Raw genomic sequence first — 106,502 nt, forward strand, 5'->3', positions numbered from 1 at the left:
AAGCGTCCCGTAACATCGCCATTGGCGGCTGCCTCATCGACCAGTTCGAGAAGCCGAGGCGCGCGCGGATCGACCGGGTGGAACCGGTGGCCGAAGCCAGGCACATGCTTGCCGCCGGCGTCAGTGAAGGCGTCCAGTTCAGCGCGGGTGGCGTCCGGGACATCCGCGCCGTCCTCCACGCGCGCCGCGATCGCCTGATAGTGGGCAACCGCCTGTTCGCCGGCGCCGCCATGCACATCGCCGAGCGTGTTCAGCGCCGAGGCCATCGCATTGTTGAGCCCGACGCCGCAGGTCGCAGCCATGCGGGCAATGGCGATCGAGGGCGCTTGCGGTCCGTGATCGACGGCGGACATCAGCACCGCGTCGAGCAGTGCCGCCTGCGGCTTCGTTGGCAGGTCTCCACGCAGCATCAGCCAGATCATCTCAACAAAGCCGACATTGCCGATCAATTCCTCGATCGCATAGCCGCGATAGCGGATTTCACCGGGCTTCATGTCGATGATCGCGGTCGACCACCACTGGGCGGACTTGTCGTCGCCGGCCGGTCCTTGCTCGCTCATATCGCCCCGTCGCTCCTCAGTTTTGCGATGGTCACCTCATCATAGCCCAGTTCGGCGAGAACGGCGCCGGTGTCGGCGCCCAGTTCCGGCGGCGGCGTTGCCGTGGACGGTGCCTCGCCGTCCAGCTTGATGCCGGTGCGCGCCAGCTTCACATCGCGGCCGACACCGGGCGCATCGGCGAACCCGCCGATCATGCCGCGTTCGGCGATCTGCGGATGGGCCAGAATGTCCGGCACCGAAAAAACCTCGCCCGCCGGCACGCCGGCTGCATTGAGGTCCGCGCGCCATTCGGCGGCGCTCTTGCCGGCAAATGCGGCTTCCAATTCGGCGGTCAGCGCGGCGCGGTTCGCCAGCCGGTCCTGTCGCCTGGCAAAGCGCGGGTCGGCGATGAGATCGGAGCGTCCGGCGGCGCGGCACACCGCCTCGAACTGTTCCTGCTTGTTGGCGGCGATGTTGATCGGCCCGTTGCCGGTCTGGAACGTGCCGGACGGGCTGGCGGTGAAATTGTCGTTGCCCATCGGCACGGGTGTCCGCCCGGCCATCAAATGATTGGAGACGACCCAGCCCATGGTGGCGATCACCGATTCGAGCATGGATACATCGATGAACCGGCCGCAGCTTTCAGAGCGGTCGGCCAGTGCGGCCGAGATGGCGAATGCCGCCGTCAGCCCGCCGATCGTGTCGGCGATTGGGTAGCCGACCCGATAGGGTGCCGTGTCGGGCGCGCCGGTGATCGACATCACACCGCTCATGCCCTGGATGATCTGGTCGTAGGCCGGCAGCGACTTGAGCGGCCCGTCCTGGCCGAAGCCGGAAATGGCGCAGTAAACGAGGTCCGGCCTGATCGCCTTGAGCCGCCCGTAACCGATGCCAAGGCGGTCCATCACGCCGGGCCGGAAGTTCTCGACCACGACATCGGCCGTGGCGACCAGCTTCTCGAACACCGCCTTGCCGGCATCGGATTTGAGATTGACCGTCACCGAACGCTTGCCCGAGTTCTGCGCCAGAAACGATACGCCCATCCGCTTTTCGTTGAGCTCCGGATCGGCGCCGAGCTGGCGGGCAAGATCGCCCGAACCCGGCACCTCGACCTTGATCACCTCGGCGCCCAGATGCGCAAGCTGATGGCAGCAGAACGGGCCCGCCAGCACATTGGTCAGGTCGAGCACGCGATAGCCGGCGAGCGGTGTTGGGTCGCTCATTCGCCCGCATCTCCCGGCGCCGGCCGGACCACGCGCTGCATGGCGAGCGGGATCAGCACTGTCAGGAACAGAAGGCGCGCCACATGGTGTGCGGCGACGAAGGCCGGATTGACGCCGAGCAGAAGCGCCATCGCCGCCATCGCTTCGAGCCCCCCGGGCGCATAGGCGACAAGCGCCTGCACCAGCGGAACGTCGAGCAGCGCCATCGCCACCAGGCCGGCGAGGACGGCGACGGTTCCCGCCAGCGCGGTGAAGGCGAGGGCCGCGCCGGCCGCCTTGCGGATCAGCGCGAGGCTGACGCCGGAAAAGCGCGTTCCGATCAGCGTGCCCATCGTGACGAAGGCGGGAATCGAGAGCCAGAAGGGCACAAGGCCGGGCCCGGCCTCCGTCAGATGGCCCACCGAAGAGGCGAACATGCCGCCGAGAAGGAAGGCGGCCGGCACCCTGAGCCGTTGAAACAGGAGCGCCGCGGCGATGGCAGCCAGCGCGGTGCCGACAAGCACCGGCGCGGTCATCGCCACACCGTCGGGCAGGGCGTCCTGCATGGGGCGGTCGGTGATTGCCGACGCGACGAAGGGCACGGCCAGCGTCAGCACAAGCACGCGCGTCGACTGGATGATCGAGATCGCCGGCAGGTCGGCCTTGACGGTGGAACTCAAGCTCAGAACGAAGCTCAGATGACCCGGCGCCGCGCCCAGAAGCGCTGTGCCGCGATCATAGCCGAAGCCGCGTTCCAGCAGCAGTGCCCCCAGCGCCATGATGACGACCATGGCGACCAGCACGATCAGGATCGAGACCGGCCATTGCGCGGCGGTGGCGACCATGTCCGGTGTCACGCCCGCGCCTATCGTCATGCCGATGATCGTGAAAATCGCGTTGCGCAGGCCGTTGGGGATCGCAAGGCGCAGGCCCGCGAGCGAGGCGAGGGTGACGAACAGGGCCGGGCCGGTGAGCCAGGGTGCGGGGAACGAGGCGGCGAACGCCAGCGCGCCGCCCGCCGCCCCGATTGCCAGGGCAAGTGCCGTTGCCTTCACGCCATCATCCTCAGTCGCCCGATGCCGAAGTCCCTTCCGCCGCTCTGGCCCGGTATTCTCGGATCTTGCCGGTCAGGAACGGCGCGACCAGGCACAGAGCCGCGATGATCAGGATCGTCAGGGTCAGCGGGCGCTCCCACAGGAACGACCAGCTGTCATTGTTGATCAGCAGGGCCCGCCGCAGATTCTCTTCCATCATGCCGCCCAGGATAAAGCCCAGGATCATCGGCGCCATCGGAAAATCGAGGATGCGCAGGATAACGGCGGCGATCGCGAACAGCACCATGAGCTGGATATCGAACGTGTTGAACGAGACGAAATAGACGCCGATCAGCGAGAAGAAGAGAATCAGCGGCAGCAGGAACCGCGACGGGATCGCGAGCACGCGGGCGATGTAGGGGATCAGCGGCAGGTTGAGGATCAGAAGCACGATGTTGCCGATCCACATCGAAACGATCACCGACCAGAAGATTTCGGGCTGGTCGATATAAAGCCGCGGTCCGGGCTGGATGCCGTAGCCTATCAGCGCACCCAGCATGATCGCGGTGGTGCCGGAACCGGGAATACCAAGCGTCAAAAGCGGCACGAAAGAGCCGGTGGCGGCGGCGTTGTTGGCGGTTTCGGGCGCCGCCAGGCCGCGCACCGAGCCCTTGCCGAACTGCTTGCCCTTTTCGGGGCCCGCGAGACGCTGCTCGGTGCCGTAGGCGAGGAAGGAGGCGATCGTCGCGCCAGCGCCGGGCAGCACGCCGATCAGGAAACCGAGGACCGAGGAACGGCCGATCACCGGCGCCATTTCCCTGACCTCGGCCTTGCTGACGGCCATCGAACCGAGGTTTTCCGACGCTTCCTTTTCCTTGAGCCGGTCGGCGTCGTCTTTCGGTTTGAGGATCGCCATCAGCGCTTCGGACAGGGCGAAGGTCGCCATGACCAGAAGCAGGAACGAGATGCCGTCGACCAGATCGATCATGCCGAGCGTAAAGCGCGGCACGCCCTGGGTCTGGTCGGTGCCGACCGTCGACAGCATCAGCCCGATCACCGTCATCAGGAGCGCTTTGGCCATGTCGCCCTTGCCGGCGAAGGCGGCGACGGCGACGAGGCCGAGCACCATCAGCGCGAAGTAGTCGGTCGACTGGAAGGAGAGCGACACGCTGGCCAGGAACGGCGCGGCGACCAGAAGGAACAGCGCGGCGATCACGCCGCCCGAAAAGGATGAGTAGGCGGCGATCGCCAGCGCCTTGCCGGCCTTGCCGCTCTTGGCCATCGGGTAGCCGTCGAAGGAGGTGGCAACCGTCGAGGCGACGCCGGGCGCGTTGATCAGGATGGACGAGGTGGAGCCGCCAAAGATCGCGCCATAATAGACCGCGGCCATCAGGATGATCCCGGCGGAGGGGTCGAGCGTCGCCGCGATCGGGATCATCAGCGCGATCGCCGACATCGGGCCGAGGCCCGGCAGCATGCCGATGAAGGTGCCGGCGAGGCACCCCATCATCACGAACAGAAGGTTCTGGATGGAAAGGGCCGTCGTCAGCCCGATCATGATGCCTTCAAGCATGGCTCAGTTCCCTTCGCGCAGGAAGGTGGGCAGCGGTTCGATGAACACGTCGAGCCCTTGCGTCATCAGCACCCAGAACAGGACGACCAGCGGCACGGCAACGGCGATCAGATAGAGCGGGCGGCGTTCGCCGAGCATCCAGAAGCCGATCATCAGGAAAAGCGACGTGGAGGCTATGAAGCCCATCGGCCGTATGGTCAGCCCGTAGGCGGACATAAGCGCGAGGAACAGCACCACCTTGAGCCAGTCATGACCGGCCAGTTCGACCCGCGCCTTCGAGCCGGGAAATGCGATGACGATCAGCGACAGGCCGATGCCGAGCACCGAAAGTACCTCTGGCATGGTCCGGGCGTGAAAGGCGCTGCTTTCCTGAAACGGCAGCAGGCGGATCTGCTGGCTCAGAAACGCATAAGCGATGCAAAAGGCGAGCAGCAGAAGCCCGCCCAGCCTGTCCTTGGAAATCGGCATGATCGTCCTCCCCGGGGTGCCGCGCGGACGGTTTTGCCCGCGCGGCGTGTTTGCCAAAGGCCGGCGTGAGACCGCCGGCCGTCACCGGGCCGGGATCAGAGGAAGCCCAGTTCGCGCATCAGGCCGCCGATCTGCTCTTCCTGCGCTTCAAGGAACGAGGTGAAGTCATCGCCCCGGTTGAAGATGTCGACCCAGCCGTTGCGGTCGCGCACGGTGGCCCAGTCGTCGGTCTCATACATCGCTTCCAGCGCATCCTGGTAGGCGCTCGCCTGTTCGTCCGAAAGGCCGGGCGCGCCGAAGAAGCCGCGCCAGTTGACGAACTCGGCGCCGCTTGCGCCGGCCTCGTCGCAGGTCGGCGTTTCGGGGGACGCGTCTAGCCGCTCGGTCGCGGTCACGCACAGGATGCGCACCTCGCCCTGGCGGGCCAGTTCGATCGCTTCGCCGAAGCCGGTCGACAGCCCCTTGATCTCGCCCGACAGGAGGCCGGCCATCGCCTTGCCGCCCGCGTCATAGGGGATGTATTTGACCTGGGTGGGATCGGCGCCGGCCGCCTTCATGACGAGCGCGACCACGATATGGTCCATGCCGCCGGCGACCGAGCCGCCGCCGATGGCGACATTGGTCGGATCGGCGTTGTAGGCTTCAAGCAGGCCACCGAAGTCCTGGATGTCGGAATCGGTGTTGACGACCATCGCCGCATAATCGCCGATCGTGCCGGCAATCGGTGTCAGGTCGCGGAACGATTGCGGGAACACGCCCTGCAGCGAGCGGATGACGATCGGCGTCGAATTGACCATCAGCGTGCCGGCATCGTCGGTCTCGATCAGGTGCGCGATGGCCTTGCCGCCGCCGCCGCCGGACATGTTCTCATAGGTCGCCGATCCGACGATGCCGGATTTGGTCAGCGCTTCGCCGGTACCGCGCGCGGTACCGTCCCAGCCGCCGCCGGCGCCGCCGGGGATCAGGAAGTGGACGTCTTCGAGCTTCTGGTGTCCGTCGGCCTGGGCAGCGCCCAGCGTTGCAAACGACAATGCGGCGGCGCCAAGCGCCGCGGTCAGCAGTTTCAGCATATGATCCTCCCAAAATGCTTCGCCGGTGTGACCGGCTGCGGCAAGCTGACCACACCAAGCTGTCAACACGCTGACAGGTTGCCGGCATAGTGACGTGGCGTCAGCGCTGGCTGAGCGTGTCGTTCCAGCGGTCGATGAAGCGGGCTCGCCGCACCTGGTCGAGATAGACCAGAAGGGCAGGGCTGACCGCGATCGGCCGCAGCTTGTCGCCCGCCTCGGCGCGCAGCCCGTCCGCCGTGTTCGCGCCCGTCAGTTGCGGATGCAGTGCCGGCAGCTTGGCTTCGGCCGCCATGATGTCCTGGCCCTGCCGCGACATCATGAAATCGAGAAAGCGCCCGGCCAGATCGGGCGCCTGCGCGGAGGTCGGCACCAGCGCGATGCGCGACATGATGATCGTGTAATCGGTCGGCAGCACGATGCCGAGATCGGGATTGCGCGCCGCCCATGCCGAGGCATAGGAACCCAGAATGTTGTAGCCGATGGCGAACCGGCCGTCCGAAACGCGCTCGAGGATGGACGAGGAGTTGGAGTAGAGCTTGACGCCGGACCGGCCCATCGCGCGCACCAGATCCCAGATGTCGCGATTGTGCTCGGCATCGCGCGCCAGAAACAGGAAGCCGACGCCGGCGCGCTCGATGTCGTAGGTCGCGATCCGGCCGTAGAACGCATCCTGTTCGGCATCGAGGAACGAAATCAGCGCGGCGCGGGTGCGCGGCACGTCGGCGGCCTCAAAACTGGGCTTGTGATAGACCATCACCGCCGGCTCGTAGGTCAGTGCGATCGCCGTATCGCGCCAGTTGGCCCAGCTTGGCCACACACTGCCGTGTGCCAGCGGCACACGGCGCGCATAGCCGTCATTGGCGAGCTTCATCTGCAGGTCCATTGCCGACGAGATCACCAGATCCGCCGTTGCGCCGTCGCCATCGCTCTCATTGAGCACGCGCTCATAGATATCGACGGTCTGGAGTTCGTGATAATTGACGGCGACGCCGGGATTGTCTCTCTGGAAGGCGTCGATCAGCGGTTCCGCCGCGCTCAGATCGAGCGAGGAATAGATCGTCAGCGTCGATGCGCCGGCCGGCTGCAGCGCACCAAACAGCGTCTGCGCCAAGGCGGCCGGCACCATGAACGCCAGCGAGACCACAGCTCCGATCGCGGCGATCCATGTCCTGCGCGTCAAATGCCTCTCCTTGCCGCTGCCGCGCCGGCCTTCACAGCCCGGCTCCCGCGCAGTACCAAGGAGCGCGGGAGGACAGATCATGCGCATTCTCCTTGTCGAGGACAATGCCAAACTGGCGGCCGGCATGGCCGCCGTTCTGAGTGCGGGCGGCTTTCAGGTCGACCGTGTCGCCGACGGCACCGACGCCGAGGCGGCGCTCGCCTCCACGCCTTTCGATCTGGTGGTGCTCGATCTCAGCCTTCCGGGCATGGACGGCCTTGATGTGTTGAAAAACCTGCGCGACCGTCGGCTCGACGTGCCGGTGCTGATCGTCACCGCGCGCGGCGACCTCAACGACCGGGTGCGCGGGCTCGATCTGGGCGCCGACGATTATCTGACCAAGCCGTTCGCTGTCGAGGAGCTGCGGGCGCGGGCGGCAGCGCTGATCCGGCGGGGCGCGGGGCGCGCGCGTCCGACCATCGAATTTGCCGGCCTGACGCTGGATGTCACGGCCAACACGCTGGTGCATGCCGGTGCGCCGATCGAGATTTCGCCGCGCGAACTAGCCGTACTGCGCGTCATGCTGATGTCGAAGTCCGACGTGGTGCCCAAGGCACAGATCGCCGAGTCGCTGTCCACCTTCGATCTGGACGTATCCGACAATGCGGTCGAGCAGACGATCAGCCGCCTGCGCAAGCGGCTTGGCGGCTTTGGCATCGCGATCCGCGCGGCACGCGGCATGGGCTACTTCCTGATGGCGCAAGAGCAGGGCGGTGCCGGCTGATGGGACCGCGCTATTCGCTGCGCCGGCGGCTGTTGATCATGCTTCTGGTGCCCCTTTGCACCATCGGGGTCGTAGCGCTGTTCGACGCCTATCGCACGGCGCGCGAGACCGCCAACCAGGTGTTCGACCGGGTGCTGTCGGGCTCTGCGCTGGCGATTGCCGAACGGGTGGTCATCAATGATGACGACCAGCTCGACGTCGACATTCCCTATGTGGCGCTGGAGATGCTGACCTCGTCGGCGCAGGACCGTGTCTTCTACCGTATCGACCATGCCGACGGCACGCTCGTCACCGGCTATCAGCGTCTGGCGGTGCCCGATGCGCGGGCCGAGGCCGGCGATCCGTTCGCTTTCGCCGACGGCGAATTTCGCGGCGAACCGATCCGCGTGGCGACCTATCGCGGTACGGCATCGACCGGCGAGCGGTCGGTCGCCTTCAGGGTCACCGTGGCCGAGACGACCAATGCCCGCCAGGCGCTGGCCCAGCGCATCCTGCTGCGCACTGCGCTGCGCCAGTTCCTCCTGATCTTCGCAGCCGCCATCATCGTCTGGGTCGCGGTGACGCGCTCGCTGCGCCCGCTCGGCCGGCTCGAACAGGCGATCGGTCGCCGCAGCCCGGAAGATTTGCGGCCCATCGAACACAATGTGCCTCAGGAGGTTGGCGGCCTGGTCGACCGGATCAACGGTTTCATGGCCCGTCTTGACGGGGCGCTGAGCGCATTGCGCCATTTCACCGGCAACGCCAGCCACCAGTTGCGCACGCCTCTCGCCATCGTCCGCACCCAATTGGGCATTGCCGCGCAGGCCGAAACGCTCGGCGAGGCCCGTCACGCCATCGCCGATTGCGATCAGGCCGTCGCCGACGCCGAGCGCACGCTGGCGCAATTGCTGCTTCTGGCGCGGGTGGACGAGACGACGTCGAAGGCCGCCGCGGGTCACTCGGTCGATCTGGACGCGGTGGCACGGGCGACCGCCGGGAGCTTCGTTCTGCCCGCCGCGCGCGCCGGCTTCGATCTGGCATACGAGGGCGGTGTGCCTGTCGGTTGTCGCGGCGATCCGGTACTGTTGCGCGAGATGATCAGCAATCTGATCGACAATGCGATCCGCCATGCCAAAGCCGGCGCCAGCATCGTCGTTGCGGTGCGCACCGATGGCGATACGGCAATCTTGTCGGTCGAGGACGATGGCTGCGGCATTCCCGCCGAGCTGCGCACCGCCGTCATGGAGCGTTACAGCACCACCGCGCCGCGGCCGGGCGGTGTCGGCGGTCTCGGCCTTGCCATCGTCAACGAGATCGCCGCGCTTTTCGAGGGCAGCGTGCGGCTGGCTTCCGGCGCGCGCGAACGCGGCACGCGGGTCGAAGTGCGGTTGCGCGCGGCCCAAATGCCCGCCTGATGCCAGGCCCGAACGACAAAGGGGCCGGCGCGCGCTGCGCCGGCCCCTCGGGTCTGGCTCCCCAGGCAAGATTCGAACTTGCGACCGATCGATTAACAGTCGAGCGCTCTACCGCTGAGCTACTGGGGAAAACTCGAATGTCGGCGGGCTATATCAAACGGACCGTGGTGTTGAAAAGGGGTAAATGTCGGTCGACGCCGACGCTCCCCTCCTTTTTTCGCTGCCGCCGCCTTGAAGTGGGCGGTGCGGGCGCTCACGTCAGGCACGCCGGGCGATCCGCCACCCTGTCGGGTGCCTGCATGGCTGGCAGATGATGAACGGGACCCTCCGATGGACGAACGCAACCGGTTGGCGTTGATGCACGAAACCGACACGGGCGGCAACGGTGAGGACGACGGGCTGAACCATCCGGGCGGCAGGAACGGTCGGGACGAGCGCCCGGTCTACCGTCTGTTCGGGCGCGAGTTTCCCAAACCCGGCTCGCGCGGCGCCCGTCTGACGCTCGGCACCGCGCTGAGCGTTCTGGGCGTGTTCGGCTTTCTGCCGATCCTCGGCTTCTGGATGATCCCGCTCGGCCTGTTCATCCTGTCGCACGAACTGCACCCGTTGCGACGCATCCGGCGGCGGTTTGCCGTGCGGCAGGGGCGCAAGCGTTCGGGCACGCCGCGCAACTGAAAGCGGACATGCGCGGCGCAAGGGTCCATGGCGCGGGCTGCGCTGGTCGAACGGAAGTGCGCGCCGCCCGGTGTCCTGGCCGCAGCAGTGGCAAATCGGCTGCCCGGTTTGACCGCGCCAGGCGGCCTCAATCGGCTTGTCTTGTATCGGTCTGGCTGCGCGCGGCGCGAAGACCAAGCGCGATCAGGTCGGGAATTGCATTGACGAGGCGCCGGCCGCGCTCCGGATCGCTCGCATTGCCTGCCCGGATGCGGGCCGCGACGCCTTCAAGGATGGTTGCCAGACGGAAGGCCGACAGGCTCACCCAGAAATCCAGGGCGTCGATCGACGCGACGCCAAGACGATTGCAGTAATGCTCGATGATCTCGGCTTCGTGCGGCAGGCCGAGCGCGTCCCGGTCATGTCCGGCAAGACCCTTGAACACGCTGTCGCGCGGCAGCTTGTGGTGCAGGAGCACATAGGCGATGTCGGCGAACGGATGGCCGATTGTCGACAATTCCCAGTCGAGAACGGCGCGGACATTGGCCGAACCGGGCGCATAGATCAGATTGTCGATGCGGTAGTCGCCATGAACGATCGAGGCGCGTCCGTCCTCTGCCGGCTGGTTCTCGTGCAGCCAGCCGATCAGTTCTTCCATGTGCGGATCAGTTTTTTCCGCGCTGGCCTGGTACTGCTTCGTCCATCGCGCGATCTGCCGGCCGGCGTAACCGGCGGGCCTTCCATAATCGGCCAGGCCGACCGCCGCCGGGTCGAGACTGTGCAGCCGCGCCAGCGTCTCGATCATGGCCAGGGTCGCCGGGCGGCGCAGGCCCGGTTCGAGATCGGGCAGGGCGGGATCCCAGTGCACGACGCCATCGACGAACCCCATCACATAGAACGCCGAGCCGATCACGGCGTCGTCCTCGCAAAGGTGCAGCGCCGGTGCCACCGGCACATCGGTTTCCGCAAGCGCCGCAATGACCCTGTACTCGCGATCCACCGCGTGCGCCGACGGCAGGATCTTGCCCGGCGGTTTGCGGCGCAGGACATAACGCCCCGAATCGGCTTCGATCAGAAATGTCGGATTGGATTGCCCGCCGGAGAATTTGGTGGCCTTTCGCAACCCGGACAGACCGACGATGCGCGGCGACAAATAGGCTTCGAGCGCTTCCAGATCGAGCGTGTTCATCGGTGGCGGTACGGCTTGAGTTCCGTCCGGGCGATCTGCCGCCTGTGAACCGCGTCCGGTCCGTCGGCGAACCGCAGCGTCCTGGCGGTGATCCACATCGAGGCCAGCGGAGTGTCCTGGCTGATGCCCATTCCGCCATGCATCTGCATGGCTTCGTCGAGCACCGCCGTCGCGACGCGTGGCGCGATCACCTTGATCTGGCTGACCCAGGGTGCGGCATCCTTCGCCGAGGCATTGTCCATCATCCACGCCGCTTTCAGGCACAAAAGACGGGCCTGCTCGATCTGCATCCGGCATTCGGCGATGATGTCGCCATTGGCGCCCAGTTCGGACAATGGCCTGCCGAAGGCCGTGCGGGACAGTGCCCTGCGGCACATCATCTCCAAGGCCCGCTCGGCCTGGCCTATGGCACGCATGCAATGATGGATCCGGCCCGGCCCCAGTCGGCCCTGGGCAATGCGGAAGCCGTCACCTTCCGCCTGCAGGAGGTTTTCTGCCGGCACGCGGACATCGGTGAAGCGCAGATGCATGTGGCCGTGCGGCGCGTCGTCGTGACCGAAGACGTTCATCGGACGCAAAATCTCGACGCCGGGCGTATCGGCCGGCACGAGAATCTGGCTGTGCCTCCTGTGCCGCTCGCCATCGGGATCGGTCAGAACCATCACGATATAGATGGCGCATCGGGGGTCGCCGGCGCCCGAGGCCCACCATTTTTCGCCGTTCAGCACATAGGCGTCACCGTCGCGCACGCACGACATCGAAATGTTGGTCGCATCGGACGACGCCACGTCCGGTTCGGTCATCAGATAGGCGGAGCGGATCGTCCCTGCCATGAGCGGGTCGAGCCAACGGGCCTTCTGCGATTCGCTGCCGAACCGGTGCAGCACATCCATGTTTCCGGTATCCGGGGCCGAGCAGTTGAAGATTTCCGGCGCCAGTCGCGACCAGCCCATCTCCTCGGCCATATAGGCATATTCGACGGTCGTCAGGCCGTGCCCGCCCAGTGCCTTGGAGCGCCACAGGTTCCAAAGGCCCGCATCGCGCGCCTTGTCCTTCAGGCTCTCCCGAATGCTCGCCTGCCGCTCGGTGAAGCTGAAACGGTCGCCATCGCGCCCCACTTCCTGCTCGAACTCGTCGTCAAGCGGCATGATGTCTTTGCGCACCATGGCGCGCACCCGGTCGCGGACGGTTTCCGCCTCTGGCGATAAGCCCAGATCCATTGTCTTTTCTCCCTGCTCAGCGTCCGGCCGCAAACAGATCATCGGCCGATTCCACGCCGATCCCGCCATCGAGCGGCAGGATCGCGCCGGTTACATAGGCGCCGCCGCGTCCGGCCAGGAATAGAACGGCGCCGGCCAGGTCGCCGGGCTGTCCGAGCCGGCCGGCCGGCACGCCCGCCGCAACCGCCTGGCGTGTTTTGGCGTCGCCGGTTACGAATGCCGTCATCCGGCTTTCGAAGGGTCCCGGCGCCAGCGCATTGACCGTGATGTGGCGCGCCGCCAGTTCCTTGGCGAGGATGCGGGTCAGATGGTGAACGGCGGCTTTGGATGCGGCATAGGAATAGGCATGGCCGCCGATCGTGGCCGCGCCCATCACCGATCCCAGATTGATGACCCGCGCCGGGCTGTCGGCGCTGGCGGCACGCTCCAGCAATGGCGTGAGGTCACGGGTGAGGCTGAACAGCCCGGCCACATTCAGGCTCATCACCTTGTCCCAGGCCATGAAGGGGAACGCCTCGTAGCTTTCGCCCCAGCTTCGGCCGGCATTGTTGACGAGTATGTCGAGCCGGTCGGTTCGGTCGGCGACGCGGGCAGCCAGCGCCGTGACGCCGCTTTCGGTCGAGGCGTCGCCTGCGAAACCCTCGGCTTCACCGGGGCCGCCCTCGGCGTTGATCGCCGCGGCCGCTTCGACGCAGGCCTCTCCGTTGCGCGAGGCGATCATCACGCGCGCGCCGGAGCCCACGAAGGCCGAAGCGATCATCCGGCCGATGCCGCTGGAGCCGCCGGTGACCAGAACGGTCTTGCCATGTGCGCCGAAGAGATCCTCCAGCAAGGTCATCGCAACTGCCTCCCTGCCGCCCGGGGCATTGAAAAATGATGCCTTTACCAACAACATACCGAGCAGTATCTTGTCAATCGCGATTTTTCGGTCATGTTTGCGACAATCGCAAAGCCGGGGAGGAGACCAGATGCTTGAAGGCATGATGATGCAACGGGACCTGTCGATCCGGCAGGTGCTCGACTATGCGGCCGACGTTTACCCTGAAACGGGTGTTATATCGTCGACCGTGGAAGGAGACCGCCACCGGCAGACCTACGGCCAGACCCGAAAACGCGTGGCGCGTTTGGCCAAAGCTCTGCTGGAGATGGAGGTCGGCAGGGGCGACCGCGTCGCCACGCTTGCCTGGAACGGCTACCGGCACTTCGAGCTCTATTACGCGATAGCCGGCATCGGCTCTGTGTGCCACACGATCAATCCGCGTCTTTCGGCCGAACAGATCGCCTGGATCGTCAATCACGCCGACGACAAGGTCCTGTTCTTCGACCTGACCTTCGCGCCGCTGGTCGAAAGTCTCAGGCCAAAGCTGCCGCCGTCCATCAAACTGGTGCTGATGACGGACGAGGCGCACGTTCCGGACAACTCGCCCGAAGGCGCGCTGTGCTACGAGACGCTGCTGGAGGGGAAACCGGACCTGTTCGACTGGCCCGATCTGCCCGAAACCACGGCGTCGGGCTTGTGCTACACGTCGGGCACCACCGGCGATCCGAAGGGCGCGCTTTATTCCCACCGGTCGACGCTTCTGCACAGTTTCTCGGTGGTGCTCGGCGCACTGCAGTGTTTCGGCCGCGGGCACCGCGTTCTGCCGGTCGTCCCGCTGTTTCACGTCAATGCCTGGGGGTTGCCGTTCTCGGCGCCGTTGACCGGAACCGACCTGGTCATGCCGGGGCCGCATCTCGACGGCGCCTCGATCTTCGATCTGATGCAAAGCGAGGGCGTGACCTCGGCGTGGGGCGTGCCGACCGTCTGGAACGGATTGATCGCGGAGATGCGCAAGCGCGGCAGCAAGCCGGATGCGCTGTCCACCCTTTTGATCGGCGGCTCCGCCGTCAGCGAAGCGATGATCCGCGCGGCCGAAGAGGAGTTCGGTATCGAAGTGCTTCATGGCTGGGGCATGACCGAGATGAGCCCGGTCGGGACCGTGACCCGTCCCGAGCCCGGCCTGACCGCGGATGAGAACGTGGCCTTGAAGCTGCCGCAGGGCCGTCGCCTGTTCGGCGTGGACATGAAGATCGTCGACGAGGCCGGAGAACCGTTGCCCCACGATGGCGAGCGGTCGGGAGAGCTGTTCGTGCGCGGGCCGACGGTCATTTCCGGCTATTTCAATGCGCCCGAGGCCAGCCAGGCGGTCTTCGATGCCGATGGCTGGTTCAGCACCGGCGACATGGCCAGGATCGGCCCCAACACCGATCTGCTGATCGTCGACCGCACCAAGGACCTGATCAAGTCCGGCGGCGAGTGGATCTCGTCGATCGACCTCGAGAACACCGCTTGCGGATGCGCGGGCGTGGCCCAGGCGGCCGCTGTTGCGATCCCGCATCCCAAATGGGATGAGCGGCCGCTGCTGGTGGTCGTGGCCGAGCAGGGAGCGGATGTCCGCAAGCAGGATGTTCTGGCCCACATTGGCCGACGCATGGCGAAATGGCAGGTGCCGGACGATGTGGTGTTCATGGACGCGCTTCCGATGACGGCCACCGGCAAGATTTCCAAGCTTGAGTTGCGGGCCATCTTGGCTGACTACCGTTTCCCCGACGAGCCGGAGACCTGAGGGCATAAGAATGAACCATCAGTCAGCCGATGCGGAGGTGGCAAGGCCACGGCGCCGTGTGTCGAACGTTGACGAAAGTCGGGCCGTCATCATTTCGGCTGCGGCGGAATGCTTCATGCGCAAGGGGCTCGACAAGGCGACGATCGACGACATCGCCGACGAGGTCGGCTCGACCAAGGGCCGCGTCTACCATCATTTCAGATCCAAGAACGCAATCTTCTTTGCCGTCTACCGGCGCGCGATGGAGCTTTGCTTCGAGGCGGTGGAACCTGTGTTCGCCAGCGATTCGCCCGCCGCTCAGAGGCTTGAGGGGATGGCTCATGCCCACGCCATGGTGATGATGGAGCATTTGCCGTTCCAGCGCGGCATTCGTTCCGGTGTGGAAATGTATCTGCACGGCTCGACCACCGCGGCCGAGCGCGAGACGCTGACCGAACTCATCGGCATAAGGGATGAGTATGAGCGTCTTTTCCGACGGGTGCTTGAAGACGGTGTTGCCGATGCGACGCTTGAGGTCGACGACGTTCCGATCGTCGGGCGGGCGATATTGGGCGCACTGAACGGGCTGACGGACTGGTACCGTCCGAGGACCGGTGAATCCGGTGCCGAGCGTGAGGCGATCGCCCGCAGCCTGACGCGAACAGTCCTCAACGGCGTCGTCCGCCGGTAAGGGTGGCAGCGGGGCCGCCCGTTCCGGCGAGCGTTACTCGCTGGCCGGCCGCTCGCGAACGCCGAGCGCCGCACGCACGCGTTTTGCGGCATCGAGCATCATGTCGAGGTGAGCCGGCCGGTCTCCGATGACCATCTGCGGTGTCAGTCCGGCCATCGACAGGGCACAGATGATCGAACCGTCCTCGGCAAGCACCGGCACGGCCAGTGCCGCAAGACCTTCGGCCACGTCATCGACAGCGAACTCCCACCCGCGCTTTCGGATCTCGGCGAGCCGGGCCCGGAAACCGGCCTTCTCGACGATCACGCTGTCATTGACCGGCGGCAGCGGCTGTTCGGCGAGTATGGCGTCGATGGTCTCCGGCGTCTGATAGGCCAGCAACAGCTTCGGCGCGCCGCCGCTGTTGAAGGGCAGGGTTCCGCCGACGGCCCACCAGCGCACTTCCATCCCCGTCATGTCATGGATTCGGTCCAGACACAGCGCCGAGCGGTCATGAAAAACCGACAGGAACATCGTCATGTGCAGTTCGTGCGCCAGCTCGGTCAGGACAGGCACGGCAACCGACCGCAGGTCGAAATGGTCGACGACGTTCGATGCCAGAACGCGAATGACCCTTCCGAGCCCGTAACGCTGGGTCACGGGGTCCTGAACCACGAACCCGCACCCGATCAGCGTAACCAGGATGCGTCGTGTGGTGCCTTTGTCCAGCCCCGTTGCCGCGGCGATCTCCGCCAGCGATTGCAAAGGCTTGTCCGTGAACGACTGCAAAATGCTGGCTGCACGGACAACGGCCCGTACGTTCATGGCCGAGGGATCGGCCGCTTTTATTTGTGTCACCCTTCAACCCCATTCCTATTCTTGCGCGTTACGGCGCCTCTGTTGACCGGAGACCTTACGGCAAGGTCGCTGTCATCGTCATCCTCGCATAGCGTTTCACAGAATGAAATAGATTTTGGCTGTTGACACGATTTGATGAAGCTGTTTTGCTCAGGCCTGTCGTGACAACCGCCTTGGGAGGGGATTTGTGGCTGGCTGGAGCATCGCAGACGTGACGGTTGAGCGGATCGAGGAGTTTTCCTCGCCCGGCTTCCCGCCGCAGATGCAGTTTCCCGACTACACCCCGGCGATCTTCGACCGTCACCCCGAATTGCGGCAGATCGACCGGATCGACCCCGAGACCGGCAACACGTTCGCGTCCATCCATGCCTGGCTGGTTCGGGCGCACGGCGAGATCATTCTGGTCGACACGGCCAGCGGCAACGCCAAGAGCCGCACCGATCCGAAGTTTGCCCGTTTTCATATGCTCGACACCGATTTCATCGGCCGGCTTGCCGATGCCGGCGTGAAGCCCGAGGACGTCACCTGCGTGATCAACACGCACATGCATGTCGATCACTCGGGCTGGAACACCCGGCTCGAAGACGGGCGCTGGGTTCCGACGTTTCCCAACGCAACCTACGTTTTCGGAGCCGCCGAATACCGCAATTGGCAGCCGGGCGGCGTCACCGCGACCGCTCAGCCCGAGGGCGCTCCCGTCATCGAGGACAGCATCGAGCCGGTCGTCGACGCCGGCCTTGTCCGCTGGGTCGGCGATGGCGACGAACTGCTGCCCGGATTCACGTTTCACGCCGCTCCCGGCCATACCAGCGGCCAGCTTGTCCTGCGGGTGCATTCCGGCGGCCAATCCGGCTGGTTCACAGGCGACGTCATGCATCGCGCCATGCAGGTGTTCGAGCCGGATCTGAACTGTTTTCTGTGCGAGGACAACGATCAGGCGCCGCTCACGCGTGCCCGCCTCCTCGAGGTTCTGGCGTCCGAAGACGCTCTGATCTTTCCCGCTCATTTCGACCGGCCGCATGCCGGCCGCATCGCCCATCGAGGCGATGGCGGCTTCCGTTTCGAGCCGGTTTCGCCGTCCGACAAGAAGGGCCCAATCCAATGAACGAACATGTCGATATCGCCGGCGGGCGCCATCCGGGCGTCGCGGCGCTGCAGGACGCTCTGGGCGGCAAGGTCAGGGCCGATGACCAGACGAGGGACTTCTATGCCAATGACGTCTTCTGGCAGCCCGGCATTCGGCCGCTGGCCATCGTGTTTCCGTCATCGGCCGGCGATGCAGCGACCGCTGTCCGCATCGCGGCCGACAATGGCATCGCCGTCGTGCCCCGCGGTGGCGGCATGTCCTACACCAAGGGTTACCTGCCTGCCGTCGAAGACGCCATCGTCATCGATGCCTGCGATCTCGACAGCGTCATTGAGGTCAACACCGATGACCTCTACGTCACGGTGGAGGCCGGATGCACCTGGGCCGGCCTCGACAAGGCCTTGGAGGGAACCGGTCTGCGTACCGGCTATTGGGGACCGTTGTCCGGCATCAACGCGACGGTCGGCGGCGCCCTGTCACAGAACAGCGCCTTTTTCGGCTCCACGCTCAACGCCACCGTCGCCGAATCGGTGATCGGCCTGTCGGTCGTCTTGCCCGACGGCACGTTGGTGACCACCGGCTCGGGCGGCCGCCGGGACACCAAGCCGTTCACCCGTGAGGGCGGCCCGGACCTGACCGGCCTTTTCCTGGGCGATACCGGCGCGCTGGGTTTCAAGACCGCGGCGACCCTGCGTCTTTGGCCGAAGCCGCTGGCGGTCGGTTTTCTGTCGTTCGGCTTCCGGTCGATGGCGGACATGGCCGGCGCACAAGTGGCCATGGCCCGCGAGCGGCTGGTTTCGGAGGGGTTTGGCATCGACAGGACCAAGGCGTCCCATTCGGCCAGCGTCAACCGCATCTCGGACGGCTTGAAGGTGCTCGGCAACGTCGCCAAGACCGGCAAGACGCTGATGGGCGGCATCAAGGATGCCGCGGCGGTGGCCGCCGGAGGCACGTCGTTTCTCAAGAAGCATGAATTCACGCTGCATCTGGTGCTCGAGGCACGCAACGACGACGAACTCGCAGTCTCCATGGCGCGCGCGCGCGAAATATGCGCCGACGCCGGCACCGAGCTCGACCCGTCCGTGCCGCGCGTCATGCGGTCCAAGCCGTTCGGTCCGGTGCGCGGCATGCTCGGCTTGAACGGCGAGCGCTGGGTGCCGATCCACGCGGTCTTCCCGATGGGTGACTGGCGGAAAGTCGTTGAGGCCAACGACGCCTTCTTCGCCGAAAGGAAGCCGTTCATGGACGAGCACGGCATCGTCTATTCGGTGATGAGCCTGACCGTGGGCAACGAGTTTTTCATCGAGCCTGCCTTCTACTGGCATGACGAGATCACCCCGTTGCACGTCCAGAGCGTCGGCGAGGACATCACCAGGCCCTGGCTGGATCGTCCGGCAAATCCGGCCGCGCGCCAGGCCGTTGCCGAACTGCGGGACGCCACCCAGCAGCTCTACATCAGCCTGGGCGGTGTGAACTGGCAGGTCGCCCGCGATTATCCGTTCCGCTCGGTGCTGAACCCGCCGACATGGGATTTGCTGTCGGCGATCAAGCGGTCGGTCGACCCGAACGGCATCATGAACCCGGGCTCGCTGGGCCTGGCCGATCCGTCGCAATCAAACTGAACAACCGGCTGCGTTGGGAGAGCGGAAGTGGGCTTGACGATCACTGAAAAGATACTGGCACGCGCCGCGGGTCTGGAGAGCGTGCGCGCGGGCGACGAGATCATGGCCAAGCCCGACTTCGTGCTGGCCTATGACTTCCCCGGCTACACCGACGTCTATTTCCAGCAGATGAAGGAAGAGTTCGGCATCGACAAGGTCGCCGAGCCGGAGCGCTACGGGATCTTCATCGACCACATGGTCCCGGTCGCGACGCCCAAGGAAGAAGAACTGCACAAGGGCACGCGCCAATGGTGCGCCGACAATGGCGTCGCGCTCTATGAACGAAAGGGTATCGGCCACCAGGTCGCCGCCGAGGTCGGCTATGCGACCCCCGGCGCCTTCGTCGTCCATTTTGACGGCCATATCAGCCAGCTCGGAACGTTCGGCACGCTGGCGATCGGCATGCGGCGCAATGTCCTTGAGGCATTCGTGCGTGAAAAGGTGTCGATCAAGGTTCCCGAGACGGTGCGCGTCAACCTGCATGGCACGCTGAGGCCCGGCGTCATGGCGCGCGATGTGTTCCACCACATCGTGCGCGTCCTGGGACCCTCCTCATGCCGGTTTCAGGTGCTCGAACTCGGCGGCGACGGGCTCGACGGGCTGACAACCGAAGGCATTCAGTCGATCACCTGTCTGGCCATGTTCACCGGCGCGCTGACCGCGATCGTCAACCCCGAGGGCGAGCGGCTCGACTACGCGCTGGAACGGGCCAAGAAGCAGCTCGAACCCGTTCGCAGCGATCCCGATGCGAACTACTCCGCTGTCCACGAGATCGAACTCGGTGATCTGGAGCCGATCATCGTTGTGCCGCCGACGCCGGCCAACACGCGCAACCTGTCGGAATTTGTCGGGCTGGACGTCCAGTCCGGCTATCTGGGCTCGTGTGCATCCGGTCGCCTCGAAGACATCGAGGTCGCGGCGAAGATCCTCAAGGGCCGTCAGGTTCGCCAGGGGTTCATGCTGCACGTCATTCCCACCAGCCACGAGATCATGGCCGAAGCCGGACGCCGCGGTTACATCTCGACGCTCGCCGAAGCCGGCGCCTACGTCTCAACGTCAAGCTGCGACTTCTGCTACGGCAGGATCGCCACCATGACCGAAGGGCAGCGCGCCGTCTCGACGGGGACGCTGAACGTCAAGGGCCGCATGGGCAGCCCCGATTCCGAAATCTATCTGTGCAACGCCGCCACCGTCGCCGCCTCGGCGATCGAGGGGCGCATTGCCGACCCGCGCAAGTACATGTGAGGCGACCATGGCGTTGAGGAACCTGCATGGCCGCGTTGCCTTCGTCTTCGACGAGGACGATTTCGATGTCGATCAGATCGTCGGCGTCAAGAACATCAAGATCCAGGATCTGGACGAACTCGCCGCGCTCGCCATGACGTCCTACGACCCGGACTTCGCCGCCCGGGTCCGGCCAGGCGATCTGATCGTCGGCGGTCACAATTTCGGTTACGGCCATCCGCACTATCCGCCGATGAAGGCGCTGCGGCATCTGGGGATCGCCGGCGTGATCGCGGAATCGTTTTCGCCCGGCTACTGGCGTGGCGAGATATCGATGGGATTTCCCCAGGTCGGTTGCCCCGGCATCCGCTCATTCGTCGACCGCTGGGACGAGATTGAAGTCGACTGGCGCGCCGTGCGCATTCGCAACATCACCCAGGGCACCGAAACCGGGTTCGAGCCGCTTGCGCACGCCGACGTCGCCATGCTCGAGGCCGGCGGACTGCTTGGATACCTCAAGCGAGAGGCGGAGGAAAACGCGTCATGAACGTCATCAATACGCCAGGCGCGGCACCAACGGATTGGGCCGACCGGGTCAGATCGCAAAAGACGGTTTGGGCGGCCGGCGCATACGACGCCATGTCAGCGCGCCTCATCGAGGAAGCCGGCTTCGATGCCGTGATGACATCGGGCTTCGGTGTTTCGGCGTCTTTCCTTGGCGAACCGGATGCCGAACTCTACACGATGACGGAAAACCTGACCGTCGTGCGCAATGTCGCCGGCGCGATCAATGTGCCGCTTGTTGCCGATATCGACACCGGCTACGGCAACGCCATCAACGTCATGCGCACCGTTCGCGAGTTTGAGGCCGCCGGCGCAAGCGCGGTCATTCTGGAGGATCAGCTCGCGCCCAAGCGCTGTCCGATCTGCGTGGGCGGTGTCGAGGTGATTTCCAGCGAGGAGGCCGAGGCCAAGATCGCCGCCGCCGCAGCCGCGCGGCGCAACCCCGATACGCTGATCGTCGCGCGTACCGACGTCGTCGACCCGGCCGAGGCGATCGCCCGCGGCAAGGCCTATGTGGCCGCCGGCGCCGACATCATTCAGCCTATCTCCAAGTGCTTCAGCTCGATCGACGGCCTGCGGGCCATGCGGGAAGGCTGCGGCGTACCCTTGTCGTTGCAGCTTCTGGGCTGGCTGGAAAAGGACCTGTCGCCAGACGAGGTCGCCGAGGTCGCGGGACTTGCCACATTTCCGCTTGTGCCGCTGATGACCGCCGCCAAGGCGTTGCGCGAGAACCTCGAAGTGCTTGCCCGTGACCGAAGCGCCGCCGCGCTGCCCCGCCCGGTCGTTGCGCACAATGATTTCATCGATTTCATCGGCTTTCCGCAGATCGAGGAACTGCAGATGAAGTATCTCAAAGACAGACCATAACCACTTGATTTACAAGGGAGGAAACCCATGAGACTCCAATCGATCCTTGCCGCCACGACGGCCGCATTCATCGCCGCCGGAACGATGGCCGTTCAGGCCCAGGAGGAGCCCGTCCGCATTGCCGCAATCGCGCCGTTGTCGGGGCCGGGCGCGTTCGACGGCCAACTCGCCGTCGAGGGCATGGAAGCCATGGTCGCCATCGTCAACGAAAATGGCGGTGTGCTGGATGGACGGATGCTCGAACTTGTCACCTATGATGACAAGGGAAGCCCCGAAGAAGGCGTCAGCGCGGCCAAGCGCGCCATCGAACAGGACGATGTCGATGTCATCGTCGGGGGATGGTTCTCGTCGGTGGCCCTGACGATGAAGGAGGTCACGCGGGATCGTATTCTGACCATCATGACCACATCCCAGCATCCCGACACGACGCGCGAAGGTCATGACTGGCTGTTTCGTCTCAATGCAACATCGACCATGATGTCCGGCGCCTATTCGCAATTCATCTGCGACCGGATGGACCTGGAGAGCATCGCCTTCATCACCATCAATGACGACTATGGCCGTCTTGAAGTCGAGAACTATGAAAAGCTGCTCAGCGAATGCGGCATCGAGGTGCTCGGCAATGAGTACTACAACAAGGACGACGCCGATTTCACCACCGCGCTGACCAAGTTGCGTGCCGCCAATCCCGATGCGATCTACGTATCGGCGATCAATACGGCGCAGGGCGCGACCATCTACCGGCAGATCCGCCAGGTCGGCTATCGCGGCACGACCATTGCGTCCGCCGGCAACATGAACCCCAAGCTGGTCGAGCTTTCGGGCCCGGCACTGGAGGGCGTGTACTCGGTTTCGCTGTTTGCCCCCGACAGCCAGGACCCCGAGCTTCTCGCATGGGTCGCCAAATATGAAGAGATGTTCGACAACGAACCCTCCTTCATCGGCTCGATCGGCGCGCAATCCATCGAAGTCCTCGCCGAAGCGATCGATGCGGCCGGGACGGTCCGCGACTATGGCGAACTGGCCGAGACGATCCGCGGCAACGAATGGGACACGCTTTTGGGCAACGTGACATTCGATGATATCGGCCAGGCAGAGCAGAACATCTACCTGATCCAGATTCAGGACGGCAAGATCGCCTCGGTGAACTGACGTTCCTCCCGGCGGGTCCGCGGCATCGCCGCGGGCCCGCATCCATCCATTTGCCGCAGACGGCCATAACCAACAGGAAGATCGGTAACGCCCATGGAGATGGAGCTTGTCCTTCTCACGCAGCAGATCATGAACGGGCTGGTCAACGGGATGACATATGTCCTCATCGCGACCGGCCTGACCCTGGTCTTCGGCGTTTTGCACATCATCAATTTCGCGCATGGCGAGTTCTACATGCTCGGCGCCTTCTTCACCTTCTTTGCCGCAAAGCTTTTGGGTCTCGACTACATATCGGCCGGCATCGTCGCCACGCTGGGTGTGGCGGTGCTCGGCATACTGGCGAACCGCTTCTTCTTCTGGCCGTTGCGCAAGGAGCATGAATTCACTGTCCTGCTCTCGAGCCTTGGCCTTGCGCTTCTGCTGACCAATGGCGGTGAACTGATCTTCGGCGCCGATCCGAAATATGTCGCAAGCCCGTTCGCGGACGGCATCGTTCCCCTGGGGCCGGTGATTGTCACCCAGCAACGCATGCTCATCTTCGCCGTCGGCGCGCTCGTTCTGGTGCTGCTCTACCTGTTCATCCAGAAAACCCGCATGGGCAAGATGATGCGCGCCACGGCGCAAAATCCGGAAGGCGCGGCGCTGACCGGCGTCGACATCCGGCGTGTCTACACCGTCACCTTCATGGTCGCCTGCGGACTGGCCGCCCTTGCCGGAGCACTCGTTGGACCCACGGCGATGATCTTTCCCACGGTTGGCACTTGGGCCGTTCTCAAAGGGTTCATCGTCGTCGTCCTGGGCGGTCTTGGCAGCATACCAGGCGCCCTGATCGGCGGGCTGATCCTCGGCGTCGTCGAGGCGCTGGCCGGCGGTTACATCTCGATGGGCTTCGCGCAGGCGATCGGCTTTTCCATCATCATCGTTGTGCTGCTCTGGCGGCCCAACGGCCTGTTCGGCGCCGCGCGGAGGGCCTGACCATGATGGCGCGTTTTCTTCCCATCCTCGCCGTGGCGGCGGCGCTCGTTCTGCCGCTGGCCACGTCCAACACCTATTTCCACCATCTGCTGGTTCTGTGGATGCTGTATTCGCTGCTGGCGCTCAGCCTCAACATCATCGTCGGCTATATCGGCGAACTGAGCTTCGGCCATGCCGCCTTCTTCGGAATCGGCGCCTATACGGCCGCCATTCTGGGGATGAACTTCGGTTTCCCCGGCTTTCCGGGCCTGCTGATGGCCGGCATCGTCGCCGGCGCGTTCGGCTTCGTCATCGGCTATGTCGCGTTGCGCATCGAGGGCCCGCAATTCGTCATTCTCACGCTCGGGTTCGGCTCGATCATCTTCACGACGACCAACTACTGGGTCGATCTGACGCGCGGCCCGATGGGGATCTCCAACATCGCGCCGCTGGGCGTCGGCGCGGGTTTCGAGCTGTCCTCGGCGCTCGACTATTACTATCTTTCGCTGCTGCTCGTGGTGGCCTTTGCCTACGCATGCCATGCGCTCATGCTGAGCCGCACAGGCAGGGCCTTCATCGCCGTACGCGAGAATGCCCAGCTTGCCGCTTCGCTGGGCGTCGATGTCTTCCGCACCAAGCTGCTGGCATTTGTCGTCGCCACCGCCGTTGCCGGCGTTGCCGGCGCGATCTTCGCCCACTACCTGACGGTCATCACGCCGGAAGTGATGAGCCTGAACTACATGGTCGCGATCCTGATCATGGTGATCGTTGGCGGGCGCGGCACCATCGCCGGGCCCATCCTCGGCGCACTCATCTATGTGGGGCTGCTGGAACTCCTGCGCGCGACGGGTGCATTGCGGATGGTCATTTTCGCAGCGCTGCTGACGGTTTCGGTGATCTTCCTTCCCGGCGGGCTTGTCAGTCTGTGGCGCCGCTTTGCGGACAGGTCCACCGTGCGGACAGCACGCCAGGCACAGGTGGAGGCGGGCGAATGACGATCCTTTCTGTCAACACGCTGACCAAGAAGTTCGGTGGCCTGACCGCCGTTTCCGATGTCGATTTCGAGGTCCAGCCGGGCGAAATCCTGGGCATAATCGGCCCTAATGGGGCCGGCAAGACGACCCTGTTCAACATGCTGGCCGGCTCGATGCAGCCCACATCCGGAACCGTCCACCTCAAGGGGCAGAACATCACCGGAATGCGCGCCGACCGGATTGCCAGGCTGGGCGTCGCACGAACGTTCCAGATCACCAGCCTTTTTCCGGCGCTGTCGGCCCATGACAATGTCCGGGCCGCGACCTATCGCACCAAGAAGACCGGCTGGATGGCGTCGATCTTCAGGACCGCCACCTATCGCGCCGAGGAAGCCGATGTCGACCGGGACGCGATGGCGGCGTTGCACTTCTGCGATCTGGCCGGCCACGCGGACGACAACGCCGAATCGCTGTCCTATGGCGATCAACGCCGGCTGGAAATCGCCATCGCCCTGGCCGCCAAACCGGCCCTTCTTCTGCTGGACGAGCCGGCCGCCGGCATGAACCCCGAGGAGGGACAGCGGCTGGTGAACATGATCCGCAAGATCCGCGACAATGGAACGTCTGTCCTGCTCGTTGAGCATCACATGCGCGTCGTCATGGGCGTCTGCGACCGTGTGGTCGTGCTCGATCATGGTGAGAAGATTGCCGAAGGCACGCCCGCCGCGGTGGTCGACAATCCGGACGTGATCCGCGTCTATCTGGGACGGGAGGCGGTCAGTGCTTGAACTGCGCGACATCAATGTGAGCTATGGCCGCAGGGCGGTCATCCACGATCTCTCCATTACGGTTCCCGATGGCAAAGTGGTCACGCTGGTTGGCTCGAACGGTGCCGGCAAGACGACCGTCCTGAAAACCATATCCGGGCTGGTCCGGCCGACGTCGGGCACGATCATGTTCGATGGCAAGCCCATCGAACGCATGGAGCCGCACGACATCATCTCGACAGGTGTTGTTCAGATTCCCGAAGGGCGACTGCTGTTCAAGGACATGAGCGTGGCCGAGCATATCGAGCTGGGCGGCATCCGTGCCCACAGCGGCGGCCGCACCGAGGCCGAGCGTCTTGCCTGGGTCTACGAGCTTTTTCCGATCCTTCGGGAACGCCGCGAGCAGAAGGCGGGTACGCTGTCGGGCGGCCAGCAGCAGATGCTTGCGATCGCGCGCGGCATCATGGCCAATCCGCGCTGCCTGATGCTCGACGAGCCCTCGCTCGGTCTCGCGCCGATCATGGTCGATCAATTGGCCGATGCGATCCGGGCACTCAACGAGAACGGCATCACCATTTTGTTGGTCGAACAGCGCGTGGACCTGGCGCTCCGCCTTGCCGACCGCGGATATGTTCTCGAAACCGGCCGGATCGTGATCGAGGACGCGGCGGACAGCCTGCTCGAGAACCCGCGCGTCAAGGAGGCCTACCTTGGCGCGTGAGCCCGGTCTCCGGCCGCATTACGTGACGACATCGCGCGGCCAGATAAGGCTTTGGCTCAACGGCGAGGGGCCCAATCTTGTCGTATTGCCCGGCCTGGTCCGGTCGGCGCAATCGGTCGCCAAAACCCTTGCCGACAGCGTTCCGGGCTGGCGGGTGATTGCCGTCGAGATGCCCGGCACCGGCTATTCGTCCGGCGTTGCGCCGCGCACCGTCGAGGACATGGCCGAAAGCGTGGCGGAGGCGTTGGCCTGGCTCGGCGACGAACCCTGCGTTATCGCCGGCCATGATCTTGCCGCACCGGTCTGTGCCCGGCTGCTGAGCCTGGGACAGTTCGATGCGCGCGCCGGCTTCGCCATCGACCGTTCGTCGGCCGATGGCTGGAAGCGCTCGGCACTGATTCCGCCGGATCTTTCACTGCGCGGTGACGGCACGCATCTGATCGCGCTTTGGTCCTTCATCCGGGACCGGCATTTGCTCGTGCCGGACAATCCGTCATTGCCTGCCGCCGACGGCGGACCGGTTCCCGCCGTCGAGGAACTGTCCGACGCGTTCATCGGCGCAGCCCAGCACCCGGAAGGTTATGCGGCGGCGTGGGCCATGTGTGCCGATGCGGTCGAGGAGGCGGACAACCTTGCCGATGTTCGCGACGCGGCCGGCCTTGCCGGAGCGTTGCAAGCACTGCAACTGCCAGACGGCGTGGCGCTCCCGCCGCCGGCCGAGGCGTTGCCGGCACCGTCCATCTGGTATGACTATGTCGAGACGGCGCGCGGCCGCATTCACCTGCGCCGGGCCGGAGCTGAAGGCGACCCGCTCCTGGTCATCCCCACCGGAGGCGGTTCATCGGCGCAGTTCGCACCGGTCATCACCGGGCTTGCGCAAGGCCGGCGGGTTTTTGCCGTCGACTATCCCGGCAACGGGCTTTCAGCCCCGCCCGCCGGCGAGGTGAGCACGGCCACGCTGGCACAAGACATGCTGGCCCTTCTCGATGCGATGGGGATCGACCAGGCGGACGTCTGGGGCTCGCATACCGGATCGCTGGTGGCACTCGAAATGGCGGTGATCGCGCCCGAAAGGGTCGGGCGCATCGTGATGGAAGGGCCGGTCTTCATCGCGCCCGATTTCCAGACCGACCTGTTGACGAACTATTTTCTCGATTTCACGCCGGACAGATGGGGGCAGCACCTGCTGGCCATCTGGAACTGGCGCCGCGACATGTTCATGTTTTGGCCCTGGTACAATGTCGAGCGTTCCGCGGCCAGGAAGCTTGGTGTTCCGGCCTCCGGCGACTTGCATCTTTACGCGCTCGGCATTGTCGAAAGCGGTCCGACTTACGACCGGGCGTACCGGACTGCGTTCAGTTACGATACCCGTGCCAGACTGCCCGAACTCTCCCGCCCGGCTCTTGTCTGCGCCGGGCCGAACGACCAGCTCAAGAATGGATTGACCGAAGCGCGGCCGGTCGCGCCGGTTGGTCTGGTGAGCTACGCCGAGACGCCGACGACGGTCTGGTGGCCCGATCCGGATCCAGACGAGGCGCGACAGACGCTCGCCGTCTACGATCGGTTCCTTCGGGAAGGAGCAGCCGATGACATGGGGCCCGGCGCTTCCTGACCGCGCGTTGAGGGACAGGCAGACTGTTCTGAATGCCGGTTGACCCGCGCACCGAAAACCCATATCGCAGCAACGCGATAGGCGCGTTGGCCGGCCTCGTGGCGGAGTGGTTACGCAGAGGACTGCAAATCCTTGTACCCCGGTTCGATTCCGGGCGAGGCCTCCATCCCTTCCGTGCGCGGCGAACCGTGCCCCTGGGCCGGTGATCCGGCAGGCGGTTGGCGTTCACGCGCGCAATGCCTGAAACGGGACGATTGAGATGGGCCAGGATTTCACCGAACTGCGGCGCGCGATGGTCGACAGCCAGGTCCGGCCGAGCGATGTGACCGACATTGCGATCATCGAGGCGATGCTGACCGTGCCGCGCGAGGCCTTCGTGCCGGCCCGTCAGCGCCCGTTCGCCTATATCGACGACGATATCGAGCTCAATGAGGGCGCCGACGTGCCGCGCTACATGATGGACCCGGCGCCGTTCGCCCGGCTCGTCCAGCTTGCCGATCCGCGGCCGTCGGACCTGGTCCTCGATGTCGGCTGCGGCCTTGGCTATTCATCGGCGATCCTGTCGCGCCTCAGCGGCGCGGTGATTGCGCTTGAAAGCGACGAGGCACTCGCCGCCCGGGCCACCGAAACGCTCGGCGACAACGGTTTTGACAGCGTCGCCGTCGTACCCGGCCCGCTCAATGAAGGGCTTGTCGGCGAGGGACCCTACGATGTGATCTTCATGGCCGGCGCGGTCGATTTCGTTCCTTCCGCGCTGCTCGACCAGCTCAAGCCGGGCGGCCGTCTGGTGGTCGTCGAAGGCCATGGTCCGACCGGCTTCGCGGTGCTGCACATTCGCGACGATGAGGGCGTCCTGTCGCATCGACGGGCTTTCAATGTCTCGGCCAAGCCCTTGCCGGGCTTTGCCAAGGAGCCCGAATTCGCCTTCTGAGCGATTGGGTGACGCGGGCGTTGCCGATCAGCAACAGGGCCCCCAAAAGCCGGAACGTTATATTTTGTTAACTTGCCGGGTCCCGGCCGGCACTTCTAATTGGATGCCGAGTATTTATGTTCGCCAGAGCGGACGTGGGTGGGCCGAGCGCGAACAGGAGACGTTCATGCGTCGAGTTTGGATTACGGGTATGGTGGCGTTGTCCGTTTTGGCGGTGCCCGTGTCCGGTTGGGCGGCCGATACCATCCATGGCGCGCTCGCCAAGGCGTATGAGAACAATGCGCAGCTCAATTCGGCGCGTGCCGGCCTGAGGGCCACCGATGAGGGTGTTCCGCTGGCCAAGTCGGGCATGCGTCCCCGCGTCACGGGCACGTCCGGCATCGTCTATTCGTCGGATTCGCGCGGCGGACCGGCAACCGGTCGCGGCCAGTCGCAGGTCAGCTTCGGCATCGAGATCAATCAGGCGATCTTCGACGGCTTCCAGACCCGCAACAATGTCCAGGCGGCGGAAGCCGGCGTGCGCGCCGAGCGGCAGAACCTGCGCAACACAGAGCAGAACGTGCTGTTCGACACCGCCCAGGCCTATATGGATGTCGTCCAGAACCGCCAGATCGCGTCTCTCAGGGCCCGCAACCTGGAGTTCCTGCAGGAGCAGCTTCGCGCAGCCCGCGCGCGTTTCGAGGTTGGCGAGGGCACGCGCACCGATGTCGCCCAGGCCGAGGCGAGCCTTGCCGGCGCCCGCGCGCAATTGACCGCCGCGCGCGCAGCGGTCGGCTCCAGCGAAGCGGTCTATCGTCAGCTGACCGGGGTCAATCCCGGCGCGCTGTCGCCGGCCCAGCCGCTGTCGCGCCTGCTGCCGGGCTCGCTCGATGGCGCCTATTCGACCGCCTTTGCCCATCATCCGGCGATCAAGGTGCGCGATGCGCTGGTCGATTCCAGCCTCTTCAGCGTCAAGGCCGCCGAAGGCGCCTTCCTGCCGCAGATCGGTGTGAGCGCGTCTCTCTCGCAGGCCACGACTTCGACGAGCCGGGGCAGCACCTCCGGAACCGCCGCCTCGATCGGCGCGCAGCTCACCGTACCCATCTATCAGGGGGGGCAGGCGAGCGCGACCGTGCGTCAGCGCAAGGAACAGCTTGGACAGGCCCGGATCGACATCGACGTGGCGCGCGATCAGGTCCGCGCCGCGGTCGCCTCGGCCTGGACCCAGCTCGAGGCCTCGCGCGCCTCGCTCAGCGCCAACCAGGAATCGGTGCGCGCCTCGCAACTGGCGCTCAACGGCGTCATTGAAGAGCGCAATGTCGGCCAGCGCACGACGCTCGACGTGCTGAACGCCCAGGCGACCGTGCTCGACGCGCAGGTCGCGCAGATCCAGGCGCAGCGCAACCTCGTCGTGTCATCCTATGCGCTGGCGTCCGCCGTCGGCCGCCTGACCGCGTCCCGCCTCGGCCTGAACGTGCGCCAGCACGATCCCGAAGAGCATTACAACGCCGTCAAGGATCTCTGGTACGGCTTGCGCACCCCCGACGGCCGCTGATCGGCGGCTGCGCATTCCTGTGAATGCCGGCGCAATCGCGTGCCCCGGGATTCTCATTGCCGGGACGGTTGGCTAATGTCGGCCCAGTGATTCGCAAATGCGCAGCGGGACGATGAACGACATGGGCCAACCCAATCCCACCAACGACCAGCCTTCGATGGACGACATTCTCTCGTCGATCCGCCGGATCATCGAGCGCAGCGACACACAGGATGCCGCTCAACGGCCGGCACCGGACCCGGCGGCTTCGAAGGCAGCTGTGCCGGACGCCGCCGCCGAAGTGCCGGACGAGGAGACGGGTGCCGGACGGCCGCCGATGAGCCGCTCGGATCTGGATGATTTTGCCGAGGCGCTGGACGCCCGTGCGCCCGGAACGTTCGACGGCCGCGAGAGCGTCGTCGATACGGCAGCCGGCGACGTCAACGTTACCCCGGCCAGAGCCAACGGCAAATATGAGGCGCGCTTCTCAGAAGATGACAGCCGCGCCTTCGCCGAGGTGGCAAGCGTGCTGTCGGCCACAGCCGGTGAATTGCGCTCGGCCGGCCAGCCCGGGCCGGCGGCGGCTCCGGTCATGGTCGAGGTGCAACCGGACGAACCGCCGGCGGCGGGTGTCGTCGATGCGCGCACCGAAAGCGTGGCGGACGCAAGGGCGCTCGAACCGCTGATTTCCAGCGAGGTCAGCCGATCGGTGGAAACCTCTTTCAGCGCGCTGTCGGAGACGCTCAAGGCCCAGGCTGGCCGCGATCTCGAAGCGATGACCGAACAGATGCTGCGTCCGATGCTGGCCGAATGGCTGGACGACAATCTGCCCTCGATGGTCGAGCGGCTGGTGCGCGCCGAAATCGAACGCATCGCGCGTGGCGACCCGCGCCAGGGCTGAGCCAGCCTCCCGCCGAGCGCTTTGTTGACAGGGCCGGGCGCATCCGGTTTACAGCGGCGGGGTTTTCCCCGGCGCCAACGGAACCTTTCTCATGCTGGACAAGACATTTGACGCCTCGCGCGTCGAGCCGCGCATTGCCGAAACGTGGGACGCGGCCAACGCCTTTGCCGCCGGCGCCGGCGCGCGCGATGGCGCCGATCCCTATTGCATCGTCATTCCGCCGCCGAACGTCACCGGCTCGCTGCACATGGGCCATGCGCTCAACAACACGCTGCAGGACGTCCTGATCCGTCACCAACGCATGCTGGGCAACAATGTGCTGTGGCAGCCGGGCATGGACCATGCCGGCATCGCCACGCAAATGGTCGTCGAGCGCCAGCTTGCCGAGAGCGGCGAGAACATGACGCGGCGCGAGATGGGCCGCGAGAAGTTTGTCGAACGCGTCTGGCAGTGGAAGGACGAATCCGGCGGGCAGATCTTCAACCAGCTCAAACGGCTTGGCGCATCGTGCGACTGGTCGCGCGAGCGTTTCACCATGGATGACGGCTTGTCGGAGGCGGTGCTCGAAGTCTTCGTGCGCCTCTACAAGGAAGGGCTGATCTATCGCGGCAAGCGGCTGGTCAACTGGGACCCGAAATTCGAGACCGCGATCTCCGACCTCGAAGTCGAGAACATCGAGGTCGACGGCCATATGTGGCACTTCAAATATCCGCTCGCCGATGGCGCGACCTATGAATATGTCGAAAAGGACGCGGACGGCAACGAGACGCTTCGCGAGACGCGCGACTATATCTCCATCGCCACGACCCGCCCCGAGACGATGCTGGGCGACGGCGCCGTCGCGGTGCATCCGTCCGACGAGCGCTATGCGCCGATCGTCGGCAAACTGTGCGAGATCCCGGTCGGCCCGAAAGAACATCGCCGCCTGATCCCGATCATCACCGACGACTATCCCGACCCCGACTTCGGTTCCGGTGCGGTGAAGATCACCGGCGCCCACGATTTCAACGACTATGACGTGGCAAAGCGCGGCTCCATCCCGATGTACCGGCTGATGGACACGAAAGCCGCCATGCGCGACGACGGCGCGCCCTATGCCGAGGCGGCGGCCATTGCCCAGGCCGTGGCGCGCGGCGAGCGCACGCTCGACGAGGCGGAAGCGGACGCGATCAACCTGGTGCCCGACGATCTGCGCGGGCTCGACCGGTTCGAGGCGCGTCAGCGCGTGATCGACCAGATCACCGGCGAGGGCCTCGCCGTGATGACCACCGACGAGGAGGGCAATGCGATCCCCTTCGTCGAGGCCAAGCGCATCATGCAGCCCTTCGGAGACCGCTCCCACGTGGTCATCGAGCCGATGCTGACCGACCAGTGGTTCGCCGACGCCAAGACGCTGGCCGAGCCTGCCATCGCCTCGGTGCGCGAGGGGCGGACCGAGTTCGTCCCCCGCAACTGGGAGAAGACCTATTTCGACTGGATGGAGAACATCCAGCCCTGGTGCGTGTCGCGCCAGCTCTGGTGGGGGCACCGCATTCCGGCCTGGTACGGGCCGGACGGAACCGTCTTCGTCGAACGCTCGCAGGACGAGGCAGAAGCCGAGGCGCGCGCCCATTACGGCGACGATGTCGATCTGAGGCGCGATCCCGACGTTCTCGACACCTGGTTCTCCTCGGCGCTGTGGCCGTTCTCGACGCTTGGCTGGCCGGAGAAGACCGAGGCGCTCGACACCTGGTATCCGACATCGGTGCTGGTCACCGGCTTCGACATCATCTTCTTCTGGGTCGCCCGGATGATGATGATGGGCCTGCATTTCATGAAGGACGATGAGGGCAGGGGGATCGAACCCTTCCACACCGTCTATGTGCATGCGCTGGTGCGCGACAAGCACGGCGCCAAGATGTCGAAGTCCAAGGGCAACGTCATCGATCCGCTGGAGCTGATCGACGACTATGGCGCGGACGCGCTGCGCTTCACGCTGGCCATCATGGCTGCCCAGGGGCGCGACGTGAAGCTCGATCCGGCGCGCATTGCCGGCTACCGCAATTTCGGCACGAAACTCTGGAACGCCACGCGCTTTGCGCAGATGAACGGCGTCGCCCACGATGCCGGCTTCCGGCCTGCCGACACCAAGCTGACCATCAACCGCTGGATCCTGACCGAGCTTGGCCGGACCATAGGCGAAGTCTCCGACGGGATCGCGACCTACCGCTTCAACGAAGCCGCCGGCGCGCTCTACAAGTTCGTCTGGAACACGTTCTGCGACTGGTATCTCGAATTGCTCAAGCCGGTCTTTGCCGGAGAGGACGAGGACGCCAAGGCCGAGGCGCGCGCCTGCGCCGCGTTTGCGCTCGACGAGATCTACAAGCTGCTGCACCCGTTCATGCCGTTCATGACCGAGGAGTTGTGGGCGCTGACCGGCACGCGCGACGGGCTCCTGTGCCACGCCGCCTGGCCGGAGCCGGCGCTTGAAGACGCGGGCGCCGCCGACGAGATCAACTGGCTGGTTGACCTGGTCTCGGGCATCCGCTCGGTGCGTGCCGAGATGAACGTGCCGCCATCGGCCAAGGCACCGCTTGCCGTCGTCGGCGCAAACCAGACCACGTGCGCAAGGCTGCTCCGCCACGATCCGGCGATCAAGCAGCTTGCCAGGGCCGAGGACATTGTCATCGAGAGCGAAGCCCCCAAGGGCGCCGCCCAGATCGTCGTGCGCGAGGCCACCGTCTGCCTGCCGCTCGGCGGGCTGATCGACATCGAGGCCGAGAAGGCGCGGCTGCAAAAGGCGATCGCCAAGGCGCGCGACGAGATCGCGCGTCTGGACAAGAAGCTGGCGAACGAAAAGTTCGTCGCCAACGCCAAGCCCGAAGTGGTCGAGGCCGAGCGCGACAAACTCGCCGAAGCGAAGCCGGCGCTTGAAAAGCTCGAGGCGGCGCTGGCGCGAATCACCGACATCTGAACCGCCGCGGCGGCGCATTTACGGGCACGTAAGGGTCACTTCGCGAAAAAGGGCAAGATTGTGACGCTTTTGCAACAGTGACCGCAATGCAGGCTTGAACAGCCGCCGAGACCGCGTTTTGCTTGGAAATTCTGCGCTTTTTCGCCATCGGCGCCGGCATCGCCGCAGTTCCGCGCGACGATTTACCCGACAACGGCCGGCTTGGACTTCCGCGCAGACCGGCCGCGGCCGCCCGCTCCGCAATTGTGCTTGATCTGTCCGGCGCGTTTCGGTCAGAACGGGCAAAACACATAAGTTGGAGGGATCCCATGGTTGGGGCAGTCAAGGTTTTTCTTGCCGGTGTTGCGGGCACGGCGCTCATGGTCGCATCGGCCCAGGCCGGCGGCTTTTCGCGCGGCACGGCCGACACGGACATCCTCTTTGAAGAGGGCAATTTCAACATGCGCGCCGGCGCGACGATCGTCTCGCCGCAGCGCGGCTATTCGACGATCAATGGTGTCGCCGCGGCCGACGGCAACTACACCAACAGCTATGTCGTGCCGACCGGCGCGGTGAAGCTGAACCTGACCGACTATGCACGCTGCGCCGGCACCTACACCCAGCCCTATGGCGGCAGCTCGTCCTACGGCCCGCAGGCCATCGCCGCTGGCCTTGCCGATGGCAGCGGCCTTGTCAGCCGGCAGTTCACCACCGACGAATTCGGTCTGACCTGTGCGGCCATGTTCGACAATGTCGGCTCGTTCGGCGAAATGGGCTCCGGCCGCCTGTCGCTGATCGGCGGCGTGTTCATCGAGAACTTCAACTTCGTCGAGACCGTCCAGTTCCAGGGCGCCGTGATCACCGCCGGACTTCTGGCCGCTGGCCAGCCCGCGCTCGTCGCCGGCGCCGTCGGCGGCACGCTCAACGGCACGCAGGGCGCGCTGTCCTTCAATGGCGGATACAATCCGGGCTATCGCATCGGCCTTGCCTATGAGGTTCCCGAAATCGCCGCGCGCGTCCAGCTTCTTTACCGCAGCCAGGTGAATCACACCCCGGCCGGTACCTTCGTCACCGCAGCCGACGCGCTGGCCGGCGGATCCGGCGTCACCCGTGCCGCCGGCACGCTGCCCCAATCGCTCGAACTGCGCGCCCAGACGGGCGTTGCGCCCGGCACGCTGGTCTTCGGCTCGGTCAAATGGACCGACTGGAGCGTGCTGCAGCGGCTCAACTACACCGTCACGGGCGGCCCGCTTCCCGGCGTGCGCAACCTCGAATTCTTCTGGAAGGACGGCTGGACCGTCACCGGCGGCGTCGGCCGCGAGTTCAACGACTGGCTGTCCGGTTCGGTCAGCCTGACCTGGGATCAGGGCGTGTCGACCACCGAGGACGTGTTCACCGATACGTGGACGCTGGCGACCGGCGTCCAGATCAAGGGCGAACGGGCCTCGCTGTCGCTCGGCGGCGCGATCAGCCATCTGGCCGGCGGCGCGGTTGCCGCCGAAGCGGCGGTCGGTGCGGGCGGCCCGGGCGACACCTTCGCCTACACGGTCGGCAGCGACTGGTCCTATGCGATCGGCGGGCGCTTCGCCGTCAACTGGTAAGTGCCGGCCCGGGGGACGGGCCGCTACCTGACCGAACGATCGGCCCCGCGCTCCGGCGCGGGGCTTTTTCGTTGGAGGGGCCGCCCCGCTGCGCTCTACGTGCGCATCGGCCCCCAGCGCAGGGCGCACGTGGGCGTCAGCCCGCGCAAGACCTTGCGCCAGGCTTTTCGGGCGAAGACCGCAAGGCCGACTGGCCGTCCGAGCCTTTGCGAGGCCCATGCGGAGGCGTTCTCCGGCAGGAGAACTGCCGTGAGCTATAGAAACGCGAACAACGGGCGATCCGGTGATCGCCATCGTGCACAAGAACAAATGCGGTCGCCGGACCGCCCGTTCGACGGGCTTGCGGTGATCGTCATGCGCAGCGCCGGCCCGGAAGATGGCTCTTTCGGGGCTGCTGTCCGGAGATGTTGTGGCACCTTCATCTGCCGCGCGGCATGACCGCCGCACCGAGTCTCGGCCATCTCCGGTCGGCCGCATCCGCTCTGGCGCCGGCGGGTCATCGCCGGAACCGCGCATGCGACACGTTCCGCACCTTCATTCCGCCCTGCCGTGGGGGTTCAGCACCCAGCGGCGGAACCGCTTCCGCTACCCGACAGGCCGTCGCCGCCTTCGCAACCCGGCGGGTACACCGGGCCTGTTCCGCAAAGGCAATGGCGGCAAGGATAGGGGAGGTTGAGGGCGGTTGGATAAGTTTTTCGGGGCGGGTCGGGATCTGTGTGATCTTCTGCGCGGTCACATCTCCATTTTTCATCTTGCCCCCCACCCTTCATCCCTCCCCCATGAATGTGGGAGGGAGGACCTCGACGCCCCGGCACACGCCATATGCCTTGAGCCAGGCTCAAAGCCCGGTGCGACGCACATTGCTGGTGTCCTCCCTCCCACGCTTGCGGGGGAGGGATGAAGGGTGGGGGGCAGCTTGCCTCCCCGCGCCATCATCTTCCGCTGATGGCGGAGATTGACGGAGACGGCGGCCTTTGCGCCCAACCTCCCCCTTGAGCGGGGTTCGAAGGACGGGGAGCGACGCGTGGCGCGAGCCCGAGGCGAATGGCGTGCAAAGCGCGACAGAGCCGGGTGGGGGCATTGGTAAGACGTATCGCTTGATTGTTACCCCCACCCGATCAGCTTCCCTTCGGATCAAGTCCGAAGGTCGCTTCTCGTGCCTCCCCTCAAGGGGGAGGCGGGGTGCCTAAACGTTGGCCTCGGGGATGATCGATTGCGGTGCGGGAAAGGGCATGCGGTCTTCGGTCAGCCCGCTGGGGTGGAAGCGCACTCACCGCCGTCATTCCGGGGCTTGTCCCCGGAATCCATTCCTGAGGCTTTGCACCAGGCGGGCACGACAAACCCAGCCATCATCCTTGGGCTTGCCCCAAGGTTCCCTTCTGTTCCGGTAATGGAGCCCACCGGCGCCGCAGAACCCGCTCGTTCGTGGTCTCCGGGCACCCGCCACCCGCTCATTGGAATGGATCCTCGGCTCGGAGGCCGAGGATGACGGAGGAGGGGATGGCCTTGGCGNGTCGACCTCGGTGACGATCGTCTGCGGTTTGGGAACGGGAAGTCCGTCTTCGATCAGGCCGGCCCGGGTGGAAGCCACCTCTCCCCCGTCATTCCGGGGCTTGTCCCCGGAATCCATTCCAGAGGCCGTGGCGGACGTGACGCAGTTGGAATTACATAGGCCGGTTCGGCCATCGCGCCTCGCCGTCCACATCGCGGAATGGATCCTCGGCTCGGCGGCCGAGGATGACGGACGAGGCGATGGCCTTGGCGGCTAAACCTCGACCTCGGTGATGATTGTATGCGGTTTGGGAACGGGCAGTCCGTCTTCNTGTGAAAGCGAATAGCGGCGGCGATTTCGGCCTTGGCCTCATCCGCTGTTGCACCGGTCGCCACGCAACCGGGCAGGTCGGGGACGAAGCTGGAGAAGTTGTGGCCCGCGTTTTCGATAACGATGGCGTATATGGAATCTGGCCGCCTCATCTTCAGAATGGTATCTCGTCATCGAGATTACCCTTAGGCCCTTTGCGAAGCTCAATAGCGTCGAGGTTTTCGTGTATCCAGTCCCAGCCGGTTAGTGTTGGGACGCATACTTCGAACTCCTCGTGGCTATTCCACCCCTGTTCAGTATCTATTTTAATGAAGCCAAGTGAAATGAGCTTCTGAACCGCCAAGTTTCCGGCAAGTCCCGTGAAGCCTGCCTTTTCCATCAATTCCTTAATGCGGTAAACGGACAAGCCATCGCTCGTTCCGTTCACTTCGCTTCCGATTGTAATCAGAGCAGCGATCTCATGATCGGCCAGTCCTGCTCGAGGCTTCGTGGTGGATTCGATTTTGAGTTTTTTAGTGACCTCGTTTCTTTGAGAGACGTGTTTTAAGCGTTCAGTGATGGTTTCCCGGAGTTTCTTGAAGTCGCTGGGAGACTCGCATGAATACCTTGTGATCTTCCGATGCTGGACATCAAAAGGAAATCTCTCTCTATCGTTCGAGCATATCATGACTACCGATTTGCCCGCCGCTACGGCAAAGCCAAGCTCGTACCAGACGTTTGCATTGTTTTCTGTGATCTCGGCCAGACAGATTTCGGCATCTTGGATTTGTTGCTCAATCTCTTCAATTGGAACTTCGACCGCTGGATCTTGATCGACCCTGTATGCATCAAACCCGGCATCTTCGATGGCCGGCCTAAATACGTCGTCGTAACGCTTATCGTAGCGGCCGCCGTCAAATGGTTGAATAACAAAGCACTTCTTGGGCATCTTAATCCATCGCGACAAGCCCCGCCTGTTATGGCGGGGCTATCCAAATCAAAGTACCACTTTGATTTGATGTCAACTACACCCGCTGGTCGCCCCGCACGTGTCGCACTTCAGGCAGGTGCCGTTGCGCACCATGGTGAAGTTGGAGCATTCGCCGCACATGTCGCCGGTATAGCCCTGCATCACCGCCTTCATGCGCCGTTCGGCGGCGATCTGCCTGGCATCGTCCGCATCGGGCTTTTTGGCGGTGTCCGGCGACAGGCCGGTGGCCGCGGCGGCGGCGGCCTGCGCGGCTGCCTGGCGGTCGGCCTGGGCGTCGGTGGAAGCCTCGGCCTCGGTCTCCGCCTTGAAGGTCTCGGCGCGCTCGGCATAGTCGCGGTGGAAGGCCGAGACCTCCTGCTGCTGTTCGAGCACCGGCTTTTGGGCCGTGGCGAGCGCCGCACCGCTTGAGATCGCCGTCACATTGCTCGTGCCGGCGCCGGCCGGCGCGTTCTTGGGCGCATTGCCCGAGACGACCGACAGCTTGTGGCCGCGCGTCCAGCCGGTGGAGACGGGCTGGGTGGTGCCGCCCTCGATGCCCTTGCCGAGCGGGGTGGAGGAGAATTCCGACTGGTCGACATGGGCCAGATCGTGCCGGCCCAGATAGGAGATCGCCAGTTCGCGGAACACATAGTCGAGGATCGAGGTGGCGTTCTTGATCGCATCGTTCCCCTGCACCATGCCGGCGGGCTCGAACTTGGTGAAGACGAAGGCGTCGACATATTCCTCGAGCGGCACGCCATACTGGAGCCCGAGCGACACGGAGATGGCGAAATTGTTGATCAGCGCGCGCAGCGTCGAGCCTTCCTTGTTCATGTCCAGGAAGATTTCGCCCAGCCTGCCATCGTCATATTCGCCGGTGCGCAGGAACACGGTGTGGCCGCCGATCTTGGCCTTCTGGGTGTAGCCCTTGCGGCGCGTGGGCAGCTTTTCCTGCTCGCGCACCCGCTCGATCACCTTTTCGACGATCTTCTCGGTGACCTGCACCGCGCGGGCGGCGGCGGGCGCCTCGACCAGCGCATCGACCGCATCGTCCTCGTCCTCATCGTCCTCGATGATCGCCGAATTGAGCGGTTGCGACAGCTTCGAGCCGTCGCGATAGAGCGCGTTGGCTTTCAAAGCCAGCTTCCAGGACAGCATGTAGGCGTTCTTGCAGTCCTCGACGGTCGCCGCATTGGGCATGTTGATCGTCTTGGAGATCGCGCCCGAGATGAAGGGCTGGGCGGCGGCCATCATGCGGATGTGGCTGTCGACCGACAGGTAGCGCTTGCCGATCTTGCCGCACGGGTTGGCGCAGTCGAAAACGGGCAGGTGCTCGTCTTTGAGGTGCGGCGCACCCTCCAGCGTCATCGCGCCGCAAATGTGGATGTTGGCGGCCTCGATGTCGGCCTTGGAAAAGCCCAGCGCCGGCAGCAGCTCGAAACTGAAATCGTCGAGCTGCTCGTCGGTCAGGCCCAGTGCGTCGCGGCAGAAATCCTCGCCCAGCGTGAACTTGTTGAAGGCGAACTTGATGTCGAAGGCCGAGGCCAGCGCACCGTTCACCGCTTCGATCTTCTCGTCGGTGAAGCCTTTGGCTTTCAGCGATGAGGGGTTGACCGCCGGCGCCTGGTTCAGATTGCCATGGCCCACCGCATAGGCCTCGATCTCGGCGATCTCGGCTTCCGAATAGCCAAGCGTGCGCAGCGCGGCGGGCACGGCGCGGTTGATGATCTTGAAATAGCCGCCGCCGGCCAGCTTCTTGAACTTGACGAGCGCGAAGTCCGGCTCGATGCCGGTCGTGTCGCAATCCATGACGAGACCGATCGTGCCGGTCGGCGCGATGACGGTCGCCTGCGCGTTGCGGTAGCCGTTCTTTTCGCCCAGCGCGATCGCCCGGTCCCAGGCGGCGCGGGCGCGGTCGATCAGCGTGGCATCGGGGCAGTCGGCCGCCTTCAGCGCCACCGGATTGACGGCCAGATCCTCATAGCCCTGGGTTTCGCCATAGGCGGCGCGGCGATGGTTGCGCATCACGCGCAGCATGTTCTTGGCGTTCGGCTTGTAGCCGGGGAAGGGGCCGAGTTCGCCCGCCATTTCCGCCGAGGTCGCATAGGAAACGCCGGTCATGATCGCGGTCAGCGCGCCGGCAATGGCCCGGCCCTCGTCGGAATCATACGGAATGCCCGAGCTCATCAGGAGGCCGCCAATGTTGGCATAGCCGAGACCCAGCGTCCGGTACTTGTAGGACAGTTCGGCGATCTGCCTGGACGGGAACTGCGCCATCATGACGGAAATTTCCAGAACGACCGTCCACAGCCGCACCGTGTGCTCATAGGCGGCAACGTCGATCTTCTTGGTGTCGCGGTCGGCGAACTGCATCAGGTTGAGCGAGGCCAGATTGCAGGCCGTGTCGTCCAGGAACATGTATTCCGAGCACGGGTTGGAGCCGCGAATGCGCCCGCCCGCCGGGCAGGTGTGCCAGTCGTTCATGGTCGTGTTGTAGTGCAGGCCCGGATCGGCCGACGCCCATGCGGCATAGCCGATCTTCTCCCACAGATCGCGCGCCTTGACCGTCTCGGCGACCTTGCCGTCGATGCGGTTGATCAGGTTCCAGTCGCCATCGCTTTCGACCGTGCGCAGGAACTCGTCCGACAGCGAGACCGAATTGTTGGAGTTCTGGCCCGAGACGGTCAGATAGGCGTCCGAATCCCAATCGGTGTCGTAGGTCTTGAATTCGAGGTCCGTATAGCCCTGCCGCGCGAACTGGATGACGCGCTGAATGTAGTTTTCCGGCACCAGCGCCTTCTTGGCGGCTTTGACTTCGCGCTTCAGCGCCGGGTTCTTGTTGGGATCGAAGCAGTCGCTGTCATTGTCGGCCTCGCAATTGACGCAGGCCTTCATGATCGCGCCCATATGCCTGGCGACGGTCTTCGAGCCGGTGACGAGCGCGGCGACCTTCTGCTCCTCGCTCACCTTCCAGTCGATATATTTTTCGATGTCCGGATGGTCGATGTCGACGACCACCATTTTGGCCGCGCGGCGCGTCGTGCCGCCCGACTTGATGGCGCCCGCGGCCCGGTCGCCGATCTTCAAAAAGCTCATCAGGCCCGACGACTTGCCGCCGCCCGACAGCTTCTCGCCTTCGCCGCGCAGGTGGCTGAAATTGGTGCCGGTGCCCGACCCATATTTGAACAGGCGCGCCTCGCGCACCCAAAGGTCCATGATCCCGCCTTCGTTGACCAGATCGTCGCCGACCGACTGGATGAAGCAGGCATGGGGCTGCGGATGCTCGTAGGCCGACTTCGACTTGGTCAGCTTGCCGGTGAACGGGTCGACATAATGGTGCCCTTGGCCGGGGCCGTCGATGCCATAGGCCCAGTGCAGGCCGGTGTTGAACCATTGCGGCGAGTTGGGCGCCACGCGCTGGGTGGCCAGCATGTAGCACAATTCGTCCATGAAGGCGCGGGCATCGACTTCCGTGTCGAAATAGCCGCCCTTCCAGCCCCAATAGGTCCATGTGCCGGCGAGCCGCGTGAACACCTGGCGGGCGTCGGTTTCCGGGCCGTAGCGCTCGTCCTCGGGCAGGTCCGCCAGCGCCGCCTCATCGGCGACCGAGCGCCACAGGAAGGAGGGAACGGAGTTCTCCTCGACCTTTTTCAGGCGCGCGGGCACGCCGGCCTTGCGGAAATATTTCTGCGCCAGGATATCGGCGGCCACCTGCGAAAACTGGTCGGGCACGTCGATGTTTTCGAGCCGGAAGACCACCGAACCGTCCGGGTTCCTGATCTCGCTCGTCGCCTTGCGGAAGGCGATGTCCGCATAGGGTGACTGACCGTCCTTGGTGTAGTGCCGCTCAATGTGCATGTCGTCCCTCGTGCCCTCTATATATAGTGTCTTTTCCACAGGCCGTCACGCGGCCCGCATGATCACAAAATGCTCCCGCCCGCCGGATCGGCTCCGGCGGCCGTATCGGCCCTGTTTCCCTTGGGTTTTCACCGTCGGGCCAAAGGCCATGTCAACCAGAAGAAATGTTCGACGTCCTGCCCGCGCGTGGCGCCGCCTGCGTCGCGACGGCTACCTTATCTTGTGGTTAGTTGGGCCGCAAACGCTAAATATTGTGTTAACAGCCATTTTTTCCCCTCGACCGAATCCCGCACCGATCTGTCCGGCGCACACGAAAACCCCCGCGCGGGTGCGACGGATGGCCGTCACTGCCGCGCCTGAAACGCCAACATGAACGCTGAAAAACCCAAGCGGTTCTGGCCCGCCGGACGTGCTCCCAATGTCGCACGAACGTCATAAAAGGCGACTCGTATCCGATGGTCAAGGGCTAGATTCAGGCAAAAGCGAAAACACAACATATAGCGGTCGTGCGCGCTGAATATCGGGGACAAGTCAGACTTTGTTAACCGGTTCGGAGTCGGGTTTGCCGCGATTCTCCGCCGTCCCGGCAGACGCCGAATGGGCCGCCGGTCAGGCCGCCATTTTCTTCCAGCCGGTGGCAAATGCGTCCAGAAGCACCTTCAGCTCGGCTTCTTCGACCATGCCGGCGGCGTCCGCGGCGGGCACCCATTTGCGCTCGCGCTCGTCCCGTTCGGGCCAGTCCTTGGCCTGACGGGTGACCGCCAGCGCGAACACATGGGTCCGGCAGGCGATCGCCTGACCGTCATCCTCGAGCTTGTCGTAATCGTAGGTGCCGACCGGCTCGCCGGTCACGTTGCCCTCGATGCCGGCTTCTTCCCAGGCTTCACGCGCGGCGGCCTCGCCCATCGATTCGCCGGTTTCGATCCATCCCTTGGGCAGGATCCAGCGACCGGTGCCGCGGCTGGTGATCAGCAGCACCTCGGCCTTCTTCTTGCCGGCCTTGCGCCAGACAAGCGCCGCGACCTGTTCGGCGCGCACGGGATCGGGCTCAGGCGCGGCGCCGATGGCCCGCCTGAGCTGGTTCAATATCCGTGAGAGCGTGCCGTTTTCGGCCATGATGTCCTTTCGGGCGCAGCGTCCCGGTTCGCGATTCGCCTCGATGATATCGCCTATTTTGCCAGATGTGCCTGCCCCCGTACCGATTCAACTGTGAAAAGCCTGGATAAGGACGCAAAAGTCAGCGCGGGCGCGCGCGAACGGCGAGCACAACCGCCAGCGCGAACACGATCGCACCGCCAATGAACCACAGTCCCGGCACATTGACGATCGGATCGACCGACGAGACGTGCGCCAGCACCAGAGAGGCGAACAATGGCCCGATGACGATCGCCATCGCGTTGATCGCCTGCAGCGTGCCCTGAAGCTGGCCCTGCCGGTCGCCATCGACGCTTTTCGAGCAGATCGCCGTCAGCGCCGGCGCGCCCAACCCGTTGCCGATCACATAGAGCGCGATCAGCGGATAGACCATCCAGCCCGTGGTGGCGATGCCGTAGAGCGCCAGGGAAAGGCAGGACACCGCAAAGCCCGTGATCACCGTCGGCCAGTCTCCGATCCGGCGCACGACCGGCCCGACCAGAAACCCCTGTACGATGACATACATCACGCCGACAAAGGCCAGCGACCATGCCGCTTCGCGCAGGCCCCATCCAAAGCGGAACTCGGTGTAGAGCACCCATGTGCCCTCGAGCCCGCGCTGCGCGGTGGCGGTGATCAAAAGCGCGATCAGGAGCGGCATCAGCGCGGGAAAGCGGGCGATCTTGCGCAGGGAGCCGAGCGGATTGGCCTCGCGCCAGTCCGGCCGCGTGCGCCGGCGGTCTTCATCGAGCGATTCGGGCAGGAAGAAGAAGGCGAACACCAGGTTCAGCGCGCCCAGGCACGCCGCCGCGTAGAAGGGCAGGCGGATGTCGATTTCGCCCAGAATGCCGCCGAGCAGCGGGCCCAGAATGAAGCCGGCGCCGAACGCCGCGCCGATCAGTCCGAAGATGCGGGCGCGTTCCTCGGGGGCCGAAATGTCGGTGACATAGGCATTGGCCGTCGTCACCGTCGCGCCGAAAATGCCGCCGACCAGCCGGGCGAAGGCAAGCCAGACAAGCGTCGGGGCGAGGGCGGCGAAGATGTAGTCGACCGTCAGCCCGGCGAGCGTCACCAGCATGACCGGGCGCCGGCCGAATTTGTCGGAGATCATGCCGATCAGCGGCGAGAACAGGAACTGCGCCAGCGCGTAGATGGTGCCGATGATCGCATAGGCGGCGGCGGCATCGGAAACCGTGCCGGACCCCATTGTCTGGATGAGCTTGGGCAGGATCGGCCAGGCCAGCCCGACGCCGATCATGTTGATGACGACGGTCATCAGGATCACCGCAAGCGCCCGGCGTCTGGCCGCGGCCGTCAGGACGGGCTTGGGCGCGGGAGCATCCATGCGGGTGCTGTCAGCCCTTGCCTGCGCCGGCGATCGGTTCCTGATAGGTGAAGCCCATGTCCCAGGGGAAGAATATCCAGGTGTCCTGGCTCACTTCGGTGATGAATGTATCGACCTGGGGCATGCCCTTGGGCTTGGCATAGACGGTGGCGAAATGCGCCTTGGGAATCATCGAGCGCACCAGTTCGGCGGTTTTGCCCGTGTCGGTCAGGTCGTCGATGATCAGCACGCCTTGGCCTTCGTCCGTGAGCAGGTCCGCGCTGATTTTCTTGAGCACATTGATCTGACCCTGCGTGTCATAATCGTGATAGGAGGCGACACAGACCGTCTCGATCACCCGGATTTCCAGTTCGCGGCTGACGATGGCCGCGGGCACGAGCCCGCCGCGCGTGATGGTGACGATCGCCTTCCATTCCTTGCTCACCGACGCGACGCGCCAGGCAAGCGCGCGCGCGTCGCGATGGAACTGGTCCCAGGAAACGGGAAAGGATTTGTCGGGCAGGGCCATGGCGCGCTCCGTGCGGGTGGTTTGGTGGGCGGCAAAAAAGATGGGGTGCGATAGCCGCGCACAGCCGCAATGGCAAGCGCCGGTTGCGGGCCGCGCCCTATTCGCCCCGTGCCAGCGCGTCCAGCATGCCGCGAACATCGGCAAGCGCGGTATCCAGCACGGAGGGGTCGGCGGCGCGCACCACGATCTCGGCCCAGTGCCGTCCGTCCTCATAGCGCGGATAGGAGCCGATGATCGCATCGGGATGCTCGGCCTGGATCGCGCCGAGCGGCGCGCCGATCACCCCTTCGCCGAACGGGCACTCGATGCTGTCCGAAAGGAGCTTGCGGCCCGTGCGCAGGCTCGGCAGCACGTTGTCGAGCATGGCCTGGAAGATTGCCGGCACGCCCGCCAGCACATGCACGTTGCCGATCAGAAAGCCCGGCGCCGTGGTGACCGGATTGTCGATCAGGACAGCCCCCTCGGGCACCCGCGCCATGCGCCGGCGCGCCGCCGTGAACTCCTGTCCGCGCCTGGCGTAATGATCGGTCAGCATCGCCAAGGCGGCCGGATCGGGCTCGACCGGCAAGCCGAACGCGGCGCCGACCGCATCGGCGGTGATGTCGTCATGGGTCGGCCCGATGCCGCCCGAGGTGAACACATAGGTGTATCGCGCGCGCAGCACGTTCACCGCCTCGATGATCGCAGCCTTGTCGTCGCCGACCACGCGGATTTCGCGCAGATCGATGCCGACGCCGGTCAGAACCCGCGCCAGATGGTGCGCGTTGGCCTCGCGCGTGCGCCCCGAAAGGATCTCGTCGCCGATGACGATCATGGCGGCGGTGACGATTGTGTCGCTCATCGTAGCAGGTCCGGCTTTCCATTGGCGTTCTACAGCGCGCGGTCCCCGCCATCAATCGCGCCGTGATGGTGAACGCTGTGTCGCGCGATTGGCGGCTTTCGCGGGCGCGGGTCTTGGGCTTGTGTGCGCCGCAAATGCAACCCGATGGAGACCATCCGATGACCAAGGTTCTGGTGCTGTACTATTCGAGCTGGGGACACATGGAGGCCATGGCGCAGGCGGCGGCCGAAGGCGCGAAGGCCGCCGGCGCCGATGTCGCCGTCAAGCGCGTGCCCGAACTCGTGCCCGAGGAGGTCGCAAAGGCCGCGCACTACAAGCTCGACCAGGACGCGCCGGTCGCCGAGCCGCTGGAGCTCGCCGATTACGACGCGATCATATTCGGCGTCTCGACGCGCTACGGCATGATGGCCGCGCAGCTGAAGAACTTCCTCGACCAGACCGGGCCGCTGTGGATGGAGGGCAAGCTGATCAACAAGGTGGCCTCGGTCATGTCGTCGACCGCCACGCAGCATGGCGGCGCCGAACTGGCGATCCTGACGACGCAGGCCGCGCTGCAGCATCATGGCATGATCATCGTGCCGCTGTCCTATGCCTATCAGGACCAGATGGGCAATGATGTGGTGCGCGGCGGCTCGCCCTACGGCATGACGACGACGTCCAATGGCGACGGTTCGCGCATGCCCTCCGACCAGGAACTCGAAGGCGCCCGCTTCCAGGGACAGCGCGTCGCCGAGATTGCCGCCAAGCTCGCCGGCTGACCGGCCGCGACCGATCCTGCCGTAAACGGAGACACGCGGCCGCGCCCGGGCCCCACGGTCGCCAGGCCATGGACAAACCGGGCGCGGTACGGCAGACCGGCGGCACGCGGCTCCCGCGCGAGCAACCCGAACCGGTACGGCAGGTCATGACATATCAGCAACGGCTCGACTTCGCGCTCGAGGTCGCCCGTGCGGCGGGCGATTTCGCCGCCGGGCATTTCCGGTCCATCGATTCGCTTTCCATCGAAAGCAAGGGGCACCAGGATCTGGTCTCCAACGCCGACAAGGAAACCGAGACGCTGGTGCGCGACGCGATCGAGGCGCGCTGGCCCGATGACGGCATTGTCGGCGAGGAGCATGGCCGAAAGCATGGCACGAGCGGCTTCGACTGGGTGATCGATCCGATCGACGGCACCGCCAATTTCGTGCGCGGTATTCCGCAATGGTGCGTGGCGATCGCCTGCACCGAACATGGCCTGCCGGTCGTCGGCGTCATCAACGAGCCGTCTTCGGGCGAGATGTTCCATGCCGTGCGCGGCGGAGGCGCCTTCGTCAATGGCAAGCCGATGCAGGTGGCTCAGGCCTTCGGACTGTCCGACGGATCGGTCGGCGCCGGCGTCTCCGGCCGCACCGACAGGGCGGTGGCCGTCGCCATGGTCGATCATATCCTCGGGGAGGGCGGGATGTTCTTCCGCAACGCCTCGGGCGCGCTGAGCCTTGCCTATGTCGCCGCCGGACGCCTTCTTGGCTTCATCGAGGATCACATGAATTCATGGGACTGCCTGGCCGGGCTTTTGATGATCGAGGAGGCGGGCGGCACGATCAACGATCTGGACGCCGAAACCGCGCTCGACCACGGCACCAAGGTGATTGCCGGCGGGCCCAACGTCTATCCGCAGTTGGCCGGGATGGCGGACGAATTGTTCGGGGCCTGAAGGTCCCGTACGCGTTACCCGATCAGCCCGTACTGGCGCGCCTTGTTGCGCAGGAATGGAAGGCCGTTCTCCATCACCTCGGCTTCGCCCGAGGCGACGGGACGCCACACCGACAGGCCGTGCGCGATCTCCGGCGGCATGTTGATGAAGCTCTCCATGGCGAGCCCGCCATCGAAGCCGATCGCGCGCAGCGCCCCAAACACCTCGTCCCAGGCGATGTTGCCGGCGCCGGGCGTGCCGCGATCCGATTCCGACAGATGGATGTAGCGCAGATGCTCGCGGGCATCGAGAACGCCCTGCGCGATGCCCTTTTCCTCGATATGCATGTGGTAGGTGTCCAGATGCACGAACATGTTGTCGGCGCCGATCCGCTCGATCATCGCGACGCCTTGCCAGCCGGTGTTGATCAGATGGGTCTCGTAGCGGTTGACCGGCTCGATGCCGAACAGGAGGCCGAGCGATTTCGCATGCCGCGCCGCCGCTTCCAGCGCGCGGGCCACATTGTCCAGTTCGGTTTCGCTCGGCGGCTGACCCGATCGTTCGCCGATGCCGCCATAGACGACCCCGCTGAGCGCCTCGCAGCCCATGGCGGCGGTCTTGTCGAGCGCGACGGTCAGGAACTCGATCGCCTTGTCGGGCTGGCGCGAGGCCCAGCATTCTTCGGGCAGTCCGAGCGAGCAGACCGCGCGCATCTCCGCCGCTTCGAGCACCTGCCGGCTGTGCGCCGCATCGACGGCGGGCGGATCGAGCAGGGCGATCTCCAGAAAGTCCATGCCGTAATCGCGCGCCTTCTGCACCGCCAATTCGCAGCCGTGCCTGTCCCAACTCATCGTCCACATGGAGGTGTGAACCCCAAATCCCCGCATGGATGCCTCCGTTCAGCCCATCGCCAAAAGCTTGCCCGCCAGATGTTCGTCCACGAACAGCCGGTCGGCGAACCCGGCCCGCAAGATCGCCAGCGTCGCCTCGGCCTTGGAAAGCCCGCCCGCAGTGATCGCGACGTCCGTCTTGCGCATGTCCTCGACGCCGATGCACGGCGTGCAGCGGTTCAGACCGGTCTCCGCCAACGTGCCGTCGGGCATGAAGAAATTGCCGCAACAGTCTCCAACGACTCCGCATTTTTTCAGTTCGGCGATCTGTTCGCCGCTCAGAACCCCTGTGTCGAAAAGGATCGCGCCGTCGCGGCATTCGCCGACGCTCATGATCATCCGGTCTGCCCGGCGTGCCGCATCGAGCGCCTCGCGCACCAGCCTTTGCGCCATGATCATCTGACAGGCCTGTTCGCTGTCGGCGACGAACGGCGCGGGCATCAAAAGCGCCTGGCCGCCCGTCTGCGCGGCGAGCCGCACGCACACCTCGGCTGGCGCGGTGCTCGTTGCATGGGTCACCGATCCCATCAGCGACACGAAAGTCAGATCGCGATTTGTCAGGCCGACCAGATTGTCGGCCATCGACGACAGGGTGCGTCCCCAGCCGACCCCGATCGTCTGCGGCGCGTCGCCCTTTCCGACGCGCGCCAGGTAGGAAGCGGCCATGATGCCGACCGCAAGGCGGCAATAATCATCGTCATCGCGCGCCACCGGCACCGGCGCGACCAGCACCTCGCGCAGGCCGAACCGTTCGGTCAGCCGGTCGGCCAGCGCCAGCGTCCGGCTCGTCCGATGTTCGATCGATATGCGCACCATGCCCTGCTCGCGGGCATCGGCCAGCATGCGCAGCACCTTGAAGCGGGAGATGCCGAGCCGTTCGCTGACCTCCTGCTGGCTGAGTCTGCCGACATGATAGAGCCAGGCGGCCTGGACGATGTCGTCGTCATGCCGGCTTCCGGCGACCATGTGCTTTGCCTCCTCCCCGCCGCGGCGTGCGATGATGTCGGGACGTGAGGCACGGACATCAATATGCGCTTGACCGCGATCTTGGCGCCCTTATAGTCACATAGGTGCACTCGTTGCACAAGTGTTGCACAATCGCACACGCGCGCATTTTCCCGAGGCGCGCCAACCGGTTGAACGCTTGCTGCACGGGTTGGGAGGACCTTGTCGCGCCCGTCAGGGCGTTTCGGCCGGCGCTGTCTTCGGAGGAGGGCGCTGTGCCCGAATGCGGCAAGGTTCGATCCGGTGCGGAACACCCGCACCGGTCACGGTTCTTGAAACCCGTCCGCGTTTGGACGGCAAAGGGAGGAAAACGATGAAGACCAGAATCACCCTCATGGCGGCGGCATTGCTGGCCGGTTCCGCGCTCACGGCGACGACCGCCACCGCGGACGAAACGTCGATCGCCACGGTGGTCAAGATCGCCGGCATCCAGTGGTTCAACCGCATGGAAGAGGGCGTCAACCAGTTCGCCGAGGACAATGGCGTCAACGCGTTCCAGGTCGGACCGGCCCAGGCCGATCCGCAGCAGCAGGCGGCGCTGATCGAGGACATGATTGCGCAGGGCGTCGATGCGCTCGCCGTCGTGCCGATGTCGCCCGAGGCGCTCGAGCCCGTGCTCGGCCGCGCCATGGAGCAGGGCATCACCGTCATCACCCATGAGGCGGCTGCCCAGCAGAACACCAACTATGACATCGAAGCGTTCCGGAACGAGGATTTCGGCGCCAACCTGATGGAGCAGCTGGCCACCTGCATGGGCGGTGAGGGCGAATATGCCGTCTTCGTCGGCTCGCTGACCTCGCAGACGCACAATCAGTGGGTCGATGGCGCGATCGCCCATCAGGAAGCCAACTACCCGAACATGACGCTGGTCGGCGACAAGAACGAGACCTTCGACGACGCCCAGAACGCCTACCAGAAGGCGCAGGAAGTGCTGCGCGCCTTCCCCAATGTCAAAGGCATGCAGGGCTCCGCCTCGACGGACGTGGCCGGTATCGGCCTGGCCATCGAGGAACGCGGCATGGAGGACGACACCTGCGTGTTCGGCACTTCGCTGCCCTCCATCGCCGGCCAGTATCTGGAAACCGGCGCGGTCGACGGCATCGGCTTCTGGGACCCGTCCGTGGCCGGCTATGCGATGAACAAGCTCGCCATGATGGTGATGAACGGCGAGGAAGTGACCGACGGCATGGATCTGGGCCTTGAGGGCTATGAGAGCGTCGCGCTCGAAGGCAAGGTCATTTACGGCCAGGCCTGGGTCAATGTGAACAAGGACAACATGGCCGACTATCCGTTCTGATAGAACGGCCTCCCGGGGGAGCGGCGCGTCCAGTCCGCGCCGCTCCTTTTCTTTCATCTCCGATTTTGCTTGAAGTCATTGCATGGCAGCGGCAACCCACGGCGCCCTGGTCGACATGAGGGGCGTGACAAAACGCTACGGCGGCGTCACCGCGCTCGACGGTGTCGACTTCACCGTCAATGCGGGTGAGGCGGTGTGCCTTGCCGGCGAGAACGGGTCGGGCAAGTCGACGCTGATCAAGATCCTGTCGGGCGTCGAACAGCCGACCGCCGGCACGATCTCGATCAACGGCACAAAACGCACCAATCTGAACCCGCGCGTTTCCGCTGCTGCCGGCGTGATGGTGATCTTCCAGGACTTCTCGCTCTTCCCGAACATGTCGGTCGCCGAAAACATCGCCTTTTCGACCCAGCTCGGCGAGAACCGCAGACTGTTCGACCGCGGCCATGCGCGCAGGCTGGCCCAATCGGTGCTCGAGCGCATCGGCGTCGATATCGCGCTCGATGCGCGGGTGGAAAGCCTGCCCGTCGCGCACAAGCAACTCGTCGCCATCTGCCGGGCTTTGGCCTCCGAGGCGCGCCTGATCATCATGGACGAGCCGACCACCGCGCTGACCGAGCGCGAGGTGCGGTCGCTTCTGGCCATCATCCGCCGGCTGAAAGAGGAGGGCGTCGCGGTCCTCTTCGTCAGCCACAAGCTGGCCGAGGTGCTCGAGGTCTGCGAGAAAGTGTTCGTTTTGCGCAACGGCAAGAAAGTCGCCGAAGGGCCGGCGACCGAATTCGATGCCGCTTCCCTGACGCGCCACATGACCGGCCGCGACGTGCCCGAAGCGCCGCCGAGCGCGGTCACCGAAGGCTCGAAAACGCTTCTGGAAGTCGAGCACCTTTCCAAGGACGGCGCGTTCGACGATGTCAGCTTCGCCCTCAAGGCGGGTGAGGTGCTGGGCGTCTCCGGCCTTCTGGGCAGCGGGCGCACATCGCTCGCCAAGGCGCTGTTCGGCCTTGTCGCGCCCGACAGCGGCGCCATCCGGCTCGACGGCGAGGCGTTCGCGCTCGGCGATCCGATCGCCGCCGCATCCGCCGGTATCGGCTATGTTCCGGAAGACCGGTTGACCGAGGGCCTGTTCCTGACCCAGTCGATCGCCCGCAACATCGCCGTCGGCCGGCTCGACGCGCACGAAAGGCGCGGCTTTCTCGATCTTGGCGCGCTGATGGCCGAGGCCAATGACTGGCTGACGCGGCTGAAAGTCAAGGCGCCCGACCCGCAGGCGCCGGTGCGCTCGCTTTCGGGCGGCAACCAGCAGCGTGTCGCGCTGGCCCGCTGGCTGTCGCGGGCGCCGCGCGTGCTGGTGCTCAACGGGCCGAGCGTCGGCGTCGATGTCGGCTCGAAGGCCGACATTCACGACATCATTCGAGATTTGGCCCGCTCGGGCATCGGCGTCATCGTCATTTCCGACGATTTGCCCGAACTTCTGGCCACGTGCCACCGCATCCTCGTCATGAAGGCGGGCAGGGTGGTCGACGAGATCGCCGGCAACTCGGTCACCGAAGACGAACTGGCGCACAGGTTGGCATCATGAGCGGTCTGCTGCCCGAGGGGTTCTGGACCCGCAACGAGACGCTGGTGGCGATCGTCATCGTCCTTTTCTGCGTCCTCGCCACCGCGTCCGATCCGCTGTTCTTTTCGGCGACGACGCTGACCGACCTTCTGCGCGCATCCATCGTGCTCGGCATTCTCGCCGTCGCCGCCATGCTGGTGCTGGTCTCCGGCGGCATCGATGTCAGCTTCACCGCGATTGCGGTCTTTGCCATGTATGCGACGACGGTCCTGACGCTGGCGCTGATGCCGGACCTGCCCTGGTATCTGATCTTCGGCATTTCGATCGGCATCGGCGCGTGCCTTGGCGCGATCAACGGCATCTTCATCGCCGGGTTCGGACTGCCAACGCTGATCGTCACGCTTGGCACGCTGTCGGTGTTTCGCGGGTTCCTGCTGACCTTCGTCGGCTCGCAGCGCATTTCCGCCTTGCCGCCGGAGATGCGCGAATTCTCGCGCATGATGATCACCCGTGGTACCACCGAAGCGGGCAACTTCTACGCCTTGCCCTGGGCGTTCGCCGCGCTGGTCTTCGTCGTCGTCCTGACCTGGTTCATCCTGCACAAGACGATGCTCGGCCGCTCGATCTTCGCCATCGGCGGGTCGGTGGAAAGCGCAAGGCGCATCGGCATCAATGTCCGCGCGACGCAGTTCTTCGTCTATGTCTATGTCGGCGCGCTGGCCGGCCTTGCCGGCATCATCCATGGCGCGATGGGCCGCATGGCCGACCCGTTCTCGCTGGTCGGGCTCGAACTGTCGGTCATCGCCGCGGTCGTTCTCGGCGGCGCGCGGCTGATCGGCGGCTACGGCACCATCACCGGCACGCTTCTGGGCGTCGCGCTGATCGTTCTGGTCCAGAACAGCCTGATCGTCGTCGGCATCCCGTCGACATGGCAGTCGGTGACGATCGGTCTTCTGATCCTTCTGGGCACCGGGCTTCCCGCCTGGCAGGCCAAGCGCGCCGCCGCGCGGGCCGCATGAGGTAATCCGATGTCAGCTTCCAACGCCCGAACCTCCATGACCGCCACGCCCGAGTTCCGCCTCGCGGTGATCGCCATCGTCGTTTTTGCGATGATGTCGATCCTGTCGCCGGACCGGTTCCTGTCGGCCCAGAACCTGACCTCGATGGCCTTTCAGTTCCCCGAATTTGCCATTCTGGCGCTGGCCATGACCATCACAATGATGACCGGCGGCATCGACCTCTCCGTCGTCGGCGTCGCCAATCTGTCTGCCGTTGTCGCCGCGCTCATCCTGACCCAGTTCGCGAGCCCCGACATGGATGTCCAGCAGTCGCTGGTCTGGCTGGTGATCGCCATCGCCGCCGCGCTGACGGTCGGTGCCGCCGCGGGCCTGATGAACGGCGTCCTTGTCGCCTGGTTCGGCCTGCCGCCAATCCTGGCGACACTCGGCTCTGGCCTGGTCTTCACCGGCTTTGCCGTCGCCATGACGGGCGGCAGCGCGGTGATGGGGTTTCCCGATGTGGTCGCATGGCTCGGAAACGAGCGGCTGGTCGGCATTCCGGTGCCGCTGATCGTCTTTGCGCTTCTGGCGCTTGGGCTGCACATCGTCCTGACGCGGACCAGCTTCGGCCTCAAGGCCACCATGTATGGCGCCAACCCGCTCGCCGCCTTCTTCGCGGCCATCGACATCAACAGGCTCCTGATCCGCGTCTATGTCACCGCCGGCATGTTCTCGTCGGTGGCCGGTCTGGTGATCATGAGCCGCGCCAATTCGGCCAAGGCGGACTATGGTTCGAGCTATCTGCTGCTGGCCGTGCTCATCGCCGTTCTGGGCGGCGTGAACCCCTATGGCGGCTATGGCCGCGTGATCGGCGTCGTCCTGGCGGTGCTGTCCATGCAGTTCCTGTCGAGCGGGCTCAACATGCTCCAGGTCTCCAACTTTGCCCGCGAACTGATCTGGGGCGCGCTGCTGATTTTCGTGATGGTCGTCAACACGCGGCAGGGGCCCGGACTGGCGTCCTTTTTCAGAAAGACCAAGCCCACGGGCTGACCGGGAGGAACCGATGAAGAAGATCCTGAACGATCCCAACGCCTATGTCGACGAGATGCTGGCGGGCCTTGTGGCCGCCCATCCCGAGCACTACCGGCTGCATGGCGACAGCGGCAAGGTGATCGCCCGCGCCAAGGACGGCAAGAAGGGCAAGGTCGGCATCGTCACCGGCGGCGGTTCGGGCCATCTGCCGGTCTTCACCGGCTATGTCGGAACCGGGCTTCTGGACGCCTGCGCGATTGGCGACGTGTTCGCTTCGCCCAGCGCCGAGCAGATGGCCGATGCGATCCGCGCCGCCGACCAGGGCGCCGGCGTCCTGCGCCTTTACGGCAATTATGGCGGCGACGTGATGAACTTCGACATGGCCGGCGATCTGGTCGAGTTCGAGGACATCACATGCACGACCGTGCTTCTGGCCGACGATGTCGCCTCGGCGCCGCCCGAGGAAGCCGAAAAGCGCCGCGGTGTGGCCGGCATGGTCTATGCCTTCAAGATGGCGGGCGCCGCCGCCGAGGAGGGCAGGGATCTCGATGCGGTCACCGCCGTTGCGCAGAAGGCCGCCGATGCGTGCCGCTCGATCGGCGCCGCGCTCAGCCCGTGCACCGTGCCGCAGGCGGGCAAGCCGACCTTCGAGATCGGCGACGACGAGATGGAAATGGGCATGGGCATCCATGGCGAACCCGGCGTCTGGCGCGGCAAGCTGCGCACCGCCGACGAGATCGCCGGCGAGATGATGGATCGCCTTCTGGAAGACATGCCGCTCGACAAGGGCGACCGCGTCTCGGTGATGGTCAACTCGCTGGGCGCCACGCCGCCCGAGGAGCTCTACATCCTCTACCGCATCGTCAAGCAGCGGCTGGAAGGCGAGGGCGCCCAGATCGTCATGCCGCTGGTCGGCCGCTATGCCACATCGATGGAGATGGCCGGCGTCTCCTTCACCCTGTGCAAGCTGGACGATGAACTCGAAAAGCTGTTGAACGCGCCCTGCGACTGCGCCTTCTGGAGGGTCGGATGAGCATCGACCGCGCCGCTCTGATCGCCGGTATCGACCGGCTGGCGGCGGCCATGGAGCGCGATTTCGACATGCTCAACACCGCCGACGGCGCGCTCGGCGACGGCGATTTGGGCGTGACGATGACGCGCGGCATGCGGCTGGTCGCCGAAAAGGCGCCCGAACTGCCCGACGATCTCGGCATGGCGCTTCTGCAATGCGCCCAGGCCTTCACCAAATCGTCCGGCTCGTCCTACGGCACGCTTCTGGCGACAGGGCTGATGGCGATCGCCAAGGCGGTCAAGGGAGAGACGGAGCTAAGCGCCGGACGGGTTTCCGAACTGGTGGCCACCGCCCGCGACCAGATGCAGGCGCGCGGCAAGGCCGAACTGGGCGGCAAGACGGTACTCGACAGTCTCGATGCGGTGGCGTCGGCGACCGAAGGCCTCGGCGATCCGGAAGCGGTGGCGGACGCGGCGGCGCGCGCCGCCGGGGAGGCGCTCGATGCGTTTCGCGACAAGAAGGCCACCGTCGGCCGCGCCCGCATCTTCGGCGACAAGAGCATCGGCATGGACGATCCGGGCATGCTCGCCATGAACAGCATCGTCAAGGCGCTGGCCGACCGGCAGGAATGAATCCGCCGGCTGACGGGCCCGGTCAGACCAGCGGGTCGCGCCCGCCATAATGCCGGTCGGGATAATCGGCATGCAGCGCCTGGTCGGCTTCGGTGAACCGGCCGCGCGCAAAATTGTGCTGGTGCCAATAGGGATAGATCAGCGGCAGCCGGCTGGCATCGTTGAGCGTCTGCAGTTCGTCTTCGGTGAGGACCAGGTCGACTGCGCCGAAATTGTCGGTGAACTGGCCGGCATTGCGCCCGCCGACGACGAGCGACGAGATGGCCGGCCGGCTGAGCAGCCATGCGAGCGCCACCTGCGCGCCCGACACGCCGCGTTTTTCGCCGATGCCGACAAGCGCGTCGACGATCCGCCACAGCCGTTCCTCGTCGCGGATCGGCGGCTCGTTCCAGCCCGCCGCCTGGCGCGAGCCTTCCGGCGCATCGGCGCCGCGCCGGTGCTTGCCGGTCAGAAGGCCCGCCGCCAGCGGGCTCCAGACCAGAACGCCAAGGCCCTGGTCGACAGACAGCGGCAGCAGCTCATACTCGGCCTCGCGTGCTTCGAGCGTGTAATGGATCTGCTGGGTCGCGAAACGCGCCCCGCCGGCGCGGTCGGCGGCGGCCAGCGATTTCATCACATGCCATGCCGAATAGTTCGAGCAGCCCGGATAGCGGATCTTGCCCTGCTGCACGAGCGTGTCGAGCGCCGCCATCGTCTCTTCGACCGGCGTCGTGCCGTCCCATTCGTGGATGTAGTAGATGTCGATATGGTCGCGCCGCAACCGCTTGAGCGAGCGTTCGCATTCGCGGATCAGGTGAAAGCGCGAGGCGCCCTCATCGTTCGGCCCGTCGCCGATGCGCATCCGCGCCTTGGAGGTGACCAGAAGATCGTCCTTGTCGGCCCGGCCGTCGAGCACCTCGCCCAAGATCTCCTCGGACGTGCCGGTCGAATACATGTTGGCCGTATCGAACAGGTTGACGCCATTGTCGGCGCACAGCGCCACCAGTTCGCGCGCCTCGGCGACACCCTGCTTGCCAACCATCGCGAACGGGCCTTCGCCGCCGAAGGTGAACGTGCCCATGGTGATGGCCGAGACCTTCAGGCCCGTCCGACCCAGCGTCCTGTACTGCATTTTTTTCCTCCCGCACTGTCCCTCTTGGCCGATGCGGCAGAAGAGCCGCACGCCGGTCTGCGCGCCCTTGTCCATTTGTGCACCATGGCGCCGGTGAGGCCAAGGCTTCGGCAACGATTTATGCTGATTTTTCCGGGGGTTCGCACATGCGCGCCGGGCCGGCGGGGGCTGGGCGCACGGGCAGATGGCATGAACGAGCTTCAAACTCGAACGCTTCCAAGGCCACAAGCGTGGCCCGGGCTTTCGCCCGCCCTCGCGGAGCCGCCGAGCGAAGCAAGGCTGGCGTGAGCGAAAAGATGGTGCCCCCTGCCGGACTCGAACCGGCACGGCCGAAGGCCGAGGGATTTTAAGTCCCTTGCGTCTACCAGTTCCGCCAAGGGGGCACGGCGAAAGACCTAGACCGTTTTGCCGGCCGATGAAACGGGTGGGGCGCCATCGTCGGCCACGGTTCGCCCAACGAAAACGGGCCGCGCAATGCACGGCCCGTTGTCATCATCGAACGGTTTGCGCCGGTCAGCTCAGCGGCACGAGTTGGATTTCGACGCGGCGGTTCTGGGCACGGCCCGCTTCAGTCGCATTGTCGGCCACCGGCCGCGTTTCGCCAAAGCCCGTCACCACCATGCGCTGGCCGTTGACGCCGCGGCCGGTCAGATAGTTGGCGACCGACTGGGCGCGCCGCTGCGACAGGCCCAGATTGTAGCTCTCGTCGCCGGTCGAATCCGTGTGGCCGTAAACGTCGATCAGCGTCTGGTTGTAGCGGTTGAGCACCAGCGCAACCGAATCGAGCGTTGCGAAAAAGGCGGGGATCACCTGGTCCTGGTCGACCGCGAAGGTGACGTTGGAGGGCATGTTCAAGATGATGTTGTTGCCGACGCGCGTCACCGACACGCCGGTGCCCTGAAGCTGGGCGGCCAGTTCGGCCTGCTGGCGGTCCATATAGTTGCCGACCGCGCCGCCGGCCAATGCGCCGATGCCCGCGCCGATCAGCGCGTTGCGGCGGTCGTCGCCGCCGGCCAGAACGCCAAGGCCCGCGCCGGCCAGCGCGCCGGCGCCGGCGCCGATCGCCGTGCGGCTGGTCTGCTGCTGACCCGTGAACGGATCGGTGGTCGTGCAGGCGGCGGTGAATGTCAGCGTCGCCGCAAGCGCAATCAGTGTCTTGGTCTTCATGGAAACCCGTCCTTTCCGGTGAAAATTTCCCGTCCCGCAAGGCGAATGGCGGCAAAAAACGGCCAAAATGCGTTGCCGAGCCCGTATGTGGCCTCACTATGGCACAGCCGCCCTGCGGGCAAGCCGCGGCGGTTCATGCCGGTGCGCCCAGATGCCGGCGGGCAATGTAAAGCGCCAGAACGGCGGCATTGGAGACGTTGAGCGAACGGATCGCGCCGGGCATGTCAAGCCGGGCCAGATCGGTCACGGTGGCGCGGGTTTTTTCCCGCAATCCCTTGCCCTCGGCGCCCAGCACCAGCGCGACCCGGCGGCCCGTCACCGTTTCTTCGAGAGGCTTCGGCCCGTCCGAATCGAGCCCGATCGTCTGGAAGCCGCGATTGTTGAGTTCGCCAATCGCGTTGGCGAGATTGCGCGCATGGATGATCGGCAGGTGTTCGAGCGCGCCGGAGGCGGCCTTCGCCAGAACACCGGACTCTGCCGGACTGTGCCGCGCCGTCGTCACCAGCGCGTCGGCCGCCATCGCCACGCCCGAGCGCATCAGCGCGCCGACATTGTGCGGATCGGTGACCTGGTCGAGCACGATGACGAGCTTTGCCGTGCCCAGATCCTCGAGCGTTTTCGGCGCCAGCGCGTCCGCTTCGATGGCAATGCCCTGATGCACCGCATCGGGACCGGTGAACGCGTCGATCGCCGGCGGACGGACGATCTCGACCGGAAAGGGCAGGGCGCCGATATCGCCGACCGCAAGCCGGGCGAGCGCGTTCTCGGTCGCCAGCATCCGGTGCACTTTGCGCTCGTCATTTTCGAGCGCGGCGCGCACCGTGTGAAGGCCATAGAGGGCCACACGTCCCTCGGGCAAGGCTACCGGGTCGCCGCCTTCGCCGCGCGCCCGCTTGCGGTCGCGGTGATCGCGCCTGAGCCGGGCGTAATGAGCATCCTTGGGGGTCGGGGGCATTTTCCGGGAAGGGGACTTGGGCTGGTCGGACATGGCGCACATATAGACACAAGGGCGTTCAAAGCGAACGCCCAATTGCCCTGCGGCGGAATTTGCCGCCTTATGGCCGTTCGGCGCGCGGCGCGTGTTGACAGCGCCTGTGGCGCGCATCATAAGGCGCGTCGTCGCGGCGCTGTCGCGGCAATGCCCGGCACCCGCCGCCATGGAGGAGTGTCCGAGTGGTTAAAGGAGACGGACTGTAAATCCGTTGGCTATGCCTACGCTGGTTCGAATCCAGCCTCCTCCACCATCGGCGTGCCGGAAGGGCGGACCTGTTCCGCCCAGTGCGGGTATAGCTCAATGGTAGAGCAGCAGCCTTCCAAGCTGAATATGCGGGTTCGATTCCCGCTACCCGCTCCAGTCTTCCGACATCGCTGACTTCCCGTCGGACAGCCGGGCAAGCGCGCGCGCCGTCTCAAACCAGATCATCAATCGAGACGTTCAAAGCTTCGGCCAGCTTCTTGAGTGTCGCCACCGAGCCCTTGCTTCGGCCCGCTTCGATGTCGGCGATCTGCACGCGGTTGACGCCGGAGGCTCTGGACAGCGATGACTGGTTGAAGCCCCGCCATTGCCGGTAAACGCTGAGCGGACTTTCACCGTCGATCAGCCGCTTCATCAACTCGTGCGGCAGGCCCTCTTGCGGGTCGGCCAGATGGTCGGCCACGGCCTGCATGTCTTCATGGTCGTCACGCGCCGCGATCAGCGCCTCATACTCGGCGCGCGGGATGGTGACGGTATCTTTCATATCATCCATGATGGTCCTCATGTGTAGGCCGATCCGCGCGGCGCGATCCTGATCACGTCGATCACCTCGCCGTCGATCATGACCACGCGCCAGTGACCGACCCGCAGCCGGATCGCATCGGTGCCCTTGAGAGCCTTGACATTGTTGGCCTGGGCGGCCGGGTCGATGGCATAAGCTTCGATCTTGCCGACGATACGTTTTGCCGTGTTGGCCGGCATTTTGCGCAGCGCCTTGCGGGCGGCCGACTGGTAGGTGATCGGCATCATGCCCATTATGTAGCAGTAAACTACACTATAGTCAAAAACGACAGTGTGTTCCGGCGCCATCCGGCGGAAATCACCGCGTCAGCTGGAATGGTGCGACGTACCCGCTATCTGCTCCAGATCTTTTCGATTCAAATTGAGGTTGTTGCAGGTATTTCTTCGCCTTTTGCGCGAAGTTGGGGCATCACGCGCGCCGGCTCGTCGCCATCCATGCCCAGATGCATGAAGTCGATGAAGGCGCGCGCCGCTTCGTCCAGTTCCGCGTCGGCGGCCCAGGCAAGACCCACATCCATGCTCGGCACCTGGTCGGCCAGCGCCACCACCTCCACCCGCCGCCCGTCCAGCGACCAGGGCCGGTAGACCATGTCCGACAGGACCGTGACGCCCATGCCGTTTGCCACCATCGAGCGCACCGCCTCCACCGAAGACGTGCGGAAGATGGTCCTGGGGCGGTAGCGCGTGCGGTTCCAGTAGCGCTGCGCGGTGTTGGACGCCTCGTCCACCGTCAGCATGATGTAGGGCTCCTCGGCCACATCCTGAAGCGAGATGGACGGGTTCATCAGAAGCGGGTGCTGCGCGGGCAGCCACAGGCGCCGCCGCGAGCGCAGCAGCGTGTCATAGGCGATCCCCTCCTGGTTGACGATGTTGGAGGTCAGCATCACGGCGAGGTCGAACTGGCCGGTCACCAGCCCTTCCTCGATCTCGCCGCGCGGCGTCTCGGTCATCTTGATGTCGATGTTGGGAAAGTTGCGGGCAAAGCGCGCAACGAAGGGCGGCGCGTAATAGCCGGCCACGGTGTAGGTCGTCGCAAGGCGCAGCGTGCCGGTGACATTGTCGCGCATGCGCGTCGGCAGCCGCACCGCCTCGTCGACGGCGGCTGAAATGTGCACCGCATGTTCGAGAAACAAATTGCCTTCATAGGTCAGCGTCACGCCGGAAGAATGGCGCTCGAACAGGGAGGCGCCGATAATCTCCTCGAGCTGTTTGATGGCCGCCGTCACCGCAGATTGCGACACGTTCAGATCCTTGGCCGCGCGCGAGACCTGGCCGGCATTGGCGACGGCGATGAAATAGCGGATTTGACGCAGAGATGGTTCGATCAATTTTTTCGATTTCCAATATCGATTGATGCGATGATCTATGCCCACCATGTGAGCACGCCTTGCCCTTACAGGAGGCAAGGTTCATCGGGATCATGTCCGCTGATATGTTTAAAATCAAGATAAAACAAGGATTTCATACGAAACCTGATGACGCGAAGCGGTTTTGCTGCGCTTGCTAAGATCGCTGCACAGCAACAAAGCAGGCATCGGAAAATCAGATTTAGGATAGCCGACATTCGTATTTTACAATGCCCCGTGCCGGCCCCTAACGTTTCGGGACCGTCCGGCCTCACCCGGTTTGACGGCCATAGCGGCCCTGCGCCGCCCATCTGACAAACGAAGTGGAGGCGTTTGATGAGCACCAAACTCACAGCCCTATTGTGTTCGGCAGCGATTGCCGTCGCCGCGACCGGCGTTGCGTCGGCCGAAGACTGGTACCCCTATTCCGTCGAAAGCTGGGACCCGCCGTTCGACATGGCGAGCCCGCGCTCCAGCCTTGACTACACGCCGCTCGAGGCGGCTTCCCAGCCCTGGGAGATCTGCGTCTCGTTCCCGCACATGAAAGATGCCTACTGGCTCGGCGTGAACTACGGCGTCTCCGAGGAGGCCAAGCGCCTGGGCGTCAAGATGCAGCTCGTTGAAGCGGGCGGCTATACCGAACTGAACACGCAGATCTCGCAGATCGAGGATTGCGTGGCGGCCGGCGCCGACGCCGTGGTGATCGGCGCGATCTCGTTTGACGGGCTCAACAACATCGTCAGCGAAGTGCGCGGCCGCGACATTCCGGTGATCGACGTCATCAACGGCATGTCGTCTCCCGAACTGTCGGCCAAATCGCTGGTGTCGTTCGGCGAAATGGGTGCCAAGGCCGGTGCGTTCCTCGCCGAACAGCATCCCGAGGGCAGCGACGCGGTCAAGGCGGCCTGGTTCCCCGGTCCCGCCGGCGCGGGCTGGGTCGAAGCGGGCAACACCGGCTTCACCGGCGCCATCGAGGGCAGCGCCATCGAACTGGTCGAGACCAAATATGGCGACACCGGCAAGGAAGCCCAGGCCAAACTGGTCGAGGACACGCTGGAGGCCCATCCGGACCTCAACTATATCGTCGGCACGGCGGTGACCGCCGAAGCGGCGGTGCCGATCCTGCGCGCGCGCGGGCTGACCGACCAGATCAAGATCGTGTCCTATTATTACACGCCGGGCGTCGACCAGGGCATCCGTCGTGGCCAGATCCTGGCGGCACCGACAGACTCGACCGTGATCCAGGGCCGCATCGCCATCGACCAGGCCGTGCGCATCCTCGAAGGCGAGGACTATGAGAAGCATGTCGGTCCGGCGCTCTATGTGGTGACCCAGGACAGCCATGCCGACTTCGATCCGTCCTCGACGCTGGCACCCGACGGTTTCCGTCCGGTCTTCCGCGTCGAATAAGCGGGCAATCGGGGCAACGCCGTGATGAACACCTCCCTGCATCACGACGAGGGCGCGCATGCTCAAGGTGCGCGCCCGCTCATCCAGACGCGCGCCGTCACCAAGGACTATCCGGGCGTCAGGGCGCTCGACGGTGTCGATTTCGAGTTGCGCCCCGGCGAGGTGCATGTGCTGTTCGGCGAGAACGGAGCGGGCAAGTCGACGCTGATCTCGATCCTTGCCGGTGCCAACCAGCCCTCGTCGGGCACGATTCTTGTGCGCGGCGAGGAGACCCATCTGGGCTCGGTGCACGAGGCGCGCGAACTGGGCATTTCGGCGGTCTTTCAGGAATTCTCCCTGATCCCGCAAATGACGGTGGCCGAGAACCTGTTCCTGGGCGCCGAACATGCGCGCTACGGCTTTCTCGACAACAAGCGCCTGCGCCGCGAGGCCGAGACTATCCTCGATGAGCTGGGCTTTCACATCGCGCCCGACCAGACGGTCGATCATCTGACCCGCGCCGAACAGCAGATGGTCGAGATCGCCAAGGCGTTCCGCGACGAACTGTCGGTGCTGATCCTCGACGAGCCGACCGCATCGCTGACCAATCACGAGACCGACCAGCTCTTCAAACTGATCGGCGAATTGACCGCGCGCGGTGTCGGCATCGTCTACATCACCCACCGCATGGCCGAAATCCGCCGCATCGGCGACCGCATCACCGTGCTGCGCGACGGCCGCTACATCGATACGGTCGACGCCAAGACGACATCCGAGGATGAACTCGTCCGCCTGATGACCGGCCGCATGGTCGGCGCCATCTTCCCCAAGATCAGCTTTTCGCCGGGCGAGGAAGTGCTGCGTGTCGACAGGCTGACGACGCCGGACGATGCGGTCCGCGACGTCTCGCTGACGGTCCGCGCCGGCGAGATCGTCGGATTTGCCGGCCTCGTCGGCTCGGGCAAGTCGGAGACCATGCAGGCCTGTTTCGGCGCCCGGCCGGCCAGCGCCGGGACCGTGACCTACAAGGGCCAGCCGATCGGCGGCTCGTCGCCCGGCGCCAACATTCGCCGCGGCTTTCTCTACCTGCCCGCCGACCGCCGCACCGAGGGGCTGATGATGATGCGCTCGGTGCGCGAGAACATGTCGCTCGCCGCGCTGGACGCAAAGCAGGTGCGCAACGGACCGTTTCTGAGTCGCGCCGGCGAGGTGGCGATGGTCAGCGAACTGGCCGACCGGCTCAACCTGTCGCCCAACCGCATCGAGCGTGCCGTCGACCATTTTTCCGGCGGCAACCAGCAAAAGGCCATGCTGGCCCGCTCGCTGACGCGCGATTTCGACCTGATCGTCTTCGACGAGCCGACCGTCGGCGTCGATGTCGGCACGCGCGCCTCGATCTACGAATTCATTGCCGGACTGGCCGGACAGGGGGTCGCCGTCGTGCTGATCTCGTCCGACCTTCCGGAAATCCTGCACATGTCGAACCGCGCCTATGTGTTCTATCGCGGCGCCGTTCAGGCCGAACTGCCGGCCAGCGAACTGACGGAGGAAAACGTCTTGTCCCACTTCTTCGAGCGGGAGGCCGCGTGATGGCCGACAGTGCCACGACGACCGCGCCGCGCCGCAGCGCCTCGGACATGCTCAAGCGCCTGTTCGTGCGGCTGGGCATCCTGCCGTTCCTGCTGGTGATCGCCATTGTCGTCTTCACGCTGATGTCTGACAACTTCCTGACCGGCCGCAATTTGATGAACGTACTGCGCCAGTCGGTCTATCTGATGATCGTTTCGCTCGGCCAGATGCTGGCGCTTTTGACCGGCGGGTTCGACCTGTCGGTCGGCACGATCCTCGCCATCAGTTCGGTCGTCGGCGCGATGACGATGGCGTCCGTTTACGCGATGGCGCCCGACATGGTGTGGCTGGCGATCCTTCTGGGGTGCTTGGGCGGTGTCACCGCCGGCACGCTGATCGGTGTGGTCAACGGCGTCGGCGTTGCCTTCTTCAACGTCTCGCCCTTCATGATGTCGCTCGGCATGGCCTCGGTCGGCTTCGGCATCGCGCTCTATCTGACGGGCGGCGTTCCGGTCTATGGCATGCCCGTGGCGTTCGGCGACGTGTTCGGCTTCGGCACGCTTTTGGGCATTCCCGCGCCGGTCTGGGTCGCGGCCGGGCTCGTGGTCGCGCTTTACGTCTTTCTCTACCAGACCCCCTATGGCCGCTACTTCTACGCGGTCGGCGGCAACCTGAAGGCGGCGTCCCTGTCAGGCATCAACACCAAGGCGACGCTGTTCTTCACCTATGTGCTGTGCGCCGCCTTCGCCGCCATCGCGGGCATGCTGCTGACGGCGCGCCTCGACACGGGCGAAGCCAATATCGGCGCCTCGATGCCGCTTGAATCGATCGCGGCCTGCGTGATCGCCGGCGTCAGCCTGCGCGGCGGGGTGGGGCGTCTTGAAAACGTCGTGCTGGGCGCGCTGTTCATCGGCCTTGTGCAGAACGGCATGAACCTTGCCCGCATCGAATCCTATTTGCAGACCGTGGTGCTCGGGGCGCTGCTGATCCTGGCGGTCATCGCCGACCAGATCCGCCTGCGCTACGTCGCCTCGCTGAAAGACTGACCGGGGGAGACCGATGAGCGTCGATATCAATTGCGACATGGGCGAGAGCTTCGGCCTCTACAAGATGGGCGACGATGAAGGCATCATGCCGTTCATCACCCAGGCCAACGTCGCCTGCGGCTTCCATGGCTCCGATCCCAACCACATGCGCTCGACCGTCGAGCTTGCCAAGCGCCACGATGTGCGCGTCGGCGCCCATGTCTCGCTGCCCGACCTGCCCGGCTTCGGCCGGCGCGAGATGAAGATCGAGCGCGGCGAGATGGCCAACATCATCATCTACCAGATCGGCGCCCTGAACGGCTTTCTGCGTGTCGCCGGCATGGGGCTGAGCCACATCAAGCCGCATGGCGCGCTCTATGGCATGGCCGCGCGCGAGCGGCACATCGCCGATGCTGTCGCCGATGCCGCGCAGGCCTTCGGCGTACCGATCCTGGGGCTGGCCGGCACGCTGCATGAGGAGGTGTTCGGCGAGCGGGGCCTTGAGTTCCAGGCCGAGTTCTTCGCCGATCTCGACTATGCCGATGACGGACGCCTGATCATCACCCGCGAGCACGAGGCGGTCGAGCCGTCCGTCGCCGCCGAACGCGCGATCAATGCCGTGCGCGACGGCGTCAACGTCACCGTCGGCGGCAAGCGACTGCCGGTGCGCGCCGAGACGATCTGCGTCCATTCCGACACGCCCAACGCGGTGGCCATCGCCAAGGCCGTCCGCGACGCGCTATCAACCCTCAAGGCGGCCTGACCGCGAAAATCCAGGGAGACATCCATGGCCAAACACGAAATCCGCTCACCGATCCCCGGCACCTTCTACCGCAAGCCGGCGCCCGACCAGCCCTCGTTCAAGGAAGTCGGCGACACGGTTGCCAAGGGCGACACGATCGGGCTGGTCGAGGTGATGAAGACGTTCCACGAGGTGAAATCCGACGCCGATGGCACGATCACGGCTTTCGTGCTCGACAATGAAGAGCCGGTGATGGCCGGCCAGCCGCTCGCGGAGCTCGACTGACCGATGCCGATCAAAAGGCTTCTCATCGCCAACAGGGGCGAGATCGCGGTGCGGATCATCCGCGCGGCGCGTGAACTGGGCATCGAGACGGTGCAGGTGCACAGCGCCGCCGATGCCGACAGCCGCGCCGTGCAGCTTGCCGACCGGGCGATCGATATCGGCCCGCCCCAGGCGGCCAAATCCTATCTCAATGTCGATGCGATCCTCGAGGCCGCCAGATCGGCGGGCGCCGACGCGATCCACCCGGGCTATGGTTTCCTCGCGGAAAACGCCGACTTCGCCGATGCGGTCGTCGCCGCCGGCATGGCCTTTGTCGGACCCTCCGGCGACACGATCCGGCTGATGGGCGACAAGGCCGCCGCGCGCCGGCAGGCGCAACAGGCCGGCGTGCCGACCGTTCCGGGCAGCGATGGCGTGATCGAAGACATGGACGCTGCCAAGGCGCTGGCCGTCGATCTCGGCTTCCCGGTCATGATCAAGGCGGCCGCCGGCGGCGGCGGGCGCGGCATCCGCATCGCCCACAGCGCCGACGAGTTCGCAACGCTCGCCCCGCAGGCCTCGTCCGAGGCGCTCGCCGCGTTCGGCGATGGCGGCATCTATGTCGAAAAGGTCATCGAGCGGGCCCGGCATATCGAGGTGCAGGTGCTCGGCGACGGGACCGATGTCGTCCATTGCTATGAGCGCGAATGCTCGCTGCAGCGCCGGCGCCAGAAGGTCTGGGAGGAGGCGCCGTCGGTCGCTCTCAAGCCCGAGGTGCGCGAAGGGCTGTGCACGTCCGCCGTCGCGCTTGCCAAATCGGTCGGCTATTCGGGCGCCGGCACGATCGAATATCTCTATGACGATGCGACGGGCGACTATTACTTCATCGAGATGAACACGCGCATCCAGGTCGAGCACCCGGTCACCGAGATGATCTGCGGCGTCGATCTGGTCGCCGAGATGATCCGCATCGCGGGCGGCGAAAAGCTGCGGCTTGCCCAGGCCGGTCTGCGCGCCAGCGGCCATGCCATCGAGGTGCGGCTGAACGCCGAGGACCCGGCCAACAATTTCATGCCGTTCCCCGGCCAGATCGCCGAACTGACGCTGCCGGACGGACCCGGCGTGCGGTTCGACCACATGCTCTATCGCGGCTACCAGATCCCGCCCTTCTACGATTCGCTGCTCGGCAAGCTGATCGTCTGGGGCGAGGATCGCGAGCACGCCATGGCCCGGCTCGGCCGGGCGCTGGGCGAATTGTCGGTGACCGGTTTGCCGACCACCGCGCCCCTGTTTCAGGCGCTGCTCGCCAGCGACGACGTTCGCGCCAGTGCGGTGCACACGCGCTGGCTCGAGCCTTGGCTCGAGGAAAACCAACACATGATCATGGACAGGGGAGGCGCCGCAGCATGAGTTGCCGTTACACATTTGGCGGGGATGAGCACATCTTCGTCGAGGTCGATGAGGCCATGTCGCTGGAGGCGTTCTTTACCAGCCTCTCCATGACAAACGCGGTCCGCGAGGCGAAGATCAAGGGCGTGACGGAAATCTGTCCGGCCAACGCCTCCTTCCAGATCAAGTTCAATCCGGACGAGATCCATCCCGACGACATGATGGCCGAACTCAAGCGGCTCGAGGCAACCGCCGAGAGCGCCGAGGCCAAGCTCGACACGCGGATCGTCGAAATCCCGGTCTATTATCAGGACCCCTGGACGCACGAGACGCTGATGCGTTTTCGCGAGCGCCATCAGGACCCCAACGCGTCCGACATCGAATATGCCGCGCGCATCAATGGCTATGACAGCGTCGAGGACTTCATCAAGGCGCATTCGGGCGCGCCCTGGTTCGTCTCGATGGTCGGCTTCGTCTCCGGCCTGCCGTTCCTCTACCAGATGGTCGACCGGCAGCGGCAGATCCAGGTGCCGAAATACCTGCGCCCCCGCACCGACACGCCCAAACTGACGGTCGGCTATGGCGGCTCGTTCTCCTGCATCTATTCGGTGCGCGGCGCGGGCGGCTACCAGATGTTCGGGATCACGCCTATGCCGATCTTCGATCCCCAGCAGCAGGTGTCGTACCTGAAGGACTTCATGGTGTTCTTCAAGCCCGGCGACATCGTCAAATGGAAGCCGATCAGCCGCGAGGAATACGACGCCGACGTCGCGGCCGTCGAAGCCGGCACCTTCATGCCGCGCATGGCCGAGGTCACCTTCTCGCTCGACGATTTCAACGCCGATATCGACGGCACCAACGCCAAGCTGATGGAGGCCCTCAATGCCGGTTAACGTCATCTCCGCGGGCATCGCCACCACCATCCAGGACCTTGGCCGGCCCGGCTATTATCATCTCGGCATCCCGATGGGCGGCGCGATGGACCGTCTCGCCCTGCGCGCGGCCAACATGCTGGTCGGCAATGACGAGGGCGCCGCCGCTCTCGAGGCCGTCTTTGTCGGGCCCGAGCTCGAATTCACCGAGGACGCCATCGTCGCTGTCACCGGCGCCGAACTGCCGCCCAAGCTCGATGGCCAGATCCAGCCGACATGGACAGGCTTCGAGGTCAAGGCCGGGCAGACGCTCTCGTTCGACTTCCTGAAGAACGGCGCGCGCGCCTATATCGCCATCTCCGGCGGCATCGATACGCCGCCGGCGCTCGGCAGCCGCTCGACTTATGCGATCGGCGCGCTCGGCGGTGTCGAGGGCAGGGGCCTCCAGCCCGGCGACGCCCTGCCGCTTGGCGCGCAGCCTGTGGGCGCCAGCGCCGGCAAGTCGGTGCCCGACGAGATGCGCCGCATGCCGGGCAAGCCGGCCGAACTGCGCGTCCTGCCGGGGCTTTACTGGCACCGCATCACCGAGGCGGCGCAGAAAGGCTTTTTCGAGGACACCTGGAAGGTCGCCAATGAGGCCGACCGGATGGGTTACCGCTTTCAGGGCGGGCGCGTGCTCGAATTCGTCGAGCGCGAGCAGCCGTTTGGCGCCGGTGCCGATCCGTCCAACATCACCGATGCCTGCTATCCCTACGGTTCGGTTCAGGTGCCGAGCGGCACCGAGCCGATCGTGCTGCACCGCGATGCGGTCTCCGGCGGCGGCTATTTCATGATCGGCACGGTGATTTCCGCCGACATGGACCTGATCGGCCAGCTTCAGCCGCACACGCCGACCCGCTTCATCAAGGTCGACATGGACACCGCGCTGGCGGCGCGCAGGGAACGGGCCGAAACGCTCGATGCCATCCGTCAGACGCTGGCCTGAGAGGACACGCGCCATAACGACAAGACCAGCATTGAAATGACCTCGTGCCGCCGGTCCCGTGCCGGCGGCCCTTTTTTGTCTGGGGAGACGATCCATGTGTTCAGATGCCGCTCAAGGCACCGCCATCGGCACGGTGCTGATCGACAATGACCGGACCCGCGTCACCGAGTGGCGGTTCCGCGAAAAGGGCGCCAACACCGGCTGGCACACGCATGCTTATGACTATGTCGTGGTGCCGATGTTCACCGGCCAGCTCGAACTGCACGAGCCCGGCGGCACGCGGCGTCTGGCCGACCTGACCGAGGGTGTGCCTTACTTCCGCGAGGCCGGCGTCGAGCATGACGTCATCAACGCCAACGATGCCGAGGTCGCCTTCATCGAGGTGGAGTTCGTGCGTTAGCGCCCGTCAGAGTTTGGCCAGACGTTCCAGCGCGCGCTTCAGCAGCGCCTGTTCCTCGGCGCTGAACGGCGCCAGCAACTGCGCATCATAGGTGCCCGCCACCGCGCACAGATCGGCATAGACCTTGCGTCCCGCCGCGGTCAGCGTCAGCTTTTCGTGGCGCCGGTCGCTTTCCACCTTCTGGCGTGTCAAATAGCGCTTTTGCTCAAGCGCGGCGACGGCCCGGCTGATCTTGGTCTTGTGCATCTTGGCGCGCGTGCCGATCGCGTTGGCGGTCATGGCGCCATACCGGCCCAGATGGAACAGCACCCGCCATTCGGTGCGCAGCATGCCGTAGCGCTGCTTGTAATGGTGCTGGAAGGCAAGGCTGGATTCCTCCGCCGCCTGGTTCAGGAGGTATGGCAGGAAGGAGCGGATGTCGAAATCGGGCTGGTCGGTCATACCCCCAGATTGGCGCTTGTTAGTTACAAATTCAACTATTAGGGCTGGCCGCAGACGACAGGGAGGCAGTCATGAACCGCCAGACATCGACCCGCACCATGCAGCAGGGCGCAACGCCCGTGGGCACCCATGAGGGCTACATGCCCGGTTTCGGCAACGATTTCGAGACCGAGGCGCTGCCCGGCGCGCTGCCGCAAGGCATGAACTCGCCGCAGAAATGCAATTACGGCCTTTACGGCGAGCAGCTGACCGGCACGGCGTTCACCGCGCCAAGCCACCAGAACGAGCGGACCTGGTGCTACCGCATCCGCCCGTCGGTCAAACACTCGCACCGCTACGAAAAGATCGATCTGCCCTATTGGAAATCGGCGCCGAACATCGATCCCGATGTGATCAGCCTTGGCCAGTATCGCTGGAATCCGGTGCCGCACAGCGGCGAAGCGCTGACATTCGTCAGCGGCATGCGGACCATGACGACGGCCGGCGACGTCAACACCCAGGTCGGCATGGCAACGCACATCTATCTCGCCACCCAATCGATGGTGGACGACTATTTCTTCTCGGCCGATTCCGAGCTTCTGGTCGTGCCGCAGGAAGGCCGGCTGCGCTTTTGCACCGAGCTTGGCATCATAGACATCGAGCCCAAGGAGATCGCCATCATCCCGCGCGGCCTGGTCTATCGGGTCGAGGTGCTGGAAGGACCGGCGCGCGGCTTTGTCTGCGAGAATTACGGCCAGAAGTTCGAGCTGCCGGGCAGGGGGCCGATCGGCGCCAATTGCATGGCCAACCGGCGCGACTTCAAGACGCCGATTGCCGCGTTCGAGGATCGGGAAGTGCCGTCGACGCTGACCGTGAAATGGTGCGGCCAGTTCCACCGCACCCAGATCGGCCAGTCGCCGCTCGATGTCGTGGCCTGGCACGGCAATTACGCTCCCTGCAAATACGATCTGCGCAACTATTGCCCGGTCGGGGCGATCCTGTTCGACCACCCCGATCCGTCGATCTTCACGGTCCTGACCGCGCCGTCCGGCCAGCCGGGCACCGCCAACATCGATTTCGTGCTGTTCCGTGAGCGGTGGATGGTGATGGAGGATACGTTCCGCCCGCCCTGGTACCACAAGAACATCATGAGCGAGCTGATGGGCAACATTTACGGCCAGTATGACGCCAAGCCCGAAGGCTTCGTGCCGGGCGGCGTGTCGCTGCACAACATGATGCTGCCGCACGGGCCGGACAAGAACGCCTTTGAAGGCGCGTCCAATGCCGACCTGAAGCCCGAAAAGCTCGACAACACGATGAGCTTCATGTTCGAGACGCGCTTCCCGCAGCATCTGACCGAATTTGCCGCCAAGGAAGCGCCCCTGCAGGACGACTATATCGACTGCTGGACCGACCTTGAAAAGAAATTCGACGGCACGCCGGGCAAGAAGTAGGCTGTTGCCGTCATGATCGATATCATCAAGACTCTTTCTGTCGATCCGGTCGGCGGTTATCGGCTTCAGGTGCGCTTTTCGAACGGCCGGGAAGGCATCTGCGATCTTTCCGGAATGGTCGGGCAGGACAGGCCGATGCTGAAGCCGCTCGCCGATCCGGAGTTCTTCGCCCGCGCCTTTGTCCAGACGGGTACGATCGCATGGCCGAACGGCTTCGACATCGACGCCATCGCGCTGCATGACGAGATGCTGAAATCAGGCCAGTTGGAGCCGGCGCTCGGCGGCGCGTGAGGATAAACAAAAAAGTTGGGACACCATGAAACTTGCCACCATCAAGGACGGCACGCGGGACGGGCGCCTCGTCGTCGTCTCGGACGATCTGACGCAATGCTCCGATGTCGGCCACATCGCCCGCACACTGCAGGCCGCGCTCGACGATTGGGCAACGGTTGCGCCGCGGCTTGAGCGGGTCGCCGAAGGCATTGCCGGCGGCTGGCAGCCGGTGCAGCGCTTCCACGAGCATGAATGCGAAAGTCCGTTGCCGCGCGCTTACCAATGGGCGGACGGCTCGGCCTACGTCAATCACGTCGAACTGGTCCGCAAGGCGCGGGGCGCCGAGATGCCGGACAGCTTCTGGCACGATCCGCTCATGTATCAGGGCGGCTCTGACGCCTTTATCGGCCCGCGCGCGCCGATCCGTTTTCCGAGCGACGCCACCGAGTGGGGCATCGACATGGAAGGCGAGGTGGCGGTGATCACCGGCGACGTGCCGATGGGTGCGAGCCGGGACGAGGCGCTCGACGCCATTCGCCTTGTCATGCTGGTCAACGACGTGTCGCTGCGCGGCCTGATCCCCGGCGAACTGGCCAAGGGCTTCGGCTTCTTCCAGTCCAAGCCCGCCAGCGCCTTTTCGCCCTGCGCCGTCACGCCCGATCAGTTGGGCGACGCCTTCCTGGACGGAAAGCTGCATTTGCCGCTCGAGGTCGACCTGAACGGCCAGCCGTTCGGCCGGGCGGAAGCGGGGGAAGACATGGTTTTCGACTTCGGCACGCTGATCGCCCACGCCGCCAAGACACGGGCGCTCGCCGCCGGCACGATCATCGGCTCGGGCACGGTCTCCAACAAGGACCCGGACGGCTCGCCCGGCCGGCCCGTCTCGGACGGCGGCAAGGGCTATTCCTGCATCGCCGAAATCCGGATGATCGAGACGATCGATGACGGCGCGCCCAGGACACCGTTCATGGGCAATGGCGACACGGTGCGCATCGACATGAAGGATGCGTCCGGCCACTCCATCTTCGGCGCCATCGACCAGACCGTGGAGCTTGGCTGATGACCGGCCCCGGCGCGGCCTTGGCGGAAATGAGCGACGGCACGGCGATAGCCGCCGGTTTCTCGCTGACACCGCCGCCGCCCGGCTTCATCGACGATCCGTTCCCGGTCTATCGGGCGCTGCGTGAGAACGCGCCGGTCAAGCAGATCGGCGACAATGCCTGGTTCCTGACCCGCCACGCCGATCTGGCGCGTGTCTACAAGGACACGACGCTCTTTTCATCCGACAAGAAGGCCGAGTTCGCGCCCAAGTTCGGCGATGGCTATCTGTTCCGCCACCACACGACGAGTCTCGTCTTCAACGATCCGCCGCTGCATACGCGCGTCCGCCGCATCTTGGCCGGTGCGCTCACCCCGCGCGCCGTTCAGGCGCTGGAACCGGATGTCATCGCGCTGGTCGACCGGTTGCTCGATGAGATGGAGAAGACGGGCGGCACCGTCGACCTGATCGAGGATTTCGCCGCCGCGATCCCGGTTGAAGTCATCGGCAATCTGCTCGACGTCCCCCATGACGAGCGCGGCCCCTTGCGCGACTGGTCGTTGGCGATCCTGGGCGCGCTGGAGCCGGCGCTCACGCAAGAGCAGCTTCAAGCCGGCGAAGACGCCGTGCGCGATTTCCTCGCCTATCTGGAAACGCTGGTCGCGCGGCGCCGCGCCAATCCCGGCGACCCCGATCGCGACATGCTGACCCGGCTTCTGGCCGGAGAATCCGATGGCGGGCGCCTCAGCGAAGAGGAACTGCTGCAGAACTGCGTCTTCATCCTCAATGCCGGCCATGAAACCACAACCAACCTGATCGGCAATGCGCTGGAACTGCTCGACCGGTTTCCCGACGAGCGGGCGCGGCTTCTGGCGGACCCGGGCCTTGTGCCGTCGGCGGTCGAGGAAGCGCTGCGTTTTGAAAGCTCCAACCAGCTCGGCAACCGGCGCACCGCTGTGCCCGTCGAGATCGGTGGGGTTCAACTGCCCGAAGGCAGCAGCCTGACGCTGTGCATCGGCGCCGCCAACCGCGATCCCGCCGTGTTTGACGATCCGGAGCGCTTCGATATCGGCCGCAAGCCCAACCGGCACTTTGCGTTCGCCTCCGGGCCGCATCAGTGCATCGGCATGGCCGTGGCGCGCCTTGAAGGCCGCATCGCCATCGAACGTTTCCTGTCGCGCTTCCCGCGCTATCGGCTCGAAGGGACGCCCGTCCGCTCGCAGCGCATCCGCTTTCGCGGCTTCACCTCCATTCCCGCACGCCTTGAAAGGTAGACCATGACCAAGCAATTCGCCTCCGCCGGCGACATGACCGAAAAAGAAATCTCCTTCTCCGAGATCGGCCGCGACCTGTGGGCCTTCACCGCCGAGGGCGATCCGAATTCGGGCATCATCATCGGCGACGAGAGCGTCATGGTGATCGAGGCGCAGGCGACGCCGCAGCTGGCCCGCAAGGTGATCGAGCGCGTCCGCGCCGTCACCGACAAGCCGATCAGCCATCTGGTGTTGACCCATTATCACGCCGTGCGCGTGCTCGGCGCCTCGGCCTACGAAGCGCCGCAGGTGATCATGTCGGACACCGCCCGCGCCATGGTTGCCGAGCGCGGCGCCGAGGATTGGGCCAGCGAATTCGAGCGCTTTCCGCGCCTGTTCGACGGCCATGGCGAGATCACCGGCCTGACCTGGCCGACGACGACCTTTTCGGACCGGATGACGGTCTATCTGGGCAATCGCCGCGTCGATTTGATGAAGCTCGGGCGCGCCCATACGGCCGGCGACATCGTCATCCATGTGCCCGATGAAAATGTGATGTTCACCGGCGACATCGTCGAATTTCATTCGGCCTGCTATTGCGGCGATGGCCACTTCAAAGACTGGCCGCAAACCCTTGAGAAGATTCGCGCCTTCGATCTGGCCGCCATCGCGCCGGGTAGGGGCGATGCGCTTGTCGGCGCGGACATGGTCAATGCGGCGCTGACCAATACGGCCGATTTCGTTCGCTCCACATACGATCCCGTCGCCAGGGTCGCCGCGCGCGGCGGCTCGCTCAAGGAGGCATGGGACGTCTGCCGTGCCGCCTGCGATCCGAAGTTCGCCGATTACGCGATCTATGAGCACTGTCTGCCGTTCAACGTCGCCCGCGCTTTCGATGAGGCGCAGGGCATCGACACGCCGCGCATCTGGACGGCCGCGCGCGACAAGGACATGTGGAACGCCCTTCAGGGCTGACCGGGGCAGGGAGCAGCGCCATGAACAAGATATTCGAGGTCCCGCTCTATCCCTATGCGCGGGTCGCCGATCAGGATGCGGACGCGCCCGTGCGGCACGCCGTGATCGTCGTCGGCGCCGGCCCGGTCGGCTTGGCAGCGGCGATCGATCTGGCACAGGCCGGCCATCAGGTCGTCGTGCTCGACGACAATGACAAGGTGAGCTGGGGCAGCCGCGCGGTCTGCTATGCCAAGCGGCCGCTCGAAATCCTCGACCGGCTCGGCTGCGGCCAACCGATGGTTGACAAGGGGGTGGTCTGGAATCGTGGCCGGGTCTTCTATGACGAACGCGAGGTCTATGATTTCGATCTGCTGCCCGAAGAGGGCCACCGCCGGCCCGCCTTCATCAATCTGCAGCAATATTATTTCGAGCAACATCTTGTCGACCGCGCGCGGGCGCTGGAAGCCGACGGCGCCCCAATCGAATTGCGCGGCGGCAACAAGGTGGCGTCGATCGATGCCGGCGCCGATCGCGTTACCCTTCAGGTGGAAACGCCCGATGGAGCCTACACCGTGCAGGCCGACTGGGTGATCGCCTGCGACGGCGCGGCGTCCCCGATTCGCGCCATGATGGGGCTCGATTTCGTCGGCCGTGTCTTCGAGGACAATTTCCTGATCGCCGACGTCGTGATGGAGGCGGGCTTTCCCACCGAGCGCTGGTTCTGGTTCGATCCGCCCTTCAACCGCGGCCAGTCGGCGCTGTTGCACAAGCAGCCCGACAATGTCTGGCGCATCGACCTGCAACTGGGCTGGGACATCGACAAGGAGGAGGAGAAAAAGCCCGAAAACGTCATCCCGCGCCTCAAGGCGATGCTCGGCGAGGACGCGCAGTTCGAACTGGAATGGGTGTCGATCTACACCTTCCAGTGCCGCCGCATGGAAAAGTTCCGCCATGGCCGGGTGCTGTTTGCGGGCGATGCGGCCCACCAGGTCTCGCCCTTTGGCGCGCGCGGCGCCAATTCCGGCCTTCAGGACACCGACAATCTGTGCTGGAAACTGGGTCTTGTCATGGACGGCAAGGCGCCTGAAAGCCTGCTCGACAGCTATGATGAGGAGCGCATTCGCGGCGCTGACGAGAACATCCTCAATTCCACCCGCTCGACCGATTTCATCACCCCGAAATCGGACATGAGCCGCATCTTCCGCAACGCGGTGCTCGATCTGTCCGAGCATTACGCCTTCGCCCGACCGTTGGTGAATTCAGGCCGGCTGTCGGTGCCATGCGTCTATGACGGCTCATCGTTGAACGGTGCGGATGCGCTGGACGGTGGACCGGACCGGTCGCGTCCGGGCGCGCCTTGCCCCGACGCGCCGCTCGGCAACGGCTTTCTGCTGGATCGGCTGGGCGGTGGATTTGCGCTTCTGACGATCGATGTTGACGCCCCCGAAACGATCGATATGCATGGCATCACGAGCAATCGCGTTGCGATGTCGGCCAGAGACGATCCGTCCGGTGCGCTGGCGGAGCGTTATCTCGGTTCGGCGTCGGGCGCGGTCTATCTGATCCGGCCGGACCAGCATGTCGCCGCCCGCTGGCCATCCTATGACGAGGCCGCCGTCAAGGCTGCCATCACAAGCGCCACGGGGAGGGCATGAGCATGGGCGAACTCAACACCGAACCGGCGATCGACGCGCCCGACGATTTTTATGCAGAGCTGCTGGCGATGCATGAGGGCCTGAGCAAGGACGAAAGCGACGCCATCAATGCGAGGCTGATCCTGATCCTGATGAACCAGATCGCCGACCGCGAGGTGCTGGGCCAGGCCATGGCCGCCGCCCGCACGCCCGGGACCGTTTGACCGCCGGACGATTGCCGCGCAACGGCGCTGCAATTGTCGGAAGCGAAGGTGGCATACTGCTCAAGACGCGGTTCGATGTGGCTCGAACCGGCCTGCATTAAGCGTGTCAGCGCTCCCAACTGGACAAATGGCTCAATCTGTCATAGGCCAGACGGCGCCGGCTGGAACGCCCGGGCACCGTGTGCGGATGACGGGCCGACGAGGCGGCAAGTGAACAGTCGGCGCACGTGCTGTTTCATCTTCTCGATGGCAGCGGCGAGCGTGTGATTGGTGACCCCGGGGCTTCGGAGGGTCGGAACTTGGCCGGAATGAATCGCAGTAAATGGACGGATCCCGCCGTTTGGCCGCGCTGGCTGAAGAAGGCGCTGGTCCTTGGCGCCGACGCCCTGCTGATCCCGGTCAGCCTCTACATGGCCTTTGCGCTGCGCATCGGCACGTTGACGCCGCATCAGTATGCGCAATTGTCGCCGGCCTATTTTGCGATCACGTTTGTCGTCGGTGTCGCCGTCCTGTGGGCGATGCGGCTCCATCGCCTGAAACTGCATGCGTTCGACATGCATGCGGTTGCGCGGATCGGCGCCTATGCGGCCACGCTGACTTTCCTTGCTATTTCGGTCAGTTACTTTTTCGACCTCTGGGCACCGCGTTCGGTGCCGCTGATCTTTGGCGCGGTGTTTTTTCTCAATGCCGTGGCGATCCGCATGGTCGTCCTTGCCGTCATCACGCAGATCAACCGTGCTGTCGGCAGTCGCGTGCCCGTGGCCATCTATGGAGCGGGTGCGGCGGGAACCCAACTGGCCAATGCGCTGCGCCAGTCCCAAGAGTTGCGACCGGTCATATTTGTCGATGACAATTCCGCGCTGCACGGCATCATAATCGGTGGCGTCCGGGTCGGGCGCCCGGACGAGCTCGATCAGTTGGCGCGCTCCGGGCAGATCGAACGCGTCCTGATCGCCATTCCTTCCATGACCATCGGCCAGCGGGAAAGGCTGACCAAGACCCTTGAGACGCTGCCCTGCGAGGTGCAGTCCATACCCTCCTATGTCGATCTGGTCTCGGGCAAGAGCTGGGTCGACGATCTGCGCCCGGTCTCGCCCGACGAACTGCTCGAGCGCGAAAAAGTCGATCTGGACATTCCTGAAGTGGCCAAGGCCTATGCCGGGCGTTCCGTGATGGTGACCGGCGCGGGCGGTTCGATCGGATCGGAACTCTGCCGGCAGCTCATCGATTGTCGCCCCAGCCGTATCGTTCTGTTCGAGCGCAGCGAGTTCGCCCTTTACGAAATCGAGCGGACACTGCGCCCGTCCGCCGAGCAGGCGGGCATCGCTTTGGTGGCGACGCTGGGCTCGGTGATCGACCGCCCGTCGGTCGATGCGGTGATCGAGACCGAAAAGGTCGACATCATCCTGCACGCGGCTGCCTACAAGCATGTCCCGCTGGTCGAGAGCAACGAACTGGAGGGCGTTCGGAACAATGTCCTTGGAACGCGAACCGTTGCCGAGGCCGCGCGTGACGCACGGATCGAGCGCTTCATCCTGGTATCGACCGACAAGGCCGTGCGTCCCACCAACATCATGGGCGCGACCAAGAGGCTGGCGGAACTGATCGTCCAGGACGTTCAGGGCCGCGGTGCCGTCACGCGATTCTCGATGGTCCGCTTCGGCAATGTTCTGGGCTCATCGGGATCGGTTGTGCCGCTCTTTCAACAGCAGATCCGCCGCGGCGGTCCGGTCACCGTCACCCATGCGGACGTCACACGCTACTTCATGACAATCCCCGAAGCGGCCCGTCTTGTCCTGCTCGCCGGCGCCTATTCGGAGGGCGGCGACCTGTTCGTGCTCGACATGGGGTCGCCGGTGAAGATCGTCGATCTCGCCCGTCGTATGATCGGTCTGGCCAACCGCACGGTGCGCGACGAGGCCAACCCCGACGGTGACATCGAAATCGTCTTCACCGGTTTGCGGCCGGGCGAAAAGCTCTTCGAGGAGTTGCTGATCGACGATGACAGTCTGGTTCATACGCCGCATGAGAAGATCCTGAGAGCCAATGAGATTGGGCTTTCCGAGATCGAGGTCGCCGGAATGGTCAGGCAGATCGACACCGCCTTGATGTCGCGTGACCGTGAAGCTGTCCGGCAGATTATCGTCCGATTCGTCGATGGTTACAGCGCTGCGCGGAAAATGGGCGCTCCGACTGCCGACGGCACGGCCTGACCAAAAGCGATTGGTTGGGTCCCTTCTGGCCCATTGGCTTACGGCAGGTTGGTTCGCGCGACCATCGCAGTTGTCTCTTACGAGTGCCCACTGGCAGATGTTTCCGCCCTGCTGCCCGCGAGCAAAGCGCACGCGACAGCGATCAAATGGACGAACAACATGTCATGAATGTCATGGCCGAGCATCAGGTTCGCCAGCCCATTCAGCCCATAGATGGCCAAAACCGATAGTATCAGTACTATGGCATAGCGAGCGTCGGAATCGCGCCAATAGCGCCAGCACCAATAAAACGGAACAAGCAGGAGTGCGACGGTGGCGGAGATCTCAACGAGCCCGCCGAAGGCCGCGGCGGTCGCGATTGCGTTGTGGAAGTGCGAATACACAATTGGCTGACCTACCAGCGCGTTCGTACACTCGCCCATGTATTGATACGCGCCGCTGCGTCCGAGGCCCAAAAGCGGAGCCTCCATCAAGGCCTGGCCTGCGCAATGCCAGAGCGCGATGCGTTCGCCGATCGAGTTCGCGGCTGTTGGCGAAAAACCTGAAAAGTTGGCCATCGTGAGAAGGTGTCCCAGGCGCGACATGAGCACGACGCTGCCCACAGACACCAGCAAGACCGCCGACGCTGCGAAGGCCCACATGGCGCCCCGTTTGGCCAGGCGCTGCCTCGCCTCCGGCCAGGTGATGAACAACAGCACCGGAAGAACGATCAGAGCGGGATAGACGGTCCGCATGCCCGACATGATCAGCCCGAACGCCGCGCACAGGCTGGCGGCAACAAACAGGGGGCGTCTTGTCCGCCCGGCTCTGAACGAGGCGAGCAGGCAGCAGGCGAAGAGCACGGCGGCTGTCGTTGCGTAGGGGCCCGGATTGCCGGGGGCGCCATGGGCCCGAAAACTGATCGTCTCCAGCGGATAAACGGCCCATTCGACCATGGCCCAGGTCGCAACTCCCGCGGCACCGAGCGCGGCGCCGATCTCCAGGCTGTCACGCAAGCTCTCACGGTCCATGAGAGATATCTGCAGATAAAGGGGCAAGAAACCCAGAAAGATCAGCCGTTCAACGGCCAAAGTGTAGTTGGCGGCGTCGGCCGGATTGGCGGCAATAATCAGCAGTCCACTTCCGAAGTAGGCCAGTCCCGCAACGGCCACCGACAGTATCATGGGCTGCCGCGTCATCGTCAGGCGTCCGAGGAAAATCTTGGCCGCTGAAAAGACGGCGGCTCCGACCGCCATGATCGAGAAGACGGAGCCGCCCATGCCAAGCGCGGCATACATGACGATCATATAGTAGCGGTTGAGCGTGCTGTTGGAGGGCATTTCGATCTTTGCTGAGGAGGGTCCGGCGGGCCGCCGTGGTCATGGGCGACCTCTATAGACGCTCCCAATCAGGAAGCAACATGGGACGTTGGTGCCAGATCTTTCCGGCCAGCGCGATCGTGCGAGGGGTCGCATCGGAGGTCGGTATGGTCGGATGCAATGCGCACATACCGTCTGTGCAAGCCGGTGCGTTCTCGAACATCGCTTCATTTCCAGACCGAGGGCTTACGATCGCTTGCGAGTTCTCATTGCCTCAACTAAGGAGCGGTCGATTGGAATTCCGGGGATAAGCGCTTTGTCAGACAACGAGCCTAAAGGCATTGGAACCTCTGTAGAGGATTGGCTCTCGGCGATCGGAGAGCGAAATGTGCATGTCGGGGTTATCGGACTGGGCTATGTCGGCCTGCCTTTGGCTGTTGCGGCTTTGCGATCCGGCTTTCGGGTCACCGGCTTCGATGTCAACGAATCGCATGTTGAAAGGCTGGCAGCGGGTCAATCGTCGATCGGTCGCGTCACCGGCGAAGAAGTCATGGAGTTCTGTCAATCCGGCTGTTTTCGACCGACCACGCAATGGGACGACATGCGCGGATGCGATGCTGTCATCATCTGCGTTCCGACACCCCTAGACAAGCATCGTGAGCCCGATCTTTCTTATGTCGAGGGAACCAGCCGACTGATCGCCGGCACCTTGCGACCCGGTCAACTCGTGGTTTTGGAGTCAACCACCTATCCGGGAACGACGACAGGTGTCGTGCGTCCTATTCTCGAGGAAACCGGGCTGTCGTCGGGCCGGGACTTTTTTCTCGCCTTCTCCCCGGAGCGAGAAGATCCGGGCAACCAGCAATTCGAGACATCGACAATAGCGAAGATCGTCGGGGGAGACGGTCCCGAAGCCACGGAAGTCGCAACAGCGCTTTATGGAGCGATCGTTCGCAAAGTGGTTCCGGTCAGCTCGAGCGAGGTGGCCGAGGCCACCAAGCTCATGGAGAACATTTTCCGCGCTGTGAACATTGCGCTCGTGAACGAGCTGAAGATCATCTACGGTCGTATGGGCATCGACATCTGGGAAGTCATCGAGGCAGCCAAGACGAAGCCGTTTGGCTATATGCCATTCTATCCGGGGCCGGGACTGGGCGGGCATTGTATCCCGATCGATCCGTTTTACCTCACTTGGAAGGCACGCGAGTTCGATGTCTCGACGCGCTTCATCGAACTGGCTGGAGAGGTCAACACGCGCGCACCCTATCACGTGATCGAGAGCCTGGTGGAGGCTTTGTCCACACGAAAGCAGAAAGCGGTGGCTGGCTCGAGAATCCTGTTGTTCGGCCTGGCCTACAAGAAGAATGTCGAGGATGTCCGCGAGAGCCCCGCATTCACGCTCATCAAGCTGCTGGAGGAACGGGGAGCAAAAGTCGATTTCCACGATCCTTTCGTTCCCGAGGTCCCGATGACGCGCGAGCACATGGAGTTGGCGGGCCGCAGAAGCGTCAACTTCGATCCGGCGGTTCTGCAAAGCTACGACGCCGGCCTGATTTGCACCGACCACAGCAATGTGGACTATGCTGGCATTGTCGCGTCCATGGATCTGGTAATCGACACCCGCAACGCGACCAAGGACATCATCGACCGTTCCAACGTGGTTTTGGCCTGACCGATGACCGGTTCGCTCAGGATCTGGCTGGTGCAGACCGGCGAGGAGATGCCCGATGATCCCGGGCCGCCGCGCCTGCTCCGCACGGCGCTTCTGGCGCGCCAACTCACCGAGCGCGGGCACGACGTCACGTTCTGGAACGCGACCTTCAATCACCAGCAAAAGGTGCAGCGTTTCGACAAGAGCACCGTCCAGAAGTCGCGGGACGGCTATACGATCCAATATCTGGCCGGCCGGCCCTACAACCGCAATATCTCCGGTGATCGCGTGCTGAGCCAGATGGCAAATGCGCGCGAATTCGCGCGCATCGCCCCCGGCTTGCCCAGGCCGGACGTCATTCTCAGCGGCCTGCCGACACTGGAGCTTTGCGCGGCTGTCGCCGATTTCGCCGTCCCTCGCGGCATTCCTTTCGCGCTCGATTGCCGCGACCTGTGGCCGGATATTTTCGAGGACCACCTGTCCGGCGTGAAGGCGTTGGCCGGCTGGCCCGCGATGGCCTGGTGGCGCCGCCTGAAGCGCAGCTCACTGTCGCGCGCCACGGCCGTGACGGGCGTGACGAGCGCTTTCGTCGCCTGGGGCGTCGATGCCGCCGGCCGGCCTGCCGGTCCGCTGGACCGCGCGTTTCATCTTGCCGTTCCCGGAGCACTGCCGTCATCGGAGGCGATGCAGCAGGCTGACAGTGGTTGGGATGAACTGATCGGGCCGCGCGACGACGACATGGTGGTCGCCTGCTATCCGGGAACCTTCAGCAGGCGTCTCGATATTCCCGCCTTCATCGAGGGGCTGTCGCGCGTCGATGAACCGACGCGAAAGCAGTTTCGGATGGTCATCTGTGGCAAGGGTGACCTTGAGGACCACATCCGTTCGCGGACGGCCCGCATGGAGCATGCCCATTTCGCCGGATGGCGCGGCGCGGCCGATCTGAGGACGCTGATGAACCGCTCGACGTTCGGCGTCCTGCCGTATGCCCGCACACCGGATTTCCGCCGCCATTTCGTCAACAAGGTCGGAGAATACCTGGCCGCGGGATTGCCGATCATGACCGGTCTTGATGGGCTGACGGGCGACCTTCTGGAGCGCACCGGGCTTGGCATCCCTTACGAGGTAGGCAATCCGGACAGCGTTGCGCGCGCCATCGAGACAGCCGTCGCCGACAAGGAGCGGCTGCGTTCGCTGAAAGATGACGCGCGGGATGTCTACATGGACATGTTCGATCCGGATGTGATCTACGCCCAGTTCTGCGATTATCTCGAGGAATTGGCGGCCATCACGCCCGGCCAAGATGGCGCAGTGGCCGTGTGAGGGAAGCGATGGGAACCGAGCAGTTCGTCTCCGTCACCGAGATGGCCGGCCAGAAAGTGTCGGCCGAACAGCTGTTGCGCACCTGCCACCGCTACTACTGGGCGCGTCCCTTCGTCGAGGGTGGCGACATTGCAGAGGTCGCCTGTGGAGCCGGGCCTGGGCTGGGCTATCTGGCAACGGTGGCGAAGTCGGTGAGGGGAGGCGATCTCTCGCCGGAGGTGCTCGACCGGGCCCGGCAGGTCTACGGCGACAATTATGAACTTGAAGTGTTCGATGCCGCCTCCATGCCCTATCCGGACCGATCGCTCGACGCGCTGCTGCTGTTCGAAGCCATCTACTATCTGCCGGACGCCGATGCGTTCATGCAGGAGGTCGGCCGTGTGCTGCGCCCGGGCGGTTGGCTGTTGATCGTGACGGCCAACAAGGACCTCTACGATTTCACCCCGAGCCCCCACTCGACACGCTATTTCGGCGCAGTGGAACTGGGCGAACTTTGCCAAAAGCATGGCTTCGATCCATCGCTTTGGGGTTATCTCGACACGACCAAGGTCTCGCTTCGGCAGCGCGTGCTGCGACCCGTGAAGCTCGTCGCCTCGCGCCTGAACCTGATCCCCGGCTCCATGGCCGGCAAGGTTTGGCTCAAGAAGCTCTTTTTTGGCTCGATGACCGAGATGCCGGGCTCGATCCTCGACACGCCGCACGACTATCAGGCGCCGGCGGCTGTCAACTCTGACGAACCTGACCGACGCCACAAGGTTATCTATTGCGCGGCGCGGCTTTCCGAAATCTGAGGGCTGTGGCGCTGGACCGCGCGAGGGCTCTTGCAATTCGGGCGATGGTGCTTGATACCGCACCGCAGCTAAACGAGGCTTGGCCAGTGGCGCCGATTCACGGACGGTGCCGCTTCAGTCCGCCAGGTCACGTTTCGCCGACGCCGCAGCAACGCTTCTATTGAGGTTTTCCATGTCCTCGCAATCCAGCGGAACTTCGATCACGGCCGCCGCCAATCGGAGAGTGCCCTTTTTCGACTATCCGGGTCTTTTCGCCGAGCATGAGACCGAGTTCATGGAGACGATCCATGACGTGCTCGGCCGCGGCGCATACATCATGCAAAAAGACCTCACCCATTTCGAGGAAGCCTTGGCCCGGTTCATCGGCGTCAAGCATGTGCTCGGCGTTGCCGACGGCACGATTGCGCTGACGCTGGCGCTCAAGCTGGCAGGCGTCGGCCCCGGCGACGAGGTCATTTTGCCCTCGCATACGTTCATCGCGACGGCGGCCGCTGTCAACCATTGCGGCGCGACGCCGGTGCTTTGTGACTGCGGACCCGATCACATGATCGACGTGGCCAGCGCCGAATCGCTGGTGACGCCACGCACCAAGGCGATCATGCCGGTCCAACTTAACGGCCGAACCTGCGATATGGATGCGGTAGCCGCCTTCGCCGAAAAGCATGGACTGGAGATTGTCGAGGACTCATGCCAGGCGCTGGGCGCTACCTATCGCGGCCGCGTGGCTGGCACGTTCGGCGTTGCGGGCAGCTTCTCGTTCTTCCCGGCAAAGGTTCTCGGTTGCTTCGGCGATGGTGGCGCGATCATCGTCGACGATGACGAAAAGGCCGAGATCCTTCGTCAGTACCGTGATCACGGCCGCGACCCGGTTTCCGGCAAAGTGACCCGCTTCGGCTACAACTGCCGCCTCGACAACGTCCAGGCGGCGGTCATGCTGGTCAAGTTCCAGTACTACAAGCGTGACTTGGAACGCCGGCGCGATATTGCCCGCATCTATCAGGATCGCCTCGGCGCTATCGATGCCTTGCTCTTGCCGCCGGCGCCCGACAGCGACAATCTGCGCTACGACATCTTCCAGAATTACGAGATCGAGGCCGAGAACCGCGACGCGCTTCGTGAACACCTCGCGGCGCGCGGCATCGGCACGATCATGCAGTGGGGCGGTCACATGATCCACCAGTTCGAGCAGCTCGGGCTTCGATCAAACGCACCTTACGCAGAGCAGATGTCGGCACGATACATGCTCTTGCCGATGCACCATCTCCTCAAGGATGACGATGTGCATCATATCTGCGACTCCGTCATCGCGTTCTATCGGGGATAATCATGACTTCGGATCAGATTGGCGTCTCAGGCGGCCTGCGCACGAGCGCGGAACGTGAAGAAGCCCCACGCAACCGCGCGTGTTTCGACAAGAACCCCACCACTTGGGAAACCAAGATGGAGAACTTCCCGAAATATGTGCGCCGTCAGAACATTACGCGGTTTCTGGCGCTCTACGAGATTTTCAAGCGTGTCATCAACGTCAAGGGTTCGGTGATCGAATGCGGTGTGAACCACGGCTTCGGCGTCATGACATGGGCCAAGCTCTCCTCGATCCTCGAGCCGGTCAATCTGACGCGGCGGATTTATGGTTTCGACACCTTCGAGGGCTTCCCGGGCCTGTCGGAAGCCGACATGTCGGCAGCGTCTTCGCACGTGAAAACCGGCGACCTCGCCGCCGATTCCTATGAGGAGCTCAACGAACTCGTTGAGATCTACGACTCCACCCGGTTTCTCGGGCACGTCAACAAGGTGCAACTGGTCAAGGGCGACGCGACCCAGACGATGCCGCAGTTCGTCGAGGACAATCCCCATCTCGTCGTCAGTCTTCTGTTCTTGGACTTTGACATTTACGAGCCGACCAGGATCGCATTGGAGACGTTCTTGCCGCGCATGCCGGCCGGAGCGGTGCTTGCGTTCGACGAGCTCGACAATCCTCTGTGGCCGGGCGAAACGCTGGCCATGCTCGAGACCCTGGCAAAGCGGCGCCTGCGCATCGAGCGGCTTGATTTCGATCCCTATATCGGTTTCGCGGTGCTCGATTGATGACGCTCAGAAACGACCCGTCAGCCGATCCGGTGATCCTCGCCCATCGCATCCGGAAGCACGCGTTGGAGATGACGAGTCGCGGCAAGAGCAGCCATATCGGTTCGGTCCTCTCGATGGCCGAAATTCTCGCCGTTCTCTACGCCCGCATCCTGAATGTCGATCCCGGCGCGCCGGACGATCCGGAGCGCGACCGGGTCATCCTTTCAAAGGGGCATGGCGGGGCGGGTATCTATGCGGTGCTGGCGGAGCGGGGCTTCTTTGAGACCGAGAAGCTGAAGGATCACTACCAGAACGGCTCGATCTTCTCTGGCCATGTCAGCCACAAGGGCGTGCCGGGCGTTGACCTGTCGACAGGGTCTCTGGGTCACGGTCTGGGTGTGGCAACCGGCATGGCGCTTGCGGCAAAGCGTGCGCATCAGGACTGGCGCGCTTTCGTGGTCATGAGCGACGGCGAGTGCGATGAGGGCTCGGTCTGGGAAGCCGCCATGTTTGCCGGACACCATCGTCTGTCGAACCTCATTGCCGTCATTGACTACAACAAGATCCAGAGCCTGGCCCCCGTGGCGGAGACATTGGCGCTGGAGCCGTTTGCCGACAAATGGCGTGCTTTCGGCTGGACCGTTCACGAGGTGGACGGGCACGATACTGCTGCCCTGGAAGGGGCTTTGAAGACGCTTCCGGACGATGAGAACCGCCCGACGGTCGTGATTGCGCACACCACGAAGGGCAAGGGCGTGTCCTTCATGGAGAACACGGTTCTGTGGCACTACCGTACAGCACAGGGAGACGAACTGGAGGCCGCACGCGCCGAACTGGCGGCGTGCGACCCGGAGGTGCGTGATGCGTGATGCCTTCATCGCAAAGCTCACCGACCTTGCACGAAACGATCCCCGCGTGGTTCTGATCACCGGTGATCTGGGGTTCGGCGTTCTGACGAAATTCGCCGAGGACCTGCCTTCGCAATACGTCAATGCCGGCGTGGCCGAGCAGAACATGACGGCGATCGCCGCGGGCATGGCTATGAGCGGCTGGAAAGCCTACACCTATTCGATCGCCAATTTCACGACGCTGCGCTGCCTCGAGCAGCTTCGCAATGACGTCTGCTATCATGACGCTCCCGTCACCGTCGTCTCGGTCGGCGGCGGCTTCTCCTACGGCCAATTGGGCATGTCGCACTTTGCGACCGAGGATCTGGCCATACTGCGCGCCATTCCCAACATGCGTGTCGTCGCGCCGTCCGAGACCTGGGAGACAGAGGATCTGACGGCGGAACTGGCCGCGGCACCGGGCCCGACCTACTTGCGGCTCGACAAGGGGCAGGGCGGCGTGGGCCGACGGGACGGCGAGGTTGCCCGGCTTGGCAAGGCGCGCCTCGTGCGCGACGGCAGCGACGTAACCCTCATATCGATCGGCGCGATCTTGAAGGAATGCATCGCCGCGGCCGACGAACTTGCGCAGAAGGGTGTGCAGGCGCGTGTCCTGTCTGTCTCCAGCCTCAAGCCGTTCGACGCCGATGCGGTCCTTTCCGCCGCGCGGGATACCGGCGGTATCGTCACGGTCGAGGAGCACACGGTCCTTGGCGGGCTTGGCGGCACCGTTGCCGAAACGCTTCTCGAAGGCGGCGTGCATCCCGGCTTCTTCCGGCGCATCGGCCTGACCGACGAATACCCGACCGTGGTCGGCGATCAGGCCTATCTGCGCACAGTCTACGGCATGGACGCAGCGGCAATCGCGGCAACCGTGCGCAGTGCACTTTGAGGGGCCCGCTTCGGTGAAGCGTCTGTTCGATGTAGTGGCTTCGCTGGCCGGGCTGGTGCTTCTGAGCCCCGTGTTGCTTGTCCTGATGTTCCTGGTTTGGCGACAGGACGGGCACTCGCCTATCTATCAGGGGGTGCGCGCGGCGAGGAACGGCGGGACGTTCAAGATGAACAAGCTCCGGTCGATGGTCGTCCACGCGGACAAGACCGGCGTGGAATCGACGGGCGCCGCCGACACCCGCATCACGCCGCTTGGCCATTTCATCCGTCGCTGGAAGATAGACGAGTTCACGCAGCTCTGGAACGTGCTCAAGGGTGACATGAGCCTGGTCGGCCCGCGGCCGAACACCGTCAAGGCGGTCGAAGGCTACACCGAGCGCGAGCGGGGCCTCTTGGCGGTGCGTCCCGGCATCACCGACTTCGCATCCATCGTCTTTTCCGATGAGGGCGAGATCATCAAGGATGCTGACGACCCCGACGCGGCCTATGACAAGCTGATCCGCCCTTGGAAGGGCCGGCTCGGCCTGATCTATGCGGAACATGTCAATGTCCTTCTGGACATCAAACTGATCTGGCTGACAATCGTCGCCATCATCGACAAACCCGCCGCGCTGAAGGGCGTCGAGCGCGAGTTGCGCCGCCTCGGTGTCGACCAGGAGGTGATCGCGGTGTCGCGCCGCGACCGACCGCTGGTTCCCGCCGCGCCGCTCTCCTGAACTGAGCCGATCAAGCCGCCGAGGTCCTATACGAAGTCCGGGCAGTTTCATCGGCTCGGCGGACCTTACGTTGCGGCATTTCCGCGGGGTGGGCGACGGGTACCGGAGAAGGCTCTGACACCTGTCCTGTGGGAAGTCCAGGTGCGGCCACGGATGCTCGTTGATCCCTTTTGACATGGGTTCTGATCGGCGATACAGACCGTCCGGAAGAAGCCTTCGGCCAAGCTGTCCATCCCCGCAAACCGACCCCAGGGATTGCAATGAGTGCGAGCTACCAAGAAAGCGTGGTTACGCTGCGTTCCAAGATCGACGAGATCCGGACGATCACCAACAGCGAATGGATCGACTCGCTGGAGGACCGCAAGCGCAAGGAGCTCGAGTTCCACGATCGCGACCGGGATCGTCAGAACGACATCCAGGAAGGCAGCGATACGTACGAAAAGTTCTACGGAAACCGGAAGTATTATGTCGCCACGGCGTCATCGCGCCAATACACGGCCGACTGGATCGCCAAACATGCCAAGGGAAAGGTCTTTCTCGACTATGCCTGCGGCAATGGCGCCAACGCCATAGCCGCGGCCAAGGCAGGGGCCGAATTGGCTCTGGGTCTCGATATCAGCCCGGTCTCGGTAGCCAACGCAACGCAGGATGCGGCCGAGGCCGGCGTGGCCGAAACGACCGAGTTCTTTCAGGCCGATTGCGAGAACACCAAGCTGCCCGACGAAAGCGTCGACACGATCATCTGCTCGGGCATGCTGCATCACCTCGACCTGTCGTTCGCCTTCCCGGAGATGCGCCGTATCCTCAAGCCGGGCGGCCGCATTCTGGCGGTCGAGGCCCTCGACTACAATCCGGCCATCAAGCTTTACCGCATGATGACGCCGGACATGCGGACGGAGTGGGAAAAGGCGCACATCCTGTCGCTCGCCGACGTGCGCTTTGCCAAGCGCTTCTTCGATCTCGGCGAGGTTCGCTACTGGCACATTCTGGGTATCGCCGCTGCCAAGGCCGGGCCTCTGGCGCCGCTGCTGCACAAGGCCGACGACATTCTGGTGCGGGTTCCCGGCGTGCAACTGATGGCCTGGATCTTCACCTTCGAACTGAAGAAGCCGGAGGCAAATTAGTGTGCGTTTCCGCCGAAGCGTTGCTGGCAACCGGCTCGGACGTCGCAGTTGTGCGGCATACACGGCCTGACTGATCGTTTCGGCTTCGATCGAGCGCTGGAGAAGGAATTGGCTGAGACGAGCTTTTCTGGAATCGTTTCGAGGCGCGGCGAGGTGCTTCGGCTAGCCACATTGCTGTTTATCACGCTTGCCATGTTGGTTGGACAGGCTGGTCTGCAACGGTTTTTTCCAGCGTCTCCGGCAGATATCGACCTCAAACACCTCTTTCTGGCGGTTGCGGCGATGCTGCTGATGGTCAGGCACGGACAAGGTCTTGAAGTGGCTCCGGCCCGCGCTCCAGCCGTCGTTTGGGCTGTGTTGGGTCTTTCTGCCGTCACGTTCGCGTTAAGCGCGGTTCATGGCGATTGGTGGGCCGATGATGCGGTAGCTGACTCAGTGTTCATCGTGGCGCTCTCCTATCTTGCCTTCCTGGCTATCCGGCAGATGCGGGATCTCGAAGACTTCATGCTTCTGACCGCGCTGGTCGGTGCGGGGGTCTTGGCTGGCGACTACCTTGCCCGCGTCGCCTATGGAGCTGTGCTCGTCACCAACATATCGACCGCGCGAATATCTCTGGTCGCGGTGGCCGCTGTGATGTTCTTGATCCTGAGAGGGCGGTATCTGACGATCGCCTTTGTCCTGCTTTTTGTCTGTTCCTTCGCCACATTCTCCAATTCGCTCAAGATGGGCATCTTGGCGGCAGGACTGCTTCTGATTCTCTCGTTCGGATTGATCGTGTACCAGCGCAAGTTCCTGCATTCATTCTTGGCGGTCGTTCTCGTGCTTGCCGGTGCCGTCGCGGTGAAGTTGATGGGTGGAACCGAGCAATTGGCCAACCGCATGTCACATTTCGCGCAATCAACTGCGGTCGTTGGAGTTCATCGGGAAGACGCGATCGACAACGCTATACCGTTGGCAGAGCAACAGATGCAGGACATCGCTGAAGCTCTTTGCAAAGACGCCGTAAAGTATGAGTTTTGCGTTTCAGACGAGGTTGTGCTCACAGACTCGACACAGCGTTTGCGGATGTGGCTCTACTCTCTCGAGCTTTTCCGGTCCAACCCCGTGGTTGGAGTTGGACGGGAAGGGTATCGGCTTACACTGTTCTATGCCGGCGACGGCAATCCCCGTGTCGAAACATATACATACGCGCACAACGTTCTGTTTGAGTACGCTGCGATGTATGGCCTCGCAGGGTTGCTGGCGCTGGCTTTGGCGTTTGCCGTCGCCGCGGGCACCTATGTGCGAGCCGCCTTCTCGGCTCACGCGGTGGCTGTGCTATTGGCTTTGGCTTTGTCGCTGCTAATGAGTGCAATGACGGGGGGCAACTTGTTTGATATCAGGTACATATTCGTGCTGGCGGCTGCGGTCGCATTCCTGAATGACCGTACGGAAGTGAAGTGAACACTTTCATGGCTTCGCTCTAACGATCTGCCGTTTCGCTACCGCGTTCGATGCAGTTGATCTTCTCTTCGCATGGCCTATCGGTTTCTTTATGGGTATGCTGGTCTTTGCACGGGCCCAGCCGCGCGCGGCTCGGCGCGATCTGTGGTCGCTGATGACAAGTGATTTGCGCTGCGTACTGCCTGGCGGCATTCCCAAACAACGCCCCTGAACGTTGTACCCAAATCGGTTGTTGTAATGACAAGGCACTATCTGGCTATGGTCCGCCTCCATTGAAGTCGCGACATGCGGTGAACGCCTGGCGCTGCGCATCGCCCGGCCAGCTTGGCAGCACCCTCGATCGCCCGTTGGCATGGGGCGGACAGTCTGTTAGCGGTCTTGCCGGTTGATCGCGACGGATATTCACAATGCCATGGGGATGAGCGTTTGAGCACGAAGAGGCCTCCCAGTGCCGTTCGCGGGCTTTTGGCATTGGGAGGTGGGTCGGCGGGGGGATATGCGCTGACGCTCGCACTATCACCGATCCTCACTCGGCTTTATTCCCCTGAGCTCTTTGGTCTTTTCGGCGTGTTCAGCGCAATCGTCGCCATCTTCTCGATCTTCGCGACGCTCAGTCTGGAGCTGGGGATTCTTGGTGCCGACCGCCGCAGCGAGAGCCTCCGCTTTGCCACCGGCGGACTTGCGGCGGCATTGTTCGCCACCGCCATCGCCTTGCCCGCTGCCATCTTCATTGGCGGATCGGCTCCGTTCGGTCAGCTTCCCATTTGGGCGGTCTGCGCGGCGTTGGCCGTCTGTTTGACAACGGTTCTGCAACTGACGGCGACGAACTGGGCAATACGCACGGACCGCAACAATCGCGCCGCCCGCGCCACCTTCGCGGGTTTGGCGGGGCGCAGCCTGCTGCAGGTCGGCTTCGGCTTCTGGTTCGGTGGCCTTGGCGGCCTGATCGCGGGCGAGTGGCTGGGGCGCGTGGCGGGCTGGCTGACCGCCGAGGCGGGGACGGCGAGGGCGGCGCTGCGCCGCATCACGTCAGCGCCCCGCCGGATCGTGGCCCACCTGTCCCGGAACCGGCGCTATCCGTTCTACGTGACCCCTGCCGTGTCCATCGAGGTGGCACTTGTCTGGTTGCCGGCGCCGTTTTTCGCGATCGCCTACGGTCCGGATGTTGGCGGCTTCGTGGCGCTCATACAGCGCCTTGGCTCTGCGCCGTTGACCATCGTGAACCAATCGCTGGGGCAGCTCGTTCACCGCCACGCCGGGGACATGATCAGGGTCAATCCGCGCCGCGTCCTGACGCTGACGTCCGGCCTGGTGCTGGCCACCCTGCCATTGCTTGCCGTTCTGATGGCCGTGCTCTGGTTCTATGGAGAGCAGATCGCCGGGGCGGTCTTCGGAACCGCCTGGCGCCAGGCCGGCCTTGTCGCGCTCATCTTTGCGCCGCTCTACTACGTGCAGTTCCTGTCTCTTGTCACCAACCGGCTGATCCTCGTCCTCGACCGGATGCGCCTGAAGCTGGCGGCCTCGGGCCTGCACCTTGTTGTCCTGGTTGCCTCGCTCCCGGCTGCCCGCCTTGCCGGCCTCGACTGGCTTGGAGCCATGGCGCTCTTGGTGACATTGCTGACGCTTTCATATGCCGCTGTCTTTGCGTTCGTCCTGTGGTTGGTGGATGCGCGGCGTCGCTCGGTTCACCCATAGCAAGGCCGGCACACGGTAAAATGTGCTGGCAGGCTGGGTCCATCGCGCCAGGAGCGATGGCAACTGCGGCAACTTTTGGGGGATCGCTTTTTTCACAATTGCTGCCATCGACACCAAAGCCCAGGCAGCCACAAAAGCGAACGCGATCGAGCCTGAAAGCTCACATCGCGTGATCCTGTTTGAACATGGCCATGATGAGAACGTCGTCCCAGCGGCCGTCGATGAAGTAATGGCTCCTCATGTCGCCTTCTTTGACAAAGCCGAGCTTCTCGTAGAGGCGGCACGCGTCAGCGTTCGACTTGTTGACGTGAACATAGATCTTGCGCAGGTTCAGATCGTCAAATCCGAATTTCAAGATCTCGTTCATCGCGGATTTGCCCAATCCCTTGCCGCGCTCTTGCGGATTGCCAATGTAGATGCCGAGCGCGGCATGGCGGTGGATCGGATCGATCCGATCGAGTTGGGCAATGCCCGCCAGGCCGCCAGCGTCATTCTGGATTGCAAACAACGCCTTGGTCGGCGGTGCTTTGACGACGTTGGCGTCATACCAGGCGCGATCCATTTCCATGCTGACGGGAAAACGGAAACCGTGCGTGTCGTTTCGGAGCGCCCGATTGCCACGCCATGAATTCAGTGTTACGAGGTCGCCCACTTCCAATGGTCTTAGCGTCCCCATCCGTGTGCCTCGGCTATGTCAGACTCATTCAGGCGTCACGCTACAGCCCAAGGTGACACCTGTCCTGATATCGAACTGAGCATCGTTATTCCAGTCTACAACAATGCTGGAACACTCGAGGAGCTGATTGCACGCGTGTCGGCGGCATGCAATGACGTCGATGGTGCCTCCGAGATCATTCTGGTCGATGACGGCAGCAGGGACGACAGCTGGCCGATCGTTGCAGGCTCGGAGAGTCCCCATGTCCGCGCGCTGCGCCTGTCGCGCAATTTCGGCCAGCAAGCCGCATTGAAGGCGGGATTTGCCGAAGCGACTGGCCGATACGTCATCATGATGGACGCCGACCTTGAAGACGATCCGGCGATGATTCCAGTCATCCACCGCGAGCTTCGGGGACCGGTCGACATCTGTTACACCGCCTATCCGGACAAGAACAAACGCAACGCCCGGCGGACGTCCCGGCTTTTCCACCGCGCCGTGGCATCGATCGCCAAGGCCGACCATACACCCAACATCGCAACAATGCGCGGGTTCAGCCGAAAAGTGCTCGACGCAATCCTAAGATACCGCGAGCGCAGACCGGTCTACGGTCCGCTGATGGTCGGAATGGGTTTTCCATCAACGACCATTGAGGTGGAAATGCCCGACCGAAAGGGGATAAACTCAAACTACAATCTGGCCAAGCGGGTGCGCTTGGCGATGGATTATCTCGTAGGATACACGAACCTGCCGGCCGTCTTCTTCATGGTAGCCAGCGGTATCTCGTTCCTTGCGACAACCGCATACTCGGCCTCGATCATCATTCAGTATCTGATCATGGGTAACCAACTTCCACCCGGCATTTCGTTGCTTATGGTTGTCATACTTTTGCTTTTCTCGATGCTTTTTTTCGGCATTGGAATAGTTGGCCTTTACCTGCATCGCCTACTCGACGAGAGTCTCGACAGACCTCTTTATCTGATCGCCGAACGCAAGCAGAGCACGGCCTGCGCGCCGGTCGATATCCAATCCAAAGGGGACCTTCATGTCCGACGTGATTGACGCGAACATTGCCGTGCACAGTGCACTCGCCGAAACCTACAATACTGACGAGCCGCATTTCAGGCCGGAGAACAAGGCCAAAGTCTCGAAGCGTTTGGCCGAGCTACAGGCGATGACCGGCGGCGACAGACTCCTCGATCTCGGCTGCGGAACGGGCTTCATCATCGATCTCGCACGTCCATACTTCAACGAGATTCACGGAATCGATATCACTCCGGCCATGCTGTCGCAGGTCGACGCCGACGGCCACGACATTACGATTCATCAGGGTCAGGTTGAACAGTTGCCATTCGACGACGGTTCGTTCGATGCAGCCTCCGCCTATTCGTTTCTCGACCATCTCGAAGACACTTCGAAGATGGTTGCAGAGGCCGCCAGAGTGCTGCGCCCGGGCGGCGCTCTCTACATCGATCTGGTGCCCAACAGGTTCTACTGGACCCGGATTGGTGATGCCACTTTGCATCCTCAGTTCGAGTTGTCGGCGTTCGCGCGGCGCGAGTTCGACATGGTGACCGAAAACGACAAACGGATCGAGGAGAAGTACGGTGTCGACGCCACCACGTTCCGGAAGGCGGAACCGGCAAAGGAGGCCCGGGGTGTCGATCCGTTTGCCTTCAAGGAAGTGGCGTTGGCCAACGGGTTTGCAGGCTGCGATATCCGGTTTGACTGGTTCTTGGGCAACGCCAAGGTCCTGCACCAGCAATCGGTCGAGGACGCCGCCATCATCGACCGCTATCTTCAAGAAAGTCTGCCGTATTCGCTCGATCTGTTCAAATACGTTTGGTTCGTTCTGAAGAAGGAAGCCCGAAGTGACGATTGAAGACCTGCCGCCGAAGATGGAAGAGTATTTTCGCGAAGGCNGCGGCTCAGGACCGGGCCTGGGGGGACAACCCGCATTACATCGATGCCGGCATGGTTCACAATCCGATGGTGCATGATCCGGTGTTTCTCGAGATCTTCTCCAATGACCGCATCAACGGCTTCCTCGAAGCCGCCCTCGACGAACATTGCATCTTGTACGCCTGCACGAGTTCGAGCATGCCGCCCCACGGCACGAACTACTCGGGGCGGATACATGTGGATTGTCCCAGGGTGATCCCGGGCTACCCGACCAATATCGGGTTTCTCATCGCGTTCGATGATTTCACCCGGGAGAACGGCGCGACCTATTTTCTGCCGCGATCATTCGAACGGACCGATCCGCCGGACGATGCCGAGTTCTTCGACAACGCCGCGCGGCCGCTGCCGCGTGCCGGAGACGCCATCCTGTTCAATGCGCGGACATGGCACATGGGTGGCCAGAACAAAACCGATCGCTATCGCCACGCCTTTACGATGAATGTCTGTCGATCCTACATGCGCCAGCGTTTCGATTATCCGCGGCTGCTCGGAGAGGGCTTGCTGGAGACACTGGACGAGCGGGCTCTCAAGCGTCTGGGCTACCGGGTGCGCGTGCCGGTCGATCTGGATGAGTACTATGTGCCGCCGGAGCAGAGACTGTACCTGGGTGGGCAAGGCTAGGTGATCAGCGCAATGCAACAGCTGCCCTGCGGCCGATGATGAATTACCTCATCCTGATCATCGCCGTGTTTTTGATTTCCGGCGTGCAAATCGTCATCAAGCTCCGGCTGTCCGCCGTGCATGGTGAATTGCCTTCTTCAGGCGCTGCGCTCCCTGCATTTTTTTCCGGTGCGCTGCGCGATCCGTGGCTCTGGCTTGCCGGCATCGCTTTGCTGACAGCTGCCTATCTGTGGTATTTTGCAGTATCCCGCATGTCGCTCGGCGTCGCCTTCACCTTTGCATCACTGAGCTATCCCATGGTCATGGCTGGAAGCTATGCGTTCCTGGGCGAGCAATTCAGTGGCTACCAGTATGCCGGATGTGCCCTGATCATTGTCGGCGTTTGGCTGATTGCCGCCTGAAGAAGCGCCAACGGCAATCCGGCAGCGATCACCGGTGGCGGAATGTGAACACCATGGGCGTGACCAGGCGCGCCGGGGCGAACTTCAGCAAACCCAGAAGGCCGGTGGCCGAAAGCGCTCTATAGATGGCCATGACGATCCCGCTGCGGTGTCGCCGGGCAAACGCTTCATCGGTGCCCAGCCTCGATACGGCATCATAGAGCGTACCCGGCTGGAACGTGACGACGGCTCCGTTGTCGCGCGCCATGCGCCTGACTTTGGCACTCGTGACAAAATTGAGCGTCTCCCAAACGTCGGGCTCAGCTTCGATCTTGTTGGCGAAGACGCGCCGGCTTAGCCGAGGCGCAAACGGTATCAGCGGGATCGAGTAGTGCGGCTCGTAGGGAAAGGTGTAGTTGGGGCAGGTGTTCACGCAAAGGCCTTCTGGCGCGAGGACACCGATCATCGCGGCAATAGCGTCCTCAAGCGCGGCGATGTGCTCGATTACGTTAATCGAAAAGATGAAATCGAAGGTCCCGTCCACTTCGGTGTCCAGCGTTTCTGCTCCGCGCTCCAGCAGACGCGGCAAGACGGCACGCTTTTTGTCCCAGATGACCGACTTGGTCGCCTCAAAGATGTCGAAGGACGGAGCGCCTGGTTCGAGTGCCGTGACGTCGTGGCCCTTCGACTGAAGATAGATCGAGATGAGGCCAAGCCCTGCGCCGACTTCGAGAATGCGTTGTCGACGCCTCGGCAAATGCTCAGCGACGAACGCAAATCCGTGACGCATCTCGGTCAGGTATCGATCGAGCGAGGCCGAGACCTCCTCTGCGTCACCGCCGGATACCGCATGGACCGCCGCCGCAAACTGCGGGCTCTCATACTGCTCAAGAAAGGCATCGAATTCGCATTCGGTACCGATCCAGTCTTTGTTTTTACGCGGCGCTTCGGTCACTCAGGCAATCCTTCCGCGCGCCCGACGCGCGTTGCGAACCGGCTCGACCACAGCTATGGCGGCCATGGCGCCTAGCCCCTCGATCCGCGCAGGATGCAGTGCGAATAGGGCACCCGCATCAGGTCGGTGACGATTTCGGTCTGTATCTGGCCAAATGCCGGGTCCATCAGGCCGCGGTACCCAGCCTCCGTTCGAATGTTGCGCCCGCTGTCGCAAAATTTGAGCAGCTTGGCGATCGGATTCTGTCGCGGGTGGTAGACGGGCTCCAGGCCGATGAAATGACCTGTCGGGGTGAGCAAGGTTGCGATCCGTTGCATAACGCGATCAGCGATTTCATCGTCTAGGTGATGGAGTATCCCGATCCCCACGACGATGTCGAAGAGTGAGTCGTTCGGAATTGTGGCGGGGTCGTTCAGGTCGCCACATATGAAGCGGGTCGTCTCTCGTCCGAAATTCCGTTTCGCCAGCTCGATGTGAGCCGGATTCCAATCCACGCCCAGATAGGCGCGCGCAGAGGCGAGGTAGGGCGCCCAGGTTCCCGGCCCGCAGCCGACCTCAAGAACCGATTTCCCTTCCGCATCCGCGAACAGCCGCCGGGCAACGCCAATCCGGGCCTGCGGCCCGCCGAGCGCACGCTGAATGGCATCGTAGACCGCTGGAATGGTCACGATGCGATGCAGGCCTCTTGTCCACTCGGCCATGCTGTACCGACCTCCGATCGAGCGTTGCGCCGCCTATTATCCATTCGCGTCACCCCGGTCCACACGTAATTGTTTCGGTACGGTCCGGCGGGCGCAATGAACCCCTTGTTGCACATTGGTAATTTGCGTCAGATCGGCTAAGGACGCTTCGTCGCCGGCTTCGGCTTGGCCCAGAACGAAGTTTCAGGAGCGGGATCAGTTGCAATGACAGGAGAGCGCCGCGACGCGGTATCGCGACCGGCTCGCAAAGGCATCGTGCTTGCCGGCGGCTACGGCAGCCGGCTGTTCCCGTTGACGTTCGGCGTTTCCAAGCAATTGATGCCCATCTATGACAAGCCGCTCATTTATTATCCGATCGCCACGCAGATCATGGCGGGTGTGCGCGAGATCCTCTTCATCACCACGCCGGAGGACCGTGCTGCCTTCCAGCGACTGCTCGGGGACGGATCGCAATGGGGCATGGCGTTCAGCTATGCCGTACAGGATCATCCGCGCGGATTGGCCGATGCCTATCGCATTGGCCGCAGTTTCCTCAACGGCGCCCCAAGTGTGTTGATCCTAGGCGACAACATCTTCTTCGGGCATGGCCTGCAGGCGCTGCTCGACGAAGCGGCCGGGCAGCCCGGCGCAACCGTGTTTGCCAGCATGGTTAGCGATCCCTCCCGGTTCGGCGTTGTAGAGATCGACGCCGCGCAGCGGCCGGTCACGATCGAAGAAAAGCCCGTCGCGCCGCGTTCCCGTTGGGCCATCACCGGCCTCTATTTCATGGACGGTCGCGCGTGCGATATTGCCGATGAGGTCGAGCCGTCGGCGCGTGGTGAGATCGAGATCGTGTCCGTCCTGCAGCGCTATCTCGATGAGAACAGCCTGTCGGTGGAAAGGCTGCACCGCGGCTTTGCCTGGCTTGATGCCGGGACCCATGAGAGCCTTCACCAAGCCGGCGAATTCGTGAAGACCCTGCAGAATCGGCAGGGCCTTTTGGTTTCGTCACCGGAAGAACTCGCCTATCGCCACGGCTTGATATCACTGGACGGACTGGCTGAACTCGCTGACCGGCAGAAACAATCGTCCTATGGCGCCGCTCTGGCAGACCTGGTGGCCCACGAGCAGGGAAATGGCTGAGATCCCCTTCACCAGGCCGCATCTCACCGGCGGTGAACTGGCCTCGATCGCCGAGGCTATTGACGGGCGCAGGCTCGGTGGAGCGGGTCGCTTTACCCAAACGTGCGAATCGTGGCTGGAAAGGCGCCTCGGGTGCGCCCGGGTTAGCCTCACCCACTCCTGCACCGCCGCGCTCGAGATGGCCGCGCTTCTCATCGGGATCGAGCCGGGCGACGAGGTGATCATGCCGTCCTATACGTTCTCGTCCACGGCCAACGCGGTGGTCCTGCGAGGGGCAACGCCGGTCTTCGCCGACTGTGTATCCGACACCATGAACATTGACGTCGACGACATAGAAGCGCTGATTACGCCGGCCACCAAGGCGATCATGCCGGTGCACTATGCGGGCCGGCCGCCGGATATGGACCGCATCAACGCGATTGCCGACGCACATGGGCTGATCGTTATCGAAGACGCGGCCCAGTCGCTGGGGTCGACGTACAAAGGCGCCCCGGCCGGAACCCACTCGCATTTGGCCGCAATCAGCTTTCATGAAACCAAGAACGTCGTCTCCGGCGAAGGCGGCGCTCTGATCATCAGTGATCCGTGCTATGTCGAGCGCGCCGCCATACTGCGCGAAAAAGGAACCAACAGGGCCGCCTTCATGGACGGGTTGGTCGACAAATACACCTGGGTCGATGTTGGCTCCTCCTACCTTCCTTCGGAGTTGGTGGCAGCGTTTCTCGCGCAGCAGTTAGAGGCAACGGATTCGATCACCAAGGATCGGCTGAGATTGTGGAGGGCCTATCGCGACGCCCTGGGAGAGGCGGCGGACACGCACGGCTTGATTCTTCCAGCTCGGATCGACGCGGACGCTGTGCCAAACGGCCATATCTTCCACGTCCTGCTGGCAAACGCGGACCAGCGTGCGCCGTTCCTGAACCGGATGAAAGAGCACGGAATTCAATGCAGTTTTCACTATGTGCCGTTGCACACGGCGCCAGCCGGAAAGCGGTTCGGGCGGGCGCCGTTGGGTTGCCCGACAACGGAAGACGCGGCAGCCCGTCTGGTCCGCCTGCCACTTTTTGCCGGGATGGGTGAGGCGGAGTCGGGCCGGGTCGTTGAGGCCACGCTAGAAACGCTCAAAGAAATCGGCGCATGAGTTCGGCACATTCACCAATGCGGCTTATCGTGACAGGCGGTGCCGGCTTCATCGGCTCCGCCGTCTGCCGGCATTTCGTCGCCGCCGGGCATCAGGTGCTCAACGTCGACAAGCTCACCTATGCGGCGAATCTGGACAGCCTGCGCTCGATCGCCAACAGGCCGAACTACCGGTTCGAGCATCACGACATTTGCGACAAACAAGCCATGTCGGCGCTCTTTGCGGAGTTCCGGCCGAACGCCGTCATGCATCTTGCTGCGGAAAGCCACGTCGATCGGTCGATCGACGCGCCGTCGGTCTTCATCGAAACGAACGTCGCTGGCACGGTGAACCTGCTGGAAGTTGCACTCGACTATTGGACCGGCGTCGGCCGCCCTTCCGATTTCCGTTTCCACCATGTCTCGACGGACGAGGTCTATGGCGATCTGCCGCTCGATGGCGGCAAGTTCACTGAGTCGACGCCCTACAACCCTTCATCGCCTTACTCCGCCTCCAAGGCGGCGAGCGACTTCATGGTAACAAGCTGGTACCGGACATACGGCTTGCCGGTGGTCATCTCGAATTGCTCCAACAATTACGGCCCGTTCCAGAACCCCGAAAAGCTCATACCGCACATGATCGTCAAGGCGCTTGCCGGTCAACATCTGCCCGTCTATGGGACGGGTTCGAATGTGCGCGACTGGCTGCACGTCGACGACCACGTTGCGGCGCTGGAGCGCGTGCTAACCGCCGGCCAGGTCGCAGAACGCTACAATGTCGGGGGCTGCAACGAATGGAAGAACATCGATGTCGTGCGGCTGATTTGCCGGTTGCTGGACGAACGGCGGCCCCGGTCGGATGGCCGCAGCTACGCCGATCAGATCGCCTTCGTGAACGATCGGCCGGGTCACGATCTGCGCTATGCGATCGACGCGCAGAAGGTCGCCGATGAGTTAGGTTGGTCGCCGTCGTACGATTTCGAGAGCGGCTTGGCGCAGACAGTCGAATGGTATCTGAGCAATGAATGGTGGTGGTCGGGCAATGGCTGAAGGAGCACAGCCGACGATCTATCGCGTTGGCCGGTTCAACGTGAGCGCGCGGCGGGTCGCAGAGGCCGCTGGCCTTTCGGTGACATTCATCTCCTTCGGCGTCATCCTCGCCATGTTCGTCCTCAATTTCGGCAAGGGCGTCGGATTGACCGACGAGGCGTTCTATCTCCTTCTGGCCCGGTATCCTGAGGCCGCTGCATTCTCGGTGACGGGGTTCGGTTACTTCACGGGCATTTTGCTCGATTTTGCCGGCGGATCGCTGTTCTGGTTCCGCTTGTTCGGCGTCGGCGTACTGCTGTCCTGCGCGGCCGTTTTTGCCGTTGGGCTCGAAGCCTATCTGGGCGGCAAAGCGCGGTTTGAGTCAGGCATGGTTTTGCGGTTTGGCGCAGTTTTGACCTTCTCGCTGACCTACTACTTCGCCTGGATTGTGACACCGTCATACAATTGGCTCACCCTGGTTTCACTGCTGGCGGCGACCGGGAGCACCTACCTGGCCGCAGCAAGCGACAACCGGGCCAGTCGTATCGCGTGGTTGCTGCTTGTTGGCCTTGGCGGGGCCGTCGCCTTCATCTCGAANTTTCCTGGCAACGATCCTGCCGGCCGCCGTATCGGTTCTGGTGCTGACCGGCTTCATTTTGGTTGAGGGTGGGCTCGCGGCCACGATCACCAAGGCGGCCAATGGCCTGGATCTTGTGGCCACCCTCGGCGGTGGCCACGCTGTGTCGCTGGCCGAGTACCTGACACCGAACCGGACAGTTGTCGGCTTTCTAGGCCCCGTCTTGGTGCTTGTTGCAGTCTTTGCGATTGCGGGGCGTCTCGGCGTTCGATTGCCGCCATGGATCATCAGTTATCCCGCCGCGATCCTGCTTGTTGCAGCGGCGGCGGTATTCGCAGCGCAAGGCTATTTCAACGGCGGCGAAATTGGGTATCGACGTTTCACTGTGCCGGTCATCCTGATGGCGGCCGGGGGCTGGCTGGCCGCGGCAGCGTCCCGGTTTCTTTCTGCCGAACCCAACGACTCCAAACGGTTTGCCCGGTACCTCATTGCCTCCGGTTTCGGCGTCTCGGTCATGATCGCTTTTGCCATCGGTTCGGCGGTTCCTCTTGTGACGAACATGGCAGGCATCCTCGTGATACCTGCGGCCTTGCTCGTGCAAGGGGCCTATTTCGTCGACCGTTCCGCAGCCGGAGCCTTTCTGGCAACCTCTGCCAGCGTCATGTGCCTTGTTGCCACATACATGTTGTACACGGCACTCCAGGATCCGTTCGTGGTGACAAGACCGATGGATGAACAGACCGAAACGGTTGAGCTGTTCGGCAAACCACACAGGGTTGATCCGGTGCTCGCAACGACGATTTCCGATCTGAAGCGGCAGGCGGACGCCGCTGGCTGGCAGCCTGGCACACCGCTGATCAACCTGACCGGTAACTCGCCGTTGACGACTGTCCTGTTGGATGGGCGTTTTGTTTCCGGCTCATGGTTGCTCGGCGGTTTTCCGGGGTCTGCAGAGTTCGCGCAAAAAGCACTCTCGTTCGTTGATCCGGAGTTGGTGCGCCAAGCCTGGCTTGTCGTGACCCCCGTTGGGGAGCGGCCGATCTCGCCGGAAATCGTTAAGCAGTTCGGCATGCGCTTTCCCGAGGACTATGAGCGCGTCGGGGAAGCCGTCATGGAATTCAAGGCCGTACCGGTTCAAGGCATCGAACGATGGACCGAGACACAGGTCTTGTGGAAGCCCAAGCCTGTCACCGACCAGACCGGCCGATGACAAGGATCGCGATCGTCCAGTCCGCCTACATTCCATGGCGTGGCTATTTCGACATGATCGGCTCGGTGGATGCGTTCATCCTCTACGACGATGTGCAGTACACCACGGGCGATTGGAGAAACCGGAACAGGATCAGGACCAGCAACGGACCGAAGTGGCTGACGCTGCCGGTCCAGAAGAAGCACCGACTGCAACGCCGCATCTGCGATGTGGAGGTTTCCGATGCCGGCTGGGGCGGGGACCATTGGAACAAGCTGGAGCAGAGCTACCGGAAGGCCCCGGCGTTCGAGGAGACGGCCAGATGGTTGAGACCGCTCTACGAAACCGAAGAGACCAATCTGTCGCGGATCAACTGCAGTTTCTTGACCGCGATATGCAGCTTTCTCGGGATCAAGACGCCGCTTGGCTGGTCGTGGGACTATGAAAAGTCAGGTGACAGATCGGAACGTGTCCTCGCGCTGTGCCGGGCGGCGGGCGCCGACACGTATGTCAGCGGACCGGCGGCCAAGGGCTATCTTGACGTCGGATTGTTCGAATCCGCCGGCGTGAGCGTAGAGTGGTTTTCCTATGATCGGCTTGAGCCCTATCCGCAAATCCACGGCGGCTTTGAGCAGGCGGTGTCCATTGTCGACCTGTTGTTCAATTGCGGGCCCCAAGCGCGTGACCACCTACCCAGCCTGCGCCGGACAGAAGTCTAGCCAGCTTGCGCGGCTCCCGCCTGCGATGCGACCAGAGCCATCCATGGTCTGGCGCGGTAAGGGCCCGGAGCGCTAGCTCCAACTGGATACCGAAGCAATCAGGCCCGTATCGGGGTCGATCCGCGCGATGCCGGGGGCAAGGGCGGGGCAGGCCAGCTGGAACCGGTTGCCGGCACTCGGCACATAGACGTCCAGCGTCGCCGGAATGTAGCCGAAGCTGGTGCGCGGCGGCTGCAGGTCCTGGATCATCACCGCCTGCCACCCGTCGGCCGGATCGAGCCGCACCGCGCCCGGTTGCGGCGCCCCGCCGACATGGATCGTCTGGCCCGCGGCCTTCCGGAACAGGATTGGGGCATCGAGCGCCCGCAGATAGCCGTGGAAGGTCATCGCCGGCATCCGGATCATCTGCGCGTTGAAGAACGCTTCATATCCCGTCACGCCGTCATGGCTGAAGGGCCCCGCCGTTCCCGCGCCCGCCGCGATCTCGGCCACCCAGAACTCGTTGCCATAGCGCCGGTAGCTGCCGGGCTCCCGGATCTGCGCGATCAGCTCGGCGACCGATGCGGTCAGCGATCCGGCGGATCCGCCATGGTCCGTATTGTTGTGAATGAACTTGCCGTGGCCGGTCACCGTCGCGCCGTTGTAGAGCGTCAGATAGCTCGGAAAGACGAACCCGCCGACCGTCACGCCCGTCTGGCCGTTGCCGGCCATCCGCCCGCTGTCCTGATAGAGGTTCACGACCATGTCGGATGGCAGGTTCGTGGCGGGAAAGGAAACGGCGCCCGTCTGGCGGTCGATCGTCAGCGCATCGACGAAATTGGTGCCGTCGGCGCTGACCTTGAAGGCGAAATCGTCGCTGCCGGTCAGGCCCATCTCGGCCCGTCCCGACCAGCCGGACTGGAAGACGAGACTTGCCGTGTCCGCGGTTTGCGCCTTGTTGATGACCATCCGGTGGTCGCCCGCACTGTCGTGGGAAAAAAGGCTCGCATCGGAGCCGACCGCGAGCCGGTTGACGCTGTCGGCCGTGGCGTTGATGCCCAATTGGTCCGGATTGCCCGGCAGCCCGCCCGAACCGGCATGCTGCTGCCAGTCGCTGCCGTCAAAGTGGAGCCAGCCGGTTTCGCCCGTGCACCAGGCGGTCCATCCCTCGGCGGGGGCGTAGAACGCCCATGTGCCGTCCTGGAAGGCGGCAACGGCGCCGTCCCGGCCTTCCCATGCGCCGGTCGCCGGCGCCGCGACGATGTGGCGGTCGCCATCGGCGGGCGCGGGCGGCGGCTCGGTCCGCGTCCGGTCGATGACCGCCAGACGCGTCAGGCAGTCGAGCCTGCGGATCGCTTCATTGTGCGTCACGTGGGACTGCGCCTGAAGCGGCATGATGTAGGGCAGGGCGAGGTTGGGGCTGGTTTGCATGGCTTGGCTCTCTGGCTGGAGGTCCCGCCATGGTAACCGCGCCCGATCGCCGGTTGGATAAGTCCGGGTTGCCGCGCCTGGCGACCCGATCGCCGCCTCGCCTCGCCGGCCCTTGCGCATATGCTGACAAAGCCTTATGTGCCGCGCTCGTACAGGGGCGAGGCCCGCAAAATTGGACGGACAGGACACCGAAAATGGCCAAGGAAAAGTTTGAGCGCAACAAGCCGCATGTGAACATTGGCACGATTGGTCACGTTGACC

99 protein-coding genes and 5 tRNA genes (1 of these 104 running past the window's edge) are annotated in these 106,502 nt (G+C 64.0%); 70 read left to right on the forward strand and 34 right to left on the reverse strand.

Features of this window, described 5'->3' with window-relative positions; all coding sequences use genetic code 11:
- The 7 genes from DEM25_RS12660 to DEM25_RS12690 form a co-directional block, all read right to left on the reverse strand.
- On the reverse strand, positions 1 to 560 hold the 5' portion of the coding sequence (locus DEM25_RS12660; RefSeq protein ID WP_109766091.1) for a citryl-CoA lyase. 271 nt of this gene lie to the left of the window's left edge; 560 of the gene's 831 nt are visible here — the first part of the coding sequence; its start codon is at positions 558 to 560; the stop codon falls past the left edge of the window.
- Positions 557 to 1,762, reverse strand: a complete 1,206-nt coding sequence (locus tag DEM25_RS12665; RefSeq protein WP_109766092.1) for a CaiB/BaiF CoA transferase family protein — start codon at positions 1,760 to 1,762, stop codon at positions 557 to 559. The genes DEM25_RS12660 and DEM25_RS12665 overlap by 4 nt, the downstream gene beginning before the upstream one ends.
- Entirely contained in the window at positions 1,759 to 2,796 is a 1,038-nt protein-coding gene (locus tag DEM25_RS12670) for an AbrB family transcriptional regulator (RefSeq protein ID WP_109766093.1), read from the reverse strand. The genes DEM25_RS12665 and DEM25_RS12670 overlap by 4 nt, the downstream gene beginning before the upstream one ends.
- Positions 2,797 to 2,806: 10 nt before the next feature.
- On the reverse strand, positions 2,807 to 4,348 hold the full coding sequence (locus DEM25_RS12675) for a tripartite tricarboxylate transporter permease (protein ID WP_109766094.1): 1,542 nt from the start codon (positions 4,346 to 4,348) through the stop codon (positions 2,807 to 2,809).
- A 3-nt stretch (positions 4,349 to 4,351) separates the two neighbouring features.
- Positions 4,352 to 4,816: a tripartite tricarboxylate transporter TctB family protein gene (locus DEM25_RS12680; RefSeq protein ID WP_120222734.1), complete on the reverse strand. Its 465-nt coding sequence runs from the start codon at positions 4,814 to 4,816 to the stop codon at positions 4,352 to 4,354.
- Positions 4,817 to 4,911: 95 nt separating this feature from the next.
- A complete protein-coding gene (locus DEM25_RS12685) occupies positions 4,912 to 5,886 on the reverse strand; it encodes a tripartite tricarboxylate transporter substrate binding protein (protein ID WP_109766096.1) in 975 nt (324 codons plus the stop codon).
- Positions 5,887 to 5,986: 100 nt separating this feature from the next.
- Positions 5,987 to 7,012, reverse strand: coding sequence for an ABC transporter substrate-binding protein (locus DEM25_RS12690; RefSeq protein ID WP_109766198.1), 1,026 nt, complete (start codon positions 7,010 to 7,012; stop codon positions 5,987 to 5,989).
- 133 nt (positions 7,013 to 7,145) lie between these two features.
- On the opposite strand from DEM25_RS12690, the gene DEM25_RS12695 reads away from it, so the two are divergent.
- Positions 7,146 to 7,829 (forward strand): response regulator transcription factor, encoded by a 684-nt coding sequence (locus tag DEM25_RS12695; protein ID WP_109766097.1) that lies wholly within the window; start codon positions 7,146 to 7,148, stop codon positions 7,827 to 7,829.
- A complete protein-coding gene (locus DEM25_RS12700; protein ID WP_109766098.1) occupies positions 7,829 to 9,223 on the forward strand; it encodes a sensor histidine kinase in 1,395 nt (464 codons plus the stop codon). Before DEM25_RS12695 ends, DEM25_RS12700 begins: the two co-directional genes overlap by 1 nt.
- 54 nt (positions 9,224 to 9,277) lie before the next feature.
- On the opposite strand, the gene DEM25_RS12705 is transcribed toward DEM25_RS12700, so the two are convergent.
- Positions 9,278 to 9,352, reverse strand: a tRNA-Asn gene (locus DEM25_RS12705).
- A 201-nt stretch (positions 9,353 to 9,553) separates the two neighbouring features.
- Here DEM25_RS12705 and DEM25_RS12710 point away from each other — a divergent pair.
- Positions 9,554 to 9,898 carry a hypothetical protein gene (locus DEM25_RS12710; protein WP_245412900.1) on the forward strand — a complete coding sequence of 115 codons (345 nt, stop codon included), beginning with the start codon at positions 9,554 to 9,556 and terminating at the stop codon, positions 9,896 to 9,898.
- A 127-nt stretch (positions 9,899 to 10,025) separates the two neighbouring features.
- Here the strand turns inward: DEM25_RS12710 and DEM25_RS12715 are convergent, their stop codons facing one another.
- From DEM25_RS12715 to DEM25_RS12725, 3 genes are read right to left on the reverse strand one after another with little or no spacing between them, the layout of a single operon-like run.
- Positions 10,026 to 11,066 carry a phosphotransferase family protein gene (locus tag DEM25_RS12715; RefSeq protein WP_109766099.1) on the reverse strand — a complete coding sequence of 347 codons (1,041 nt, stop codon included), beginning with the start codon at positions 11,064 to 11,066 and terminating at the stop codon, positions 10,026 to 10,028.
- Positions 11,063 to 12,286, reverse strand: coding sequence for an acyl-CoA dehydrogenase family protein (locus tag DEM25_RS12720; RefSeq protein ID WP_109766100.1), 1,224 nt, complete (start codon positions 12,284 to 12,286; stop codon positions 11,063 to 11,065). The genes DEM25_RS12715 and DEM25_RS12720 overlap by 4 nt, the downstream gene beginning before the upstream one ends.
- Before the next feature lie 16 nt (positions 12,287 to 12,302).
- The gene (locus DEM25_RS12725; RefSeq protein WP_109766101.1) at positions 12,303 to 13,124 is read right to left on the reverse strand and encodes an SDR family oxidoreductase; all 822 of its coding nucleotides are present in this window, start codon (positions 13,122 to 13,124) and stop codon (positions 12,303 to 12,305) included.
- A 130-nt stretch (positions 13,125 to 13,254) separates the two neighbouring features.
- Between DEM25_RS12725 and DEM25_RS12730 the strand changes: the two genes are divergently transcribed.
- Positions 13,255 to 14,892 carry a long-chain-fatty-acid--CoA ligase gene (locus DEM25_RS12730; RefSeq protein ID WP_109766102.1) on the forward strand — a complete coding sequence of 546 codons (1,638 nt, stop codon included), beginning with the start codon at positions 13,255 to 13,257 and terminating at the stop codon, positions 14,890 to 14,892.
- A gap of 10 nt (positions 14,893 to 14,902) precedes the next feature.
- Positions 14,903 to 15,562 (forward strand): TetR/AcrR family transcriptional regulator, encoded by a 660-nt coding sequence (locus tag DEM25_RS12735; RefSeq protein WP_109766103.1) that lies wholly within the window; start codon positions 14,903 to 14,905, stop codon positions 15,560 to 15,562.
- 33 nt (positions 15,563 to 15,595) lie between these two features.
- Here the strand turns inward: DEM25_RS12735 and DEM25_RS12740 are convergent, their stop codons facing one another.
- On the reverse strand, positions 15,596 to 16,366 hold the full coding sequence (locus tag DEM25_RS12740; RefSeq protein ID WP_109766104.1) for an IclR family transcriptional regulator: 771 nt from the start codon (positions 16,364 to 16,366) through the stop codon (positions 15,596 to 15,598).
- Positions 16,367 to 16,586: 220 nt separating this feature from the next.
- Between DEM25_RS12740 and DEM25_RS12745 the strand changes: the two genes are divergently transcribed.
- The 17 genes from DEM25_RS12745 to DEM25_RS12825 all read left to right on the forward strand — a co-directional run bounded on the left by DEM25_RS12745 (position 16,587) and on the right by DEM25_RS12825 (position 35,860).
- The gene (locus DEM25_RS12745) at positions 16,587 to 17,504 is read left to right on the forward strand and encodes an MBL fold metallo-hydrolase (RefSeq protein WP_109766105.1); all 918 of its coding nucleotides are present in this window, start codon (positions 16,587 to 16,589) and stop codon (positions 17,502 to 17,504) included.
- Positions 17,501 to 19,108, forward strand: coding sequence for an FAD-binding oxidoreductase (locus tag DEM25_RS12750; protein ID WP_109766106.1), 1,608 nt, complete (start codon positions 17,501 to 17,503; stop codon positions 19,106 to 19,108). Before DEM25_RS12745 ends, DEM25_RS12750 begins: the two co-directional genes overlap by 4 nt.
- Before the next feature lie 33 nt (positions 19,109 to 19,141).
- Positions 19,142 to 20,392, forward strand: a complete 1,251-nt coding sequence (locus DEM25_RS12755) for a 3-isopropylmalate dehydratase large subunit (RefSeq protein ID WP_196780368.1) — start codon at positions 19,142 to 19,144, stop codon at positions 20,390 to 20,392.
- Positions 20,393 to 20,399: 7 nt separating this feature from the next.
- Positions 20,400 to 20,918: a LeuD/DmdB family oxidoreductase small subunit gene (locus tag DEM25_RS12760; RefSeq protein ID WP_109766108.1), complete on the forward strand. Its 519-nt coding sequence runs from the start codon at positions 20,400 to 20,402 to the stop codon at positions 20,916 to 20,918.
- Positions 20,915 to 21,802, forward strand: coding sequence for an isocitrate lyase/PEP mutase family protein (locus tag DEM25_RS12765; protein ID WP_109766109.1), 888 nt, complete (start codon positions 20,915 to 20,917; stop codon positions 21,800 to 21,802). The genes DEM25_RS12760 and DEM25_RS12765 overlap by 4 nt, the downstream gene beginning before the upstream one ends.
- A gap of 27 nt (positions 21,803 to 21,829) precedes the next feature.
- Complete coding sequence (locus tag DEM25_RS12770; RefSeq protein WP_109766110.1) at positions 21,830 to 22,954, forward strand: ABC transporter substrate-binding protein; 1,125 nt, start codon at positions 21,830 to 21,832, stop codon at positions 22,952 to 22,954.
- Between the two features lie 93 nt (positions 22,955 to 23,047).
- On the forward strand, positions 23,048 to 23,929 hold the full coding sequence (locus DEM25_RS12775; RefSeq protein WP_196780370.1) for a branched-chain amino acid ABC transporter permease: 882 nt from the start codon (positions 23,048 to 23,050) through the stop codon (positions 23,927 to 23,929).
- A gap of 5 nt (positions 23,930 to 23,934) precedes the next feature.
- Positions 23,935 to 24,903: a branched-chain amino acid ABC transporter permease gene (locus DEM25_RS12780; protein ID WP_158585261.1), complete on the forward strand. Its 969-nt coding sequence runs from the start codon at positions 23,935 to 23,937 to the stop codon at positions 24,901 to 24,903.
- Positions 24,900 to 25,670 (forward strand): ABC transporter ATP-binding protein, encoded by a 771-nt coding sequence (locus DEM25_RS12785; protein ID WP_109766112.1) that lies wholly within the window; start codon positions 24,900 to 24,902, stop codon positions 25,668 to 25,670. The genes DEM25_RS12780 and DEM25_RS12785 overlap by 4 nt, the downstream gene beginning before the upstream one ends.
- Positions 25,663 to 26,370, forward strand: a complete 708-nt coding sequence (locus DEM25_RS12790; protein WP_109766113.1) for an ABC transporter ATP-binding protein — start codon at positions 25,663 to 25,665, stop codon at positions 26,368 to 26,370. The genes DEM25_RS12785 and DEM25_RS12790 overlap by 8 nt, the downstream gene beginning before the upstream one ends.
- The gene (locus tag DEM25_RS12795; RefSeq protein WP_109766114.1) at positions 26,360 to 27,982 is read left to right on the forward strand and encodes an alpha/beta hydrolase; all 1,623 of its coding nucleotides are present in this window, start codon (positions 26,360 to 26,362) and stop codon (positions 27,980 to 27,982) included. Before DEM25_RS12790 ends, DEM25_RS12795 begins: the two co-directional genes overlap by 11 nt.
- 92 nt (positions 27,983 to 28,074) lie before the next feature.
- Positions 28,075 to 28,148 (forward strand) — tRNA-Cys (locus tag DEM25_RS12800).
- Positions 28,149 to 28,241: 93 nt separating this feature from the next.
- Positions 28,242 to 28,913, forward strand: a complete 672-nt coding sequence (locus tag DEM25_RS12805; RefSeq protein ID WP_109766115.1) for a protein-L-isoaspartate O-methyltransferase family protein — start codon at positions 28,242 to 28,244, stop codon at positions 28,911 to 28,913.
- 166 nt (positions 28,914 to 29,079) lie between these two features.
- Complete coding sequence (locus tag DEM25_RS12810; protein ID WP_109766116.1) at positions 29,080 to 30,447, forward strand: TolC family outer membrane protein; 1,368 nt, start codon at positions 29,080 to 29,082, stop codon at positions 30,445 to 30,447.
- A 121-nt stretch (positions 30,448 to 30,568) separates the two neighbouring features.
- The gene (locus DEM25_RS12815) at positions 30,569 to 31,327 is read left to right on the forward strand and encodes a PopZ family protein (RefSeq protein WP_210210106.1); all 759 of its coding nucleotides are present in this window, start codon (positions 30,569 to 30,571) and stop codon (positions 31,325 to 31,327) included.
- A gap of 91 nt (positions 31,328 to 31,418) precedes the next feature.
- Positions 31,419 to 34,280, forward strand: coding sequence for a valine--tRNA ligase (locus tag DEM25_RS12820; RefSeq protein ID WP_109766118.1), 2,862 nt, complete (start codon positions 31,419 to 31,421; stop codon positions 34,278 to 34,280).
- 308 nt (positions 34,281 to 34,588) lie between these two features.
- Positions 34,589 to 35,860, forward strand: a complete 1,272-nt coding sequence (locus DEM25_RS12825; protein ID WP_147393320.1) for an outer membrane protein transport protein — start codon at positions 34,589 to 34,591, stop codon at positions 35,858 to 35,860.
- Positions 35,861 to 37,426: 1,566 nt separating this feature from the next.
- Here the strand turns inward: DEM25_RS12825 and DEM25_RS18385 are convergent.
- From DEM25_RS18385 to DEM25_RS12860, 7 genes are all read right to left on the reverse strand, one after another.
- The gene (locus tag DEM25_RS18385) at positions 37,427 to 37,834 is read right to left on the reverse strand and encodes a type II toxin-antitoxin system HicB family antitoxin (RefSeq protein ID WP_120222737.1); all 408 of its coding nucleotides are present in this window, start codon (positions 37,832 to 37,834) and stop codon (positions 37,427 to 37,429) included.
- Between the two features lie 2 nt (positions 37,835 to 37,836).
- Positions 37,837 to 38,610, reverse strand: a complete 774-nt coding sequence (locus DEM25_RS12835) for a hypothetical protein (protein ID WP_109766124.1) — start codon at positions 38,608 to 38,610, stop codon at positions 37,837 to 37,839.
- A gap of 72 nt (positions 38,611 to 38,682) precedes the next feature.
- A complete protein-coding gene (locus tag DEM25_RS12840; RefSeq protein ID WP_120222739.1) occupies positions 38,683 to 42,489 on the reverse strand; it encodes a vitamin B12-dependent ribonucleotide reductase in 3,807 nt (1,268 codons plus the stop codon).
- Between the two features lie 609 nt (positions 42,490 to 43,098).
- On the reverse strand, positions 43,099 to 43,605 hold the full coding sequence (locus tag DEM25_RS12845) for an NUDIX hydrolase (protein WP_109769231.1): 507 nt from the start codon (positions 43,603 to 43,605) through the stop codon (positions 43,099 to 43,101).
- A gap of 121 nt (positions 43,606 to 43,726) precedes the next feature.
- Complete coding sequence (locus DEM25_RS12850) at positions 43,727 to 44,968, reverse strand: TCR/Tet family MFS transporter (RefSeq protein ID WP_109769232.1); 1,242 nt, start codon at positions 44,966 to 44,968, stop codon at positions 43,727 to 43,729.
- Positions 44,969 to 44,978: 10 nt separating this feature from the next.
- A complete protein-coding gene (gene gpt / locus DEM25_RS12855) occupies positions 44,979 to 45,476 on the reverse strand; it encodes a xanthine phosphoribosyltransferase (protein ID WP_109769248.1) in 498 nt (165 codons plus the stop codon).
- Between the two features lie 97 nt (positions 45,477 to 45,573).
- The gene (locus tag DEM25_RS12860) at positions 45,574 to 46,317 is read right to left on the reverse strand and encodes a competence/damage-inducible protein A (protein ID WP_109769233.1); all 744 of its coding nucleotides are present in this window, start codon (positions 46,315 to 46,317) and stop codon (positions 45,574 to 45,576) included.
- Positions 46,318 to 46,475: 158 nt separating this feature from the next.
- Between DEM25_RS12860 and wrbA the strand changes: the two genes are divergently transcribed.
- Together wrbA and DEM25_RS12870 are read left to right on the forward strand one after the other, a co-directional pair.
- Positions 46,476 to 47,075 carry an NAD(P)H:quinone oxidoreductase type IV gene (wrbA, locus tag DEM25_RS12865; protein ID WP_109769249.1) on the forward strand — a complete coding sequence of 200 codons (600 nt, stop codon included), beginning with the start codon at positions 46,476 to 46,478 and terminating at the stop codon, positions 47,073 to 47,075.
- A 68-nt stretch (positions 47,076 to 47,143) separates the two neighbouring features.
- Complete coding sequence (locus DEM25_RS12870) at positions 47,144 to 48,010, forward strand: inositol monophosphatase family protein (RefSeq protein ID WP_342633480.1); 867 nt, start codon at positions 47,144 to 47,146, stop codon at positions 48,008 to 48,010.
- A 14-nt stretch (positions 48,011 to 48,024) separates the two neighbouring features.
- On the opposite strand, the gene DEM25_RS12875 is transcribed toward DEM25_RS12870, so the two are convergent.
- Both DEM25_RS12875 and DEM25_RS12880 read right to left on the reverse strand, forming a co-directional pair.
- Entirely contained in the window at positions 48,025 to 48,876 is an 852-nt protein-coding gene (locus tag DEM25_RS12875; RefSeq protein ID WP_109769234.1) for a sugar phosphate isomerase/epimerase family protein, read from the reverse strand.
- 12 nt (positions 48,877 to 48,888) lie between these two features.
- Complete coding sequence (locus DEM25_RS12880) at positions 48,889 to 49,845, reverse strand: sugar-binding transcriptional regulator (protein WP_109769235.1); 957 nt, start codon at positions 49,843 to 49,845, stop codon at positions 48,889 to 48,891.
- A 352-nt stretch (positions 49,846 to 50,197) separates the two neighbouring features.
- Between DEM25_RS12880 and DEM25_RS12885 the strand changes: the two genes are divergently transcribed.
- The 6 genes from DEM25_RS12885 to DEM25_RS12910 all read left to right on the forward strand — a co-directional run bounded on the left by DEM25_RS12885 (position 50,198) and on the right by DEM25_RS12910 (position 56,413).
- On the forward strand, positions 50,198 to 51,181 hold the full coding sequence (locus DEM25_RS12885; RefSeq protein ID WP_109769236.1) for an autoinducer 2 ABC transporter substrate-binding protein: 984 nt from the start codon (positions 50,198 to 50,200) through the stop codon (positions 51,179 to 51,181).
- An 82-nt stretch (positions 51,182 to 51,263) separates the two neighbouring features.
- The gene (locus tag DEM25_RS12890) at positions 51,264 to 52,760 is read left to right on the forward strand and encodes a sugar ABC transporter ATP-binding protein (protein ID WP_109769237.1); all 1,497 of its coding nucleotides are present in this window, start codon (positions 51,264 to 51,266) and stop codon (positions 52,758 to 52,760) included.
- Positions 52,757 to 53,758 (forward strand): ABC transporter permease, encoded by a 1,002-nt coding sequence (locus DEM25_RS12895; protein WP_109769238.1) that lies wholly within the window; start codon positions 52,757 to 52,759, stop codon positions 53,756 to 53,758. The genes DEM25_RS12890 and DEM25_RS12895 overlap by 4 nt, the downstream gene beginning before the upstream one ends.
- Before the next feature lie 9 nt (positions 53,759 to 53,767).
- Positions 53,768 to 54,787 (forward strand): ABC transporter permease, encoded by a 1,020-nt coding sequence (locus tag DEM25_RS12900; RefSeq protein WP_245412902.1) that lies wholly within the window; start codon positions 53,768 to 53,770, stop codon positions 54,785 to 54,787.
- A gap of 13 nt (positions 54,788 to 54,800) precedes the next feature.
- The gene (locus DEM25_RS12905) at positions 54,801 to 55,802 is read left to right on the forward strand and encodes a dihydroxyacetone kinase subunit DhaK (protein WP_109769240.1); all 1,002 of its coding nucleotides are present in this window, start codon (positions 54,801 to 54,803) and stop codon (positions 55,800 to 55,802) included.
- The gene (locus tag DEM25_RS12910) at positions 55,799 to 56,413 is read left to right on the forward strand and encodes a dihydroxyacetone kinase subunit L (RefSeq protein WP_109769241.1); all 615 of its coding nucleotides are present in this window, start codon (positions 55,799 to 55,801) and stop codon (positions 56,411 to 56,413) included. Before DEM25_RS12905 ends, DEM25_RS12910 begins: the two co-directional genes overlap by 4 nt.
- A gap of 22 nt (positions 56,414 to 56,435) precedes the next feature.
- Here DEM25_RS12910 and DEM25_RS12915 read toward each other — a convergent pair whose 3' ends face one another.
- From DEM25_RS12915 to DEM25_RS12930, 4 genes are all read right to left on the reverse strand, one after another.
- On the reverse strand, positions 56,436 to 57,524 hold the full coding sequence (locus DEM25_RS12915) for an aldo/keto reductase (RefSeq protein ID WP_109769251.1): 1,089 nt from the start codon (positions 57,522 to 57,524) through the stop codon (positions 56,436 to 56,438).
- A 297-nt stretch (positions 57,525 to 57,821) separates the two neighbouring features.
- Positions 57,822 to 57,907: transfer RNA gene (locus DEM25_RS12920), tRNA-Leu, on the reverse strand.
- A 130-nt stretch (positions 57,908 to 58,037) separates the two neighbouring features.
- On the reverse strand, positions 58,038 to 58,691 hold the full coding sequence (locus tag DEM25_RS12925; RefSeq protein ID WP_109769242.1) for a YiaD family glycine zipper/OmpA-like lipoprotein: 654 nt from the start codon (positions 58,689 to 58,691) through the stop codon (positions 58,038 to 58,040).
- Between the two features lie 133 nt (positions 58,692 to 58,824).
- Positions 58,825 to 59,646 carry a TrmH family RNA methyltransferase gene (locus tag DEM25_RS12930; RefSeq protein WP_196780371.1) on the reverse strand — a complete coding sequence of 274 codons (822 nt, stop codon included), beginning with the start codon at positions 59,644 to 59,646 and terminating at the stop codon, positions 58,825 to 58,827.
- Positions 59,647 to 59,850: 204 nt separating this feature from the next.
- Between DEM25_RS12930 and DEM25_RS12935 the strand changes: the two genes are divergently transcribed.
- Positions 59,851 to 59,935 (forward strand) — tRNA-Tyr (locus tag DEM25_RS12935).
- A 36-nt stretch (positions 59,936 to 59,971) separates the two neighbouring features.
- Positions 59,972 to 60,045: transfer RNA gene (locus tag DEM25_RS12940), tRNA-Gly, on the forward strand.
- A gap of 55 nt (positions 60,046 to 60,100) precedes the next feature.
- On the opposite strand, the gene DEM25_RS12945 is transcribed toward DEM25_RS12940, so the two are convergent.
- From DEM25_RS12945 to DEM25_RS12955, 3 genes are all read right to left on the reverse strand, one after another.
- Entirely contained in the window at positions 60,101 to 60,439 is a 339-nt protein-coding gene (locus DEM25_RS12945; RefSeq protein WP_196780372.1) for a helix-turn-helix transcriptional regulator, read from the reverse strand.
- A gap of 8 nt (positions 60,440 to 60,447) precedes the next feature.
- The gene (locus DEM25_RS12950; RefSeq protein WP_342633481.1) at positions 60,448 to 60,693 is read right to left on the reverse strand and encodes a type II toxin-antitoxin system RelE family toxin; all 246 of its coding nucleotides are present in this window, start codon (positions 60,691 to 60,693) and stop codon (positions 60,448 to 60,450) included.
- A 131-nt stretch (positions 60,694 to 60,824) separates the two neighbouring features.
- The gene (locus tag DEM25_RS12955; protein ID WP_245412903.1) at positions 60,825 to 61,796 is read right to left on the reverse strand and encodes a LysR family transcriptional regulator; all 972 of its coding nucleotides are present in this window, start codon (positions 61,794 to 61,796) and stop codon (positions 60,825 to 60,827) included.
- A gap of 354 nt (positions 61,797 to 62,150) precedes the next feature.
- Between DEM25_RS12955 and torT the strand changes: the two genes are divergently transcribed.
- From torT to DEM25_RS13000, 9 genes are all read left to right on the forward strand, one after another.
- Positions 62,151 to 63,224, forward strand: a complete 1,074-nt coding sequence (gene torT, locus DEM25_RS12960) for a TMAO reductase system periplasmic protein TorT (RefSeq protein WP_109769243.1) — start codon at positions 62,151 to 62,153, stop codon at positions 63,222 to 63,224.
- Positions 63,225 to 63,248: 24 nt separating this feature from the next.
- Positions 63,249 to 64,793 carry a sugar ABC transporter ATP-binding protein gene (locus DEM25_RS12965; RefSeq protein ID WP_109769244.1) on the forward strand — a complete coding sequence of 515 codons (1,545 nt, stop codon included), beginning with the start codon at positions 63,249 to 63,251 and terminating at the stop codon, positions 64,791 to 64,793.
- Positions 64,793 to 65,818, forward strand: a complete 1,026-nt coding sequence (locus tag DEM25_RS12970; protein WP_109769245.1) for an ABC transporter permease — start codon at positions 64,793 to 64,795, stop codon at positions 65,816 to 65,818. The genes DEM25_RS12965 and DEM25_RS12970 overlap by 1 nt, the downstream gene beginning before the upstream one ends.
- A 13-nt stretch (positions 65,819 to 65,831) precedes the next feature.
- A complete protein-coding gene (gene pxpA / locus DEM25_RS12975) occupies positions 65,832 to 66,560 on the forward strand; it encodes a 5-oxoprolinase subunit PxpA (RefSeq protein WP_109769246.1) in 729 nt (242 codons plus the stop codon).
- 24 nt (positions 66,561 to 66,584) lie between these two features.
- Positions 66,585 to 66,824 (forward strand): acetyl-CoA carboxylase, encoded by a 240-nt coding sequence (locus DEM25_RS12980; protein ID WP_109769247.1) that lies wholly within the window; start codon positions 66,585 to 66,587, stop codon positions 66,822 to 66,824.
- 3 nt (positions 66,825 to 66,827) lie between these two features.
- Complete coding sequence (locus DEM25_RS12985; protein WP_120222741.1) at positions 66,828 to 68,213, forward strand: acetyl-CoA carboxylase biotin carboxylase subunit; 1,386 nt, start codon at positions 66,828 to 66,830, stop codon at positions 68,211 to 68,213.
- Positions 68,210 to 69,085, forward strand: coding sequence for a 5-oxoprolinase subunit B family protein (locus tag DEM25_RS12990; RefSeq protein ID WP_109769045.1), 876 nt, complete (start codon positions 68,210 to 68,212; stop codon positions 69,083 to 69,085). The genes DEM25_RS12985 and DEM25_RS12990 overlap by 4 nt, the downstream gene beginning before the upstream one ends.
- Positions 69,075 to 70,049 (forward strand): 5-oxoprolinase subunit C family protein, encoded by a 975-nt coding sequence (locus DEM25_RS12995; RefSeq protein ID WP_109769046.1) that lies wholly within the window; start codon positions 69,075 to 69,077, stop codon positions 70,047 to 70,049. The genes DEM25_RS12990 and DEM25_RS12995 overlap by 11 nt, the downstream gene beginning before the upstream one ends.
- Positions 70,050 to 70,143: 94 nt before the next feature.
- The gene (locus tag DEM25_RS13000; RefSeq protein WP_109769047.1) at positions 70,144 to 70,449 is read left to right on the forward strand and encodes a cupin domain-containing protein; all 306 of its coding nucleotides are present in this window, start codon (positions 70,144 to 70,146) and stop codon (positions 70,447 to 70,449) included.
- Positions 70,450 to 70,455: 6 nt separating this feature from the next.
- Here the strand turns inward: DEM25_RS13000 and DEM25_RS13005 are convergent, their stop codons facing one another.
- Positions 70,456 to 70,890 carry a MarR family winged helix-turn-helix transcriptional regulator gene (locus DEM25_RS13005; protein ID WP_109769048.1) on the reverse strand — a complete coding sequence of 145 codons (435 nt, stop codon included), beginning with the start codon at positions 70,888 to 70,890 and terminating at the stop codon, positions 70,456 to 70,458.
- A 71-nt stretch (positions 70,891 to 70,961) separates the two neighbouring features.
- Here DEM25_RS13005 and hmgA point away from each other — a divergent pair, with 71 nt between their 5' ends.
- From hmgA to DEM25_RS13045, 8 genes are all read left to right on the forward strand, one after another.
- On the forward strand, positions 70,962 to 72,323 hold the full coding sequence (gene hmgA, locus DEM25_RS13010; RefSeq protein ID WP_109769049.1) for a homogentisate 1,2-dioxygenase: 1,362 nt from the start codon (positions 70,962 to 70,964) through the stop codon (positions 72,321 to 72,323).
- Positions 72,324 to 72,335: 12 nt separating this feature from the next.
- A complete protein-coding gene (locus DEM25_RS13015) occupies positions 72,336 to 72,614 on the forward strand; it encodes a DUF2442 domain-containing protein (RefSeq protein WP_109769050.1) in 279 nt (92 codons plus the stop codon).
- A gap of 25 nt (positions 72,615 to 72,639) precedes the next feature.
- Positions 72,640 to 73,656: a fumarylacetoacetate hydrolase family protein gene (locus DEM25_RS13020; RefSeq protein WP_109769051.1), complete on the forward strand. Its 1,017-nt coding sequence runs from the start codon at positions 72,640 to 72,642 to the stop codon at positions 73,654 to 73,656.
- Positions 73,656 to 74,909: a cytochrome P450 gene (locus DEM25_RS13025; protein WP_424992277.1), complete on the forward strand. Its 1,254-nt coding sequence runs from the start codon at positions 73,656 to 73,658 to the stop codon at positions 74,907 to 74,909. The genes DEM25_RS13020 and DEM25_RS13025 overlap by 1 nt, the downstream gene beginning before the upstream one ends.
- A 3-nt stretch (positions 74,910 to 74,912) precedes the next feature.
- The gene (locus DEM25_RS13030) at positions 74,913 to 75,863 is read left to right on the forward strand and encodes an MBL fold metallo-hydrolase (protein ID WP_109769052.1); all 951 of its coding nucleotides are present in this window, start codon (positions 74,913 to 74,915) and stop codon (positions 75,861 to 75,863) included.
- Positions 75,864 to 75,883: 20 nt separating this feature from the next.
- On the forward strand, positions 75,884 to 77,497 hold the full coding sequence (locus DEM25_RS13035; RefSeq protein ID WP_109769053.1) for an FAD-dependent oxidoreductase: 1,614 nt from the start codon (positions 75,884 to 75,886) through the stop codon (positions 77,495 to 77,497).
- Between the two features lie 2 nt (positions 77,498 to 77,499).
- On the forward strand, positions 77,500 to 77,700 hold the full coding sequence (locus tag DEM25_RS13040; RefSeq protein WP_109769054.1) for a DUF2783 domain-containing protein: 201 nt from the start codon (positions 77,500 to 77,502) through the stop codon (positions 77,698 to 77,700).
- A 308-nt stretch (positions 77,701 to 78,008) separates the two neighbouring features.
- Positions 78,009 to 79,913: a polysaccharide biosynthesis protein gene (locus tag DEM25_RS13045; RefSeq protein WP_109769093.1), complete on the forward strand. Its 1,905-nt coding sequence runs from the start codon at positions 78,009 to 78,011 to the stop codon at positions 79,911 to 79,913.
- Between the two features lie 77 nt (positions 79,914 to 79,990).
- Here DEM25_RS13045 and DEM25_RS13050 read toward each other — a convergent pair whose 3' ends face one another.
- The gene (locus DEM25_RS13050) at positions 79,991 to 81,232 is read right to left on the reverse strand and encodes an O-antigen ligase family protein (protein WP_109769055.1); all 1,242 of its coding nucleotides are present in this window, start codon (positions 81,230 to 81,232) and stop codon (positions 79,991 to 79,993) included.
- Positions 81,233 to 81,527: 295 nt separating this feature from the next.
- Here DEM25_RS13050 and DEM25_RS13055 point away from each other — a divergent pair, with 295 nt between their 5' ends.
- From DEM25_RS13055 to DEM25_RS13105, 11 genes are all read left to right on the forward strand, one after another.
- Positions 81,528 to 82,883, forward strand: a complete 1,356-nt coding sequence (locus DEM25_RS13055; RefSeq protein WP_424992283.1) for a nucleotide sugar dehydrogenase — start codon at positions 81,528 to 81,530, stop codon at positions 82,881 to 82,883.
- Positions 82,884 to 82,886: 3 nt separating this feature from the next.
- Positions 82,887 to 84,185, forward strand: a complete 1,299-nt coding sequence (locus DEM25_RS13060; RefSeq protein ID WP_109769058.1) for a glycosyltransferase — start codon at positions 82,887 to 82,889, stop codon at positions 84,183 to 84,185.
- An 8-nt stretch (positions 84,186 to 84,193) separates the two neighbouring features.
- On the forward strand, positions 84,194 to 84,976 hold the full coding sequence (locus DEM25_RS13065) for a class I SAM-dependent methyltransferase (protein WP_109769059.1): 783 nt from the start codon (positions 84,194 to 84,196) through the stop codon (positions 84,974 to 84,976).
- Positions 84,977 to 85,148: 172 nt separating this feature from the next.
- Positions 85,149 to 86,300: a DegT/DnrJ/EryC1/StrS family aminotransferase gene (locus DEM25_RS13070; protein ID WP_109769095.1), complete on the forward strand. Its 1,152-nt coding sequence runs from the start codon at positions 85,149 to 85,151 to the stop codon at positions 86,298 to 86,300.
- 2 nt (positions 86,301 to 86,302) lie between these two features.
- Positions 86,303 to 87,064, forward strand: a complete 762-nt coding sequence (locus tag DEM25_RS13075; protein WP_109769061.1) for a class I SAM-dependent methyltransferase — start codon at positions 86,303 to 86,305, stop codon at positions 87,062 to 87,064.
- Entirely contained in the window at positions 87,064 to 87,915 is an 852-nt protein-coding gene (locus DEM25_RS13080) for a transketolase (protein WP_109769063.1), read from the forward strand. Before DEM25_RS13075 ends, DEM25_RS13080 begins: the two co-directional genes overlap by 1 nt.
- Complete coding sequence (locus DEM25_RS13085; protein WP_109769064.1) at positions 87,908 to 88,825, forward strand: transketolase family protein; 918 nt, start codon at positions 87,908 to 87,910, stop codon at positions 88,823 to 88,825. Before DEM25_RS13080 ends, DEM25_RS13085 begins: the two co-directional genes overlap by 8 nt.
- Positions 88,826 to 88,838: 13 nt before the next feature.
- A complete protein-coding gene (locus DEM25_RS13090; protein ID WP_109769097.1) occupies positions 88,839 to 89,540 on the forward strand; it encodes a sugar transferase in 702 nt (233 codons plus the stop codon).
- Positions 89,541 to 89,800: 260 nt separating this feature from the next.
- Complete coding sequence (locus DEM25_RS13095; protein WP_120222742.1) at positions 89,801 to 90,664, forward strand: class I SAM-dependent methyltransferase; 864 nt, start codon at positions 89,801 to 89,803, stop codon at positions 90,662 to 90,664.
- Positions 90,665 to 90,712: 48 nt separating this feature from the next.
- On the forward strand, positions 90,713 to 92,107 hold the full coding sequence (locus DEM25_RS13100) for an O-antigen ligase family protein (protein ID WP_109769067.1): 1,395 nt from the start codon (positions 90,713 to 90,715) through the stop codon (positions 92,105 to 92,107).
- Between the two features lie 378 nt (positions 92,108 to 92,485).
- Positions 92,486 to 93,802, forward strand: coding sequence for a lipopolysaccharide biosynthesis protein (locus DEM25_RS13105; RefSeq protein WP_158585262.1), 1,317 nt, complete (start codon positions 92,486 to 92,488; stop codon positions 93,800 to 93,802).
- Positions 93,803 to 93,962: 160 nt separating this feature from the next.
- On the opposite strand, the gene DEM25_RS18445 is transcribed toward DEM25_RS13105, so the two are convergent.
- On the reverse strand, positions 93,963 to 94,478 hold the full coding sequence (locus tag DEM25_RS18445; protein WP_109769070.1) for a GNAT family N-acetyltransferase: 516 nt from the start codon (positions 94,476 to 94,478) through the stop codon (positions 93,963 to 93,965).
- A gap of 15 nt (positions 94,479 to 94,493) precedes the next feature.
- Between DEM25_RS18445 and DEM25_RS13115 the strand changes: the two genes are divergently transcribed.
- The 4 genes from DEM25_RS13115 to DEM25_RS13130 all read left to right on the forward strand — a co-directional run bounded on the left by DEM25_RS13115 (position 94,494) and on the right by DEM25_RS13130 (position 97,441).
- Complete coding sequence (locus tag DEM25_RS13115) at positions 94,494 to 95,519, forward strand: glycosyltransferase family 2 protein (protein ID WP_109769072.1); 1,026 nt, start codon at positions 94,494 to 94,496, stop codon at positions 95,517 to 95,519.
- Positions 95,503 to 96,339: a class I SAM-dependent methyltransferase gene (locus tag DEM25_RS13120; RefSeq protein WP_109769074.1), complete on the forward strand. Its 837-nt coding sequence runs from the start codon at positions 95,503 to 95,505 to the stop codon at positions 96,337 to 96,339. The genes DEM25_RS13115 and DEM25_RS13120 overlap by 17 nt, the downstream gene beginning before the upstream one ends.
- Positions 96,336 to 97,040, forward strand: coding sequence for a phytanoyl-CoA dioxygenase family protein (locus tag DEM25_RS13125; protein WP_120222744.1), 705 nt, complete (start codon positions 96,336 to 96,338; stop codon positions 97,038 to 97,040). The genes DEM25_RS13120 and DEM25_RS13125 overlap by 4 nt, the downstream gene beginning before the upstream one ends.
- 38 nt (positions 97,041 to 97,078) lie before the next feature.
- On the forward strand, positions 97,079 to 97,441 hold the full coding sequence (locus DEM25_RS13130; protein ID WP_109769077.1) for an EamA family transporter: 363 nt from the start codon (positions 97,079 to 97,081) through the stop codon (positions 97,439 to 97,441).
- 28 nt (positions 97,442 to 97,469) lie between these two features.
- Here the strand turns inward: DEM25_RS13130 and DEM25_RS13135 are convergent, their stop codons facing one another.
- Both DEM25_RS13135 and DEM25_RS13140 read right to left on the reverse strand, forming a co-directional pair.
- Positions 97,470 to 98,375 carry a class I SAM-dependent methyltransferase gene (locus tag DEM25_RS13135; RefSeq protein WP_109769078.1) on the reverse strand — a complete coding sequence of 302 codons (906 nt, stop codon included), beginning with the start codon at positions 98,373 to 98,375 and terminating at the stop codon, positions 97,470 to 97,472.
- Positions 98,376 to 98,446: 71 nt separating this feature from the next.
- Complete coding sequence (locus DEM25_RS13140; RefSeq protein WP_109769080.1) at positions 98,447 to 99,076, reverse strand: class I SAM-dependent methyltransferase; 630 nt, start codon at positions 99,074 to 99,076, stop codon at positions 98,447 to 98,449.
- A gap of 204 nt (positions 99,077 to 99,280) precedes the next feature.
- On the opposite strand from DEM25_RS13140, the gene rfbA reads away from it, so the two are divergent.
- From rfbA to DEM25_RS13170, 5 genes are all read left to right on the forward strand, one after another.
- Positions 99,281 to 100,198 (forward strand): glucose-1-phosphate thymidylyltransferase RfbA, encoded by a 918-nt coding sequence (gene rfbA, locus DEM25_RS13145; RefSeq protein ID WP_109769082.1) that lies wholly within the window; start codon positions 99,281 to 99,283, stop codon positions 100,196 to 100,198.
- A complete protein-coding gene (gene rffA / locus DEM25_RS13150) occupies positions 100,191 to 101,339 on the forward strand; it encodes a dTDP-4-amino-4,6-dideoxygalactose transaminase (RefSeq protein ID WP_109769083.1) in 1,149 nt (382 codons plus the stop codon). Before rfbA ends, rffA begins: the two co-directional genes overlap by 8 nt.
- A gap of 17 nt (positions 101,340 to 101,356) precedes the next feature.
- Positions 101,357 to 102,367: a dTDP-glucose 4,6-dehydratase gene (gene rfbB, locus DEM25_RS13155; RefSeq protein WP_109769085.1), complete on the forward strand. Its 1,011-nt coding sequence runs from the start codon at positions 101,357 to 101,359 to the stop codon at positions 102,365 to 102,367.
- Positions 102,368 to 102,984: 617 nt separating this feature from the next.
- Positions 102,985 to 104,133, forward strand: a complete 1,149-nt coding sequence (locus tag DEM25_RS13165) for a hypothetical protein (protein ID WP_147393323.1) — start codon at positions 102,985 to 102,987, stop codon at positions 104,131 to 104,133.
- Positions 104,130 to 104,831, forward strand: coding sequence for a WbqC family protein (locus tag DEM25_RS13170; protein WP_109769087.1), 702 nt, complete (start codon positions 104,130 to 104,132; stop codon positions 104,829 to 104,831). Before DEM25_RS13165 ends, DEM25_RS13170 begins: the two co-directional genes overlap by 4 nt.
- Before the next feature lie 72 nt (positions 104,832 to 104,903).
- Here DEM25_RS13170 and DEM25_RS13175 read toward each other — a convergent pair whose 3' ends face one another.
- A complete protein-coding gene (locus DEM25_RS13175) occupies positions 104,904 to 106,241 on the reverse strand; it encodes a DUF2793 domain-containing protein (protein ID WP_158585264.1) in 1,338 nt (445 codons plus the stop codon).
- Between the two features lie 29 nt (positions 106,242 to 106,270).
- On the opposite strand from DEM25_RS13175, the gene DEM25_RS18020 reads away from it, so the two are divergent.
- Positions 106,271 to 106,502, forward strand: a 232-nt coding sequence (locus tag DEM25_RS18020) for a hypothetical protein (protein ID WP_500797125.1), incomplete at its 3' end; no start/stop codon positions are given.

Origin of the sequence: Oceaniradius stylonematis, assembly GCF_003149475.2 — a bacterium.
GTDB classification, from domain to species: Bacteria; Pseudomonadota; Alphaproteobacteria; order Rhizobiales; family Rhizobiaceae; genus Roseitalea; species Roseitalea stylonematis.

Coding starts and splice junctions, on each gene's coding strand:
- DEM25_RS12995 (WP_109769046.1), top strand. CDS start 69,075: ATGCCGGTTAACGTCATCTCCGCGGGCATCGCCACCACCATCCAGGAC.
- DEM25_RS12710 (WP_245412900.1), top strand. CDS start 9,554: ATGGACGAACGCAACCGGTTGGCGTTGATGCACGAAACCGACACGGGC.
- DEM25_RS12775 (WP_196780370.1), top strand. CDS start 23,048: ATGGAGATGGAGCTTGTCCTTCTCACGCAGCAGATCATGAACGGGCTG.
- DEM25_RS12845 (WP_109769231.1), bottom strand. CDS start 43,605: ATGGCCGAAAACGGCACGCTCTCACGGATATTGAACCAGCTCAGGCGG.
- DEM25_RS13175 (WP_158585264.1), bottom strand. CDS start 106,241: ATGCAAACCAGCCCCAACCTCGCCCTGCCCTACATCATGCCGCTTCAG.
- DEM25_RS12760 (WP_109766108.1), top strand. CDS start 20,400: ATGGCGTTGAGGAACCTGCATGGCCGCGTTGCCTTCGTCTTCGACGAG.
- DEM25_RS12985 (WP_120222741.1), top strand. CDS start 66,828: ATGCCGATCAAAAGGCTTCTCATCGCCAACAGGGGCGAGATCGCGGTG.
- torT (WP_109769243.1), top strand. CDS start 62,151: ATGAGCACCAAACTCACAGCCCTATTGTGTTCGGCAGCGATTGCCGTC.
- DEM25_RS12815 (WP_210210106.1), top strand. CDS start 30,569: ATGGGCCAACCCAATCCCACCAACGACCAGCCTTCGATGGACGACATT.
- DEM25_RS12740 (WP_109766104.1), bottom strand. CDS start 16,366: ATGAACGTACGGGCCGTTGTCCGTGCAGCCAGCATTTTGCAGTCGTTC.
- DEM25_RS13025 (WP_424992277.1), top strand. CDS start 73,656: ATGACCGGCCCCGGCGCGGCCTTGGCGGAAATGAGCGACGGCACGGCG.
- DEM25_RS13050 (WP_109769055.1), bottom strand. CDS start 81,232: ATGCCCTCCAACAGCACGCTCAACCGCTACTATATGATCGTCATGTAT.
- DEM25_RS13020 (WP_109769051.1), top strand. CDS start 72,640: ATGAAACTTGCCACCATCAAGGACGGCACGCGGGACGGGCGCCTCGTC.
- DEM25_RS12735 (WP_109766103.1), top strand. CDS start 14,903: ATGAACCATCAGTCAGCCGATGCGGAGGTGGCAAGGCCACGGCGCCGT.
- DEM25_RS13000 (WP_109769047.1), top strand. CDS start 70,144: ATGTGTTCAGATGCCGCTCAAGGCACCGCCATCGGCACGGTGCTGATC.
- DEM25_RS13140 (WP_109769080.1), bottom strand. CDS start 99,076: ATGGCCGAGTGGACAAGAGGCCTGCATCGCATCGTGACCATTCCAGCG.
- DEM25_RS12990 (WP_109769045.1), top strand. CDS start 68,210: ATGAGTTGCCGTTACACATTTGGCGGGGATGAGCACATCTTCGTCGAG.
- rffA (WP_109769083.1), top strand. CDS start 100,191: ATGGCTGAGATCCCCTTCACCAGGCCGCATCTCACCGGCGGTGAACTG.
- DEM25_RS12750 (WP_109766106.1), top strand. CDS start 17,501: ATGAACGAACATGTCGATATCGCCGGCGGGCGCCATCCGGGCGTCGCG.
- DEM25_RS12690 (WP_109766198.1), bottom strand. CDS start 7,012: ATGGTGCCGGCCGCCTTGGCGCAGACGCTGTTTGGTGCGCTGCAGCCG.
- DEM25_RS12725 (WP_109766101.1), bottom strand. CDS start 13,124: ATGACCTTGCTGGAGGATCTCTTCGGCGCACATGGCAAGACCGTTCTG.
- DEM25_RS12765 (WP_109766109.1), top strand. CDS start 20,915: ATGAACGTCATCAATACGCCAGGCGCGGCACCAACGGATTGGGCCGAC.
- DEM25_RS13170 (WP_109769087.1), top strand. CDS start 104,130: ATGACAAGGATCGCGATCGTCCAGTCCGCCTACATTCCATGGCGTGGC.
- DEM25_RS12870 (WP_342633480.1), top strand. CDS start 47,144: ATGGACAAACCGGGCGCGGTACGGCAGACCGGCGGCACGCGGCTCCCG.
- gpt (WP_109769248.1), bottom strand. CDS start 45,476: ATGGCCCTGCCCGACAAATCCTTTCCCGTTTCCTGGGACCAGTTCCAT.
- DEM25_RS12820 (WP_109766118.1), top strand. CDS start 31,419: ATGCTGGACAAGACATTTGACGCCTCGCGCGTCGAGCCGCGCATTGCC.
- DEM25_RS12885 (WP_109769236.1), top strand. CDS start 50,198: ATGAAGACCAGAATCACCCTCATGGCGGCGGCATTGCTGGCCGGTTCC.
- rfbB (WP_109769085.1), top strand. CDS start 101,357: ATGCGGCTTATCGTGACAGGCGGTGCCGGCTTCATCGGCTCCGCCGTC.
- DEM25_RS12715 (WP_109766099.1), bottom strand. CDS start 11,066: ATGAACACGCTCGATCTGGAAGCGCTCGAAGCCTATTTGTCGCCGCGC.
- DEM25_RS12950 (WP_342633481.1), bottom strand. CDS start 60,693: ATGCCGATCACCTACCAGTCGGCCGCCCGCAAGGCGCTGCGCAAAATG.
- DEM25_RS12970 (WP_109769245.1), top strand. CDS start 64,793: ATGGCCGACAGTGCCACGACGACCGCGCCGCGCCGCAGCGCCTCGGAC.
- DEM25_RS13030 (WP_109769052.1), top strand. CDS start 74,913: ATGACCAAGCAATTCGCCTCCGCCGGCGACATGACCGAAAAAGAAATC.
- wrbA (WP_109769249.1), top strand. CDS start 46,476: ATGACCAAGGTTCTGGTGCTGTACTATTCGAGCTGGGGACACATGGAG.
- DEM25_RS13005 (WP_109769048.1), bottom strand. CDS start 70,890: ATGACCGACCAGCCCGATTTCGACATCCGCTCCTTCCTGCCATACCTC.
- DEM25_RS12925 (WP_109769242.1), bottom strand. CDS start 58,691: ATGAAGACCAAGACACTGATTGCGCTTGCGGCGACGCTGACATTCACC.
- DEM25_RS13085 (WP_109769064.1), top strand. CDS start 87,908: ATGCGTGATGCCTTCATCGCAAAGCTCACCGACCTTGCACGAAACGAT.
- DEM25_RS12930 (WP_196780371.1), bottom strand. CDS start 59,646: ATGCCCCCGACCCCCAAGGATGCTCATTACGCCCGGCTCAGGCGCGAT.
- DEM25_RS12945 (WP_196780372.1), bottom strand. CDS start 60,439: ATGGATGATATGAAAGATACCGTCACCATCCCGCGCGCCGAGTATGAG.
- DEM25_RS12825 (WP_147393320.1), top strand. CDS start 34,589: ATGGTTGGGGCAGTCAAGGTTTTTCTTGCCGGTGTTGCGGGCACGGCG.
- DEM25_RS12780 (WP_158585261.1), top strand. CDS start 23,935: ATGGCGCGTTTTCTTCCCATCCTCGCCGTGGCGGCGGCGCTCGTTCTG.
- DEM25_RS12900 (WP_245412902.1), top strand. CDS start 53,768: ATGTCAGCTTCCAACGCCCGAACCTCCATGACCGCCACGCCCGAGTTC.
- DEM25_RS13065 (WP_109769059.1), top strand. CDS start 84,194: ATGGGAACCGAGCAGTTCGTCTCCGTCACCGAGATGGCCGGCCAGAAA.
- DEM25_RS12785 (WP_109766112.1), top strand. CDS start 24,900: ATGACGATCCTTTCTGTCAACACGCTGACCAAGAAGTTCGGTGGCCTG.
- DEM25_RS18445 (WP_109769070.1), bottom strand. CDS start 94,478: ATGGGGACGCTAAGACCATTGGAAGTGGGCGACCTCGTAACACTGAAT.
- DEM25_RS13070 (WP_109769095.1), top strand. CDS start 85,149: ATGTCCTCGCAATCCAGCGGAACTTCGATCACGGCCGCCGCCAATCGG.
- DEM25_RS12685 (WP_109766096.1), bottom strand. CDS start 5,886: ATGCTGAAACTGCTGACCGCGGCGCTTGGCGCCGCCGCATTGTCGTTT.
- DEM25_RS12875 (WP_109769234.1), bottom strand. CDS start 48,876: ATGCGGGGATTTGGGGTTCACACCTCCATGTGGACGATGAGTTGGGAC.
- DEM25_RS12895 (WP_109769238.1), top strand. CDS start 52,757: ATGAGCGGTCTGCTGCCCGAGGGGTTCTGGACCCGCAACGAGACGCTG.
- DEM25_RS13060 (WP_109769058.1), top strand. CDS start 82,887: ATGACCGGTTCGCTCAGGATCTGGCTGGTGCAGACCGGCGAGGAGATG.
- DEM25_RS13040 (WP_109769054.1), top strand. CDS start 77,500: ATGGGCGAACTCAACACCGAACCGGCGATCGACGCGCCCGACGATTTT.
- pxpA (WP_109769246.1), top strand. CDS start 65,832: ATGAGCGTCGATATCAATTGCGACATGGGCGAGAGCTTCGGCCTCTAC.
- DEM25_RS12890 (WP_109769237.1), top strand. CDS start 51,264: ATGGCAGCGGCAACCCACGGCGCCCTGGTCGACATGAGGGGCGTGACA.
- DEM25_RS13130 (WP_109769077.1), top strand. CDS start 97,079: ATGAATTACCTCATCCTGATCATCGCCGTGTTTTTGATTTCCGGCGTG.
- DEM25_RS12905 (WP_109769240.1), top strand. CDS start 54,801: ATGAAGAAGATCCTGAACGATCCCAACGCCTATGTCGACGAGATGCTG.
- DEM25_RS13035 (WP_109769053.1), top strand. CDS start 75,884: ATGAACAAGATATTCGAGGTCCCGCTCTATCCCTATGCGCGGGTCGCC.
- DEM25_RS12680 (WP_120222734.1), bottom strand. CDS start 4,816: ATGCCGATTTCCAAGGACAGGCTGGGCGGGCTTCTGCTGCTCGCCTTT.
- DEM25_RS12910 (WP_109769241.1), top strand. CDS start 55,799: ATGAGCATCGACCGCGCCGCTCTGATCGCCGGTATCGACCGGCTGGCG.
- DEM25_RS12965 (WP_109769244.1), top strand. CDS start 63,249: ATGAACACCTCCCTGCATCACGACGAGGGCGCGCATGCTCAAGGTGCG.
- DEM25_RS12805 (WP_109766115.1), top strand. CDS start 28,242: ATGGGCCAGGATTTCACCGAACTGCGGCGCGCGATGGTCGACAGCCAG.
- DEM25_RS12720 (WP_109766100.1), bottom strand. CDS start 12,286: ATGGATCTGGGCTTATCGCCAGAGGCGGAAACCGTCCGCGACCGGGTG.
- DEM25_RS12850 (WP_109769232.1), bottom strand. CDS start 44,968: ATGGATGCTCCCGCGCCCAAGCCCGTCCTGACGGCCGCGGCCAGACGC.
- DEM25_RS12840 (WP_120222739.1), bottom strand. CDS start 42,489: ATGCACATTGAGCGGCACTACACCAAGGACGGTCAGTCACCCTATGCG.
- hmgA (WP_109769049.1), top strand. CDS start 70,962: ATGAACCGCCAGACATCGACCCGCACCATGCAGCAGGGCGCAACGCCC.
- DEM25_RS12675 (WP_109766094.1), bottom strand. CDS start 4,348: ATGCTTGAAGGCATCATGATCGGGCTGACGACGGCCCTTTCCATCCAG.
- DEM25_RS12880 (WP_109769235.1), bottom strand. CDS start 49,845: ATGGTCGCCGGAAGCCGGCATGACGACGACATCGTCCAGGCCGCCTGG.
- DEM25_RS13045 (WP_109769093.1), top strand. CDS start 78,009: ATGAATCGCAGTAAATGGACGGATCCCGCCGTTTGGCCGCGCTGGCTG.
- DEM25_RS12810 (WP_109766116.1), top strand. CDS start 29,080: ATGCGTCGAGTTTGGATTACGGGTATGGTGGCGTTGTCCGTTTTGGCG.
- DEM25_RS12980 (WP_109769247.1), top strand. CDS start 66,585: ATGGCCAAACACGAAATCCGCTCACCGATCCCCGGCACCTTCTACCGC.
- DEM25_RS12770 (WP_109766110.1), top strand. CDS start 21,830: ATGAGACTCCAATCGATCCTTGCCGCCACGACGGCCGCATTCATCGCC.
- DEM25_RS12915 (WP_109769251.1), bottom strand. CDS start 57,524: ATGCAGTACAGGACGCTGGGTCGGACGGGCCTGAAGGTCTCGGCCATC.
- DEM25_RS13095 (WP_120222742.1), top strand. CDS start 89,801: ATGAGTGCGAGCTACCAAGAAAGCGTGGTTACGCTGCGTTCCAAGATC.
- DEM25_RS12665 (WP_109766092.1), bottom strand. CDS start 1,762: ATGAGCGACCCAACACCGCTCGCCGGCTATCGCGTGCTCGACCTGACC.
- DEM25_RS13075 (WP_109769061.1), top strand. CDS start 86,303: ATGACTTCGGATCAGATTGGCGTCTCAGGCGGCCTGCGCACGAGCGCG.
- rfbA (WP_109769082.1), top strand. CDS start 99,281: ATGACAGGAGAGCGCCGCGACGCGGTATCGCGACCGGCTCGCAAAGGC.
- DEM25_RS13120 (WP_109769074.1), top strand. CDS start 95,503: ATGTCCGACGTGATTGACGCGAACATTGCCGTGCACAGTGCACTCGCC.
- DEM25_RS12695 (WP_109766097.1), top strand. CDS start 7,146: ATGCGCATTCTCCTTGTCGAGGACAATGCCAAACTGGCGGCCGGCATG.
- DEM25_RS12730 (WP_109766102.1), top strand. CDS start 13,255: ATGCTTGAAGGCATGATGATGCAACGGGACCTGTCGATCCGGCAGGTG.
- DEM25_RS12835 (WP_109766124.1), bottom strand. CDS start 38,610: ATGCCCAAGAAGTGCTTTGTTATTCAACCATTTGACGGCGGCCGCTAC.
- DEM25_RS12860 (WP_109769233.1), bottom strand. CDS start 46,317: ATGAGCGACACAATCGTCACCGCCGCCATGATCGTCATCGGCGACGAG.
- DEM25_RS13115 (WP_109769072.1), top strand. CDS start 94,494: ATGTCAGACTCATTCAGGCGTCACGCTACAGCCCAAGGTGACACCTGT.
- DEM25_RS13015 (WP_109769050.1), top strand. CDS start 72,336: ATGATCGATATCATCAAGACTCTTTCTGTCGATCCGGTCGGCGGTTAT.
- DEM25_RS12700 (WP_109766098.1), top strand. CDS start 7,829: ATGGGACCGCGCTATTCGCTGCGCCGGCGGCTGTTGATCATGCTTCTG.
- DEM25_RS13080 (WP_109769063.1), top strand. CDS start 87,064: ATGACGCTCAGAAACGACCCGTCAGCCGATCCGGTGATCCTCGCCCAT.